Source organism: Rhodococcus yunnanensis NBRC 103083 (assembly GCF_001895005.1).
Lineage (GTDB): Bacteria > Actinomycetota > Actinomycetes > Mycobacteriales > Mycobacteriaceae > Rhodococcoides > Rhodococcoides yunnanense.
Genome location: NZ_BCXH01000024.1, coordinates 1 through 86,551 on the forward strand (window position 1 = coordinate 1; position 86,551 = coordinate 86,551).

General features: G+C 64.5%; 84 protein-coding genes, 2 tRNA genes, 1 pseudogene and 1 riboswitch. Of the genes and pseudogenes, 55 read left to right on the forward strand and 32 right to left on the reverse strand.

Annotation, left to right across the window (positions count from 1 at the left end; translation table 11 throughout):
* The first annotated feature begins 735 nt into the window (after nucleotides 1-735).
* On the forward strand, nucleotides 736-1,506 hold the full coding sequence (locus RY1_RS26440) for a hypothetical protein (RefSeq protein ID WP_072807026.1): 771 nt from the start codon (nucleotides 736-738) through the stop codon (nucleotides 1,504-1,506).
* A gap of 142 nt (nucleotides 1,507-1,648) precedes the next feature.
* Nucleotides 1,649-2,050 carry a colicin immunity domain-containing protein gene (locus RY1_RS26445; protein ID WP_245819970.1) on the forward strand — a complete coding sequence of 134 codons (402 nt, stop codon included), beginning with the start codon at nucleotides 1,649-1,651 and terminating at the stop codon, nucleotides 2,048-2,050.
* Between the two features lie 54 nt (nucleotides 2,051-2,104).
* Here the strand turns inward: RY1_RS26445 and RY1_RS26450 are convergent, their stop codons facing one another.
* Complete coding sequence (locus RY1_RS26450; RefSeq protein ID WP_072807027.1) at nucleotides 2,105-2,494, reverse strand: helix-turn-helix domain-containing protein; 390 nt, start codon at nucleotides 2,492-2,494, stop codon at nucleotides 2,105-2,107.
* Between the two features lie 59 nt (nucleotides 2,495-2,553).
* Here RY1_RS26450 and RY1_RS26455 point away from each other — a divergent pair, with 59 nt between their 5' ends.
* Nucleotides 2,554-3,207, forward strand: coding sequence for an FMN-dependent NADH-azoreductase (locus tag RY1_RS26455; RefSeq protein WP_072807028.1), 654 nt, complete (start codon nucleotides 2,554-2,556; stop codon nucleotides 3,205-3,207).
* Nucleotides 3,208-3,227: 20 nt separating this feature from the next.
* On the opposite strand, the gene RY1_RS26460 is transcribed toward RY1_RS26455, so the two are convergent.
* From RY1_RS26460 to RY1_RS30315, 6 genes are all read right to left on the reverse strand, one after another.
* Complete coding sequence (locus RY1_RS26460; protein ID WP_072807090.1) at nucleotides 3,228-3,950, reverse strand: ABC transporter ATP-binding protein; 723 nt, start codon at nucleotides 3,948-3,950, stop codon at nucleotides 3,228-3,230.
* Complete coding sequence (locus RY1_RS26465; protein ID WP_084727900.1) at nucleotides 3,947-4,870, reverse strand: ABC transporter permease; 924 nt, start codon at nucleotides 4,868-4,870, stop codon at nucleotides 3,947-3,949. Before RY1_RS26465 ends, RY1_RS26460 begins: the two co-directional genes overlap by 4 nt.
* Nucleotides 4,848-5,819, reverse strand: coding sequence for an ABC transporter substrate-binding protein (locus tag RY1_RS26470; protein WP_371829513.1), 972 nt, complete (start codon nucleotides 5,817-5,819; stop codon nucleotides 4,848-4,850). Before RY1_RS26470 ends, RY1_RS26465 begins: the two co-directional genes overlap by 23 nt.
* Before the next feature lie 29 nt (nucleotides 5,820-5,848).
* Nucleotides 5,849-6,571, reverse strand: a complete 723-nt coding sequence (locus tag RY1_RS26475) for a TenA family protein (protein ID WP_072807093.1) — start codon at nucleotides 6,569-6,571, stop codon at nucleotides 5,849-5,851.
* A riboswitch (TPP riboswitch) is annotated at nucleotides 6,565-6,665 on the reverse strand. Its footprint overlaps the gene before it by 7 nt.
* A gap of 40 nt (nucleotides 6,666-6,705) precedes the next feature.
* A complete protein-coding gene (locus tag RY1_RS26480) occupies nucleotides 6,706-8,118 on the reverse strand; it encodes a sugar porter family MFS transporter (protein ID WP_072807029.1) in 1,413 nt (470 codons plus the stop codon).
* Nucleotides 8,119-8,237: 119 nt separating this feature from the next.
* Nucleotides 8,238-8,921, reverse strand: coding sequence for a hypothetical protein (locus RY1_RS30315; protein ID WP_174565480.1), 684 nt, complete (start codon nucleotides 8,919-8,921; stop codon nucleotides 8,238-8,240).
* Nucleotides 8,922-8,996: 75 nt separating this feature from the next.
* Here RY1_RS30315 and RY1_RS26495 point away from each other — a divergent pair, with 75 nt between their 5' ends.
* The 6 genes and pseudogenes from RY1_RS26495 to RY1_RS26520 all read left to right on the forward strand — a co-directional run bounded on the left by RY1_RS26495 (nucleotide 8,997) and on the right by RY1_RS26520 (nucleotide 16,965).
* Nucleotides 8,997-10,556 carry a carboxylesterase/lipase family protein gene (locus RY1_RS26495; RefSeq protein WP_072807094.1) on the forward strand — a complete coding sequence of 520 codons (1,560 nt, stop codon included), beginning with the start codon at nucleotides 8,997-8,999 and terminating at the stop codon, nucleotides 10,554-10,556.
* A gap of 58 nt (nucleotides 10,557-10,614) precedes the next feature.
* On the forward strand, nucleotides 10,615-12,132 hold the full coding sequence (locus tag RY1_RS26500; protein WP_072807032.1) for an ATP-dependent DNA ligase: 1,518 nt from the start codon (nucleotides 10,615-10,617) through the stop codon (nucleotides 12,130-12,132).
* A 116-nt stretch (nucleotides 12,133-12,248) separates the two neighbouring features.
* Complete coding sequence (locus RY1_RS26505; protein WP_174565481.1) at nucleotides 12,249-13,088, forward strand: nitrilase-related carbon-nitrogen hydrolase; 840 nt, start codon at nucleotides 12,249-12,251, stop codon at nucleotides 13,086-13,088.
* Entirely contained in the window at nucleotides 13,085-14,539 is a 1,455-nt protein-coding gene (gene hydA, locus RY1_RS26510) for a dihydropyrimidinase (protein ID WP_245819971.1), read from the forward strand. The genes RY1_RS26505 and hydA overlap by 4 nt, the downstream gene beginning before the upstream one ends.
* A gap of 3 nt (nucleotides 14,540-14,542) precedes the next feature.
* A pseudogene (locus RY1_RS26515) lies at nucleotides 14,543-15,575 on the forward strand (TIGR03842 family LLM class F420-dependent oxidoreductase).
* Between the two features lie 61 nt (nucleotides 15,576-15,636).
* Nucleotides 15,637-16,965 carry an aspartate aminotransferase family protein gene (locus RY1_RS26520; RefSeq protein ID WP_072807096.1) on the forward strand — a complete coding sequence of 443 codons (1,329 nt, stop codon included), beginning with the start codon at nucleotides 15,637-15,639 and terminating at the stop codon, nucleotides 16,963-16,965.
* Here RY1_RS26520 and RY1_RS26525 read toward each other — a convergent pair.
* From RY1_RS26525 to RY1_RS26535, 3 genes are read right to left on the reverse strand one after another with little or no spacing between them, the layout of a single operon-like run.
* Complete coding sequence (locus RY1_RS26525) at nucleotides 16,943-18,316, reverse strand: FAD-binding oxidoreductase (protein WP_072807034.1); 1,374 nt, start codon at nucleotides 18,314-18,316, stop codon at nucleotides 16,943-16,945. The genes RY1_RS26520 and RY1_RS26525 overlap by 23 nt on opposite strands.
* 38 nt (nucleotides 18,317-18,354) lie before the next feature.
* The gene (locus tag RY1_RS26530; RefSeq protein WP_072807097.1) at nucleotides 18,355-18,864 is read right to left on the reverse strand and encodes a DUF3558 domain-containing protein; all 510 of its coding nucleotides are present in this window, start codon (nucleotides 18,862-18,864) and stop codon (nucleotides 18,355-18,357) included.
* A 9-nt stretch (nucleotides 18,865-18,873) separates the two neighbouring features.
* Nucleotides 18,874-19,410 carry a DUF3558 domain-containing protein gene (locus tag RY1_RS26535; RefSeq protein ID WP_245819972.1) on the reverse strand — a complete coding sequence of 179 codons (537 nt, stop codon included), beginning with the start codon at nucleotides 19,408-19,410 and terminating at the stop codon, nucleotides 18,874-18,876.
* 193 nt (nucleotides 19,411-19,603) lie between these two features.
* Between RY1_RS26535 and RY1_RS26540 the strand changes: the two genes are divergently transcribed.
* Nucleotides 19,604-19,915 carry a hypothetical protein gene (locus RY1_RS26540; protein WP_072807035.1) on the forward strand — a complete coding sequence of 104 codons (312 nt, stop codon included), beginning with the start codon at nucleotides 19,604-19,606 and terminating at the stop codon, nucleotides 19,913-19,915.
* On the opposite strand, the gene RY1_RS26545 is transcribed toward RY1_RS26540, so the two are convergent.
* A complete protein-coding gene (locus RY1_RS26545) occupies nucleotides 19,912-20,550 on the reverse strand; it encodes a Type 1 glutamine amidotransferase-like domain-containing protein (RefSeq protein WP_072807036.1) in 639 nt (212 codons plus the stop codon). The genes RY1_RS26540 and RY1_RS26545 overlap by 4 nt on opposite strands.
* A 315-nt stretch (nucleotides 20,551-20,865) precedes the next feature.
* Here RY1_RS26545 and RY1_RS26550 point away from each other — a divergent pair, with 315 nt between their 5' ends.
* The 3 genes from RY1_RS26550 to RY1_RS26560 are packed head-to-tail and all read left to right on the forward strand — an operon-like array spanning nucleotide 20,866 to nucleotide 23,779.
* Nucleotides 20,866-22,008, forward strand: coding sequence for a Re/Si-specific NAD(P)(+) transhydrogenase subunit alpha (locus tag RY1_RS26550; RefSeq protein WP_072807037.1), 1,143 nt, complete (start codon nucleotides 20,866-20,868; stop codon nucleotides 22,006-22,008).
* Nucleotides 22,008-22,337: an NAD(P) transhydrogenase subunit alpha part 2 gene (locus RY1_RS26555; protein WP_072807038.1), complete on the forward strand. Its 330-nt coding sequence runs from the start codon at nucleotides 22,008-22,010 to the stop codon at nucleotides 22,335-22,337. Before RY1_RS26550 ends, RY1_RS26555 begins: the two co-directional genes overlap by 1 nt.
* Entirely contained in the window at nucleotides 22,337-23,779 is a 1,443-nt protein-coding gene (locus RY1_RS26560) for an NAD(P)(+) transhydrogenase (Re/Si-specific) subunit beta (protein ID WP_072807039.1), read from the forward strand. Before RY1_RS26555 ends, RY1_RS26560 begins: the two co-directional genes overlap by 1 nt.
* A gap of 17 nt (nucleotides 23,780-23,796) precedes the next feature.
* On the opposite strand, the gene RY1_RS26565 is transcribed toward RY1_RS26560, so the two are convergent.
* On the reverse strand, nucleotides 23,797-24,540 hold the full coding sequence (locus tag RY1_RS26565) for a hypothetical protein (protein WP_072807099.1): 744 nt from the start codon (nucleotides 24,538-24,540) through the stop codon (nucleotides 23,797-23,799).
* A 103-nt stretch (nucleotides 24,541-24,643) separates the two neighbouring features.
* On the reverse strand, nucleotides 24,644-25,828 hold the full coding sequence (locus RY1_RS26570) for an MFS transporter (RefSeq protein WP_371829512.1): 1,185 nt from the start codon (nucleotides 25,826-25,828) through the stop codon (nucleotides 24,644-24,646).
* A gap of 294 nt (nucleotides 25,829-26,122) precedes the next feature.
* Here RY1_RS26570 and RY1_RS26575 point away from each other — a divergent pair, with 294 nt between their 5' ends.
* Nucleotides 26,123-26,533 carry a hypothetical protein gene (locus RY1_RS26575; protein ID WP_072807041.1) on the forward strand — a complete coding sequence of 137 codons (411 nt, stop codon included), beginning with the start codon at nucleotides 26,123-26,125 and terminating at the stop codon, nucleotides 26,531-26,533.
* A 78-nt stretch (nucleotides 26,534-26,611) separates the two neighbouring features.
* Nucleotides 26,612-27,637: a phosphotransferase family protein gene (locus RY1_RS26580; RefSeq protein ID WP_072807042.1), complete on the forward strand. Its 1,026-nt coding sequence runs from the start codon at nucleotides 26,612-26,614 to the stop codon at nucleotides 27,635-27,637.
* On the opposite strand, the gene RY1_RS26585 is transcribed toward RY1_RS26580, so the two are convergent.
* The 5 genes from RY1_RS26585 to RY1_RS26605 all read right to left on the reverse strand — a co-directional run bounded on the left by RY1_RS26585 (nucleotide 27,634) and on the right by RY1_RS26605 (nucleotide 31,887).
* Nucleotides 27,634-28,098 (reverse strand): acyl-CoA thioesterase, encoded by a 465-nt coding sequence (locus tag RY1_RS26585; RefSeq protein WP_072807043.1) that lies wholly within the window; start codon nucleotides 28,096-28,098, stop codon nucleotides 27,634-27,636. The genes RY1_RS26580 and RY1_RS26585 overlap by 4 nt on opposite strands.
* Nucleotides 28,099-28,121: 23 nt before the next feature.
* Nucleotides 28,122-29,327: a benzoate/H(+) symporter BenE family transporter gene (locus RY1_RS26590; protein WP_072807044.1), complete on the reverse strand. Its 1,206-nt coding sequence runs from the start codon at nucleotides 29,325-29,327 to the stop codon at nucleotides 28,122-28,124.
* 30 nt (nucleotides 29,328-29,357) lie between these two features.
* On the reverse strand, nucleotides 29,358-30,176 hold the full coding sequence (locus tag RY1_RS26595; RefSeq protein ID WP_072807045.1) for a shikimate 5-dehydrogenase: 819 nt from the start codon (nucleotides 30,174-30,176) through the stop codon (nucleotides 29,358-29,360).
* 29 nt (nucleotides 30,177-30,205) lie between these two features.
* The gene (locus RY1_RS26600; RefSeq protein ID WP_072807100.1) at nucleotides 30,206-30,874 is read right to left on the reverse strand and encodes an HNH endonuclease family protein; all 669 of its coding nucleotides are present in this window, start codon (nucleotides 30,872-30,874) and stop codon (nucleotides 30,206-30,208) included.
* Nucleotides 30,875-30,984: 110 nt separating this feature from the next.
* Nucleotides 30,985-31,887 carry an NADP-dependent oxidoreductase gene (locus RY1_RS26605; protein WP_072807046.1) on the reverse strand — a complete coding sequence of 301 codons (903 nt, stop codon included), beginning with the start codon at nucleotides 31,885-31,887 and terminating at the stop codon, nucleotides 30,985-30,987.
* 187 nt (nucleotides 31,888-32,074) lie between these two features.
* Here RY1_RS26605 and RY1_RS26610 point away from each other — a divergent pair, with 187 nt between their 5' ends.
* The 7 genes from RY1_RS26610 (at nucleotide 32,075) to RY1_RS26640 (ending at nucleotide 41,140) form a co-directional block, all read left to right on the forward strand.
* Nucleotides 32,075-34,897: a DEAD/DEAH box helicase gene (locus RY1_RS26610; protein ID WP_072807047.1), complete on the forward strand. Its 2,823-nt coding sequence runs from the start codon at nucleotides 32,075-32,077 to the stop codon at nucleotides 34,895-34,897.
* Entirely contained in the window at nucleotides 34,897-35,649 is a 753-nt protein-coding gene (locus RY1_RS26615; RefSeq protein WP_072807048.1) for an SWIM zinc finger family protein, read from the forward strand. Before RY1_RS26610 ends, RY1_RS26615 begins: the two co-directional genes overlap by 1 nt.
* 82 nt (nucleotides 35,650-35,731) lie before the next feature.
* On the forward strand, nucleotides 35,732-37,237 hold the full coding sequence (locus RY1_RS26620) for a CoA-acylating methylmalonate-semialdehyde dehydrogenase (protein ID WP_072807049.1): 1,506 nt from the start codon (nucleotides 35,732-35,734) through the stop codon (nucleotides 37,235-37,237).
* 3 nt (nucleotides 37,238-37,240) lie between these two features.
* Complete coding sequence (locus RY1_RS26625) at nucleotides 37,241-38,380, forward strand: isobutyryl-CoA dehydrogenase (protein WP_072807050.1); 1,140 nt, start codon at nucleotides 37,241-37,243, stop codon at nucleotides 38,378-38,380.
* Nucleotides 38,377-39,462: an enoyl-CoA hydratase/isomerase family protein gene (locus RY1_RS26630; protein WP_072807051.1), complete on the forward strand. Its 1,086-nt coding sequence runs from the start codon at nucleotides 38,377-38,379 to the stop codon at nucleotides 39,460-39,462. The genes RY1_RS26625 and RY1_RS26630 overlap by 4 nt, the downstream gene beginning before the upstream one ends.
* Complete coding sequence (mmsB, locus tag RY1_RS26635) at nucleotides 39,459-40,367, forward strand: 3-hydroxyisobutyrate dehydrogenase (RefSeq protein ID WP_072807052.1); 909 nt, start codon at nucleotides 39,459-39,461, stop codon at nucleotides 40,365-40,367. The genes RY1_RS26630 and mmsB overlap by 4 nt, the downstream gene beginning before the upstream one ends.
* Nucleotides 40,364-41,140 carry an enoyl-CoA hydratase gene (locus RY1_RS26640; protein WP_072807053.1) on the forward strand — a complete coding sequence of 259 codons (777 nt, stop codon included), beginning with the start codon at nucleotides 40,364-40,366 and terminating at the stop codon, nucleotides 41,138-41,140. The genes mmsB and RY1_RS26640 overlap by 4 nt, the downstream gene beginning before the upstream one ends.
* Before the next feature lie 8 nt (nucleotides 41,141-41,148).
* Here RY1_RS26640 and RY1_RS26645 read toward each other — a convergent pair whose 3' ends face one another.
* Nucleotides 41,149-41,979, reverse strand: a complete 831-nt coding sequence (locus RY1_RS26645; protein WP_245819973.1) for a DUF7159 family protein — start codon at nucleotides 41,977-41,979, stop codon at nucleotides 41,149-41,151.
* Between the two features lie 77 nt (nucleotides 41,980-42,056).
* A complete protein-coding gene (locus tag RY1_RS26650; protein ID WP_072807055.1) occupies nucleotides 42,057-42,590 on the reverse strand; it encodes a MarR family winged helix-turn-helix transcriptional regulator in 534 nt (177 codons plus the stop codon).
* Between the two features lie 157 nt (nucleotides 42,591-42,747).
* Here RY1_RS26650 and RY1_RS26655 point away from each other — a divergent pair.
* Both RY1_RS26655 and RY1_RS26660 read left to right on the forward strand, forming a co-directional pair.
* Nucleotides 42,748-42,818, forward strand: a tRNA-Cys gene (locus RY1_RS26655).
* A gap of 144 nt (nucleotides 42,819-42,962) precedes the next feature.
* On the forward strand, nucleotides 42,963-43,742 hold the full coding sequence (locus RY1_RS26660) for a VOC family protein (RefSeq protein ID WP_072807056.1): 780 nt from the start codon (nucleotides 42,963-42,965) through the stop codon (nucleotides 43,740-43,742).
* Here the strand turns inward: RY1_RS26660 and RY1_RS26665 are convergent.
* The gene (locus RY1_RS26665) at nucleotides 43,730-44,197 is read right to left on the reverse strand and encodes a DUF1707 SHOCT-like domain-containing protein (RefSeq protein ID WP_072807057.1); all 468 of its coding nucleotides are present in this window, start codon (nucleotides 44,195-44,197) and stop codon (nucleotides 43,730-43,732) included. The two genes, RY1_RS26660 and RY1_RS26665, sit on opposite strands and share 13 nt — an antisense overlap.
* A gap of 97 nt (nucleotides 44,198-44,294) precedes the next feature.
* Between RY1_RS26665 and RY1_RS26670 the strand changes: the two genes are divergently transcribed.
* The gene (locus RY1_RS26670) at nucleotides 44,295-44,843 is read left to right on the forward strand and encodes a PadR family transcriptional regulator (RefSeq protein WP_072807058.1); all 549 of its coding nucleotides are present in this window, start codon (nucleotides 44,295-44,297) and stop codon (nucleotides 44,841-44,843) included.
* On the opposite strand, the gene RY1_RS26675 is transcribed toward RY1_RS26670, so the two are convergent.
* The 4 genes from RY1_RS26675 to RY1_RS26690 form a co-directional block, all read right to left on the reverse strand.
* The gene (locus tag RY1_RS26675; protein WP_245819974.1) at nucleotides 44,828-45,418 is read right to left on the reverse strand and encodes a class I SAM-dependent DNA methyltransferase; all 591 of its coding nucleotides are present in this window, start codon (nucleotides 45,416-45,418) and stop codon (nucleotides 44,828-44,830) included. The two genes, RY1_RS26670 and RY1_RS26675, sit on opposite strands and share 16 nt — an antisense overlap.
* A 195-nt stretch (nucleotides 45,419-45,613) precedes the next feature.
* The gene (locus RY1_RS26680; RefSeq protein WP_072807059.1) at nucleotides 45,614-46,759 is read right to left on the reverse strand and encodes a sulfotransferase family protein; all 1,146 of its coding nucleotides are present in this window, start codon (nucleotides 46,757-46,759) and stop codon (nucleotides 45,614-45,616) included.
* A gap of 9 nt (nucleotides 46,760-46,768) precedes the next feature.
* Nucleotides 46,769-47,551: an SDR family oxidoreductase gene (locus RY1_RS26685; protein ID WP_072807060.1), complete on the reverse strand. Its 783-nt coding sequence runs from the start codon at nucleotides 47,549-47,551 to the stop codon at nucleotides 46,769-46,771.
* Nucleotides 47,548-48,708 carry a hypothetical protein gene (locus RY1_RS26690; RefSeq protein WP_072807102.1) on the reverse strand — a complete coding sequence of 387 codons (1,161 nt, stop codon included), beginning with the start codon at nucleotides 48,706-48,708 and terminating at the stop codon, nucleotides 47,548-47,550. The genes RY1_RS26685 and RY1_RS26690 overlap by 4 nt, the downstream gene beginning before the upstream one ends.
* A gap of 93 nt (nucleotides 48,709-48,801) precedes the next feature.
* Here RY1_RS26690 and RY1_RS26695 point away from each other — a divergent pair, with 93 nt between their 5' ends.
* The 4 genes from RY1_RS26695 to RY1_RS26710 all read left to right on the forward strand — a co-directional run bounded on the left by RY1_RS26695 (nucleotide 48,802) and on the right by RY1_RS26710 (nucleotide 53,651).
* The gene (locus RY1_RS26695) at nucleotides 48,802-49,695 is read left to right on the forward strand and encodes an IclR family transcriptional regulator (RefSeq protein ID WP_072807061.1); all 894 of its coding nucleotides are present in this window, start codon (nucleotides 48,802-48,804) and stop codon (nucleotides 49,693-49,695) included.
* 100 nt (nucleotides 49,696-49,795) lie between these two features.
* Nucleotides 49,796-50,710: a sulfate adenylyltransferase subunit CysD gene (cysD, locus tag RY1_RS26700; RefSeq protein ID WP_218019864.1), complete on the forward strand. Its 915-nt coding sequence runs from the start codon at nucleotides 49,796-49,798 to the stop codon at nucleotides 50,708-50,710.
* Nucleotides 50,710-52,551, forward strand: coding sequence for an adenylyl-sulfate kinase (gene cysC, locus RY1_RS26705; protein ID WP_072807062.1), 1,842 nt, complete (start codon nucleotides 50,710-50,712; stop codon nucleotides 52,549-52,551). The genes cysD and cysC overlap by 1 nt, the downstream gene beginning before the upstream one ends.
* Before the next feature lie 8 nt (nucleotides 52,552-52,559).
* Entirely contained in the window at nucleotides 52,560-53,651 is a 1,092-nt protein-coding gene (locus tag RY1_RS26710) for a 3'(2'),5'-bisphosphate nucleotidase CysQ (protein ID WP_072807104.1), read from the forward strand.
* On the opposite strand, the gene RY1_RS26715 is transcribed toward RY1_RS26710, so the two are convergent.
* The 3 genes from RY1_RS26715 to RY1_RS26725 all read right to left on the reverse strand — a co-directional run bounded on the left by RY1_RS26715 (nucleotide 53,648) and on the right by RY1_RS26725 (nucleotide 55,918).
* On the reverse strand, nucleotides 53,648-54,562 hold the full coding sequence (locus RY1_RS26715) for a hypothetical protein (RefSeq protein WP_072807063.1): 915 nt from the start codon (nucleotides 54,560-54,562) through the stop codon (nucleotides 53,648-53,650). The genes RY1_RS26710 and RY1_RS26715 overlap by 4 nt on opposite strands.
* Nucleotides 54,563-54,596: 34 nt before the next feature.
* Nucleotides 54,597-54,669: transfer RNA gene (locus RY1_RS26720), tRNA-Arg, on the reverse strand.
* 85 nt (nucleotides 54,670-54,754) lie between these two features.
* Nucleotides 54,755-55,918, reverse strand: coding sequence for a helix-turn-helix transcriptional regulator (locus RY1_RS26725; protein ID WP_072807064.1), 1,164 nt, complete (start codon nucleotides 55,916-55,918; stop codon nucleotides 54,755-54,757).
* Nucleotides 55,919-56,057: 139 nt separating this feature from the next.
* Here RY1_RS26725 and RY1_RS26730 point away from each other — a divergent pair, with 139 nt between their 5' ends.
* Nucleotides 56,058-56,441, forward strand: coding sequence for a hypothetical protein (locus RY1_RS26730; protein ID WP_072807065.1), 384 nt, complete (start codon nucleotides 56,058-56,060; stop codon nucleotides 56,439-56,441).
* A gap of 25 nt (nucleotides 56,442-56,466) precedes the next feature.
* Here the strand turns inward: RY1_RS26730 and RY1_RS26735 are convergent, their stop codons facing one another.
* Complete coding sequence (locus RY1_RS26735) at nucleotides 56,467-57,207, reverse strand: DUF305 domain-containing protein (protein WP_072807066.1); 741 nt, start codon at nucleotides 57,205-57,207, stop codon at nucleotides 56,467-56,469.
* Nucleotides 57,207-58,121 carry a thioredoxin-like domain-containing protein gene (locus RY1_RS26740; protein ID WP_072807067.1) on the reverse strand — a complete coding sequence of 305 codons (915 nt, stop codon included), beginning with the start codon at nucleotides 58,119-58,121 and terminating at the stop codon, nucleotides 57,207-57,209. The genes RY1_RS26735 and RY1_RS26740 overlap by 1 nt, the downstream gene beginning before the upstream one ends.
* Nucleotides 58,122-58,333: 212 nt before the next feature.
* On the opposite strand from RY1_RS26740, the gene argS reads away from it, so the two are divergent.
* The 23 genes from argS (at nucleotide 58,334) to RY1_RS26860 (ending at nucleotide 82,124) form a co-directional block, all read left to right on the forward strand.
* A complete protein-coding gene (gene argS / locus RY1_RS26745; RefSeq protein WP_072807068.1) occupies nucleotides 58,334-59,986 on the forward strand; it encodes an arginine--tRNA ligase in 1,653 nt (550 codons plus the stop codon).
* Nucleotides 59,983-61,404 carry a diaminopimelate decarboxylase gene (gene lysA, locus RY1_RS26750; protein WP_072807069.1) on the forward strand — a complete coding sequence of 474 codons (1,422 nt, stop codon included), beginning with the start codon at nucleotides 59,983-59,985 and terminating at the stop codon, nucleotides 61,402-61,404. Before argS ends, lysA begins: the two co-directional genes overlap by 4 nt.
* Entirely contained in the window at nucleotides 61,401-62,702 is a 1,302-nt protein-coding gene (locus RY1_RS26755; RefSeq protein WP_072807070.1) for a homoserine dehydrogenase, read from the forward strand. The genes lysA and RY1_RS26755 overlap by 4 nt, the downstream gene beginning before the upstream one ends.
* Complete coding sequence (thrC, locus tag RY1_RS26760) at nucleotides 62,699-63,766, forward strand: threonine synthase (RefSeq protein ID WP_072807071.1); 1,068 nt, start codon at nucleotides 62,699-62,701, stop codon at nucleotides 63,764-63,766. The genes RY1_RS26755 and thrC overlap by 4 nt, the downstream gene beginning before the upstream one ends.
* A 17-nt stretch (nucleotides 63,767-63,783) precedes the next feature.
* Nucleotides 63,784-64,716 (forward strand): homoserine kinase, encoded by a 933-nt coding sequence (gene thrB / locus RY1_RS26765; RefSeq protein WP_072807105.1) that lies wholly within the window; start codon nucleotides 63,784-63,786, stop codon nucleotides 64,714-64,716.
* 371 nt (nucleotides 64,717-65,087) lie between these two features.
* A complete protein-coding gene (rho, locus tag RY1_RS26770) occupies nucleotides 65,088-67,136 on the forward strand; it encodes a transcription termination factor Rho (protein WP_245819976.1) in 2,049 nt (682 codons plus the stop codon).
* A 190-nt stretch (nucleotides 67,137-67,326) separates the two neighbouring features.
* Entirely contained in the window at nucleotides 67,327-67,560 is a 234-nt protein-coding gene (gene rpmE, locus RY1_RS26775) for a 50S ribosomal protein L31 (RefSeq protein WP_072807073.1), read from the forward strand.
* Between the two features lie 91 nt (nucleotides 67,561-67,651).
* Nucleotides 67,652-68,731, forward strand: coding sequence for a peptide chain release factor 1 (gene prfA / locus RY1_RS26780; protein ID WP_072807074.1), 1,080 nt, complete (start codon nucleotides 67,652-67,654; stop codon nucleotides 68,729-68,731).
* Nucleotides 68,732-68,762: 31 nt separating this feature from the next.
* The gene (locus RY1_RS26785; RefSeq protein WP_072807075.1) at nucleotides 68,763-69,545 is read left to right on the forward strand and encodes an SHOCT domain-containing protein; all 783 of its coding nucleotides are present in this window, start codon (nucleotides 68,763-68,765) and stop codon (nucleotides 69,543-69,545) included.
* A gap of 41 nt (nucleotides 69,546-69,586) precedes the next feature.
* Nucleotides 69,587-70,474, forward strand: coding sequence for a peptide chain release factor N(5)-glutamine methyltransferase (gene prmC, locus RY1_RS26790; RefSeq protein WP_072807106.1), 888 nt, complete (start codon nucleotides 69,587-69,589; stop codon nucleotides 70,472-70,474).
* A 65-nt stretch (nucleotides 70,475-70,539) separates the two neighbouring features.
* Nucleotides 70,540-71,208 (forward strand): L-threonylcarbamoyladenylate synthase, encoded by a 669-nt coding sequence (locus RY1_RS26795; RefSeq protein ID WP_072807076.1) that lies wholly within the window; start codon nucleotides 70,540-70,542, stop codon nucleotides 71,206-71,208.
* Nucleotides 71,205-72,488 (forward strand): serine hydroxymethyltransferase, encoded by a 1,284-nt coding sequence (glyA, locus tag RY1_RS26800; RefSeq protein WP_072807077.1) that lies wholly within the window; start codon nucleotides 71,205-71,207, stop codon nucleotides 72,486-72,488. Before RY1_RS26795 ends, glyA begins: the two co-directional genes overlap by 4 nt.
* A complete protein-coding gene (locus RY1_RS26805; protein WP_072807078.1) occupies nucleotides 72,485-73,696 on the forward strand; it encodes a glycosyltransferase family 4 protein in 1,212 nt (403 codons plus the stop codon). The genes glyA and RY1_RS26805 overlap by 4 nt, the downstream gene beginning before the upstream one ends.
* A gap of 31 nt (nucleotides 73,697-73,727) precedes the next feature.
* Nucleotides 73,728-74,180, forward strand: a complete 453-nt coding sequence (locus tag RY1_RS26810) for a Cg1360 family ATP-synthase-associated protein (RefSeq protein ID WP_072807107.1) — start codon at nucleotides 73,728-73,730, stop codon at nucleotides 74,178-74,180.
* Between the two features lie 356 nt (nucleotides 74,181-74,536).
* On the forward strand, nucleotides 74,537-75,313 hold the full coding sequence (atpB, locus tag RY1_RS26820; protein ID WP_174565483.1) for a F0F1 ATP synthase subunit A: 777 nt from the start codon (nucleotides 74,537-74,539) through the stop codon (nucleotides 75,311-75,313).
* A gap of 81 nt (nucleotides 75,314-75,394) precedes the next feature.
* Nucleotides 75,395-75,643 carry an ATP synthase F0 subunit C gene (locus RY1_RS26825; RefSeq protein ID WP_068370103.1) on the forward strand — a complete coding sequence of 83 codons (249 nt, stop codon included), beginning with the start codon at nucleotides 75,395-75,397 and terminating at the stop codon, nucleotides 75,641-75,643.
* 7 nt (nucleotides 75,644-75,650) lie between these two features.
* The gene (locus RY1_RS26830) at nucleotides 75,651-76,214 is read left to right on the forward strand and encodes a F0F1 ATP synthase subunit B (RefSeq protein ID WP_072807080.1); all 564 of its coding nucleotides are present in this window, start codon (nucleotides 75,651-75,653) and stop codon (nucleotides 76,212-76,214) included.
* A gap of 7 nt (nucleotides 76,215-76,221) precedes the next feature.
* Nucleotides 76,222-77,049, forward strand: a complete 828-nt coding sequence (locus RY1_RS26835) for a F0F1 ATP synthase subunit delta (RefSeq protein ID WP_072807081.1) — start codon at nucleotides 76,222-76,224, stop codon at nucleotides 77,047-77,049.
* A 91-nt stretch (nucleotides 77,050-77,140) separates the two neighbouring features.
* Complete coding sequence (gene atpA / locus RY1_RS26840) at nucleotides 77,141-78,784, forward strand: F0F1 ATP synthase subunit alpha (RefSeq protein WP_072807082.1); 1,644 nt, start codon at nucleotides 77,141-77,143, stop codon at nucleotides 78,782-78,784.
* 54 nt (nucleotides 78,785-78,838) lie between these two features.
* On the forward strand, nucleotides 78,839-79,813 hold the full coding sequence (locus RY1_RS26845) for a F0F1 ATP synthase subunit gamma (protein WP_072807083.1): 975 nt from the start codon (nucleotides 78,839-78,841) through the stop codon (nucleotides 79,811-79,813).
* A 3-nt stretch (nucleotides 79,814-79,816) separates the two neighbouring features.
* On the forward strand, nucleotides 79,817-81,265 hold the full coding sequence (gene atpD, locus RY1_RS26850) for a F0F1 ATP synthase subunit beta (protein WP_072807084.1): 1,449 nt from the start codon (nucleotides 79,817-79,819) through the stop codon (nucleotides 81,263-81,265).
* A 30-nt stretch (nucleotides 81,266-81,295) separates the two neighbouring features.
* On the forward strand, nucleotides 81,296-81,655 hold the full coding sequence (locus tag RY1_RS26855) for a F0F1 ATP synthase subunit epsilon (RefSeq protein ID WP_072807085.1): 360 nt from the start codon (nucleotides 81,296-81,298) through the stop codon (nucleotides 81,653-81,655).
* A 31-nt stretch (nucleotides 81,656-81,686) separates the two neighbouring features.
* Nucleotides 81,687-82,124, forward strand: a complete 438-nt coding sequence (locus RY1_RS26860; RefSeq protein WP_072807086.1) for a DUF2550 domain-containing protein — start codon at nucleotides 81,687-81,689, stop codon at nucleotides 82,122-82,124.
* 1 nt (nucleotide 82,125) lies between these two features.
* Here the strand turns inward: RY1_RS26860 and RY1_RS26865 are convergent, their stop codons facing one another.
* A complete protein-coding gene (locus tag RY1_RS26865; protein ID WP_072807108.1) occupies nucleotides 82,126-82,710 on the reverse strand; it encodes a cob(I)yrinic acid a,c-diamide adenosyltransferase in 585 nt (194 codons plus the stop codon).
* Between the two features lie 56 nt (nucleotides 82,711-82,766).
* Here RY1_RS26865 and murA point away from each other — a divergent pair, with 56 nt between their 5' ends.
* A complete protein-coding gene (gene murA / locus RY1_RS26870; protein WP_072807087.1) occupies nucleotides 82,767-84,020 on the forward strand; it encodes a UDP-N-acetylglucosamine 1-carboxyvinyltransferase in 1,254 nt (417 codons plus the stop codon).
* Here the strand turns inward: murA and pdxR are convergent.
* On the reverse strand, nucleotides 84,013-85,422 hold the full coding sequence (gene pdxR, locus RY1_RS26875) for a MocR-like pyridoxine biosynthesis transcription factor PdxR (RefSeq protein WP_072807088.1): 1,410 nt from the start codon (nucleotides 85,420-85,422) through the stop codon (nucleotides 84,013-84,015). The genes murA and pdxR overlap by 8 nt on opposite strands.
* A gap of 92 nt (nucleotides 85,423-85,514) precedes the next feature.
* On the opposite strand from pdxR, the gene RY1_RS26880 reads away from it, so the two are divergent.
* A complete protein-coding gene (locus tag RY1_RS26880) occupies nucleotides 85,515-86,288 on the forward strand; it encodes a pyridoxamine 5'-phosphate oxidase family protein (protein WP_084727908.1) in 774 nt (257 codons plus the stop codon).
* The last annotated feature ends 263 nt before the right edge of the window (nucleotides 86,289-86,551 follow it).

Genomic DNA, 86,551 nt, shown 5'->3' on the forward strand with positions numbered 1-86,551 from the left:
CCCACACGCGCCTGTCCGCGCATGAACACCCGTGCGTGAGGCACACACCCCGTGCGTGAGACACACACAGCCGGCGGCAGCTGATCACGAACGGGCAGCCCAGCCGCACCTGGAGTCGCTGAGATTTAATCAGTGGCGCGGCGGTAGGCATGTATCGCATGATGGTTGTCGTAAGCGAACGTAACCAGCGGGACGGAAGGAGCGGAACTGTGATGGTGAAGGTCAATATGGTTGTGGTTCTGCATATTTCGCGGTGTGGTTCGCGCTTCGATTCTGCGTAGCGAGTTCTTGCCGCTATTCTTCTCGCCGCCGTCGGCGATGCTCGTCGAGCGCCGCGGCCTGCGATTCCTATTGTCATGCAGGGAGTTTCGATGCATTTGTACGAAAACTTGGTCAGGGAACACGAATTGAGGGTTGCGCAGTCGCTCGAGCGTTACGAGCTTCGCCGGAAGGGCTCGGTTCGGCCCACGTCGAGGGGGCTTGTTCTGGTCGCCGCGGCTCGGGCGGTGGTTCGTACGGTGCGCGGCAGCGGCGCTCGGTGGAGCGGTCGTCGGGGTGCTGTGATCACCCCTCGCCGAGCAGTCTCACTCGGACGTACGGATCAGCAGACAGATGGTGGTTCCTGCTGAGGGTGTTGGACCACTAGGCTGGGATCAATACATCCGAGTCGTGTGCGCGCTTCCCGTCGCAGCACCTCTCGTCATCTGCACGGGGTCAGCAGACAGAGGTAGAGCAGTGGAAGATGTTTCGGAACAGGGGATCAGGGCCTTCATCAGGGCCGTGGTGCTTCGGGGTGGGCGTGCAGAGCGCTTGACCACCTCACGCCGGAACCCGGTGAAAGTGTGGGGCATCGACGGGTCGAACTGTGTAGTCAGAGTCCGATCGAAGGCTGCGGGGGACTGGAAGGCCCGTCGTCAGGACGAGTCGTTGGCAACCGACGACACGGGGTCGTCGTACTGGGTGTTCGTCGATCTCGCTGCAGCCGAACCGGCGTTCTTCATCGTGTCCTCAGAGGAGATGGCGGCAGACATCAAGGGCGAGGTCGACCTGTGGGTGCAGGACGCGCCCCTACGCACACGCACAGGCCACCATGCGATCGCAGTGGGCCGTGTGCAGCACGGCAGCAACAAATGGTCCCTGCTCGGACTCAACGGCGACGCTGATCCGGGCTTGACCGAGGCTGCGAGCGTCGCCTCTGTTCGTAGGGCAGCGCCCGTCGCACGCAAGGGCCCGACCAAGGCCGCCGCTGCCACCGATGAGGTTGTCGACCTGCGGGTACGTGTGGTCGCCGATTTCGACGGCTACCGACTCAGCGGCCGGTACGACCCGGCCAGCAAGCGGCTCGAGATCGTCCGCGGACCCATGGAGGGTCGTCGATTCGATGATCCGACGCAGGCTGCCAGTGCCGTCGCCACGCACATCAGCGGCGACGTCGAGGTCCGTGACGGCTGGAAATTCTGGGAGCTGGACACACCGGAGAGATTGCCGCTCGGCTCACTTCGGTAGTTCACAACAGTACCGGTCGCTTCGTTGTGAGCAGTCATAGTAAATCTCCATAACAGACCAAGTCGCTGTTTTCGGTCGCTATCGTGGGCGTTGCTCATCTTTCAGCATCGAATCCCCGGCACCCCTCGACCACTCTCACACAGTGGCTCTGCCGTGGATTCGAACCGACGAATTTCGACCGGCGGCGACGTACGGGGTTGCCGACCGAGGAGAGGTCAGTCTCGTGGAGCATTCGTTCCGTTCTCCGTCGCTGCATGCATCGCGCTTCGTAATCCTCGTGGCGCAGTTCGTCGATCGCCGAATTTCGGCGGACCATTTCTCGGCTCGGTTTCGAGCTCTGGAACGCTCGGACTCGGGTTACCTCGATCGAGACAACTCGGCGATCGTACGGAAGCTGTCGGTCGACGTCGGGGCATATCGGGGGGATGTGAATCTGCTCGGCGTCGACTACATCGACGCGGAACAACTGTGGCGGGCTTCGGGGGAGGCCTTCCGTGATCTGTTGACGTTGCAGTCGGAGTTGCTGGGCCGCGAAGCAGGTTGAGTCCCTGCTGTTTTCAGGACTGTCGATTTCAGGACTGTCGATTTCAGGACTGTGTCATTGTGAGGATTCGCCGGTGCTTGTGCGCTTGAACTTCTCCCGATGACGGACGAGGTCTTCCAACTTGAACCGCCGATGCGTCCCGCGCATCTCGATTGCCAGATCTCCTGCATCGGCCAGCTTGCGCACGTACGTGTCGGAGACGCCGAGGAGTTCGGCGGCCTGTGACGTCGTGAGCAGTTCCCCGACGGGCCCGATCGTCACCGAGGTGCCCCTTGCCAGTTGACGGAGAAGCTCGACGACTGCACGGCGCGCGGATTCGTCGAGCGCGAGGTCGACGTCGTCGATCGTGATCTTCGGGGTTCGGTCACCCAACTGGCCGAGTGCCGAGTCGACTCGTCGCGCGTCCTCGGCGGAGAGTGCGGACGCGATGTACCGGTGATCCATAACCGGGCACACTACTGGGCTTATTCTCTAGTTACCCACCCAGGAGCTAGGAGCCGTCCGTGCCGCAGTTGTTGCATCTCGATTCGTCCGCCGATCTGGATCATTCGGTCAGCAGAGCCGTCACAGCTCATTTCTCCGACATCTGGCATTCGCTCGGTGCGGATCATTCGGTCATCTACCGCGATCTGCACCGTGATGCGGTGCCGCATCTGCCGACGTCGGCTCTTCATTGGGCACCGCACCTGCGCGCTGCAGGCGAGGTTGCGCCGCCGGAAGCCGAGGCGCTGCAGAAGGAACTGATCGACGAGGTCGTGTCCGCGGATGTCGTGGTGATCGGCGCTCCCATGTACAACTGGTCGGTCCCGTCGACGTTGAAGGCGTGGATCGACTACATCCACGTTCCTGGAATCACTGTCCCGTTCGATGCGCCGACGCGGCCGCTCGAAGGCAAGCCGGTCGTCGTGGTGTCGAGTCGCGGAAACGAGTACGGCCCGGGTACTCAGAACGAGGGGGCCGACCACACTGTTCCGCAATTGCAGCAGGTGCTCGGTACCGCGCTCGGAATGCAGGTATACGTGGTGCTGATCGACCTGACGCTCGCCAGTCGTGTTCCGGCGATGGCTCCGTTGGTCCCGCAGTCGGAAGCAGCCCTCGCCGCAGCCAGGTCGTCGGTGGCCGAACTGGCGGACAAGTTGGGACGCGGACTGGGCTGAGCAGGTTCGAAAGGTTCTGATCAGTAGCTTCTACTGATCAGAACCTCCATCAGCTCGGATTCGACTCGCGCGAACTCGGGGGTGGTGACGACGTCGAGCCGTCTCGGCCTGGGCAGTGGCACCTCGACCTGTCGACGGACTCGGGCGGGCTTGTCGGACAACACGATCACACGGTCCGAGAGATACACCGCCTCGCGTATGTCGTGGGTGATCATCAGGACGGTCCACCGATAGTCGAGCCAGACGTTCTGCAGCCACTCCTGCATCGATGTTCGCGTCAGAGAATCCAGCGCACCGAAGGGCTCGTCGAGCAACAGGACTTCGCGTCCCTGTACGACGGTCCGTAGCAACGCCGCTCGTTGCCGCATCCCGCCGGACATCTCGGACGGACGCGCCTTCTCGTAGCCGTCGAGACCGAAGACCGGAAACAACTCCCGTGCGCGGGCACGGGCTTCCTTCTTGTTCGTGCCCGCGATTTCGAGGCCGAGGGTGGTGTTGTCGAGTACGGTCCGCCAGGGAAACAGCAGGTCCTTCTGCGGCATGTACGCCGATTTCGGTGCCTCGACCACGCCCGCGTCGGGAGTGTCCAAGCCGGCGATCATGTTGAAGATGGTGCTCTTGCCGGATCCGCTCGGGCCGATCACCGAGACGAACTCACCGGGCGCGACGTCGAAATCGACTCCGTCCAGCACGGTTCGGTCACCGAAAGCCTTGGTCAGTCCTGCAACGTGTACGTGTGTCATCGGGGCCCCCGCTCCAGCGCCCACGGAGCGACGAGACGTTCGACGGCGTAGGTCAGAGCGAAGAGCGCAACGCTGATCACTGCGGTCACCGCTACGGCAGCGAGCACGAGGTCGGTGCGGAAGGAGTTCTTCTGCTGGCTCATGTAGATGCCGAGTCCGGCGCTGGCTCCGGCATATTCGGCGAAGATCGCACCGACGACCGCGTAGGTGATACCGATTCGGAGTGAGGTGAAGAATCTCGGCATCGCCGACGGGAGTCGCACGTAACGGAACTGCTGCCATCTACTCGCACCCATACTGGCCAACAGAGACCGTGCGTCACGATCGGTGGCCGCGAAGCCTTCGATGAGCCCGATGGCCATCGGGAAGAACGTCGCCAGCGCGATGACGAGAATCTTCGGCAACAGTCCGAATCCGAACCAGATGATCAACAGCGGGGCGATCGCGATGATCGGCAGTGTCTGCGACACGACGAACAGCGGAACGAGTGCCCGGCGCAACCACGGTGAGAAGTCCACCGCTACCGCCAGTATCCACGCCACGAGAAGCGACACTGCGAATCCGACGACCGTGACCTTCAGAGTCGCCGCCGCGTTCTCGGCTATCGCGTCACGATGCGCCCATCCCTGCATGACGATGCGCGACGGTGAAGGTAGCACCTGCGGTCTGATTTCGCTGAGCTGAACGTAGATCTGCCACACCGCAACGACAACCACGACGATCGACACGGACGGAAGCGCCCACCGCACGGACGCTCGGATGCGCGCGGCCAGCAGACCGGGCGCATCGGTACCGCCGGCCTCAGGGCTACCGAGTTCTGGGCCCCCGAGTTCTGGACTACTGAGTTCTGGGCTACTGACTTCTGGGCCACCGACCGCCGCGCTGTCGACCACCGCGTTACCGATCGGCGAGGTACTCATCGGTGAAATACGTCGACCAGTCGGGTTCGGACGTCAGTGGTGCGCCGCCCTCGTCCACGAGAACGCCGTTCTCGTACAGGAACTTCGAGTATTCGGTCCACTCGTCGAGCGTCTGTGTCCCGACCTGTCCCGACGCGTCCTTCATATAGCTGTCCGCGAGCATCCTCTGGCTCTCGAAGACAAGGCTTTCGTCGGTGAACACGCCGGGGTTGGCGTCGACGACGTCCTGTGCGGCGCGATCGGGGTCGTCGGCGGCGAGCTGATAGCCGCGCTGCAGTGCCTGGACGAACTTCTTCGCGTCCTCCGGGTTGTCCTTCAGCCATTCCTCGTTGCCGCTGATGGTGATGGCGTAGGCGTCGGGGAACCCGTAGTCGGTGTAGTCGAAGTATTTCATCGGCGTGCCGCTGTGTTCCGCCTCGATGCCCTCCCACGCCAGGTAGGAGACGGTGAAATCGGCGGTACCGGAATAGACGGCCTCGTAGGCCGAGGTTCCGAGCACAACTGTCTCGTAGTCGCCTGCACCGCCGTCGTTCCGAATGACCTGCTGTAGGCCGGCGCGTTCACCGGTGTCTCCGAAACCGGCGTAGACCTTGCCGTCCAGTGCCTTCGGACTGGGAATATCGTCACGATCCCCTTTGACGCCGATACCGGTCGCCCAGTGCTGTAGCGGTGCGAGTACCGATACGATCTGTGCTCCAGCCGCTTTCGCGAATGTCGTCGAACTCTGGGTGCTGATCCCGAATTCCGCGTTGCCCGAGTCGACGAGCGTGTCGGGGGAGGAGTTGTTGTAGGGCAGTACGTTGACGTCGAGTCCGGCGTCGGCGAAGTAGCCCTCCTGTAGCGCGACATAGAGCCCTGTGTGATTGGTGTTCGGGGTCCAGTCGAGCGCAAAGCGAATCTGGTCCGAGTCGTTCGATTCGGAGCAGGCGACCAGGCCGGTGACGGACACGACTGCCGCCGCGAGTGCGAGAAGCTTTTTCACGCGGATGCCTCGGATCGTGAGTACGGCCACGGCGTCGGCGCAAGCGCAGTGTTCCAGAACATGGCCTCGTAACGGGTCGCGACGACGAAGGCCTCGGTCATGGACTCACGTTGAGACTCGGTTGCCTGTTCCGCGGCGACGTCGACCAAAGTTCTTGCCCCGTCGACGATCTCGCGGAACTCCTCGGAATCGTACGCGGAAACCCAGCGCGCGTAAGGATGTTCGGGGTCACGTGCGAGAGTGTCCTTCGCGGCTCCGGCCAGCCGAACGGCCACATCCGCGTAGATCCAGAAGCACGGAAGCACCGCTGCAGCCGCGACTGGGTACGGTTCGGTTGCGGCGGCTGCGATCAGGTAAGAAACGTAGCCGAGGCAGGTCGGGGAATGCTCGACGCGTGTGCCGGAGGCGGGAAGTGCGTCGCCGGAGAGCAGAGTTTCATGGAGGGTTGCCTCCTCGACCGCGCTCGCGGCGGACGATGCCCAGAATGCCGCCGTGGCAGGATCCGGAGCTCTGGAGGCGAGGATGGACAGCGCTTTGGCGTATCCGGCCAGGTAGAGCTTGTCCTGCTCGATGTAGGTGCGGAATGCGTCGAGCGGCAGAGTTCCGCTGCCGAGCTGTTCGAGAAATTCGAGTCGATCGATCTCGGAGCGCAGCGATGCCGTCGCGTCCCACAGTCGATCCGTGTGGCGGACAGAGTCCACCGAATACAAAGGCGTCATCGCCTTGACATCCCTTCGTCAGTATTACCTGCATCAGGTTCGACGGGTGTGATCTCAGCATCCGTATCTTTCGGACGCACCCCGTGTCAGAACAACGCCGACCCTAGCATCTCGCTGCAGGCGGGCGGCGAGCGCTACTTCATGTCCTCGAGTTCCATGCCCTTGGTCTCGGGGATCTGGGAGCGAACGAAGAAGAACGACACGCCGGCCATGATCGCGAAGAAGCCGTAGATGACCCACAACCCGACGGCCTGCGTCAGCGGCGGGAAGGCGAGAGTGACGGCGAAGTTCGCGATCCAGTTGGCGGCGGTGCCGATTCCGAGCGCCACCGCGCGCATTCGGTTCGGGAACATCTCGCCGAGAAGAACCCACATGATCGGACCCCATGTAGCGGCGAAGAAGATGACGAAGAGATTCGCGCCGACGAGCGCGACGGCACCCCACGGGCTCGGCAGTGATACGTCGTCGCCGCTGCCGATCTGCTGCGAGAACGACACCGCTGCCATCAACAGTCCGACGAACATCCCGACGGATCCGGCGAGCAGCAGTTTGCGACGACCGATGCGGTCGACGAACAGGATCGCCACGAACGTCATCGAGACGTTGATGATCGAGGTGATCACCGAGGTCGCGAAGGATTGGTCCTCGCTGAATCCGACCGACTTCCACAGGGTCGTGGAGTAGTAGAAGATCGCGTTGATGCCGACGAGCTGCTGCAGAACGGCCATGGTGATACCGACCCAGACGATCGGTTGCAGGCCGAATCGTGGGCCCTTGATGTCCCGGAACGACGATTTCGCTTCCTTACGGAGGGTCAATCGGATCTCGTGGACACGTTCGTCCGGGTGCAGTTCGCCGGTGATGTCGGCGAGAATCCTCGCCGCTTCCTTGTCCAGGTGCTTGCCGACGAGGTAACGCGGCGATTCGGGAATGGTGAGGGCGAGCAGGCCGTAGATCAGGGCAGGGACGACGCCGACGAGGAACATCCAACGCCAGGCTTCGAGTCCCAGCCACAGATCGTTCGATGCACCGTCGGCGGCTCCCTGGAGAAGAGCGTCGGACAGTAGGGCGGCGAAGATGCCGATGGTGATGGCAAGTTGCTGGAGCGATGCCAGGCCGCCTCGCCATTTCGCGGGCGCGATCTCGGCGATGTAGGCGGGTGCGATCACCGAGGCGATGCCGATGCCGAGTCCGCCGAGGATGCGCCAGAGCATGAGATCGGGAACGCTGAATGCCAGTCCGGATCCGACCGAAGAGATGGTGAACAGCGCGGAGCCGAGAACCATCACCTTCTTGCGTCCCCAGCGATCGGCGAGTGATCCGGCGAACCACGCGCCGACAGCGCAGCCCAGTAGCGCCACTGCGACCACGAAACCGGTGGTGAACGAGCCGAGCGAGAAGTGGTCTTCGATCGCGTCGACGGCACCGTTGACCACCGAGCTGTCGAAACCGAACAGGAACCCGCCGACTGCTGCGGCGACGCTGACGCCGATGACCTTGGCTTTGTGACCCCCCGCGGCGGCGGGGCGGGTCGACTCCTGAGTCATGGCGGTAGCTCCTTGTGTCCGGGAAGCCAAGTGCACTCGGCCGCGAGATGTTTCGCACGTCGGATTCGACGCACCGGGACACTCTATGCCCGATCGTTTGCTGTGCGAAACACTGCCGTTTACTTCAGTTCGAACGCCGAGTCCGACACCGTGAATCCATGACCAACCTGGTCGAGGCACGTGACGCCGGTCGACTCCTCGACCCGGCACGACAGTCCGTTGGAACTTCCGCTGCCCGGGATGGACAGTGTTTCGCCGTAGGCCAGCTCAGGTGCCGTCCCACCGAAACGATGGAACCTGGGATCACCGGAGCTGAGGAAGCGCGCAGGTGAGCCCGCCGTCAGCTCGACGGTATTGGGCGCGACAGTGGACTCGGGAGCACCGCTGCCCTCCACTTTCGGTGCCGAGGACGGAAAGTCGCCGTGGCATCCGGCGACCGAGCTGTCCGTCACGACGATTCCGCATTCGAACTTCCCACTCGGACTGGTGAAGTAGAAGTACCCGCGGTCGGCTTCGAAAGCGGACGCGTCGGCCGTCGGCGGTGCAGACGTAGTGGTCGGGGAGCTCGAGGGCTGGATGCTCGAGGGCAGTGCGCTCGAGGGCGGTGTTCTCGAAGGCTGTGAGGAGGTGGTGCTCGGGGCCGCGGTAGCCGACTGCGTGCTGGTCCGGACGATCGAGGGCGGATCGGTGTCCACGGTGGCCAGCGGAGCCGTCGAACGCCCGTCGTCGGGACCGCCGCAGCCGGCGAGGAGCACGGCGAACAGTGCGAGCGCAGAACTGCAGTGAACTCGTGGTCTCGCCATCGAGCCAGCATAAACAAACTCTCGCGTCGGGCAGAGTTGGTACGTTGGCGTGCGTCGGGACGTTTGGGAGGTGTCATGACCGAAATCGGAACAGCTGACGGTATTTCGAGTCGGGTCAGCACGCCGTACGGGGACGTGATCGGGTACCGCGACGGAACTGTGTATGCGTGGAAGGGAATTCCCTACGCGGCCGCCACCGACGGCGAGCATCGTTTCAGGGCTCCGCGTCCGGTCGAACCATGGTCCGAGCCGCTCGATTGCCGCTCGTTCGGAGCGATCGCGCCGCAGGGACGGGACAATCCGGTTCCCATCGACCCGAAGATCCCGATGTCGGAGGACTGCCTGTCGTTGAATGTCTGGGCGCCCGAGCCCGACGGCACCCCGAGGCCGGTCATGGTGTGGATTCACGGCGGCGCCTACTCGCTCGGCTCGTCGGCGCAGAGCGTGTACGACGGCAGAGCTCTCGCCGAACTGGGTGACCTCGTCCTCGTCACCGTCAACTACCGGGTCGGTGCGTTCGGGTTTCTCGATCTGTCCTCGTTCTCGACCGACGAAACGGTCTTCGAGACCAATATCGGGTTGCGTGATCAGATCGCGGCGTTGGAGTGGACCGCGCGGTGCATCGCCTCGTTCGGCGGAGATCCGTCGCGGGTCACGGTGTTCGGAGAGTCGTCGGGCGGCGCATCGGTGACGACACTGATGACGTCGCCGAAGGCCGAGGGGCTGTTTCAGCAAGCCATCGTGCAGAGCGCGCCTGCCACGTCGGTGTACGGCCCGGATCGAGCTGCGGTCGTCGCGTCCCGTTTCCTCGAACTGGTCGATCTGACCCCGGACCGAATCCACGAGCTGAAGACGATGGATTTCATGCGTATCGTCGGCGCGAGCGACACTCTCTGCTACGAAGTCCCGACGCGTGTGCCGGGGACTCTCGGTCTGGCCCCTGTCGTCGACGCGGACGTCGTGCCGCGGTATCCGGTCGCGGCATTCCAGAAGGGGTATTCGCACCGAATTCCGTTGATGATCGGCACCAATCACGACGAGGCGTCGATATTTCGGCTGATGAAATCGCCGTTGATGCCGATCACGTCGGATACGGTGTCCGAGATGTTCCGCGCTATCGCGAACGACCACGCGGATCTGCCTGCATTCCGTGTTGCGGAGATCATGTCCGCCTATCCCGATCGCTCCAAATCGGCTGGTGCGCAGGCTATGTCGCGCGATGCGGGTTTTCGGATGCCGAGCCTGTGGATCGCCGACGCGCACAGCAGGCACGCGCCGGTGTGGATGTACCGGTTCGATCATGCGACGCCGATGCTCAAGGCTGCGCGGATAGGCGCCGGGCATGCGACCGAACTGCCGTACGTGTTCGGCAATTTCGGCACACTGAACCGTGATCCGACGTTCTGGCTCGGGGGTCGGAAAGCGGCGATGGCCGTGTCCGCTCGGATGATGAAGCGCTGGGTGGCATTCGCGCGCCACGGCGTGCCCGCGACTCTCGACGGTTCCAAGCACTGGGCCCCGTACGTCGAGCCCGACAGGGCGACGTTGGTGATCGATGCACAGGACACACTCGTCGACGATCCGGACGGCGCGATGCGTGCAGCCTGGGGCGACCGCGTCCTCGGGTTCACCTGACCGCAGGTGCGAGGGTCGAACGGGGTTGAATGTCGGTGCTTCGGGATACTTTCGGTGCGTGCTGTTCACTCGAATCGTCGACACCTCCGCTGCCGTCGGCGCGACGCGCTCACGCAAGGCCAAGATCGAGGCGTTGCAGGTCCTCCTCGCCGACCTGGCGCCGTCCGAGGTCGACACGGTTGTCGCGTGGCTGTCCGGGGAGCTGACTCAGGGCCGGATCGGCATCGGCTGGCGGACTCTGGCGGACATCGACGCGCCGTACACGGATGTCGGCGTCCTGTCGGTCGCCGACGTCGACGATGCCATCACCGCCGTTGCGTCGACCTCGGGGTCCGGATCGACCGCGCGTCGGCGCAGGCTGCTCACCGACCTCTTCGCCGGATGCACCCGCGCCGAACGCGAGTTTCTGATTCGCTTGCTCACGGGCGAGCTTCGTCAGGGCGCACTGGAAGGCGTCATGACCGACGCCATCGCCAAGGCTGCAGGCCTGAATGTCGAGCCGGTCCGACGCGCGTTCATGTTGTCGGGTCGGCTGTCCGTGACCGCGACGGCCGCGCTGGTCGGCGGCGAGGACGCGCTGGCAGCAATCGTGCTCACCGTCGGGCGGCCGGTGCGCCCGATGCTCGCCTCACCCGCCGAATCGTTGGCCGAGGCGTGGACCGAGCTCGGCGGCGACGTCAGTGTCGAGTACAAGCTCGACGGCGCTCGTATCCAGGTGCACCGGTCCGGGAACGAGGTTCACGTCTTCACCAGGACGCTGCGTGAGATCACCTCCGGAGTACCCGAACTGGTGGAGCTGATTCGAGGACTGCCGTGCACGAGTGTCGTGCTCGACGGAGAAACGCTGGCCTTGACGGACAGCGGCAGGCCTCGGCCGTTCCAGGAGACGATGAGCAGGTTCGGCGCAGACAGCGCCCACGATCTGCTTCTGCAGCCGTACTTCTTCGACTGCATCCATCTCGACGGGGTGGACCTGCTCGACGAACCGCTGGAGCGTCGACTCGAGGCGTTGGACCGAGTCGCGCCCGGTCACCGCATTCCGGCGTTGCTTCGTCCGGACGCAGATGCCTCGGCAGCTCACTTCGACGCGGCGCTCGATGCAGGGCACGAGGGGATCATGGTCAAGTCCCTGTCGTCGGCGTACGCGGCAGGCAGGCGTGGACGCACATGGCAGAAGGTCAAGCCCGAGCACACCCTCGATCTGGTCGTCCTCGGTGCCGAATGGGGATACGGCAGGCGGACCGGATGGCTGTCCAATCTGCACCTCGGTGCGCGAGACCCGAACGGCGGAGCGCCGATCATGGTCGGCAAGACGTTCAAGGGCCTCACCGATGCGCTGCTGCAGTGGCAGACCGAGGAGTTCCCCAGGCACGAGCGCAGCCGAGACGAGCACACCGTGTACCTGTTCCCCGATCTGGTCGTCGAGATCGAACTCGACGGGGTACAGACCAGCACGCGGTATCCAGGCGGAGTGGCACTCAGGTTCGCGCGGGTGCTGCGATATCGACCCGACAAGACGCATTCCGAAGCCGACGACATCGACACTGTTCGGGCGTTGCTCGCGTCCTCGACCTGAGGGCGTTACTCCGTCGAAACCGACCGAGTCATGTTGTAACACAATTGCACCTACGCGCAGTGCACACATCACTTATGTTGAGGAGGCCAGCCAGCGAAGGATGGAGTGAGGGCATCATGTCGACAGTTCGAGCGGCTCTGGTCCAGACCAACTGGACCGGTGACAAAGAGACGATGATCAAAGCTCACGAGGACTACGCGCGAAGTGCCGCCGAGCAGGGCGCCAAGATCGTGTGCTTTCAAGAGTTGTTCTACGGACCGTACTTCTGTCAGCTCCAGGATGCGAAGTTCTACGACTATGCAGAGTCCGTTCCCGGGCCCACCGTCGACAGATTCGCCGCGCTCGCCGCGGAACTCGGCATCGTCATGATCCTGCCGGTCTACGAGCAGGAACAGCCGGGAGTTCTGTACAACACCGCCGCGGTCGTCGACGCCGATGGAACGTATCTCGGCAAATACCGAAAACACCATCTTCCGCACGTGCAGGGGTTCTGGGAGAAGTTCTACTTCCGTCCCGGCAATCTCGGCTGGCCGGTGTTCGACACCGCGGTCGGCAGAATCGGTGTCTACATCTGCTACGACCGACATTTCCCGGAGGGATGGCGTGCGCTCGGCCTTGCAGGGGCGGAGATCGTCTTCAATCCGTCGGCGACATCGCGCGGCCTGTCCAACTACCTGTGGAAACTCGAGCAACCGGCATCCGCGGTGGCCAACGAGTACTACATCGGCGCCATCAATCGTGTGGGAGTCGAGGCGGAGTACGGGGACGACGACTTCTACGGCACCAGTTACTTCGTCGACCCCGAGGGCAAGTTCGTCGGCGACGTCGCATCCGACACCGAGCCCGAGGTGATCGTCCGTGACCTCGACATGGATCTGATCAAGGTCGTACGTGACCGGTGGGCTTTCTATCGTGATCGCAGACCCGACGCCTACGGACCCCTGGTGGAGCCATGAAGACCGGTGGAGCCATGACAGCCGGTGGAGCCAGGACCACGTTCGTGCACGGAGGAACGGTGGTGTCTCCGAGCGGGAGCCAGCTGTTGGACGTTCTGATCGACGGCGAGACGATCGTCGCTGTGCTGCACCCCGGTTCGACGGCTCTCGCCGCGGATCTGACGCAGTCCGCGGACACCGTGATCGATGCGACGGGCAAGTACGTACTGCCCGGCGGCGTCGACGGTCATACGCACATGGAGATGCCGTTCGGTGGCACTTTCGCGTCCGACACCTTCGAGACGGGCACACGAGCCGCGGCGTGGGGTGGCACGACGACCATTGTCGATTTCGCGATTCAGACTCCGGGGCAACGGGTTCAGGACACTCTTGCACTGTGGCACGAGAAGGCTGCAGGTAAGTGCGCGATCGACTACGGGTTCCATCAGATCGTCGGCGATGTCGACAGCGATTCACTCAAGGCAATGAGCGAACTCGTCGCGGAGGGCGTGACGAGTTTCAAGTTGTTCATGGCGTACCCGGGCGTCTTCTACTCCGACGACGGCAAGATACTGCGGGCCATGCAGACCGCTGCCGAAACCGGGGCGTTGCTGATGATGCACGCGGAGAACGGAATTGCCATCGATGTGCTCATCGAGCAGTCGGTGGCACGCGGGGACACGGCACCGTACTTCCACGGCACCAGCAGGCCGTGGCAGCTCGAGGAGGAGGCGACGCACCGCGCGATCATGCTTGCGAACGTCACCGGAGCTCCGCTGTACATCGTGCACGTCTCGGCGAAGCAGGCGCTCGAACAGATCGCCCGCGCACGTGGCAACGGGCAGAACGTGTTCGGCGAGACATGCCCCCAGTACCTGTACCTGTCACTGGAGGAACAGTTGGGCGCCCCTGGGTTCGAGGGCGCGAAGTGGGTGTGTTCGACCCCGCTTCGGTCGCGAGCCGAGGGGCACCAGGACGAACTCTGGCGCTACCTGCGTACCGGAGACGTCGCCACGGTCAGCACCGACCACTGTCCGTTCTGCATGAAGGATCAAAAGGAGCTCGGACTCGGCGACTTCTCGAAGATTCCCAACGGCATCGGATCGGTGGAGCACCGAATGGACCTGATGTTCCAGGGCGTCAAGAGCGGCAAGATCACCCTGGAGAAATGGGTCGAGGTGTGCTGCACGACCCCTGCGCGCATGTTCGGGATGTACCCGAGGAAAGGTATCGTCTCACCGGGCGCGGACGGCGATCTGGTGATCTACGACCCGAACGGTCATACCAGTATCGGTCTGGAGAAGACGCATCACATGAACATGGACTATTCCGCCTACGAGGGGTTCGAGATCGACGGGCACGTCGACACCGTTCTGTCCCGCGGTCGCATCGTCGTCGACGACGGTGAGTATTGCGGTTCCGCTGGGCACGGGGTGTTCGTCAAACGGTCATTGTCACAGAATCTGTTGTGAGAGATGGATATCGGAGTAGTACTTCAGTGCAATCCACCGGCATCGCGGGTGGTCGATCTGGCGCGCAGAGCGGAGACACACGGGTTCTCGCACGTGTGGACGTTCGACTCGCACCTACTGTGGCAGGAGCCCTTCGTCATCTACAGCCAGATACTGGCGCAGACCCGACGGGTCACCGTGGGGCCGATGGTGACGAACCCGGCGACGCGTGACTGGACCGTCACGGCGTCGATGTTCGCCACCCTGAACGAGATGTTCGGCAACCGGACCATCTGCGGAATAGGACGCGGCGACTCGGCCGTCCGCACGCTCGGTGGAAAACCGACAAGCCTTGCAACGCTTCGTGAGTCGATCCACGTCATTCGTGAACTGGCCAACGGTCGGTCGGCCACTCTCGGCGAGACGACGGTTCAGTTTCCGTGGTCGAAGGAGTCGAGTCTCGAGATCTGGGTGGCTGCGTACGGACCCAAGGCGCTCGAGCTCACCGGAGAGGTCGCGGACGGATACATTCTGCAACTCGCAGACCCGGACATCGCGTCGTGGACCATAGGTCGTGTGCGGTCGGCGGCCGAGGCCGTCGGGCGCGACCCGTCGTCGATCAAAGTTCTGTGTCGCTGCACCCGCCTACGTCACCGACGGCAGTGAGAAGGCATTGTCGCACGCGCGCGATCAGTGTCGATGGTTCGGCGGGATGGTCGGAAATCATGTGGCGGACATAGTGGCTCGATACGGCCAGCACGGCGGCGGGGTTCCCGATGCACTCACCGACTACATCACCGCGCACAGCGGCTACGACTACAACGAACATGGCCGGACCGGCAATTCGCATGCGGAGTTCGTACCGGACTCGGTGATCGATCGCTTCTGCATTCTCGGCAGCCCAGCCGAACATCTGTCCAAGTTGAAGGATCTCGAGAAGCTCGGTGTCGACCAGTTCTCGGTCTACCTGCAGCACGACGCAAAATCTGCCACGTTGGAGGCATACGGAGAACACATCATTCCGTACGTCGACGAGCAGGTGACGGCAACATCGTGATCGTGACATCGGCGGAGCCGCGAACGATGTTCCGGCGCCGATGAAGGAAGGCAGCGAGCAGATGGATCACGTGTTCTATTCTTGGGCAGCGCAAGCCGAGCTGAATCCGATCACGGTCGACGGCGCGTCGGGATCATGGTTCTGGGACGACGAGGGGAATCGATACCTCGACTTCTCCTCCCAGCTCGTCAATGTCAATCTCGGCCATCAACATCCGGATCTGGTGGCCGCGATCGTCGAGCAGGCGCAGATACTGACGACCATCTCGCCGACCGTCGCCAACACGAAACGAAGCGAACTGGCGGCACTGGTCGCCGAACGCGCACCGGGGGACCTGAATCGGGTCTTCTTCACCACCGGCGGGGCCGAGGCGATAGAACATGCGGTGCGGTTGGCACGTCAGCACACCGGACGCACGAAGATGTTGGCGGCCTATCGGTCGTACCACGGCGGAACGGGCGTCGCGATCGGTCTGACGGGTGAACCGCGTCGATGGGGAACCGAACCGACCAACGTCGACGTCGTCCGCTTCTTCGGTCCGTACCCCTACCGCTCGCCGTGGGGTACCACCACACCCGAGGAGGAAGCCGCTGCGGCGCTGTCGCATCTGCAGCAGGTCATCGAACTCGAAGGTGCGCAGAACATCGCTGGCTTGATCCTGGAATCCGTCGTCGGAACCAATGGCGTGCTCGTGCCGCCGCCCGGATATCTGGCCGGGGTTCGGCAGCTGTGCGACCGCTACGGCATCGTCTACATCGCGGACGAGGTCATGGTCGGCTTCGGCCGCGTCGGGGAGTGGTTCGCGTGCCAGGCCGATGACGTCACCCCGGATCTGATCACGTTCGCGAAGGGCATCAATTCGGGCTACGTCCCGCTGGGTGGGGTCGTGATCTCCGAACGGATCGCCGCGAAATTCGATCACAAGGCCTATCCGGGCGGTCTGACCTATTCCGGGCATCCGCTCGCCTGCGCGGTCGGAGTCGCATCGATCGAGGTGTTCGAACGGGACCGGATCCTGCCGTACGTCCGCGCGGTCGGGGAGGACGTTCTCGGGGCAGGTCTGAAAAAACTGGGTGAGTCCCACCCCAGCGTCGGCGATGTGCGCGGAAGAGGCTTCTTCTGGGCCGTCGAACTCGTCAGGGATCAGCAGACCCGGGAACCGTTGGTGCCCTTCGCTGCCTCGGGGCGTGACGCCGCGCCGATGGCGGAAGTGACGGCAGCCGCCAAATCCCGCGGACTGTGGCCGTTCATGGCGGGCAACAGGATACAGATTGCGCCGCCGCTGACGACGAGCGAGGACGAGATACGGCAGGGTCTGGAGATTCTCGACGAGGTCCTCACCGTCGCCGACGAGTGCGCCGAGCGTCTTACAGCACTGCGCCCGGATTGAGGATCCCGTCGGGGTCGAGGGCGGTCTTGATGCGCTCGGTCAGTTTCATGACGTCCTCGCCGACCTGATCGGGGAGCCACGCTTTTTTCAGGCGCCCGACGCCGTGCTCACCGGTGATGGTGCCGCCCAACGAGATCGCCAGATCCATGATGGCGCCGAATGCGATGTGTGCGCGCCTTTCCATGTCCGTCTCGGCCGGGTCGAACACGATGAGCGGGTGCGTGTTTCCATCGCCTGCGTGGGCGATGACGGCAACGAGGACGTCGTACTTGTCGGAGATGCGCTCGATGCCTTCGACGAGATCGGGGAGAGCAGGCAGTGGCACTCCGACATCCTCCAGCAGCAGGCTACCGAGCCGCTCGACGGCAGGAATCGCGAAACGTCGTGCGGCAGCGAAGGCTTCACCTTCCTCGGGGTCGTCGGTGGTGAAGACGTCCGATGCACCTGCAGCGGTACATGCCTGCGCCATGACGTCGATCTCGCGTGCACGGTCGGCGCCCGGGGAGTCCGATCGCGCGATGAGCAGGGCGTGCGCGTCCCGGTCCAGACCCATGTTCATCGCATCCTCGACGGCGCCGATCGACGCTCGGTCCATGAACTCGAGCATCGCGGGCCGCAGCGAGGCGGTGATGGCGAGAATTGCCGTGGTGGCGTCCCGCACGGAGGTGAACGACGCGACCACGGTGCTGGCCGGTGGTTGAGCCGGAATCAGCCGAACGGTGACCTCGGTGATGATGCCGAGCGTCCCCTCGCTACCGATGAACAGCTTCGTGAGCGACAGTCCAGCAACATCTTTCAGGCGTGGTCCGCCGAGTCGGACTGCGGTTCCGTCGGCGAGGACCACTTCGAGCCCGAGGACGTAATCGGTCGTCACGCCGTATTTGACGCAGCACAGCCCGCCCGCGTTGGTCGCGGCGTTGCCGCCGATCGAGCACATCTCGAAGGACGACGGGTCAGGCGGGTACCACAGCCCGTGTTCGGCCGCGGCCTTCTTGACCTCGACGTTCAACAGACCCGGCTGCACGACGGCGATGCGGGTGACCGGGTCGACCGTGATATCGCGCATGAGTTCGGTGCTGAGTACCACTCCGCCGTCGACAGCTGTTGCACCGCCGGACAATCCGGACCCGGCACCTCGTGGTACGACGGGTATGCCGTGCGCGCTTGCCCACTTCATGACCGACTGAACATGCGCAGTGCTGGTTGCCCTGACGACGGCAAGCGGAACTCCCGCGGCAGGATCCTTGGCCCAGTCCCGGCGATAACCCTCGGTGAGATCGGGGTCGACCAGCACGGCGCCGTCCGGCAGGAGCTCTCGTAGCTCGTCGAGAATCGCAGGGTTCGTCGTCATGAAACGAACACTATTGCTCGGCGGAGGGACCCACAGCGTTATTGGCTTCGCTGCAGGGTGAGTTCGGCGAGTCGGGTGGCGGCGGCACACGGGTCGGCCCCACCGCCGCGATACTGCACCCACCACGTGATGGTTCCCGAGTATGCGGCGGTGATGCCGCACGATGCAGGGTCGCCGGGGCGCCTCGACAGAAATGCGCTCGCGCCGGCAACCGACACCGGCTCGACGGCGTATCCGACACGCTCGGCCAATGTCCGCTCTCGGCCGAGAGAGTTGTTCTCGAACCAGGCGAATGTGACGTCGACGATTCCGCCGGGGCCGCCGCCGTCCCACATGCAGACGGCGCCGAAGAAGTACTGGTCGACCACATCGGCCTGCACTGTCTCGGCGATGGTGTCGTCCGGAACCGCCGTGCATTCCTGCAGGAGCTTGTCGAACTCGGAGCCACCGCCGAATCCTTCGGCGGTGGGAGTTCCGGTGACGGCGGTGCTGCACCCCGCGATCAGGGCGACTGCGACGGCCACGAGCGAGGCGCGTGCACCTCTCATGTGCTTCACCTACTTCGCGTTCTCGACGGTGGCGCGGGCGAGATCCTCGACGACGGCGCAGCTGTCACGTGGGGGCGTCATGTACACGTAGTTCAACGACCAGTGCAGAAATCCGTCACCCGATTCGATCCCCGCCTCGCAGGAGGCGTCGAATCCCTTCGCGGTGAATCCCGGATGGCCGTCGACGTCGATGGCGGTGATCTCGCGGCCGATGCGGCCCGCGACAGTGCGCTCGCGGTCGATCGGGCTACCTCGATACCACGTGAACATGGCGTAGGCACCGCCACTGGCGGCCGACTCCCAGCGGCACCGAATTCCGTTCTTGGAGACCGCCGCCAGCCCTGGTACGGCGGTGATGGAACCGAGTTGCTCGTCGGTCATCGATCCGCATTCGCCGACGAACAGTTCCTCGGTACTCGGGGTCGGTGGCTGCGTCGTCGGCTGCTGGGTCGTCGGCTGCTGGGCTGCGTCGTCGGTGGAGTGTCCACACCCCGCCGCGGCGACCACCAACACGCAGGCGCCGATACGAGTTCCACGCTTCCACACGTGCAGTGACCCTACAGATTCGGTGGCAGATCTGCCGGGGCGAGCGCAACAGCCGTCGCACCAATCGTCACACCAGTCACTTCTGTTACCGGATCGATGCGTCCACGACACGGAATCGTGCAGCTGAGAGGTCTAGCGTCCCAGCAAGTGGTATCAGCTCGGCGTACCCGCTGGGCGTACAGGGAGGTCGAACATGATGGACCCACACAGCACGTCCTGGGATTACATTGCCGCGATGTTCTCCTACGAATTCCAGGGCGGCGGCATCGATTACGACACGATCGAAACCCTGCACCGCGGTGACGTCCACGAGTGGGTCACCGCACTCGAGCAATCGGGACTCTTCGAGAGGGCGACCGTCGCGGATGCCGAGATCGAGTGGAAGCGGCAACCGAAACTGCTCCTCGACATGCTTCTCGTCGACGCCGACGAGATGACGAGGAAGCGCTGCGTCATGGCGTGGACCTCACTCGACAGGCTCGCACCTTTCGCCCAGTCCGGCTAGAGAAGTTCGGTCCTGTCGCCGTCGACGACCAGGACCTGATCGTCGTTCAGCGTTCGGAAGGGCGTGCCTTCCCGCTGGTAACGCGAGATCATCACCTCACTGGAATTCTCGAAGTCGAGCACCGATCCGAGGTGGGGGATCAGTGCGATGTCGATCAACCCCAGCCCGTCCCACGGCACCGCGAGTCCCGTGGTCGACGCGACCTCCGCCGGATCGTCTGCGGCCTCGACCCCGCGCAGCGACGTCGAGGCGACGCACGCTCCCGCGCTGTAACCGGCGTAGATCAGTCGCCCGTCGCGCACTCGCGTCGTGATGGCGTCGTCGGCCCCGCTCTGCTGTAGCCGGGCTCGGAGGACGAACGTGTTCCCACCTCTGAGCCATATGGTCTCGACCGAATCCAGCGCCGCGGCCAGCGCGGCCGCTCGCCCCACGAACTTCCTCAGATCGAGTTCCTCGGGGACGAACCCCAGATCGCGCAATCCCGTCAGCTCGCTGGTGACTGCGGATGCCCGGGCAGCGGGAGGCCAACTGTCCGCCGCATTGGCGACGACGGCGACACGACCGGGCGTGCCCGTCAGTGCGAGAAACTCGTCGACGTGTGCGCCGAACCGGTACGACGCCAGGAACAACTTCACCGTGCGCCGCCGTCGGCGAGGCCGAGAGCGATGGCGCTGTAGACCCGGGGCTGCACAGCGATCACTCTAGGCATATGGCGTCCGAGCAGTACATCGTCTATATGATTCAATTCACAGTTGTCCGCGCCGACGCACGTTCTGGGCCTTTCGGATTCGATTCAGATGCTCGCGGACTGTGGCCTGGGTTACCTGAGGGCTACCTACTCTGGCTATTATCAGTCACCTTGTGCCTTGTCGCATGGATTCGCCTGTTCGCCGCACGGTTACCCCCGTTCGCCGATTCGTGGGCACCGTTCAACTCAGGAAGTCGGAGATTTGGAAACATCGCAGAGCACCGAGAACGGGACGAACCGCGGGGGAACGACGCGAGTCGGCGTCGTGCGTGAGTCCGGAGAAGGCGAGCGCCGGGTGGCGTTGGTCCCGAAGATCGTGGCGTCGCTGGTCGGTAAGGGCGTGCAGGTCGTCGTGGAGTCGGGGGCCGGGCTCGGCGCGCTGATCCCGGACGAGTTGTATGTCGCGGCGGGCGCGGAAATCGGCGACGCCTGGTCCGCCGATGTCGTGGTGAAGGTGGCACCGCCGAGCGATGCGGAGATCGCGAAGTTGTCTTCGGGTTCGACGTTGATCGGGTTCCTCGCACCTCGCAACGCCGACAACAAGATCGACGCTCTCGCCGCTGCGGGGGTGCAGGCGTTCGCCGTCGAGGCGATCCCGCGTATCTCCCGCGCACAGGTGATGGACGCGTTGTCCTCACAGGCGAACGTCGCCGGCTACAAGTCGGTGATTCTCGCGGCGTCGGAGTCGACTCGCTTCTTCCCGATGCTCACCACCGCGGCCGGGACGGTCAAGCCTGCCACTGTTCTCGTTCTCGGCGTCGGTGTCGCCGGATTGCAGGCATTGGCGACGGCGAAGCGTCTCGGCGGCCGCCCGACGGGGTACGACGTGCGCCCCGAGGTGGCCGATCAGGTCCGCTCCGTCGGTGCTCAGTGGCTCGATCTGGGTATCGATGCCGCCGGTGAGGGCGGCTATGCGCGTGAGCTCACCGAGGACGAGCGCGCTCAGCAGCAGCAGGCGCTCGAAGAAGCGATCAAGGGGTTCGACGTCGTGATCACCACGGCGTTGGTGCCGGGTCGTCCCGCGCCGCGTCTGGTGACCGCCGCTGCGGTGGAGGGCATGAAGCCGGGCAGTGTCGTGATCGACCTCGCCGGTGAGACCGGTGGCAACTGCGAATTGACCGAGCCGGGGCAGACCGTCGTCAAGCACGACGTCACCATCGCCTCGCCGCTGAACCTGCCTGCGACGATGCCCGAGCATGCCAGCGAGCTGTACTCGAAGAACGTCTCTGCGCTGCTGGAGTTGTTGCTCGTCGACGGGCAGCTCGCTCCCGACTTCTCCGACGAAGTCGTTGCCCAGTCCTGTGTGACCCGAAAGGCCGACGCGTCTGAAAGGGCCGGTGCCTGATGTACACCCCACTTCTCGCCAACATCGCGATTCTCGTACTGGCCGGGTTCGTCGGCTTCGCCGTCATCTCCAAGGTCCCCAACACCCTGCACACGCCGTTGATGTCGGGTACCAACGCCATTCACGGCATCGTCGTGCTCGGCGCGCTGATCGTGCTCGGTCGTCTTCCCGACGACGCGTCCTGGGGTGTGCGGATCATCGCGTTCGTCGCGTTGATCTTCGGCACGCTCAACGTCGTCGGCGGCTTCCTGGTCACCGACCGCATGCTCGGCATGTTCAAGTCCAAGCCCGCACCCGTCAAGGCAGTCGAGAAGGGTGCCGATTCCTGATGAACAATCTCGTCAACATTCTCTACATCGTCGCGTTCGGCATGTTCATCTACGGGCTGATGGGCTTGACCGGCCCGAAGACCGCCGTGCGTGGCAATCAGATCGCCGCGGTCGGTATGGGTATCGCCGTCGTGGCGACCCTGATCGAGGTGCGCGATGCTCCCGCGATCAACTGGATCCTCATCGCTGCCGGACTCGCGATCGGTGTGCTGCTCGGTGTCCCACCGGCCAAGCGCACCAAGATGACCGCGATGCCGCAGCTGGTGGCACTGTTCAACGGTGTCGGCGGCGGCACGGTCGCGCTCATCGCGTGGGCCGAGTTCATCGAGACCGACGGATTCTCGGCGTTCCAGCACGGCGAATCCCCGACGGTGCACATCGTCGTCGGATCGCTGTTCGCGGCGGTCATCGGATCTGTCTCGTTCTGGGGATCGCTGGTGGCATTCCTGAAACTTCAGGAGCTGCTGAACAAGAACGTCGAGAAGGCGTTCGTCAAGAACGCCCGCATCTTCCAGCTCACCAATATCGTGCTGCTCGTCGTCGCGGTCGCGGTGTCGATCTTCATCGGTGTGAAGGCCACCCCGGGCGAAGGTACGTCCGTGTGGTGGATCGTGCTGGTCCTGATCGCGGCTGGTCTGATGGGTCTGTTCGTGGTGTTCCCGATCGGCGGCGCCGACATGCCCGTGGTGATCTCGCTACTGAACGCTCTCACCGGTCTGTCCGCTGCGGCGGCGGGCCTTGCGCTGAACAACACGGCGATGATCGTGGCAGGCATGATCGTCGGTGCGTCGGGTTCGATCCTGACCAATCTGATGGCGACGGCGATGAACCGATCGATCCCGGCGATCGTGTTCGGCTCGTTCGGCGGCGGTGGATCCGACGGCGGCGCGGCAGTGGACGCGTCCGGTGGCGTCGTGAAGGCGACGTCGGCAGCCGATGCGGCGATCCAGATGGCGTACGCCTCGCAGGTCATCGTCGTCCCGGGTTACGGTCTCGCCGTCGCCCAGGCTCAGCACGCGGTCAAGGACATGGCGTCGATCCTCGAGAGCAAGGGCGTCGAGGTCAAGTACGCGATCCACCCCGTCGCCGGTCGTATGCCAGGGCACATGAACGTGCTTCTGGCCGAAGCGGACGTCGAGTACGACGCGATGAAGGAAATGGACGACATCAACGGTGAGTTCTCGCGCACCGACGTCACCATCGTCATCGGCGCCAACGACGTCACCAACCCGGCGGCGCGTAACGACCCGTCGAGCCCGATTCACGGCATGCCGATTCTCAATGTCGACGAGTCGCGTTCGGTCATCGTGCTCAAGCGCTCGATGAGTTCGGGTTACGCAGGCATCGACAACCCGCTGTTCACCGCGGACCGCACCTCGATGCTGTTCGGGGATGCGAAGAAGTCCGTCAACTCGGTCATCGAGGAACTCAAGGCGCTGTAAAACCCCGCACGGGTAGGTCAGCGCATCCGCCGCAGCGCGAGGGCCGCAGTATCGAACGGATTCTGCGCCTCGCGCTCCGCGGCGACGGGGGAGTGAAGCATGACTGCCGATGACCCCGCCCACCACCCGAGCACGATGAGCAACGTGGTGGCCACACCTATGATCGTCGCCGATCCACCGACGATCGCGGCGGCGCACACCGTCGTCGCACCGACGGCTCCGAGACCCCACACCATCGGCAGGAATCGCGGGGCCGCGACGAGGGTCGTGGCACACACCAACGACACAGCAGCGGTGACGTAACCGTTGGGCAACGCGGACGCGGGAACCCAGCCGGCTGCCCAGGCTCGAACCGCCGCGGTCGTCAACGACGCACCGACGACGAGTGTGATGACAGCGCCGATGCCGTACGGCAACGCGCGGAACAACGCGACGACGGTCAGCGCGGCGACGGCGAGCAGTACCGGGGTGATCCCGAAGGCCCGAAGAAGGGCACCGGAAGGGTCGACGAGACTCGGCACCACCGCCCGTGAGTACGGGTAAGTGACCCCGAGCAGCGGCAACGCCGCGAGTACGACGACCAGACCGAAGAGAACCACGCCGACGACGGCAACCCGGGCGAGAGTCCTGTCGCGACGGACCCGCACATCGGGATCGTCCTCCTCTTCGTACAGTGCAGCTTTTTCGTATGTCGCAGCTTTCTCGTACAGTGCAGCTTCTTCGAGCTCTACGAGTTCCATGCTGTCCGTGTCTGCGCTCATGCCTTTCCGCACCCCCGACTGTCCGCGTGCGTCCGTCTGCGCACTCATGTGGTCACGAGGATGCAACACGAAGCTGAATGCGGCATGTGAGCCGGCCGTGAAACTACTGGGTGATCGGAATGCGCGGCGCCCGGACTGTCCCCGCGGCAGCGGCGGCGACAACGGTCAGCAGCAGCGGAACGATCATGGCGGTGGTGAGCGGAATCAGATGCGAGAGCCAGCCGATGATCGCAGGCCCGGCGAGCAACCCCACGTACCCCATGCCGACAACGCGTGACATGTTGGTCGCCGATGCACCTGAGCTCAGATTCCCGGCGGTGGTGAAGATCTGAGGGATGCTGCCGGACAGTCCGAGCCCGAACGCCGCCCACCCCGCCAGTGTCAACGGCAGCCACCCGGAGGTGAGCACGAGCAGCATTCCGGCGGCTGCGATCAGGTTGCCGTACCGAACCACGGCAACCGGGCCGAATCTCGCGCTGACCTTGTCCGCGCAGAAGCGTCCGACCGTCATCATCGCGGCGAAGAAGCCGAAGGCGAGTGCTGCCGTCCCCTCGGACGTGTCGAGGTGCTCTTTGACCTGGAGCGTGCTCCAGTCGTTCGCAACGCCTTCGGCGAGCAGGAGGGCGAAGGCAAGGGCGCCGAGGGCGAGTACGCGCGGCGAGAACCGTCCGTGGTTGTCCGAAGGTGCGGCGTCGGGCTGCTGATGCTCGGACGGTTTCAGCAGAAATCTGCTGCAGAGTCCGACGGCGGCGAGTCCTACGACGGCTGCTCCGCCGATCGAGGCTTCGATGGGAACGTTCAGCGCAAGCGTCGCTGCTCCGACGAGCGATCCGGCAACACCGCCGACCGAGAACAGGGCGTGGAACGCCGACATGATGGGCCGGCGGTAACACCGTTCGACGTCGACGGCCTGAGAGTTCATGGCGACGTCGAGTGCGCCGTTGAACAGACCGAACGTGAACAACGCGAGACCGAGCATGGGTGCGCTCGTCGACAGTGCCGGGCCCATCACGGCGAACGACAGCAGAACGGCAGCGACTATAACGAGTCGGTTACTTCCGTATCGGTCCGAAAGAGGCCCCGCGGTCTGCATTCCGACGATTGCACCTGTTGCGAGGACGAGAAGAAGAGAGCCGAGCATGGCATGCGATATACCTACCCTTTGCTCGACCGACGGGATATGGACCACCCAGATAGCGAGAAGAAAGCCGTTCACGGCGAAGATTCCGAATATCGCCGCCCGTGCGCGACGGAGCCGTATGGGTATGCGTTCAGGTTCTTTCGCCACGTCAGACACGCTACCTGCAGGTTCGGGCACGGTATGGCTGCATGGCTCGGCATGCACGCGCGAGTGAAAACATTCGTTGCTGGATAGTGACTGGATGACCACCCCTGGTGTGACGCTTATCACATCATTTGGTTTGGTCTGGTGGCGATGGACGGGGAGAGCGTAGTTTCGAACCATCGGACAAGAGTGGAAATCGTTACAACTCGATCGTAACGATCCGAAAACGGTACCGGGCAGGTCCAAGCCTCGTGGCTTACCGGGCATCGCACAGCGAAGCCGATCGAAGGAGAAACCATGACTCTCGCAGACGCCTGCCCAGAAGTCCCCATCGAGGCTGCAGTACTCGATACCGCGCCTGTCGATACCGCATCTGCATCGTCGTCCGGCTCTGCATCGTCGTCGCTGTCGCACGGTCAACTCGACATGATGCGCGCGTTCTTCTGCTACGAATTCGAAGTTGCTCGTCTCGATCGCAGTTCGCTCCCCGAGGCCACCACCGAGGTAGTGGCGGAGTGGGTCGAAGCACTGGAGATGAGCGGACTCTTCGTACCCAGCGAACTGCGCACCATGTCGCAGGCGTGGCTCAGCGAGCCCGACGCCCTGGTGTCGCTCCTGGTCGGAGACGTGGACGAGATAGCGGCCCGACGGGAGACGGCGGACGCCGCCGACGCGTCGTCGACACCCTCGTACCTACGCGCCAGCTGATCCGACCCGAATCGCAGTGCGACCCACACCGAGTGGCCTACCATCCACTCGGTTGGATGCATGCGAGGAAGGGCGCGAATGTCGGCAGCTGGTCTGGACGAGTACTCCGTTTCCGAATGGATAGCGTCGCTGGGAATAGGAGCGGTGTCCCCGTTCACTTTCCAGCGGATCGGTAACGGCCAGTCGAATCTGACGTTCGCGGTCGGTGACGCCGGGGGCAGCAAATGGGTGCTGCGACGACCTCCGCTCGGAACGCTGCTTGCTTCCGCGCACGACGTGGTCCGTGAGTATCGAATTCTCTCCGCATTGCAGAACACGAGTGTTCCGGTCCCGAAGATGCTGGCGGTGACCGAAGATCCTGCGGTGTCGGACGCGCCGCTGGTGTTGATGAGCCACGTCGACGGAGTCGTGATCGACTCGGTCGCCACGGCGGACGCGCTCGGTGAGAGTCTGCGCCGCGCGGTGGGCCTGTCGTTGATCGGAGCACTGTCCGAGGTCCATCGAGTCGATCTGGGGAGTGTCGAACTCGTCGACCTGGCGAGTCACAAGCCGTATGCGCAGCGTCAGCTCAAGCGCTGGAGCACGCAGTGGGAGCGGTCGAAATCACGGGAGGTACCCGCGATCGACGCGCTGGGTAAGCGTCTTGCCGCACAGGTGCCCGAGCAGCAGGAGCTCTCGCTCGTGCACGGGGATTTTCATCTCAACAACGTCATCATCTCTCCTTCGGACGGCTCGATCGTGGCCGTCGTCGACTGGGAGTTGTGCACCCTGGGGGATCCGTTGGCGGATCTGGGCGGTCTGCTCGCGTACTGGCCGGAGGCGGGCGATTCCGTCGCCGGTCCCTTCATGGCATCGACGCTGCCGGGATTCCCGACGCGTGACGAGTTGGTGGCGGAATATGCCAGGAACACCAGGCGCGACGTGTCGTCGGCGGGGTACTGGGAGGTGCTGGCGCTGTGGAAGCTCTCGATCATCGCCGAGGGCGTCATGCGCCGCGCCGAGGCGGATGCGCGTAATCGTGCCGATGCCGGAGCGCCGACGACGTCGTTGATCGACGACATCGTTGCGCGTGCGATGTCGACGGCGGACGCGGTCGGCCTCTAGCTCGGAATGACGAGAGTTCGAGCGGCAACTTCGATTTCGGTCGGAATCGGGACCGGCCTGCGGGTTTCGGAGTCGACGTAGACGTGAACGAACCGTCCGGTCGCCGCCAACTCCAGTTCGTCGCGCTCGGATTCGCGGAACAGGGCCAGCGAGTAGACGATGCTGCGGTTGCCGAGTCGCTCGACCGACAACCCGACCTGCAGCCGGTCCGGGAACGACAGTTCGCGGTGGTACGTGCACGACGTCTCGGCGACAACGCCGATGGCGGGTAGCTCGCGGATGTCGACGCCGGTCGTGTCCATCAACCACCCGTTCACGGCTGTGTCGAAGTATGAGTAGTAGGTGACATTGTTGACGTGACCGTAGTGGTCGTTGTCGTCCCACCTGGTCGCCACGGGCCACAGGGCCCGGTAGTCGGCTGCCGTGTTGTGCTCGGCACGTTGGTCAGCGGAAGCGGTCATGACAACGAGCCTAGTGCGCCGTCTCACCCACGGTCGGCGCGTGTCGACCCCAGCGCCCATCTGATGGCCAACCCGACCAGAAGTGCCCAGAACGCCGAACCGATGCCGAGCACGGTCACACCGGAAGCTGCGATGAGGAAGGTCATCACCGCGGCCTCGCGGTCGTTCTCCGTCCGCAGCGCACTCGCGAGCGAGGATCCGAGCGTCGCCATCAGCGCAAGTCCCGCAACTGCCTCCACGACGCCTGCCGGGGCGGCGGCGACGAGGGTGGCGAGCGCCGCCGAGCACAGCGCGAGAACGAGATACGCCCAACCGGCGGTGTACGCCGCGATCCACCGACGCTTCGGATTCGGGTCCGCGGACGGCGCAGCGGCGAGCGCAGCGCTGATCGCCGCGAGATTGATCGCATGTCCGCCCGCCGTTGCACCGACGACAGTGCCGATGCCGGTCACCGCCATCGACGAGCGCCACGGTACGTCGTAGCCGAACGACTTCATGACCGCGACGCCCGGAATGTTCTGCGATGCCATCGTCACGATGTAGAGCGGCACCGAGATGCCGATCAAGGCCTGCCACGTCCAGTGCGGTGTTGTGAGATCGATGCGCGGAATCATGTCACCGGTGTTCAGCGAACCGTCCCCGCGGCCGAGCGACACGGCGATGACGACAGCGGCGACGCCGAAGGCCGCAGGTACGGCCCACCGCTTCGAGAATCGTTGCAGAACGAGCCAGGTTGCGACGACCGGGCCGACCGCGGCCGGGGCGTCGGCGAACGCGGTCACCGGGGCCAGACACAGGGGGAGAATCACGCCCGCGAGCATCGCCTGCGCCAGGGCGGTGGGGATCGATGCGATGAGCGCACCGAGTCGTGGCCACAATCCGGTGAGCAGTACCAGCAGCCCGACGACGAGGAACGCGCCCACTGCGGCGGGCCACCCTCCCGTGATCGCGCCGGTGCCTGCAAGCAGCGCCGCTCCCGGCGTCGACCAGGCCAGAGTGATGGGCCGACGGTAATGCCGCGACAGCCACAGGATGCCGAACGCCTGCGTGACGCACAGGGCCAGCAATCCGGAAGCGGCCTCGGTGGGTGTGGCCCCGACCGCGCGCAGTCCGGTCAATACCACCGCGAACGAGCTGGTGAATCCGACCAGCGCTGTGACGACTCCCGCACTGACGGGTTGAAATCGTGTGGAACTGTCCTCTGGTAGCGAGGTCGTCGGGTCGGGCACGAGAAACAATGATGCCCGACGCAGTGCGCACTAGCGCCGCGAGAACTCCGATGCACGCTGGATCTGCTCGTCGGTGGGCCGGACACCCGTGTACAGCACGAACTGCTCGGCTGCCTGTAGTGCGATGACCTCGGCGCCGGTGACGACGGGTTTGCCTGCCGCACGGGCCGCGGTGATCAACGGCGTCTCCGACGGCATGGCCACCACATCGAAGACCGCCTGCGCCGAGGAGATCTGCGCGTCGGAGTACGGGGACGCGTCGGCGTCGGGGCCGCCTGCCATTCCCACCGGCGTGACGTTGACCAGAAGGTCGGCCGAGACTGCCTCCGCGGACCACTCGTAGCCGTAGGTCGACGCCAGCGACCGGCCCGTGTCGGCGTTGCGTGCGACGACGGTTCCGCGAGTGAATCCCGAGTCGCGCAGCGCCGCAACAACTGCTTTGGCCATGCCGCCGCTGCCGGTGACTGCGACGGTGTAGTCGTTCGAGAACCCGGACGCGGACAGGAGATTCGCGACCGCCTGGTAGTCGGTGTTGTACGCATGCAGCACACCGTCGTCGTTGACGATGGTGTTGACCGACTCGATGGCGCTCGCCGAATCATGCATCACGTCGACCAACGCGATGACGTCCTCCTTGAACGGCATCGACACCGCGCACCCGCGGATACCGAGCGCACGGACTCCGCCGATCGCGGCAGGAAGGTCAGTCGTCGTGAAGGCCTTGTAGACGAAGTTGAGCCCCAGCTCGTCGTAGAGGTAATTGTGGAATCGGGTGCCGATGTTGCTCGGCCTGCCGGACAACGACATACAGAGTTGGGTTTCACGATCGAGGAAGCTACGCGAGAACATTGTCCGTACATTACGTCAGTGCAGTGTGCTCAGCATGTTTCCGAGACGGCGGACAGAGCGCGTTGGTCGGCCTGGGTGATCGGGAGTCGATACTGCGCCGCGACCGACAGGTACTTACCCGCGTAGTAGCAGTGGTAGGACTCGTTCGGTGGCAGCCAATGCGACGGCGTCTTGTCGCTCTTGGACTGGTTGTCGGATCCGTTGACGGCCATGAGATTGAAGTCGATGTCGTTTGCGAATCGAATGCGCTTCTCCGGCAGCCAGCCGTTGGCTCCCATGTCCCATGCCGCGGACAGCGGATAGATGTGGTCGATCTGAACCTTGCTCGCGTCGGACTTGCTGAACTGCATCACGGTGCCCGAATACGGGTCGGCAAGAGTGCCTTCGAGTACGACACAGTTGTGTGTGCCGGTCTTGAAGACCAGATCGGTCATGTCCTTGGCGAGCACGTTGTCCCTCGTGCCGCATCCGTCGTGACCGCCCGGTCCGTCGTAGTCGTCGGTCCACGCAGGCCCGAACACGCAACCCTGTCCGCTCTTGCATCCCCGCTCGTAACCGAGGGCGTCCGGCCTGGCGCCGACGACCTGAACCTGACCGAGCAACGTGTCCAACTGCGCACGCGTCGGGCTTCCGGGCGCAGGCGGGGGAGCGGAGAACCCGGGGATATCCGACGTATCGCAGGACCCGAAAGCGGACATAGCCAAGGTGACGACCAACAACAGCAGCGCGATACGCAGCTTTTTCACACACACCCAATCGTCGAGAATTCGTAGCTACCGGACGAGTGTGCCGTACGGGTCCGACACGGTCACCCGACCTCGACGACGACCTTGCCGCTCGCGTGGCCGGTTTCGACGAGTGCCAGCGCCTCGCCCGCGCGATCGAGGGGCAGCAGGTGATCGATGCGGGGCCGCAGAACTCCTGAGGCGACCAGCTCGGCGAGCCGCGTGAAGGCGTCGGTGCTGCGATCGCGAACCACCCCCGATCCGCCGAGCGTGCCGGCGAGCACCGGATCGGCAACGCTGACGATGGCCGCACCGGTCTTCACGCGCGCGGCTGCGGCCCGCAGCACCTCTCCGCCGACGAGGTCGAAGATGCCGTCGACGGTGTCGATCAGGTCGGCGAATCCCTCGCCGGATTCGACGAAAGTCGCGCCGAGGCTTTCCACCCAGTCCTTCTTCCCTGCACTGGCCACCCCGATGGTGTCGATGCCGTCGGCGTGCGCCAATTGCAGTGTCGACGAACCGACACCGCCGCCCGCACCGAGGACCAGGAGCCGGTCGTTCTTGCGCAGAGCCAAACTGTCCAGCGCGTCGTAGGCGGTACCCGCGGCGACGGGCAGAGTGGCGGCTTCGGCGAAGCTCACGCTGTCCGGCTTGTGTGCGGCACTCGACGCGTTCAGCACCGTGTACTGCGCGTAGCCGCCGTGACCGGATGCGGTCGCCCCGAATACCTCGTCTCCGACGACGAAACCGTCGACGTGGGTTCCTACCTGCACGATGGTTCCGGACACTTCACGCCCGAGTACCGCTGGCAGAGACGTCTGCACGGTGTCCTTGCGGTTGCCCGACCTGACCTTCCAGTCCGCGGGGTTCACTCCGGCCGCGTGTACTGCGACGAGCAGCTGTCCCTGCCCTGGGTCCGGGATCGGGATGTCGAGAAAATACTCGGTTTCGGGGCCACCGTACTCGCTGAATCCATACGCGATCATGCATCTACTGTGCCTCATTGTCCGTTTTCGAGGTAACCGGATGGGCACCGAGGTCCATTCCTTGCACCCTCGGGCGGGACACCGCGCGCACTCCGGCAGAAGTGGAGCGCCATGCCCACAGGGGGATTTTCGTGCCTGGTCGGATGCTCGCTCGATCGATGTCGCAACGCCCTGATTGGATGGAGCAATGCTGCACGGTCTCTGGTCTCCGAGCTCGGGGCTGATGCTGTGGGACGACGAGCTCTCCACCGGAGATGAACCGGAGCTACCCGCCGCGCATGCTCGGGCCTTGACCAGGGCTTTTCGTGCTCGCGCGACGGTCGCCTTCCCCGCGGCCGGTGGCGGCGCGACCACCGCGCAGATTCCGGCCATCGCGCTTGCTCCGACGGAGGCCGCAGAACTGTTGTTGAGGACGCCGGCGTCGCACGGAGCGATCTCGGGGGATTTGCGCTACCTCGGCCACGTCGCCAAGGGAATCGAGGCGTGGGCGAAGGCGGGGCGAGTGGTTCCGAAACTCTCGCTCGCCGACGGTCAGTGGTGGCCCCGCTGGACGCTCGTCGGCGGCGAGCGTCAACGTGCGTGGCTCAGCGAATTGGCCGTCGTCATGCCGCCGGCGCTGCGCTCGGAGGGCAGACCGAGGAGGATCGTCGAGAACGTCGTCGACGAGCTCACCGATCCGATCGTCAGATCGATTCTCGGCAAGCCCGATTCGGAGTTCCCGATGTGGGACGCGCTCGTCCTCGACGAACCGTATCTCGACGGCACGCAGCAGACGGCGACGCTGCTCGACACGTGGCGGTCGAGCCTGACCGTCGACGAACCGTCGCTCGTACTGCGCCTGCTCGAACCCGACGACGCCGACGATGCGATTGCGAACGATGTGATCGACGACGATGCATTCTGGACGCTGCAGGTGTGTCTGCGTTCGGACGGTGAAGCGCCGGTACCGGTTCCGATGAATCGCCGTGTCGACGCGGGCCTGCTCAGCACGGCCGTCCGCAAACTGGGTGATGCGGTCGCTGCCTACCCGAGGCTCCGTGATCTGCCGACGGACCCGGGCTCGCTGGACCTTCTGCTCCCGACGTCGGTGGTGATCGACCTCGTCGAACACGGTGCGACGGCGCTGAACTCGGCAGGTGTGACGGTCCTGCTTCCGCGTGCGTGGACGCGGCTCGATCCCTCGATGCGTCTGCGGGTCGACTCGCCCGGCGTCACCAAGGCCGCCGAGAACAGGGCTGTCGGAATGGACGAACTGGTCTCCTACGACTGGCAGTTGCAGCTGGGCGACATGGTGCTGACCGAGGCCGAGATGAGCCGACTCGCCGTGTCCAAGGGGGATCTGGTGCGCCTGCGTGGACAGTGGGTGATGGCCGACGGCAGCCAGCTGGCCCGCGCGGCGAAATATGTCGCCGAGCACCACGGTGACGGCACGCCGCTCGGCACGCTCGTGCGTGAGATGACCCTCGCCGAGCCGCCGCCTGCTCCCGTCGAGGAGATTCGGGCGACGGGATGGGCCGCGACGCTGTTGGAGCCGGGAGCCTCGCCCGAGCAGATCCCGTTGCCGGACGGCGTCGACGCGGTGCTGCGCCCGTACCAGCGCCGAGGGCTGGATTGGCTTGCGTTCATGAGCCGACTCGGGCTCGGCGCCGTGCTGGCCGACGACATGGGTCTCGGGAAGACACTGCAGGTTCTCGCGTTGTTGGCGCACGAGCGGAGTCCGAGGCCGACGCTTCTCGTCGCGCCGATGTCGGTCGTCGGGAACTGGCAGCGCGAGGCCGCCAAGTTCACTCCGGGTCTGCGCGTTCTGGTGCATCACGGGCCAGGGCGAGACCGGGGCGCAGACCTGGACAAGGCCATTGCCGAGCACGACCTGATCGTCACGACGTACGCCCTGATGTCCAAGGACCGCGCCCAGCTCGCCGAACAGACGTGGCGCCGGGTGGTACTCGACGAGGCGCAGCACATCAAGAATTCGGCGACCTCCCAGGCCAGGGCCGCGCTTGCCATTCCGGCCGAACACAAGTTGGCGCTGACGGGAACGCCCGTGGAGAACCGCCTCGACGAGCTGCGGTCGATCCTGGATTTCGCCAACCCGGGAATGCTGGGTCGAGCGACGGACTTCCGCAAGAGATTCTCGGTGCCGATCGAACGGGAACAGGACGAGGGCGCGGTCACACGGTTGCGCGCGATCACCTCTCCGTTCATTCTGCGACGCGTCAAGACCGATCCGACGGTAATCTCCGATCTGCCGGAGAAGAACGAGATGACGGTGCGGTCGAACCTGACGGCCGAGCAGGCTGCGCTGTACCGGGCGGTCGTCGACGAGATGTTGGCGCAGATCGCCGACAAGAAGGGCATGAAACGCAAGGGCGCGGTGCTCTCTGCGCTGACGCGGCTCAAGCAGGTGTGCAACCATCCCGCTCACTTCCTGTCCGACGGTTCGCCGGTGCTCAGGCGTGGTCAGCATCGCTCGGGGAAGATCGGGCTCGTGGAGGACATTCTCGACTCGGTGCTCGGCGACAACGAGAAAGCGTTGCTGTTCACACAGTTCCGTGAGTTCGGTGAGATCGTCGCGCCGTACTTCGCCGAACGCTTCGGAACCGAGATCCCGTTCCTGCACGGGGGTGTGAGCAAGACCGGGCGTGATCGCATGGTCGAGCGGTTCCAGAGCGAGGACGGACCGCCGATCATGATGCTCTCGCTCAAAGCGGGCGGTACCGGACTGAACTTGACCGCTGCCAACCACGTCGTGCATCTGGATCGGTGGTGGAACCCGGCGGTGGAGAATCAGGCGACCGACCGGGCATTCCGGATCGGCCAGCGCAAGAACGTTCAGGTTCGAAAACTGCTGTGCGTGGGGACCGTCGAAGAGCGGATCGACGGCATCCTGGAGTCCAAGCGGGACCTCGCCGATCTGGCCGTCGGGGCAGGGGAGAACTGGGTCACGGAGATGAACACGGCCGAGCTGCGGGAGCTGTTCCGCCTCGGTGAGGACGCGGTGGGTGAGTGATGGCCGACTTCAGTCAGTACGGTAAGCGTCGAAAAGTGAAGGGCGGTATCGAGTCTCGGAACAAGCGCGGGGCTTTCGGGCAGACCTGGTGGGGTCGACATTTCGTGACGGCGATGGAAGAACTCGCCGACCCCGGACGGATTGCGCGCGGCAGAACGTACGCCCGTGGTGGTCAGGTGCTCAATCTCGGTATCGAGCGAGGGCAGATCTACGGCGAGGTGCAGGGCAGCCAGCTCGAACCGTTCTCGGCGTCGGTCACGGTCGACCCGCTGTCGAAGGGTGAGGTCGCAGCGCTCATCGAGCGTGTCACCTCCAATCCGGGCATGCTCGCCGAGCTCGCGTCCAACGCGATTCCGCAGGCATTGGCGTCGACGCTGCTGCCTCATGACAAGGGGCAACTCGATTTCGACTGCTCGTGCCCTGACGACGGGTGGCCGTGCAAGCATGCGGCTGCGCTCATGTACATCGCGGCCGAGCACATCGACGCGTCCGCGGCGACGATCCTCACCCTGCGCGGGGTGGATCTCGATCAGCTGATCGAGGGGGTCGGCGAAGCCGAGGTGGATCTCGATCGGGACGACTGGTTCGGTGACGAGATGCCGTTGCCGAATCTTCCCAAGCCCACCTTCGCGGCAGCCGTCGACGATCTCGATCCGATGGTGCTACGGCGGGCGTTGAGGTCGACCGGCGCCGAGGAGGCCGAGGTCAAGCAGGCTGTGGCCGATCTGGTCGGCTTCTACCACCGGCTGTGAGCGAGGGGCGGCCGTAGACATGCATGGATGTCCGACTATAGGATGAGCACACTTCACCCCTGCATCTGTTAGGACGGATCACATGGCTCGCGAACTCACGCATTTCATCGGCGGAAAGCACGTTCCCGGAGAGTCGGGCAACTTCGGCGACGTCTTCGACCCCAACACCGGTGAGGTGCAGGCGCTCGTGCCGCTGGCCAGCGACGCAGAGGTCGAGGCCGCCATCGCCGACGCCGAGCAGGCGCAGGTCGAGTGGGCCCGCTGGAACCCGCAGCGCCGCGCCCGCGTGCTGATGAAGTTCCTGCAGCTGATCAACCGCGACATGGACGAGCTCGCGCGCCTGCTGTCGAGTGAGCACGGCAAGACCATCGCCGACGCCAAGGGTGACATTCAGCGCGGCCTCGAGGTCGTCGAGTTCGCCGTCGGCATCCCGCACCTGCTCAAGGGTGAGTACACCGAGGGTGCGGGCGGCGGCATCGACGTCTTCTCGATGCGTCAGCCTCTCGGCGTCGTCGCGGGCATCACACCGTTCAACTTCCCGGCGATGATCCCGCTGTGGAAGGCAGGGCCCGCCATCGCCACCGGCAACGCGTTCATCCTCAAGCCGTCCGAGCGTGACCCGTCGGTGCCGCTCAAGCTGGCCGAGCTCTTCCTCGAAGCAGGTCTGCCCCCAGGTGTCTTCAACGTCGTCAACGGTGGCAAGAACGCCGTCGACGTGCTGCTGAACGACGACCGTGTCAAGGCCATCGGCTTCGTCGGCTCCACCCCGATCGCGCAGTACATCTACGAGACCGCCGCCAAGAACGGCAAGCGCGCGCAGTGCTTCGGCGGGGCCAAGAACCACGCCCTCGTCATGCCCGACGCCGATCTGGATCAGGTTGCCGACGCCCTGCTCGGTGCTGCATACGGCTCCGCGGGCGAGCGCTGCATGGCCATCTCCGTCGCCGTCCCCGTCGGCGAAGAGACCGCGGATGCGCTGGTAGCCAAGCTGAAGGAACGCGTCGCGACTCTCAAGATCGGCCGCTCCGACGACGAGAACGCCGATTTCGGCCCGCTCGTCGGCAGCGATGCTTTGAAGCGAGTCAACGACTACACCCAGATCGGTATCGACGAGGGCGCCGAGCTCGTCGTCGACGGCCGTGACTTCGTTCTCGAAGGCCACGAGAACGGATTCTTCGCAGGCGCAACGCTGTTCGACAAGGTCACCACGGACATGCGCATCTACAAGGAAGAGATCTTCGGCCCGGTTCTGATCGTCGTGCGCGCCAAGGACTACGAGGATGCGCTTCGTCTGCCCTCCGAGCACGAGTACGGCAACGGCGTCTCGATCTTCACGCGCGACGGCGACACCGCCCGCGATTTCACCACGCGCGTCCAGGTCGGCATGGTCGGCGTCAACGTTCCGATCCCGGTTCCGATCGCCTACCACACGTTCGGTGGCTGGAAGCGTTCCGGATTCGGCGATCTCAACCAGCACGGACCGGACTCGGTGCGCTTCTACACCAAGACCAAGACCGTCACGCAGCGTTGGCCGTCGGGCACCAAAGAGCAGGCGTCCAATCACTTCGTCATCCCCAACATGGACTGACGCATGTTCACCTTGACCGAAGACGAACGCGCGATCAACGAGACGGCCAGGGACTTCGCAGACGAATTCCTGGCCCCCGACGCCGTCGAGTGGGATCAGACCAAGCACTTCCCGGTAGATGTACTGCGTAAGGCTGCAGGGCTGGGAATGGGCGGAATCTACATCGGCGAGGATGTGGGCGGATCCGGCCTGACCAGGCTGGATTCCGTACGGATCTTCGAGCAGCTCGCGACGGGAGATCCGTCCATCGCGGCATACATCTCGATTCACAACATGATGACCTGGATGATCGACACGTACGGCACCGACGAGCAGCGGCGCCAGTGGGTTCCCGGACTGTGCTCGATGGATCAGCTGGGCAGCTACTGCCTCACCGAGCCGGGTGCGGGTTCCGACGCGGGTGCGCTCAGCACCAAGGCAGTACGTGACGGTGACGACTACGTGCTCAACGGAGTCAAGCAGTTCATCTCCGGTGCGGGAGCGGCCGATGTGTACGTCGTCATGGTGCGCACGGGTCAGCCAGGGCCGAAGGGCATCACGGCGATGATCGTGCCCAAGGACTCGGCAGGACTGTCGTTCGGCGCCAACGAGAAGAAGATGGGCTGGAACGCGCAGCCCACCCGTCAGGTCATTTTCGAGGACGTTCGTGTTCCAGCGGCGAACGTGCTCGGCAACGAGGGCGACGGCTTCCGAATCGCCATGAACGGGCTCAACGGCGGCAGGCTCAACATCGCCGCGTGTTCCATCGGCGGCGCACAGAGTGCGCTCGACAAGGCGATTGCCTACCTGCTCGAGCGCAAGGCTTTCGGTGCACGTCTGCTCGATTCGCAGGCACTGCAATTCCGTCTGGCGGACATGAAGACCGAGCTGGAGGCGGCACGCACCATGTTGTGGCGTGCCGCAGAAGCCCTGCAGAACAATGCGCCCGACAAGGTCGAACTGTGCGCGATGGCAAAGCGATTCGCCACCGACACCGGCTTCGAGGTCGCCAACAACGCTCTACAACTGCTCGGTGGTTACGGGTATCTTGCCGAGTACGGTGTCGAGAAGATCGTTCGCGATCTCCGCGTGCACCAGATCCTCGAAGGAACCAACGAGATCATGCGAGTCGTGGTGGCTCGCTCGATAGTGGGAGCGGCATGACCGAAGCAGCTGAACCAGAAGTGCTGTTCGAGGTTCGGGGAGGGGTCGGCCGGATCACGCTGAACCGGCCCAAAGCGATCAACGCACTCAATCATGCGATGGTGCAGCAGATTGCGCCGAAGCTCGTCGAATGGGCTTCCGACGACGCGATCGATCTGGTGCTTCTCGTCGGTGCCGGTGAGCGCGGATTGTGCGCAGGCGGCGACATCGTCTCGATCTATCACGACGCCAAAGAGGGCGGGTCGGGATCGAAGGACTTCTGGCGCGAGGAGTACATCCTCAACGCCGCCATCGCGCGGTTCTCCAAGCCCTACGTCGCCATCATGGACGGTGTCGTCATGGGCGGCGGTGTCGGACTGTCGGCGCATGCCAACACGCGCATCGTGACCGAGCGGTCCAAGATCGCGATGCCTGAGGTCGGGATCGGGTTCATTCCCGACGTCGGCGGCACGTACCTGCTCTCCCGCGCGCCAGGCGAGTTGGGCACCCATCTCGGCCTCACCACGGCACGGATGGATGCAGGCGACGCGATTGCCGCCGGTTTCGCCGACCACTTCGTACCGTCGGCGAATCTCGAGAAGTTCTACGACGCACTCGGCAGCGGATCGTTGTCGGATGCGTTGAGTGAATTCACGACGGATGCGCCGGATTCGGCTCTGGGTGCGGCGAGAGACTGGATCGACCGGTATTACGCCGCCGACACCGTCGAAGAAATTCTCGAGGGACTGCGGGGCAGTGGAATTGCCGAAGCGGAGAAGGCTGCGTCGGACATCGAGTCCAAGTCGCCGGTCTCGCTCAAGGTGACCCTGGCATCGCTGCGCCGTGCCGCGGAGGCGTCGTCGCTCGAGGCTGTTCTGAACGAGGAATACCGAGTCTCGCTCGCCTCTCTCGAATCGCACGACCTCGTCGAGGGGATCCGTGCGCAGGTGGTCGAAAAGGATCGAAATCCGAAGTGGTCGCCTGCCACGTTGGCGGACGTCACGCAGGCCGACGTGGATCGGTACTTCGCATCGGTGGGTAGCGCAGAACTCGGGCTGGAAGCAGAGCCCGCGGAACCAAACGGACTGGAGAAGAACGCATGAGCGAGAAGATAATCGGGTTCGTGGGCCTGGGCCACATGGGCGGCCCGATGGCGGCGAATCTCGTCACGGCCGGGTACACGGTGCAGGGCTTCGACCTCGTCGAGGCCGCATTGACGCAGGCGAGGGCCGACGGCGTCACGGTTGTCGACTCTGCTGTCGCCGCAGTGGCGGACGCGGACATCGTCATCACGATGCTCCCCAACGGACGCCTCGTTCTCGGTCTCTACGACGATCTGCTGGCTGCTGCGGCACCGGGGACGCTCTTCATCGATTCGTCGACCATCGACGTCGCCGACGCTCATGCCGCACACAAGAAGGTGGCCGAGGCCGGTCATCGCAGTCTCGACGCGCCGGTCTCCGGTGGTGTCGGAGGAGCGGCCGCCGGAACACTGACGTTCATGGTCGGTGGATCGGAAGAAGATTTCGCCTCCGCTGCAGCAGTTCTCGATGTGATGGGCCGCAAGGTCGTGCACTGCGGGCCGGCAGGCAACGGACAGGCCGCGAAGATCTGCAACAACATGATTCTCGGTGTATCGATGATCGCGATCAGCGAGGCTTTCGTGCTCGGTGAGAAGCTGGGCCTGAGCAACCAGGCGCTGTACGACGTGTCCTCGACGGCATCGGGCCAGTGCTGGGCGCTCACGACCAATTGTCCTGTGCCAGGACCGGTTCCCACCTCGCCCGCGAACAACGACTACAAGCCGGGCTTCGCGGCGGCGTTGATGGACAAGGACCTCGGACTCGCCGCGAACGCGTTGCGCGACAACGGTGTCGAAGGAATTCTCGGTCTGCAGGCTGCCGAGATCTACTCACGATTCAAGGAGACTTCCGGCGGCGGTGTCGATGTCGATTTCTCGGGCATCATCAACGACATCCGTGAGCGTTCCACTGGAGCTGGCGCATGAGCACCTACGAGACCATACTGCTCGAGCGTCGTGGCCGGGTCGGTATCATCACCTTGAACCGACCGAAGGCGCTCAACGCGTTGAACTCGCAGTTGATGCGCGAGGTGGTGTCCGTCGTCGAGGAACTCGACAACGACGACGCGATCGGCGCCATCCTGATCACCGGTTCGGAGAAGGCATTCGCGGCCGGCGCGGACATCAAGGAGATGCAGCCGAAGTCGTACATGGACGTCTACCTCGACGATTTCTTCACTGCCTGGGATCGACTGGCTGCTGCCAGAACACCCATCGTGGCAGCGGTGTCGGGGTACGCACTCGGTGGTGGCTGCGAACTGGCGATGCTGTGTGACGTGCTGATCGCGTCGGACACGGCAGTGTTCGGTCAGCCGGAGATCAAACTCGGTGTCATCCCCGGAATCGGTGGGTCCCAGCGACTCACACGCGCCGTCGGCAAGGCCAAGGCCATGGAAATGGTGCTGACCGGTCGGAACATGAAGGTCGAAGAGGCCGAACGTGCAGGTCTGGTCTCCCGCATCGTGCCTGTCGCCGATCTGCTCGACGACGCCGTCGCCACGGCGACGACGATCGCCGAGATGTCGCTTCCGATCGCACTGATGGCGAAGGATGCCGTCAACCGTTCGTTCGAATCCTCACTGGCAGAGGGTGTCCGGTTCGAGAGGCGGCTGTTTCACTCGACGTTCGCCACCGAGGATCAGAAGGAAGGCATGAGCGCGTTCATCGAGAAGCGCAAAGCCACTTTCGCCCACCGCTGAGAAGAGTCTCAGCCCTGCTGATCCGCGGACAGCAGGGCTGCGCCTCTGGCGGACACCAGTTCCGGGTGTTCGGGGACCTGGGTGCGGAGTTCGATGTGACGTTCGAAGGACGCTCCGATCGACGAGACGTTCGCACCGCCTCCGACGAGCACGATGGTCGACGGCGTGGCACCGGACATCGCTATCGTCTGATCGACCACCATCGTCGCGTAGCGGACGGGGCCGGCGATGATGTCCTCGAAGTCTTTTCGGGTGAAGACGTGGCGGCCTTCGCCGTCGGTGCCGTGTGCAGTGACCACGCCGCCCACACTGAGTTTCTCCTTCATCGATCGCGAAGAATCGACATCGGTACGAACTCCGTTGGATGCCAGATGGCGGCGCACCAGATGGTCGAGATCGTCGCCGCAGTAGGTCGAGGTGCGCCTGCTGACGATGGTGCTGCCTTCGGCGAGGTCGACGACGGACACCGTCATTCCGGTACTACCCATGTCGCACAACACCGCCGAGCCGTGATTGGGAACAGTGCCGGTGAACCGCAGATACCGTAGTTGAGCTGCTGTTTCGTGAACGAGGGCAGACGGTCGCGGACTTCGATGCGCGGTGATGGCGTCGGCGTCCTCGCTGAGCCGGTAGGCGATGGCCGAGTGCCGCACCGGCACAGCGAGTTTCGATGCGATCGAATGAAGTGCCGATACGCCGTCGGCGATGGTCGATGCGAGAGTCTGACCGTGGCGGCGGCGGACGGTTCGCGATGCGACCGGGGCTCGATGAGGACTATCGAGGTAGGTCAGGATCGCGCGTGCACCGTGTGCACCCGCGCCGACGCCCACTACCAACACTGTTCACTCCAACCTGGGCATGGCCCCCGCCACGCACGCATGACATTTCACCACGAAACAACCGTGAGTGCGCGAGCTCACCAGGCCGACGGAACTCCGGCGTCGTCGAAATCACCGGCAGCGCGCCTCAGTTCGGCCAGGATGCGCACGAGCGAACTGAGGCTTCCGTCCGAGAGTCCCGGCTTGCCGAACACGTGGTCGTTGAGCCTCTCCGTTGCATCGACGGCCAAGGTACGACCGGATTCGGTGATCTCCACCAACGTCGTTCGACGGTCGCTCGGATGGGGAGTGCGCCGCACGTAGCCTGCGGTTTCGAGACGGTCCACTGCATTGGTCACGCTCGTCGGATGTACTTGAAGCCGAGCACTTGCCTTGGCCATCGGAAGCGCACCGTTCTTCGTGAAGGTGAGCAGCGTCAGCAACTCGTACCGTGAGAACGTCAATCCGGTCGGTTTGAGCACCTCTTCGACACGGGCCAGCATGATCTGCTGAGCCCTCATCAGCGAAGTGACAGCAGCCATTCCGTCGGCGGCATCTCCCCAGCCATGCGCGGTCCACTGGCGATGGGCTTCTGCGATGGGATCCAGAGGGAGCGGCGACGATGCAGACATGTGTTCATCATCCCATGAAGTGCGGGATCGCCGCCCGTGAGCACGGGGAGTCCGGGCCGGTTGTCACTACTCACACACGGGACGGCGCAGCCGCATTAAATCATCGTGATCGAAAACATGGGCAAAAAGCACGAACCGGGGCATTCTAGATTCCGATGCGGGTGTGGCTGAGTGGCTAGGCACCGGCCTGCAAAGCCGTTTACACGGGTTCGAATCCCGTCGCTCGCTCGATGAAGTCGGGGCCGGTCACCAGTGACCGGCCCCGACGCTTTCGTTTTCAACAGCACCGGGGTGCAGTCATTGCGCTGTGAGTGTCGGATCGACCGCGTACCTTGTGGGTGCCAACACATTCGGATCGTGAGGAGCGCCCGCATGCCCGCCAAGGAAAATCTCGTCGACGCCCCGTGCTGGGTGGATCTGACGAGTTCGGATCCCACTTCGGTCGTTCCGTTCTACACGGGCCTGTTCGGCTGGGAGGCCGATGTCAGCCCCGAGCCCGAATTCGGCGGCTACACCACGTTCACCAAGAACGGAATCGTCGTCGCGGGTCTCGGCAGCCAACCGCCGGGAATCTCCGCGACGAACGTGTGGAACACCTACATCGCGTCGGCCGACGCCGAATCGACCGTGGCCAGGGCAGCCGACGCGGGGTGGCAGGTGCTGATCCCTGCGGTCGAGATCGGCGATCAGGGCACCATGGCACTCCTCGTCGACGCAGGGGGAGCAGCCACCGGCATCTGGGAAGCCGATCAGCATCACGGGTACGGGCTGTGGGGCGAGCACGGAACCCCGGTGTGGCACGAGCAGTTCACGCGCGCATACCGCGACGCGCTGAAATCCTACGAGACGGTGTTCGGGTGGACCTACGGCGTCCTCGGTGACACCGACGAGTTCCGGTATTCGCAGGGCACGGTCGCAGGTGAAACGGTCGCGGGAATCATGGATGCCGCCCACTTCCTCCCCGACGGCGTTCCGTCGCACTGGCGTGTGTACTTCGGCGTCGACGACACCGATGCCGCGGTTGCCGCAGTCGTCGAGCTAGGTGGAACCGTCGTCGATGCTCCCGAGGACTCACCGTTCGGACGGATCGCGGGCGTCGCGGATCCGTTGGGTGCCAGGTTCCAGATCGCGTCGATAGTTCAGACGCCGTAGACGCGGCGGCCGGGGCATCCCATGATCGCCGGCACACCCGTCAATCGCTGTAGCGCCAGCATCGCGCCCCACGGTCCGATCACCCACACGGGCCACGGGTAGAGGAAGGCGCCGGTGGCGATCGGGGTGATCGCCCAGATGGTCAGGCACACCACGCCGACGCTCGCCCAGGTCAGGAGTTCGCGATAACGCGGCGCCCGCGCGTATTCGGGCACCTCGGTAAGTCGCGCGTCTGGTAAGTCGGTTGGTAGGTCGGTTGGTAGGTCGTCGAAGACGCTCGTGAGATCGGCCCGTGTCACCGCTGCGTAGGCGCGGGCCGCACGGGTGTCGAACTCGTCGATCCCGAGCCGCCCGGATGCGACGTGCCCGGTCAGTATTTCGACTGCTGTGTCGCGTTCTGCGTCGGAGATACGGGAGTTCGAGGCGGGCGAGCCGGTCGACGGTTGGTAGGACATCCGACACTCCAATGCTCGGATACCGACAGTCCATTGTGGAATGTCTGGTTGTTGTCCAGCATCGACCTCCCACTGTGGAATGTCAAGATGTGTGACGATGGAACCCGTGCCCGACGTCTCGCTCAACGCCACCGCCGCATCGCTGCTCGGCTTCCTGCACGACGGCCCGAGGACGGGGTGGGACCTGCACGCCATCGCGGAGACGTGCATCGGAGGATTCTGGACCGTCACGCGTAGTCAGGTGTATCGCGAGCTGACCGCTCTTGCCTCGCGTGGATTCGTGGAGGAAGGCAGCGTCGGGGCACGGGCGCAGAAGCCGTTCACCATCACTGCCGATGGCAAGGCAGCGTTTGCGCTCTGGATCGATCGCGACCCGGGTGAGGCCACCATTCGGCACCCACTCCTGCTGACCATCGCGTTCGGCGCGCACCTGGCGCCTGCGCGTCGTGCGGAGATCCTCCGCGAGCATCGCCTGCGGCACGAGGAAGTCCTCGCCGAATATCGAAGGCAGTGGGAGCAGTCGGAGGGCCATCGCTCGGTATTCGACTCGGCCACACTCGATTTCGGTATCCGCTACGAACAGGCGACCCTCGACTGGTTCGATGCGCTGCCCGCGGAGGTGACCGGAGATCAGGCCAGCAGCTGAGCGCGTCGGGCAACGGTGACAGCCCAATCGGCGTCGTCGCGCCACGGCCGCAGATCCCACGTCGCAAATCGATGTTCGACGCGTAAGCCCGCAGCGGCGAGGTCGTCGTCGAATTGTTCGACGGTGTACGGCCGGTCCGTTGCGAAGCCGGCGACGAACACCCCGGTCGGGGTCAGATGGGCGGCTATTCGCTTCACCGCGCTCGGTTCGGTTCCCGGTGTCATGAAGACCATGACGTTTCCGGCGGCGACCACGGCGTCGAAGGTCCGACCGAGATCCAATGTCGTCAGATCGGCGAGATGCACAGTCAAATTTACGTGCTGACGGGCGGCGTCCACGAACACCGGGTCGAGGTCGACAGCAGTCACCGTGTGACCGCGACGGTCCAGTTCTGCGCCGAGACGCGCTGTGCCGCAACCGGCGTCGAGCACCGTACTTCCCGGGGTCAGAAGTGCATCGACCATCCGCGCTTCACCGTGCAGATCGACTCCCTGGGCTGCGAGCCGATCGAAGCGTCGAACGTAGTGCCGCGACTGATCCTCGGTGTTCTCGCTCTGCCAGCGTGTCGGGGCCATGCCACACCCTAACTTCGCGGTGATCGAGGGTGACATTCGCTCGCTCATGGGGTGACCGAATGTCACCCTCGCGCACTCTGGGGTGAGCGAATGGCTGATTCACCCACTCTGAGTGACTGGATGTGACATTCGCTCACCGCGAGGTGACCGGATGTGACATTCGCTCACGCCGGGGTGACCGGATGTGACATTCGCTCACCCTGCCCCCAACCGCCGCTCGACTTCGTCGCCGTCGAGGCCGAACTCGGCGAGGGTGTACTTGTGCGCGGGCTTGCGGCTTCCGCTGCGGCTGTCGGCGTGCATGGATTGCATGCGGGCGCGGGCGTCGGGGGTCAGGTCGAGGCCGAAGTAGCGATAGACCTGCTCGACCGTACCGAGGGGGTCGGCGATGAAGTCGTGGTAGTCGACGTCGTAGAACTGGGCGGCGTCGGCGCGGGCCCGAGCGGCGGAGAACACGTCGAGTCCGCGCTCCCACAGGTCCAGTTGCGTGCGCCCGATGACGTCGCCGGTGAACTTCTCGCTCCACCCCGCGGCGGCGTGTTCGGCAAGGCTGCACATCGACGGCATGATCGTTCGTGCTTCGCGATGGGTCTGGATGATCAGGGCGTCCGGGTAGACCTGCAGCAGCTCGTCGAGAGCGAAGAGGTGACTCGGATTCTTCAGCACCCAGCGGCGGTCGGCGTCGTGCAATCCGATGAGCTGAAGGTTTTTCCGGTGCCGCCGGTAGGTCTCCAGCCAACTCTGGCCGGCTAGCCACGACGAGTACGTCGGCAGGTAGGCGAGGCATTCGTAGGCGATCGAGTGCACCGACTGCCGCAGTAGCTGCCAGCATTCCTCGACCTCGGCAGCGGACATGTAGTGCACGCCCATGAACTCGGGGTGCTCGATGTGGTGTTGCTCGAATCCCTTCTCGATCTGGGCGAACACGGGGTTCGACTCCCATGTGTCACGCGGCGGACGCGGTTGCGGCACCTCGGTCAGCCACATCTCCAGGCCCTGATGCGCTGGATCGACGGTCAGTAACCGGTGCAGTGCGGTGGTGCCGGTGCGGGGGAGTCCGGTGACGAAGATCGGACGTTCGATCCGCAGGTCCGCATGGTGCGGATTCTGTTGCCACGCAAGTTCGCTCAGCGAACGGGCGACCAGCGCGCCGCGAAGAAAGTAGCGGTTCATCTTCGAGCCGAGCGCGGTCAGCTGCGCATCCCGATGGTAGGAGTCGAGTAGAACCCCGAGCGCCTCCAGGTAGTCGTCGGATCCGAAGTCCGACAGACCGGTGTACTTCGTCGCCGAGGCGTGCAGGTCCTCGACGGTACCGACGTCGGTACGTTCCGTGCTGGTCACTGCAACCTCCTAGTGGTGGTACTCGCCGCAGTTGACGTCGAGGCATTGGCCGGTGATCGCTCGCGCTCGCGGCGACGCAAGGAACACGACGGCGTCGGCGATCTCGTCGGGTTCGGGGAGCCGGCGCAAGTCCATCGTCGACGCGGTCTGCTCGTAGATCTGCTCGCTCGTCGTGCCGTATTTCTTCGCCATGTGCGCGAAGTATCCCTTCAGGGTCTCACCCCAGATATAGCCCGGCGCAACGGTATTGACGCGAACTCCCTGTGGGCCGAGCTCGCTGGCCAGGGTCTGCGACATCGCCAGCAGCGACGCTTTGGCGATCTTGTACCCGCCGTACTTCGGCTGCGAGTGGCGAATGACGGCGGAGTTGATCATGACGATCGACCCCGCAGACTCGGCAAGAGCGGGTGTGAACAACTGCGACAGGCGCAGAGATCCGAACAGCGACAACTCCAGGCCCTGCCGAATGCCGGCAGGGTCGGTGTGCGCGAGGTCCTTCATCGACGGAATCGCGAAGGCATTGTTGACGAGTGCGTCGACCCGTCCGAATGCGTCGATCGCACCCTCGACGAGTGCTTCGGACGAGGGGACGTCGGTGATGTCGGTGGGGATGGCGACGGCCTGACGTCCGATGTCCGCGATCTCCTTGGCCACCTGGTCGAGGTAGGTTTCCGTGCGGGCCGCGAGTACGACGTTCGCTCCCTCCGAGGCGCACCGGAGCGCAATGGACCGCCCGAGCGAGGGTCCGACTCCTGATACGACGACGACTGCGCCGTCGAGCAGGTCGCTCATCCGAGCATCCGTGTTGCGACGGCGGTCCGACGTGCGGTGATCCTGCGGGCGAAGTCGTCGGCGGAGATCTTGTTGTGCTCGTGATACGGAAGGTATGCAGACACCTCGTCGAAGTCGACGACTTCCGCGGTCGGGCCGTCGTCGGCGGTCATCTCCCGAGACACCCGCTGCCAGCGGAACTGCGCGTACCCCCTCGCGTGCCCGAGGGTCTCGATCCAGTTGGCAACTCCGGGATTACGCTCGCTGATCACGAGCCGAATGTTGCCGTCGGGGTCGGTCTGCGCCTGCTCCGACGTCAACGACGTCTGATGGTTGATGTAGTCGAGCGAGATGTACCACATGCTGCCGAGCTGAAATCCCTGATAGGGCGCATCGGATTTCGGGACGGTGATGATCATCGCCTGGTCGTCGGTGAGCTCGTAGTGACCGGCCGAGGAGTACTGCGTGCTCAATCCACCCGGGGTGAGCCGAGGTTCGGTCATGGTGTTGACCTCGAGGTTCAGATAGAACCATCGCGGAAACTGCAGAAAGGTGTTCAGGCGCCCCAGCAACATCTTTCCGGCGGTCGAATAGCGTTTCGCTACTGCGTCTTTCGACCTGGGTGCCGGTGCCTCGCCTTCTTCGCCGACACGGGCAATGGTGAGTGTGCCGCGCTCGGCCGACCAGTCGCTGTACACCTCACGCACCACGAGCATCGAGGATCCTTCCCCGAGGGTGAAGTGGTTCGGTAGATCGGATGCGCGGCCGAAACGCAGCTCGAAGGCTCCGTCGGCGTCGAGGTGGATCTGCCGGTCGTCGAACGCGGTGAGGCTGTCCGGTACGTCGACGGGGGAGTAGTCACCCTTGAGGATCTGAAAGCTCAGATCGGTTGTCGTACCTCGCCTTCCGGAGACCACGTACTCGCAGTCGTCGCGGATGTTGGCGTGGAAGTACAGCGTGTCGGGATTGTCGAGCCCCATCTTCGTGAACGGCCCGGTGGACGAAGCGAAGAACGGAAACTCCTTGTCGTATGCCCACGACATCTGAATCGAGGCGCGAATGCTGCCCGCGAGATACTCGTACCCCTCGACCAGATCCTGCTCGTCGCGGATGTGCGGGGCAGCCTCGATGATCTTCTCGGCAGCGGCTATTGCTTCGGCGAGTGAATCGGTGAGCACACCCATCTCCTCGTGCCTCGTGGTACATATATGTACCGGTGTGGTAGAACGGGTTACAGAAGTCGAGAATAGAACGTGTTCCAGGGAGGGTCAATGGCCGGCAGGACATCACCACCCACGGACCGAGTCGTCGCGGTGCTCGACCACCTCGTCGCGCGGAGCGACCGCAGATTCGGTCTCTCCGAGCTCGCCAGGGCGTTGGGGATGAGCAAACCCACCTGTCTGGGAATTCTGACCTCGCTGGTCGACGGCGGTTACCTCGTCCGAGATCCCGCGTCCGTCACGTACGGGCTCGGCCCAGCGCTCATCGCAGCCGGCCGCGCGGCGCAAGCGGGCTTCGCCGTCGGCCCGATCGTCAGGAGGCATCTCGAGAATCTCAGCGCCCGGTACAGGGCGACGTGCACGGCGTCCGCGGTGGTCGGTGATCGCATCACCGTTCTCGAAGCGACAGGACCCGACGTCGGCCGGAGCGTCAAGGTCGGCCAGGCGTATCCGTTCGCCCCTCCGGTCGGTCTGATGTACGTGCTGTGGGATTCGGACGCGAATCTGGAGAACTGGTTGCACCGCGAGCCTGCACTGCCCGTTCGGCTCGATCGGGAGCATCTGCGGCGTGTGGTCGCCGAGTGCAGGCGCACGGGTTACCTCGTCGAGACGCTCACCGAGGTGGGGCTCAAACTGCACACGGTGATGGCGGGTGTCGGCGCCCACGACCTACCGGGTGAGGTTCGTGAACTGCTGGGGGAGATGGTTCAGGGTCTCGGCGAACGCGTGTATCTCGGCGCCGACGAGGCGGGGCCGGGTACCGAGCACGGCGTCAGTGTCATCGCCGCGCCGACGTTCGACGAGGCGGGCCGGCAGGCGATGGTGCTGACACTGAACGTGCGGCGGTCCATCACCGGTGCGGACATCGTCGAACGTGGGCAGGCGCTGGCTGCGGTCGCCGGCGCGGTGACCGCTGAAGTGGGCGGTTTCGACCCCATCCGTTGACCGAATAGTGAAACGCGTTCTACTCTTCATATTGCCAGTCTTGGACCGCATCGGTACATATTTCGACCGGCGACTTCGGACACGAGGGGCAGGCAACGTGGTGACGGTGACCCAGTACGAACTCTCGCATCTCGACGCGCTGGAAGCCGAGTCGGTGCACATACTGCGCGAGGTCGCGGCGACGGCCGAACGTCCGGTGCTGCTGTTCTCCGGAGGCAAGGATTCGGTCGTCATGCTTGCCCTGGCGACCAAGGCGTTCTGGCCTGCGCGACTACCGTTCTCGGTGATGCACATCGACACCGGCCACAACTTCCCGGAGGTAATCGCCTTTCGCGATCGCACCGTTGGTGAACTCGGCGTCTCGCTGGTCGTGGCACGCGTGCAGGACGACATCTACGCAGGCCGCGCCGTCGAGGACACCGGGCCGGGAGCGACCCGAAATCGATTGCAGACCATCACATTACTGCGTGCCATCGGTGAACATCGGTTCGATGCCGTGTTCGGGGGAGCCCGCCGCGACGAGGAGAAGTCGCGCGCGAAGGAGCGAGTATTCAGCTTTCGGGACGAGCACGGTCAGTGGGATCCCCGCAGGCAGCGGCCCGAGCTGTGGCAGCTGTACAACGGTCGTCATCGACGCGGCGAGCATTTCCGGGTCTTCCCGCTGTCGAACTGGACCGAGCTCGATATCTGGCAGTACATCGCGGCCGAGAACATCGCGCTGCCCAGCATCTATTACGCACACCGGCGCAGTGTCGTTTCGCGCGATGGAATGCTGCTCGCTACAGGGGAATTCGTCGAACCTCTGCCCGGGGACCGCCCGTTCGAAGCTCTGGTCCGATTCCGCACCGTCGGCGACGCCACCTGCACCGGATGCGTCGAATCCACGGCCGCCGATGCACCGGCAGTGGTCGCCGAGATCGCCGCGACCAGAACCACCGAACGCGGCGCGACGCGCGGCGACGACCGAATCTCCGACTCCGGCATGGAAGACCGCAAGAAGGAAGGCTACTTCTGATGTCTAAACTGCTCAGGGTGGCCACCGCCGGAAGCGTCGACGACGGTAAATCGACGCTGATCGGACGGCTGCTGTACGACTCGAAATCGATCTTCGAGGACCAACTCGAGGCCGTCGAACGTTCCTCGCGCGAGCGCGGCGGCGAGACGGCGGACCTCGCGCTGTTGACCGATGGACTGCGTGCCGAACGCGAGCAGGGAATCACTATCGACGTCGCGTACCGGTACTTCTCCACTCCGCGAAGAAAATTCATCATCGCCGACACACCGGGACACGAGCAGTACACGCGGAACATGGTGACGGGCGCGTCGACTGCGCATGTCGCGTTGATTCTGGTCGACGCCCGAACCGGCGTGTTGGAACAGACGAAACGGCACGCATTTCTGGCGTCGCTGCTCGGCATTCCGCATCTGGTGCTGTGTGTCAACAAAATGGACCTCGTCGACTGGTCACAGGTTCGATTCGAGGAGATCAAGGAGGACTTCACCTCGTTCGCGGCGAAGCTGGACGTGCACGACCTGGCGTTCGTACCGATGTCGGCGCGCGACGGCGACAACGTGGTCCACCGGAGCAATCGGATGCCGTGGTACTTCGGAAGCTCCCTGCTGCACGTCCTGGAGGACGTGCACGTAGCCTCGGACCAGAACCTCATCGACGCCCGGTTCCCCGTCCAGTACGTCGTCAGGTCGACGGCGCGGGACGGCGATCACACGGACTTTCGCGGCCTCGCCGGAACCGTCGCCAGCGGGGTGTTCGCCCCGGGCGACGAGGTGGTCGCGCTGCCCTCCGGCTTCCTGACGCGGGTCGCGGCGGTCTGGGGACCGGGAGGGGCGGCGTTGACGGATGGATTCGCGCCGTCGGCGGTCTGCATCGAACTGGCCGACGCCCTGGACGTGGGACGCGGCGACATGCTGTGTCGGCCCAGCAATCGTCCGCTCGTCGGATCGGAGATCGACGCAATGGTGTGTTGGCTGACCGATGCCGACGAGCTGCGGGAGGACGGCCGATACGTTCTTGTGCACACCACGCGTTCGACTCCCGCGCGCGTCGTCCGTCTCGACTACCGACTCGACGTCGAAACCCTGCACCGGGACAAGAACGCGAAGTCGTTGGCGCTCAACGATATCGGGCGTGTGCAGATCCGCACCCACAATCCGCTCTACTTCGACCCCTATCGCCGTAACCGTGTGACCGGTAGCTTTCTACTGGTGGACGAGACCACCGGGGCGACCGCCGCGGCAGGGATGATCACCGGGCCGACGGTGGCTGCATCGAACGTCGTGTGGCACTCGGCCCGGGTCGACCGCGCGCAGCGCGCCACCCGCGGTGCGACGGTGTGGCTGACGGGGCTGTCCGCGTCGGGCAAATCCACCGTCGCCGCGGAACTCGAGCGGCTGCTGGTGGCGTCGGGGCGGCCTGCCTATCGGCTCGACGGCGACAATCTTCGCCATGGATTGAACTCCGACCTGGGTTTCGCGAAGGCGGACCGAACCGAGAACGTGCGACGCGTCGGCGAGGTCGCCGAATTGATGTCCGACGCCGGTCTGGTGGCGATCGCATGTCTCATCAGCCCGTATCGGACCGACCGCGACGAGGTACGCCGCGTGCACGAGCGCGCCGGGCTGCCGTTCTTCGAGGTGTACGTCGATACACCGGTGGAAACGTGCGCGGAACGCGACCCGAAGGGCATGTACGCGAAAGCCCGTGCCGGTGAGATCGCCGGCTTCACCGGGGTCGACGATCCCTACGAGGCACCGGAGCACGCGGATCTCGTGCTGCACCCATCCGATGGGGATCCGGCAGCACAGGCCGCTCGGATTGTGGAATTGTTGGGCACGTGACGCATTCGATCGATGACGACAGTACATTCGCCGCCGACGTAGCCAGAGCCGCAGGAGAACTCCTGCTGGAGGTACGTGCACGTGAGGCCGCGACGACTACCGGCCGCGAGCTGGGCCGTCTCGGTGACGGGCAGGCCGACGAGTTGATTCTTGCGCGACTGCGGTCCGAGAGGCCGGAAGACTCCGTGCTGTCCGAGGAATCCGCCGACGATCTCGCGCGGCTGGGCGCCACGCGCGTATGGATCATCGATCCGTTGGACGGCTCGCGCGAGTACGGTATCGCCGGTCGCGGCGACTGGGCCGTGCACGTCGGTCTGTGGGAGGCAGGGAAGGGGATGACGGCGTCGGCCGTCGCGCAACCGACGCTGGGCGTGGTGTACTCCACTGCCGATGTGGCACCGCCGCCGCGAATCGATCGCAGGCCGCAGCTCGTCGTCAGCGACAGCCGTCCGCCGTACTACATGGATGCGTTGGCCGCCGACGTCGGTGGCGACATCGTGACGATGGGGTCCGCAGGCGCCAAGGCGATGGCCGTGGTGCGCGGCGACGTCGACGCCTACGTGCACTCCGGCGGCCAGTGGGAGTGGGACTCCGCGGCCCCGGTGGGTGTGGCGCTCGCGGCAGGTCTGCACTGCTCGCGAATCGACGGATCACCGTTGTTGTACAACCAGTCTCACCCCTATCTGCCCGATCTGCTCATCTGCCGCCCCGAACTGGCCGAGCCGCTCCTGCGCGGGATCGCCGCTCACGCGACCCGCGATGCGGACACCGGGCGGGTGGCGATGGCACGTGAGTACATCTCGGCTCTCGTCAGCCACGACGCCACCAAGATCCGCGTCGCCGAGCGGTGCCTACGCGTCGAGAACGGCCAACAGACAGGGGACACAGGCGCGTTCATTCGGGACGAGCTGGAAAGCGGTGCGCAGTACGCGGCCATCGAGGGCGTCCGCGACCTCGCCTTCCGTGAGTGGGAGGGCAACGTGGTGGCGCGCTTCGTCCTCGAATTCGCAGGCGGCACAGCAGTGTCGATCACGGAGCACTTCGCGATTCCGGCCGGAGACATCACCTCCATCACGGCGATCATCGAGCCTGCCGACTAACTTTCGAGCCTCCGGACGGCGTTCTGCAACTCCGCTGTGCGCGCCTGGGCATCGATCAGCACACGCTGCAGACGCCGAGCTTCGCGCTCGGAGCCCTTCTCGGTGCGCCGAGCCTGCGCCTCCTGTTCCTCCGCCTCGTGCAATTCGGCACGCAATCGAGTGAGTCGGTCCTTGATCTCGGCGAGGTCCGCAGACGCGGATTCGGCCTCGGCTCGGGCGGATTCGGCGTCGCGGCGGGCGGAGTCCTCGTCCTCGCGAGCCTCCTCCAGCTCCTCGCGTGCGGCATCCAGTGCCTCCTGGTCGACGGCGGCGGCTTCATCCGGCTCGTCGGCCTCGTCCGGTGCGTCGGGCTCGTCTGGCCTATCGGGCTCGTCAGGCCTGTCAGGCCTGTCGGGCCTGTCGGGCTCCGGGGCCAGCGTCAGGACAGCAGGTCCGAACCCGCTGTACGACTCCGCGGTCACGACGCGTCCTGCGCGTACTCGCTCGGCGATCTCGGGGTCGGCGAGGGCCGCGCCCAATGTCTGCCCGATCTCGCGATCCGGGTCGTCCGCTCCGGCTCGGCCATGTTCGGCGGCGAGTTCGACGGCGCGTCGGGTGAGAGCGCGGATCGCCTGTTGCCGGGTGGCCGAGAGTTCCTTGAGCTCGTCAGCGGCCGAACGCCTTTGGGCGTCGCGCAGGCTGTGTCCGATGTCGAACAACTCGGCGATGTCATCGGGCTCACCGCGGACGAGGAGATTGACCATCCACGCGACGGTGGTGGGTTTGCGTAGTGCGCCGACGGCTGTGGCAAGCGCACGGTCGCCTGCAGCCTTGGCGCGGGCGACAGCGTCTTTACGCGCAGCGACGAACTCGGATGGATCGACCGAATACAACTGGTCGGCCAGCTCGTCGAAATCGAGGGCTTCGGGCACACAGTCATACTCGCATCGACCGCGAGTGAATGTGTGCCCCCGGCAGGATTCGAACCTGCGACCTTTCGCTCCGGAGGCGAACGCTCTATCCCCTGAGCTACGGGGGCAAACCTGGAGTTCAGGCGTGCCTGTGGGCGGATCCAAGACTAGCGCATCACCCCCGCCATCCGAAATCGCCCTCGTGTCGGGCTTTCAGGAAAGCATCGGGGAGCTGTCGCCGTGTGGCTTGTTGTCTGCAGTTGCCTTCACCAGCCACCCCGGGGGTGCGGCCGCGACGGATTCCCATCGCGGTACGTAGTGTTCGAGGAAGACATGGCCGACCAGTTCACTGCGGCTGTGGACGCCTGTTTTGTCGAAGATGCCCTTGAGGTGATCCTGCACGGTGTACGGCGAAACGCTCAAGGCCTGCGCCATGTTCTTGGTCGAGCGGCCCTGGAGACACAGCAGCGTGATCTGGGTTTCCCGTTCGGACAGGCCGTACGCGAATGCAACCAGAGGTGCTATTTCACTCGGCGTCGCAGGCTGGATGACGACGGCGGTTCGGTCATCGGTTCCCCCGCGCAGACGCGTTCCATACAGCAACAGCCATTCACCCGATCGGGTGCGAACCCTGGAGCGCGCCTTCGAATCGAGGGGTTCTGCACCTGGCGGAAGCATTCGTGCCTGGGCAGCCACTGCTTGGACGATCTTGGATTCGATCGGCGTCGTAGGTGCCGGGATCTCTATCATCTCCGCGATCCACATCTCGGCGGCAGGCGAGATGGATTCGGCCTCGCCCCCCGCTTCGAACAGCACCACGCCCGGCCCGTGATCGGAGCCGCCTGAGGTGCTCGTGACGCGTGCGAGCTCCGCGGTCCGCAAACCGTCTGCGATCGACGAAGACAGTGCCGCAATCGTTCGTACATGCTCGTCCGTGAACGCAGGCTGATCTGCGTCCCGGAGAAACGCTGCAGCACCCCAGTAGATCCCTCCCGCGATCAACGAGACACGAAGCTCGTCCCCGACCCCGTATGCCTCCCGCGAGCGATATCTGGCGCTTCGAGTCAGGTCGCCGCCGGTATCGATGCTCAGGCCGCCGGCCACCCGGCCACTTCGCGCCAGGTGAGCCCATTGGTTGACGTCGTCCACGACGTATTCGTAATTGGCGAGCCAGGATCCCGAGCATTCGATGTTTCGGTTGACACTGCCGGTGAACAGCACGGTCCCGGGATCCACGGTGTGCCAGCAGCACCGATCGTGTGGGATGACCTCCGCGACATGTTCTTCCACCGCGGAACAGTATTTCACCCAGTCCGAACCGAGGCCAGCTACCCGTGTGATGTCGTCGCGGGTGTGGGAGATACGGTCACCGACCACACAAAACAGGGTACCGCCGGCGACGCCGGTGCGGTACCCCTCGGTCCGGGCGTCCGGAAGTTCCCCAGAATTCTGGGATAGTGTCGCCGCGCCTCCGCTACCACACTGGGTTCAAGGCAACCCGAGACCGGAGATCATCATGAGCTGGGACGACTTTCACCGACGGAACCGCGCACTCGACGCCGTGCTCGATCATGCGTACCGCACCGGACAGACGTCGCTGCCCTTCGAAGAAGTTCCGGGCGTGTCGGCAGCCTTCGGAGACCGACGCGGCTTGCTTCTTGCGCTTCACGCGAAATGGTCGAGAACTCTTGCGGCTCATTTGGAGTACGAACTGTTCGACGATGTTCGCACTACCGACAGGAGTTCTCGGTACGTTGCCGAGGTGGCGTGGGAGAACGCTGCTGCGAAACAGCCCACTCTACGAAAGCTGCTCGACAGCAACAAGTTCTGCTCCGCTGGCGAACGGTGGGCGGCAACGGCGCGAGAGTTCGCCGATACGTGCCAGGTTCCGACTGGGTGAAGTCGTTGCCACCGAACGGTTTCGATCAGTTGGGGGGAAGGGGTGCTGCGCCGCGCTCGGCGAGCATCTGCTTCATCAACGTCGCCTCGCTCTCCTGAGTGGAGATCATGGACTGCGCGAGTCGGACGAGCGCCGGAGTCTCGGCGTTGTCGGCCGCGTATTCCATCATCGACAGACCGCCTTCGTGGTGCCGGAGCATCAACTGAAGGAACATCACGTCGACGGCAGGCCCGGTGGCCTGACGCAGCGCGGCGAGCTCGTCGGCACTGGCCATGCCGGGCATCGTGGTGACGGACCCGGCAGGAGCGGAGCCCGCGGACTGACCGGAATCCGGCTCCTGGGATGTCATCGAGCCCATCGAATGCCCGTGTTCGTCGCCGGCCATCCACCCCATGTAGCCGTCGGAGCCGAACGGAGCGCGATCCCAGATCGCCAACCATCCCTGCATCTGGCCGACCTGGTTCTGCTGCGAGGTCAGCATGTCGAACGCCAGCGTTCGCACGGCCTGATCCGTCGCGTTGGTCAGTGCGACGGCGGACATGTCGATGGCCTGGTTGTGATGCACCGACATGTCCTGTGCGAATCCGACATCGACCGAGTCGGCGGCCGGTACCGCGTCGTTGCCGCCGACGACGTTCGTTCGGACCAGAAATCCGAGAGCGAATCCGATGGCGACGGCAGCGACGACGCCGAGAACGAGAAGCGCTGCCGTCTGGCTACGCTTCCCGCTTGCTCGTCCGGCCTGTGCCGGTTCCTGTACTGCCATCAGGGCGTCGGTGCCTGCTGCGCGTCGGTCGGCAACTGCAGATCCTCGGGGAGCTGCAGGCCCGAGGGAAGGCCTGCTGCGCCCGCGCCTGCACCGGAGGTTTCGCTCGCGTCGGGGGTCAGACCTGCGCCGTCCATCGGCACGGCGTCCGGGCCGGGAGCGGACGGGTCGAACAACGGAGGGTTGTCCGGATCGAACGAACCGGGCACGGTCGAGCAGCTGGCGCCGACCTCGGGGTAGGCGTAGCGGTTGAGCCGCATCGCCGAGACGAACTGATCGATTCGCTCGTCGTCGACGCTGTCGACCTTGAGCTGATGTCCCCACGACTGCAGCGACACGGCCTTGTCCAGGCCGGGGTAGGGCGACATCAGCATGTACGACTCGCCGTCGACCTTGTCGGCCAACGCGGAAACGTCGTCCGCGCTGAGCTCGTCGGGGTTGTAGGTGATCCAGACAGCACCGTGCTCGAGCGAGTGCACGGCGTTCTCGGTCCTGATCGCGTCGGGGTAGACGACTCCGGTGCAGGTTGCCCAGGTGGCGTCGTGCGGCCCGCCGAACGGGGGACTCTGGTCGTACGCGACGCGCTGGGTCGGGCTGACGTGCAGCGCGGCGGGATAGTCGATCTTCACGACGTCGGAGATCGACGTCGACGGATCCTGGTTGCTCTCGCTCGGTTCCCATTTCTGCGCCTCTGCGCGGTCCTGGTACTTCGGGATCAGGTTGACGGCGAGTATCGCGATCAGTCCGACCACGACCACGACGGCACCGACGGTCAGCCACGGTATCTGTCGACCCGTTGCTCTACCGGCCTTGGTGGCCGGGACGCCGCTCTGTTTCTTGGCGGCTTTGATGGCCTTGTTGGCTTTGGCAGCCGACTTCTTGCCTTGACCGCCGTTATCGGAACCCGTGGGCATCGCTGTCGTCGCTCTTTCGGTTGTCGGAAGGTGCGCCGTTTGCACGCACGTAGCTGCAGGCACTGAGGTCTGTGGCGACCTGTGATCGCAGAGCGTCATTACTGTACGTTCTCAATCTGAGCGCACGCTTTGAGGCCGTCCCGCGGTCCCTGGCGCCCGCCCGGGGCACTGGCTGCCTACCGATCGCGCCCTAGACCATAGGATAGCTACCTGTGACTCCAGCCGACCTTGCCGAACTGCTACGCGCGACCGCCGCGAAGGTGCTTGCCGAACGCGGTCTCGACGCGTCCGTGCTGCCCGAACAGCTGACGGTCGAACGCCCCCGCAACCCCGAACACGGCGACTACGCGACCAACGTCGCCCTGCAGGTCGCCAAGAAAGCCGGCGCCAATCCTCGCGATTTCGCAGGCTGGCTCGCCGAAGCTCTCGCGGCCGAGCGTGCCATTGCCAGCGCCGACGTCGCAGGACCGGGCTTTCTCAACATTCGTCTGGCCGCCGACGCACAGGGAGCCATCGTGGCTCAGGCACTGGCCGAGGGGCGCTCGTACGGCAGCGGCGACGCGTTGGCCGGGCGCAAGGTGAACCTCGAGTTCGTCTCCGCCAACCCCACCGGTCCGATTCACCTCGGTGGTACTCGATGGGCTGCCGTCGGTGACGCTCTCGGGCGGATACTGACGGCGCAGGGAGCCGAGGTGGTACGCGAGTACTACTTCAACGACCACGGTGCGCAGATCGACCGGTTCAGCCGGTCACTCATCGCCGCGGCGAAGGGCGAACCTGCACCCGAGGACGGGTACGCGGGCGCGTACATCGGCGAGATCGCCCAGGCCGTGCTGGCCAAGAGCCCCGAGGCCCTCGCCATGGCTCCGACGGTGCAGGCCGAGACGTTCCGGTCCATCGGCGTCGAGCTCATGTTCGAGCAGATCAAGAAGAATCTGCACGAGTTCGGAGTCGATTTCGACGTCTACTTCCACGAGAACTCGCTGTTCGAGTCGGGCGCAGTCGAACGGGCGGTCGAATATCTGAAGAACTCGGGCAGTCTGTATCACGAAGACGGCGCCTGGTGGCTGCGCAGCACCGACTTCGGCGACGACAAGGACCGCGTCGTCATCAAGAGCGACGGCAATGCCGCGTACATCGCCGGTGACATCGCCTACTTCCAGAACAAGCGTCAGCGCGGCTTCGATCTGTGCATCTACATGCTCGGCGCCGATCACCACGGCTACATCGGGCGTTTGAAGGCCGCAGCTGCGGCGTTCGACGACGACCCGGACACCGTCGAGGTGCTGATCGGCCAGATGGTCAACCTGGTGCGCGACGGCGCAGCGGTCAAGATGAGCAAGCGCGCGGGCACCGTGATCACGCTCGACGACCTCGTCGAGGCCATCGGCGTCGACGCAGCTCGGTACGTGCTGGTGCGGTCCTCGGTCGATTCGAGTATCGACATCGATCTCGCGCTGTGGGCCAGCGCAAGCAACGAGAACCCCGTCTACTACGTCCAGTACGCGCACGCGCGGTTGGCCTCGCTCGCCCGCAACGCTGCCGAGCTGGGGATCGTCGGTGACAATCCGGATCTCGCGCTGCTCACACAGGAGCAGGAAGGCGAGCTGATTCGTACGATCGGCGAGTACCCGAGAGTCGTGGCGAGCGCCGCGGATCTACGCGAGCCACACCGCATCGCGCGATATCTCGAAGAGTTGGCGGGTGCATATCATCGCTTCTACGGAGCGTGTCGTGTACTTCCACAGGGAGACGAGGAGCCGGGTCCTGTGAATACCGCACGTCTTGCGCTGGGCAACGCAACCCGGCAGGTACTGGCCAACGGCCTCGACCTGCTCGGTGTCAGCGCACCGGAGCGGATGTGAGCGCGCATCCGGCAGGCCCCAAGCATGCCGACACCCCGGCCAAGGAATCGAGCACCGAGCGTCCTGCGTCGGCAGCGGAGATGATCACACTTCCGGCGCACGTCTACCCACGCAACGCCACCCGCGCCGAGGACGGAGTGATGCGCCTGGCGGGCGTTTCGGTCACCGACCTGGCCGCCGAGTACGGCACGCCGCTCTTCGTCATCGACGAGGACGACTTCCGTTCGCGCGCCCGTGAGATGGCGTCGGCGTTCGGTGATCCTGCCCGGGTGCACTATGCGTCCAAGGCTTTTCTCTGCGGAGAGATCGCGCGGTGGATCGCCGACGAAGGGCTCTCGCTCGACGTCTGCTCGGGCGGCGAACTCGGCATCGCACTGGCTGCAGGATTCCCGGCCGACCGAATTGCCATGCACGGCAACAACAAATCGGTGGACGAGTTGACTCAGGGCGTCCGTGCAGGCGTCGAACACGTCGTGCTCGACTCGATGATCGAGATCGAACGGCTCGACTCCATCGCGGGCGATCTCGGTGTCGTGCAAGATGTTCTGGTCCGAGTCACCGTCGGCGTCGAGGCGCACACCCACGAATTCATCGCGACCGCGCACGAGGACCAGAAGTTCGGGTTCTCGCTCGCCGACGGTTCCGCACTCGAAGCCGTTCGGCGTGTGTTCGCCACCGACAACCTGCGTTTGGTGGGGTTGCACAGCCACATCGGCTCGCAGATCTTCGAGGTCGACGGATTCGAGCTCGCCGCGCACAAGCTGATCGGGCTCCTGCGCGACGTCGTCTCCGAGTTCGGAGTGGACAAGTCCGCGCAGATCTCCACCATCGATCTCGGTGGCGGCATGGGCATTTCGTACGTTCCCAGCGACGATCCGCCGCCCGTCGACGAGCTCGCAGCGAAGCTGATGGCCATCGTCGCCACCGAATCCGCAGCGGTGGGACTTCCGGTTCCCCGCGTCGACGTCGAACCGGGACGTGCCATCGCAGGTCCGGGGACGGTGACGCTGTACGAGGTCGGTACCACCAAGGACGTCACCGTCGACGCGAAGACTCGTCGCCGCTACATCAGCGTCGACGGCGGTATGAGCGACAACATTCGCACCTCGCTGTACCAGGCGGAGTACGACTGTAGGCTCGCCTCGCGCGGCAGCGAAGCCGACGCGGTTCTGGCTCGTGTCGTCGGAAAGCATTGCGAGAGCGGAGATGTGGTCATCAAGAACACGTGGATGCCGGCCGACGTCGGCCCGGGTGACCTCCTCGCGGTGGCCGCCACCGGCGCATACTGCTACTCGATGTCGAGCCGCTACAACCTGCTCACTCGTCCTGCCGTGGTGGCAGTGAAAGACGGAAAGTCCCGCCTCGTTCTGCGCCGGGAGACACTGCAAGATCTGCTCAGCTTGGAGGTGCAGCCATGACATCGAAGCCCATAGGCATCGCCGTTCTCGGACTCGGAAACGTCGGAAGCGAAGTCGTTCGCATCCTGACCGAGAACGCATCCGACTTCGAGGCGAGAGTCGGTGTGCCACTGGAGATTCGCGGTATCGCGGTGCGGCGCGTCGACGGTGACCGAGGTGTCGACGCCTCGCTTCTCACCGACGATCCCGCAGCACTCGTCGACCGTGACGACGTCGACATCGTCGTCGAGGTTCTGGGCGGTATCGACATCCCCCGCAAGTTGATCCTCTCCGCGCTGGAGAAGGGCAAGTCGGTGGTCACCGCCAACAAGGCTCTGCTCGCGGAGTACACCGGCGAACTTGCCGACGCGGCCGAGAAGTCCCGTGCCGACCTCTACTTCGAGGCCGCAGTTGCGGGTGCGATCCCCGTCGTCAGGCCGCTGATGCAGTCGCTCGCAGGCGACCGCGTCAACAAGGTCGCCGGAATTGTGAACGGCACAACCAATTTCATTCTCTCGGCGATGGACGAGACCGGCGCGGACTACGCCGAGACACTGGCCGAGGCCGGGCGACTCGGATACGCCGAAGCCGATCCCACCGCCGACGTCGAAGGCTACGACGCCGCATCCAAGGCGGCGATACTCGCCTCGATCGCATTCCACACCCGCGTCACCGCGGGAGATGTGTACCGCGAGGGGATCAGCAAGATCACCTCGGCGGATCTCGAGACCGCGCGCTCGCTCGACTGCACCATCAAGCTGCTCGCAATCTGCGAACGCATCACCACACCCAAGGGCAAGGAACGGATCTCGGCGCGTGTGTACCCCGCGCTCGTGCCGCGTGATCACCCGCTCGCGACGGTCAACGGTGCGTTCAATGCGGTGGTCGTCGAAGCCGAAGCAGCGGGCCGCTTGATGTTCTACGGGCAGGGCGCAGGCGGAGCGCCCACCGCGTCGGCGGTCCTCGGTGACCTCGTGATGGCCGCTCGCAACAAGTTCTACGGCGGACGTGGCCCGCTCGAGTCGAAGTACGCGAAGCTGAAGGTTGCGCCCATGGGCGACATACCCACTCGGTACTACGTCAGCATGCAGGTCGCCGACCGTCCAGGGGTCCTCTCGACGGTTGCGGCGGAGTTCTCCAAGCGGGACGTGAGCATCTCCACCGTTCGTCAGCACGGAGCAGGCGACGGCGCTCGGCTCGTCGTCGTCACTCATGTCGCCGCGGATTCCGCGTTGTCCGAAACCGTCTCGGCGTTGGACAAGCTGGACGTCGTCACCTCCGTTGCAAGCGTTCTCAGATTGGAAGGCACCACCGAATGACCGTGCACACCCCTTGGCCAGGCCTGATCGAGGCATACCGTTCGCGCCTCGCGATCGGCCCGGACTGGAAGACCGTGACGCTGCTCGAAGGGGCGACGCCGCTCGTCCACGCCGAGCAACTGTCCGAGATCACCGGCTGCGAGGTGCATCTGAAGGTCGAGGGCCTGAATCCGACGGGTTCGTTCAAGGACCGCGGCATGACCATGGCAGTGACGGACGCGCTGGCGCGCGGTCAGGAAGCCGTGCTGTGCGCGTCGACCGGCAACACCTCGGCCTCGGCCGCGGCGTACGCGGCGAAGGCCAAGATGGGCTGCGCTGTTCTGGTGCCGCAGGGCAAGATCGCCATGGGAAAGCTCGCCCAGGCGGTCATGCACGGCGCGAAGATCATTCAGGTACAGGGCAACTTCGACGACTGTCTCGAGCTCGCGCGCAAGACGACCGCTGAATTCCCGACGATCGGGCTGGTCAACTCGGTGAACCCGGTGCGCATCGAGGGGCAGAAGACCGCCGCGTTCGAGATTTGCGACGCACTCGGCAAGGCTCCCGACGTCCATGCTCTCCCCGTCGGAAACGCGGGAAACATCACCGCGTACTGGCGCGGTTACTCCGAGTACTTCCGCGACGGTCTCACCACGGTCAAGCCTCGGATGCTCGGTGTGCAGGCCGCAGGCGCAGCGCCGCTGGTTCACGGTGCGCCCGTGCCGAATCCGGAAACCATCGCGACCGCGATCCGTATCGGATCACCCGCGTCGTGGAACGGTGCAGTGGCAGCGAAGGAAGAATCGGGCGGCGCATTCCGCGCTGCGACGGACGAAGAGATCCTCGAGGCGTACCGACTCGTGGCCAGGACCGAGGGCATCTTCGTCGAGCCCGCATCGGCCGCCAGCATCGCAGGGCTGCTCGCGGCCCGCAAGGAAGGATGGCTCGACAGCGGGCTGACCGTGGTGTGCACGGTGACAGGCAACGGACTCAAGGATCCCGACACGGCGTTGTCGGGTATGCCTGTCGTCGAGCCGATCCCGGTCGATCCCGTCGCCGTTGCGTCTGCACTAGAGCTGGCGTAGTGGCGGAAACGGCGACCATGACGACGACACTGCCGACCGGTCTGACGGTGACGGCTCGTGTACCGGCGTCGAGTGCCAATCTGGGACCGGGCTTCGACACCCTCGGTATCGCATTGGGGTTGTACGACGAGATCACGGTGACCACCACGGCATCCGGGCTGAGCATTCACGTGCAGGGCGAGGGTGCCGATGACGTGCCGTGGGGGCCCACCCATCTGGTGGTGCGCGCAATCGAACGCGGTCTGGAAGCCGCAGGCGTCTGGGCCGACGGCCTCGATGTCGTGTGCAACAACGTGATTCCCCATTCGCGTGGTCTCGGATCCTCGGCATCGGCGGTCGTCGGCGGGCTGGCAGCGGCAAACGGCTTGGCCGCGAAGCTCGATGCGACCCTCGCATTGACCGACGCGCAGCTCGTGCAGCTGTCCTCGGAATTCGAAGGCCACCCCGACAACGCCTCCGCGAGTGTTCTCGGTGGAGCCGTCGTGTCCTGGGCCGAGCCTGCGAGTGCACTCGTGACGCAGCGGCGTTACGGTGCGGTACGGCTGGCGGTGCACCCGGACATACATGTGGTCGCCCTCGTTCCGGCGGAACGGTCGTCGACGTCGCACACGCGTGGTCTGTTGCCGGAAATGGTGCCGCATCGCGATGCTGCCTTCAATGTCAGTAGGGGAGCGCTCGCCGTCGTCGCACTGACGCAGCGACCGGACCTTCTGATGCCCGCAACCGAGGACCTACTGCATCAGGGACAGCGTTCGAGTGCTCTTCCCGAGGCGACGAAGTGGATCACGTCACTGCGAAGTCGCGGGATCGCGGCAGTGCTGTCCGGGGCGGGGCCGACGGTGTTGGCACTGTGCACCGAGCCGTTTCCGCAGGACATCAGGGATCTGGCGGAGGCCGACGGTGTTCGTGTGTTGGAGCTCGAGGTCGCCGACGGCGCGCATATCGTATGACTCGCCGGTAACCGGTTCTTGCCGACTGTGCCGATCAGGGCTATTCTGGGGTTCGTCCGTACATCGTGCGCTTCAGACGCCGGTTTTCACCAGGGCAATCAAGTTGCTGCATCCGGGGGATTCCACGTCCGGGGTGGTTGACGTTCCTGGCTCGATCCTTCCCCGCAACACAGATGCGGTCTCGGGTTCGGTCGTCTGTTTGAAGAGCATCGATGCTTGACGGCTAAATCCGGGTTCGATACGAGATTCGAGCTGCGGAACGAACCCTTGGCTGCGCAGACTGCGAGCGAGGGAAGGAAAGGACCTCCGTGACCGATACGGAACTGATCTCTGCGCCCGAGAAGACGCGCCGCGGAGCTGGCCTGTCCGGAATGGTGCTCACCGAGCTGCGAAGCCTCGCGGGTGAACTCGGCATCAAAAGCATTTCCGGCATGCGCAAAGGCGATCTGATCGCCGCAATTTCTGCACGTCAGGCGGGTGCGAGTACACCCAAGGCAGAGGCGCCGAAAGCGTCACGCCGAAGCGCTGGCGCGCCTGCCGTCGACAAGACACCCACCGAATCGGCGGCGCCGGCGGCCGAAGCCGCAGCGCCTGTGGTCACCGAAACCGCGCCTGCTGCTTCCGAAGACGCAGGCGATGCACCCCGTCGCACGAGGGGTCGCCGAACTGCAGGTCGTCGTGCGGGAGCACCCGATCAACTGCCGCTCGACGACACTGCGACCGCGGTCTCCGCACCCGAAGCCGGCGCTCCGGTTGCCGACAAGGAGCCGGACTCCACACCTGCCGAGCGTCCCCGCCGCAGCCGTGAGAACCGGAACAGCGGTGAAAATCGGAACAGCGGTGAGAACCGGAACAGCCGGCAGGAATCGTCGGATGCCGAGGACTCCACCCGAACGGACGGCAATCGCGGCGACAGTCGCGGCGAGAACTCTCGCAACGATTCGCGCGGCGAGAGCAACCGCAACGATGCTCGTGGTGAGGGCGGTCGCGGTGAAGGCAGCCGGAACCGCAATCGCAACCAGGGCGAGTCTCGCAATCAGGGCGATTCCCGTAACCAGGGAGACACGCGCAACCAGGGCGATTCCCGCAACCAGGGCGATACCCGCACCGAGGACCGCAACAACGGCCCGCGCGACAACCGTGACAACCGGGATCAGGACGACGACGGAGACGGTCGGGGCCGGCGAGGTCGCCGCTTCCGCGAGCGTCGTCGTGGACGTGACCGCGGTGAAGGCGGAGAGAGCCGCGAGCGCGAGCCCGAAATCCGCGACGACGACGTCCTGCAGCCGGTAGCAGGCATTCTCGACGTCCTCGACAACTACGCGTTCGTGCGTACGTCCGGCTATCTCGCCGGCCCGAACGACGTGTACGTGTCGATGAATCTCGTGCGCAAGAACGGACTTCGCCGCGGTGACGCCATCACCGGCGCGGTCCGCGTCGCGCGTGAAGGTGAGCAGTCCAACCAGCGTCAGAAGTTCAATCCGCTGGTACGTCTGGATACCGTCAACGGCGGCGACGTCGAAGCGGCGCGCAAGCGTCCGGAGTTCGGCAAGCTCACGCCGCTGTACCCGAACCAGCGTCTACGGCTCGAGACGACGCCGAACATCCTGACCACACGCATCATCGACCTGGTGATGCCGATCGGTAAGGGGCAGCGCGCGCTGATCGTGAGCCCGCCGAAGGCAGGTAAGACCAGCGTTCTGCAGGCTATCGCCAACGCGATCTCGGTCAACAACCCCGAGTGCTACCTCATGGTGGTTCTCGTCGACGAGCGTCCCGAAGAAGTCACCGACATGCAGCGTTCGGTCAACGGTGAGGTCATCGCCTCCACGTTCGACCGTCCGCCGGGCGATCACACCTCGGTCGCCGAGCTCGCCATCGAGCGGGCCAAGCGTCTCGTCGAGGCAGGTCAGGACGTCGTTGTGCTCCTCGACTCGATCACGCGATTGGGTCGTGCGTACAACAACAGCTCACCTGCATCGGGCCGCATCCTCTCCGGTGGTGTCGATTCGACGGCTCTGTACCCGCCGAAGCGTTTCCTCGGTGCTGCGCGAAACATCGAGAACGGTGGATCGCTGACCATCATCGCCACCGCGATGGTCGAGACCGGTTCCACCGGTGACACGGTCATCTTCGAGGAGTTCAAGGGCACCGGCAACGCCGAGCTCAAGCTCGATCGCAAGATCGCCGAGCGTCGGGTGTTCCCGGCCGTCGACGTCAACCCGTCGGGTACCCGCAAGGACGAGCTCCTGCTCAACCCGGACGAGGCTGCGGTGCTGCACAAGCTGCGCCGCGTGTTGTCCGGACTCGACTCGCATCAGGCGATCGATCTGCTGATCGACCGACTGAAGAAGAGCAAGAACAACCTCGAGTTCCTGGTTCAGGTGTCGAAGACCGCCCCGGGCGCACTCGACGACTGACAGCCCCCGAGGGCTGAGGAACAAGCCGGCAGGTGCGTGCGTTGAGGCACCTGTCGGTATCGAAGCAGTAGGTATCGAATTACCGATTAGCAGGTCAGATGCACGCTCTGGCATACTGAGCGGCCGAGTCCGGTTCCGGTTCACGTCCTCGAACGGCGAGGGCGACCCGGCGACCATTGAAAGGGACACCATGAAGGCAGGAATCCACCCCGACTACACACTCACCACTGTGGTGTGCGGTTGCGGCAATACTTTCGAGACACACAGCACCACCGACAAAGATCGCATCAACGTCGAGGTCTGCTCGCAGTGCCACCCGTTCTACACCGGCAAGCAGAAGATTCTCGACACCGGTGGTCGCGTCGCTCGCTTCGAGGCTCGCTACGGAAAGCGTGCAGGCAAGAAGGCTGACGCCGACAGCTAGTTGTTCTCCCGACGCCCGTCCTGTGATGTCTACAGGGCGGGCGTCGGCTTTTTGTGTGGCCTTTTTTGATCGACAAGAGCGGAGCACACCCATGGCGAGGACGACGAAGCCTTCGGCCATCGACGACATTCTGGCCGAGCACTCCGGCCTCGAGCAACAGCTCGCCGACCCGTCGTTGCACAACGATCCGTCGGCTGCCCGTCGTGCAGGCAAACGCTTCGCCGAACTGGCTCCGATCATGTCCGTACACGGCAAACTCACCTCGGCCAAGGACGATCTGGAGGCAGCGCGTGAACTCGCCGCCGACGACGCGTCGTTCGCCGCCGAGATCCCCGATCTGGAAGCGACCGTGGAGACCCTGGAGCAGACGCTCGCAGATCTTCTCGCTCCGCGGGATCCGCACGACGGCGACGACATCGTGATGGAGGTCAAGTCCGGTGAGGGCGGTGAGGAGTCGGCGTTGTTCGCGGCAGACCTCGCACGCATGTACGTCAGGTACGCCGAACGACGCGGCTGGCGAGTGGAAGTTCTCGACGCGAACGTGTCCGATCTCGGGGGATACAAGGACGCCACGTTGTCGATCAAAGCCAAGGGCGCATCGCTCGACGGTGTCTGGGCTCGATTGAAGTTCGAGGGCGGCGTGCACCGAGTGCAGCGTGTCCCGGTGACCGAGTCCCAGGGCCGAGTGCACACCTCCGCAGCGGGAATTCTGGTCTATCCGGAGCCCGACGAGGTCGAGGAAGTACAGATCGACGAAACCGATCTCCGCATCGACGTCTATCGCTCCTCGGGCAAGGGTGGGCAGGGCGTCAACACCACCGACTCGGCGGTGCGCATCACGCACTTGCCGACCGGAATCGTCGTGACCTGTCAGAACGAGCGCTCTCAGCTGCAGAACAAGGCGCGCGCGATGCAGGTTCTCGCTGCGCGTCTGCAGGCTGCCGCAGAGGAAGCGGCCGACGAGGAAGCCGCTGCAGGCCGTGCGAGTCAGGTGCGCACCGTCGACCGTTCCGAGCGGATCCGTACGTACAACTTTCCGGAGAACCGGATCACCGACCATCGCATCGGCTTCAAATCGCATAACCTCGACGCCGTGCTCGACGGTGAGCTCGACGCGTTGCTCGACGCACTCGGCAAGGCCGACCGCGAAGCTCGTATGCAGGCCGAATGAGCGTGCGGCTTCGCCACACGAAAGGGAGCCGATGTACCAGGAACTCACCCCAGCCGGTGACAGTGCGGTAGCCGAACTCGCGGCCAAGTACGGCGTCTCCACCGATGCCGTACGGACGCTGCTCGACGCCGTCAATGCAGGCCGCGGCTCGATGGCGCAGTTCTACATCCCCGAACTCGGCGGCGGCGGCCAATGGATGCGCGGCGGAATGACGATGGTCGGCAACATGTTCGACCACGGACTGAAAGCGCGCGTCGACGGCCTGTGCCGGGATCTGTCCTCGGTGCTCGCGCAGCATCAGGTCTATCCGCCCGCGCAGAACTCCACCGGATTCGGAGGTAACTGGTGGCCGTCCGGTCTGGGCAGCCCCAGCTCCAGCGGCGGCCAGAACGGCTCGCAGTACGCCTATTTCCCTGGATCTCGGCGGTTGGCGGTACTCGCGGGCGGCAAGTTGTCGGTTTTCGACACACTCGACCACTCGATCGGCGGCGTCCAGCAACAGCAGGGCGGCGGTCCGGGGTCGCTCGAATTCACCAGCCAGTACGGCACCTTCACGGCGGCAAGCCTGCCTCTCGTCGACCCGGCGCCGGGCGAGCCGGCCCAGAATCCAGCCCCGCAAGCCCAGAATCCTGTCCCGCAAGCCCAGAATCCAGCCTCGCAGGTTCAGAATCCTGCCCCGCAGGTTCAGAATTCGCCGTCCGACATCGGTGAGATCACCTCGTCCATCGAGGCGTTGGCGTCGCTGCACAGCAAGGGAATTCTGACCGACGACGAGTTCTTCACCAAGAAGGCGGAGCTACTGAAGCGGATCTGACGCCGTAGGGCGCGGACCGAGGGGCATGGCAGGCTGTAGTGGTGACTCGGAAACCGCTTCGCCTGGCCATCCTGGACGCGACTTCGATGTTGGAGAAGGCAGGCGTGCCGAGCGCTCGGGTCGACGCCGAACTGCTGGCGTCGCACATCGTGGGTGTCGAGCGAGGCAGGCTCGGTCTGGTACCACTCGTCGAACCTGAGGTCGTCGAGGCCTACCTCAAGACGGTAGAGCAGCGCGCCAAGCGTATTCCGCTTCAATACATAACCGGCACAACGGCTCTCGGCAACATCGACGTCGAGGTCGGCCCCGGTGTGTTCGTGCCGCGTCCGGAAACGGAACTGCTGCTCGGGTGGGCGCTCGCGTTCCTCGAGGGCGTCGACACCCGCCCGCCTGTCGTGCTGGATCTGTGCACCGGTTCCGGCGCGCTTGCTCTCGCCATCGCCAACGCCAGGCCGGACGCGCTGGTACATGCCGTCGAACTCGACCCGTCCGCCCTCGCGTGGGCGCGACGGAACGCGGACCTGAGGGCCGAACTCGGGGACACCGCCATCACTCTGCACCACGGCGATGTCACCGACCGGGCACTGCTCACCGATCTCGACGGACGAGTGGACGTGATCGTCTCGAACCCTCCGTACATCCCGGAAGGCGCTGATCTCGAACCCGAGGTGCTCGACCACGACCCGCACCTGGCGCTGTTCGGCGGTGCCGACGGACTGTCGGTCATCGAGCCCATGATCGGGACGATCGCGAGGTTGCTGCGGGTGGGCGGGGGAGTCGGCGTCGAACACGACGATTCGCACGGCAACAAGGTGGCAGCTCTGTTCGAGCGGCGACGTGTGTTCACCGACGTCGTCGAGCATCCCGATCTTTCCGGTCGGCCCCGCTTCGTCGTCGCATCGCGAGCGGCGTCCGCCGACAGTCGATGACGATCGCACCGCGTGGCGGCCGAGCCTTGTCGATCGCGCTGGAGGGCGAGTGACAGGATAGGGGGGTGAGCACTGTCTACGACTGCCAGCAAGCCGATTCCCGCGCGGCCGGATTGACCGCAGCACGAGGCGCCCTCAAGTCCGGACGTCTCGTGGTCATGCCGACGGACACTCTCTACGGACTGGCTGCCGACGCATTCGACGGCAGCGCCGTCACCGACCTACTGCGCGCCAAGGGACGCGGTAGAGACATGCCGGTGCCGGTGCTGGTCGGATCCTGGAACACCATCGATGGTTTGGTGATGGGTATCCGGCCGCGCGTCCGTGATCTGATCCGGGCGTTCTGGCCAGGGGCACTCAGCCTCGTCGTTCAGCAGGCGCCGTCCTTGGCCTGGGACCTCGGTGACGCGCAGGGCACCGTCATGCTTCGTATGCCGTTGCATCCCGTCGCGCTGGAACTGCTCCGAGAGGTCGGCCCTCTCGCTGTGTCGAGTGCGAACATCTCGGGACAGCCGCCCGCGACGACGGTGGGCGAGGCCCGTGATCAGCTCGGCGGCTCGGCCGCGGTGTATCTCGACGGCGGACCTGCCGAACATGCCGTCGCGTCGACGATCGTCGATCTGACGGCGGAGAATCCTCGTCTCCTCCGCGTGGGCGCGATCCGGGCCGAGGCGGTCGCGGAGGTACTGGGAGTGACGCCGGAGAGCCTCCTGCAAGGAAGCCCCGCGAAGTGAGTACGCCTCCGTTCTTCGGCCCGGATTTCGGCGAACTCGGCCGCACCGATCCGGAGATCGCCGACGTTCTGCTCGGTGAACTGGATCGAGTGCGGTCGGGTCTGCAGCTGATCGCGAGTGAAAATTTCGCCAGTCCCGCGGTGTTCGCCGCGCAGGGGAGCGTGCTGAGCAACAAGTACGCCGAGGGATACCCGGGCAACCGGTACTACGGCGGTTGTGAGGTGGTCGACCGCGCCGAGAACCTGGCCGTCGAGCGTGCGATGTCGCTGTTCGGTGCCGAGCACGTCAACGTGCAGCCGCACTCGGGCGCGAGCGCCAATCTGGCGGTGTACGCCGCGTTCGCAAAGCCGGGAGACGCCGTACTCGCGATGAGTCTTCCGCACGGCGGGCACCTGACGCACGGCTCCAAGGTCAGTTTCTCCGGGCGCTGGTTCACCCCGATTCCGTACCACGTTCGCCAGGACACCGAACTGATCGACTACGACGAAGTTCGGGATCTGGCGCTCGTGCACCGCCCGCGAATCATCGTCGCCGGAGCGACGGCCTATCCGCGTCTCATCGACTTCGCGGCCTTCCGATCGATCGCCGACGAGGTCGGTGCGATTCTGTGGATCGACGCCGCGCATTTCATCGGACTCGTTGCCGGGCAAGCGATTCCGTCGCCCGTCCCGTACGCCGACGTCGTGTCGGCCACGACGCACAAGGTGCTTCGCGGACCCCGCGGAGGAATGCTGATGTGCCGGGCCGAGCATGCACGTGCCGTCGACAAAGCCGTGTTTCCGTTCAGCCAGGGCGGCCCACTCATGCACACCATCGCGGCCAAGGCCGTCGCATTCGCGGAAGCGGGTACCGACGACTACAAGCGCTACGCCTCCGCCGTCGTCTCCAACGCGGGTGCCCTGACGAGCTCGCTCGTCGAGAACGGTATGCGCGCGGTCTCCGGAGGAACCGATACACACCTGGCTCTGCTCGACCTGCGGAACACCGGTGTCGACGGACGCACTGCCGAGGCCCGCTGCCAGGCCGCGGGCATCACGCTCAACAAGAACGCCATCCCGTTCGATCCGGCACCGCCCGCGGTAGCGTCGGGAATTCGTGTCGGCTCGGCTGCTGTGACGACCCAGGGTTTCGACGCGGCGGACATGGCGGCCGTGGGATCTCTCGTCGCCCGCGCCGTGCGTGCCGAGCTGGGAACGGCATCCGGTGACCGCGAGATCGCCGCAGTCGAGGGTGAGGTCACCGAGCTCGTCTCGCGCAACCCTGCCTACGCCCGCGCATGACGTACGAGGTACTCGCGCAGTCGGGGCAGGGCGCAGGCGTTCCGATCCGGGAGTTGCTGCTCGTATTCCTGACGGCCGCGGTCATCACGTTCCTCGCGACGGGCGGCGTTCGCGTCGCCGCCATCCGGTTCGGCGCCGTCGCAGCTCCTCGCGAACGCGACGTGCACGTCACGCCGACTCCGCGCCTCGGCGGCACCGGTATGTATCTCGGGATGCTCGTCGCGTTGTTGTTCGCCTCGCAGCTACCGGCGCTGGCACGCGGATTCGACCCCGAGTACTCCCAGGACGTGCCTGCGGCGCTGGTGGCAGGATTCGTCATCGTCGGCGTCGGCATCATCGACGACCGGTGGGGCCTGGACGCGCTCACCAAGTTCGTCGGGCAGGTGACGGCCGCGGGCGTACTCGTCGTGATGGGTGTGAGCTGGTACATCATCTACGTCCCGTGGTCCGACGGCGGCAAGACCGTCGTCCTCGACCAGCTGCAGGCAGGTCTTGTCACCGTGCTCGTGACGGTGGTGATGGTCAATGCGATGAACTTCGTCGACGGCCTCGACGGTCTCGCCGCCGGGCTCGGTCTGATCGCGTCCATCGCGATCTGTGTCTTCTCGGTCGGGCTTCTGCACGAGCAGGGCGGGGACGTCGGCATCTACCCGCCGACGGTCATCGCCGCTGCGCTCGCGGGCGCGTGTCTCGGTTTCCTTCCGCACAATTTCCAACCGGCGCGGATATTCATGGGGGATTCCGGATCCATGCTCATCGGGCTGATGCTGGCGACGGTGTCCACGAGCGCATCGGGTCGGATTCCACTGGTCGCATACGGTCCCCGCGACCTGTTGGGACTGCTCTCGCCGATCCTGCTCGTCGGCGCGGTCATGTTCATCCCGATGCTCGATCTGCTGCTCGCGGTGATTCGACGCACACGGGCCGGTCGAAGCCCGTTCAGTCCGGACAAGATGCACCTGCATCACCGACTGCTGCAGATCGGCCATTCGCACCGCCGGGTCGTTCTTGTCATCTACCTGTGGGTGGGTGTTCTCGCGTTCGGTGCCGTCGGTTCCTCGTTGATCGATCGACGCATCGTGGTCCTTCTCGTCGCAGCAGGCCTCGTGTTCGCCCTGGTGGTGACGGCTGTGCCGTCGATCAAGCTCGATATGGCTCGCCAACGTAGAAGGTCGGGTTCGGGTGGCCGACGAGGCCGTCGGAGCTGAACTCGGACATGGCTGGGTAGTCTGTGCGTCTGTGAGCTTCTCTCCTGCGCCAGTGCCCGATCAATCCGACGCGATGCGCGCTGCCGTTCGCTACGGCGTCATCGGTCTGGTGGTGCTCGCAGTTCTGGGTGCCGTCGTCGCGACCCTGGTCGCGGGCCTGCCCGGTCTGTGGGGAGCGCTCATCGGCGCCGCGCTCGGCGGAGGATTCATCCTCACGACCGCGCTGTCGATCTCGTTGACCTCGAAGTTTCCGCCGACCATGGCCGGTGCTGTTCTACTCGGAGGCTGGATCGTCAAGATGCTGCTCGCCGTGGTGGTTCTCGCGGTTCTCAAGGACATGGATTTCTACAGCAAGAAGGCGCTGGCTCTGGTCGTCGTCGCGGCACTGGTTCTGGTTCTCGGTGCGGAGGTGTTCGGGGTCGTGCGCACCAAGGCCCCGTACGTCGACGAGCCGCCGAGACCGACCGACTCCGACGAAAAGTAGTACGACAGCCTGTCGTAATCGGTAAAGAAGTAGCCCCACCTACACAACGTCGTAGTTGTGTTGATAAAGTTCCGACCAAGTAAGGGTCCGACTGACGCGAATGCGACATTTCGCATGCGGGAGGCACCTTGCAGGTAACCGAAGTCGCGTGAGTTTCCTTACAGGCGCGGCCCAGAAGTTACCGAGTCGACGTGAGTCGCCGACACCCGACAGACGCTGGCCGACGAAAATCCGGCCTCAGCTGCTGACGACCTCGAGCCGATATCGTCGACTTGATAGATCGTCAATGTCCGATCGAACCGCAGTCTTAGCCGTCTGCGGCCCGAACACGGGAGAGACCGCTGAGCGTCACCAACCTGGCCGCGGAGTTCCATCCGCCGTCACTATCCGACTTCTTTCCTCCCGCTGTGTTGTTCGAGGGCACCCCCTTCGAACTCGACCGGCTCATGCTGATTCGCATCCTGATGAGCGTCGTGTTGGTCGTGCTGTTCGCAGTCGCCATGCGCAGCCCGAAGGTCGTACCGCGTGGTCTTCAGAACTGCGTCGAGTACCTCCTCGATTTCGTCAAGATCCAGATCGCCGACGAGATTCTCGGTAAGGAACAGGGCAGGCGCTTCCTGCCGATCATCATGACGATCTTCTTCGCCGTGCTGTTCATGAATCTCTCCGGAATCATCCCGTTCCTGAACATCTCGCCCAACGCTCGAATCGGCATGCCGATCGTCCTGGCGGCCATCGCGTACGTGACGTTCAACTACGTGGGTATCAAGAAGTACGGATTCTTCAAGTACGTCAAGAGCAGCGTCGTCGTACCCGACGTGCCCGTTGCGCTTCACATCATCCTGATTCCGATCGAGTTCATCTCGACCTTCATCCTTCGGCCGTTCACGCTCACCGTGCGTCTCATGGCCAACATGCTGGCGGGCCACCTCATGCTCGTGCTGTTCTTCAGCGCGACCCAGTTCTTCTTCTTCCAGGCAGCTGCAGGGATGAAGATCTTCGGCATCTTCTCCCTCGCCGCCGGGTTCGGTTTCACGCTGTTCGAGATGCTGGTCATCGGCCTGCAGGCGTACGTGTTCGCGCTGCTGACCGCCGTCTACATCGACCTCGCGTTGCACGCCGACTCGCACTAGACCGCTCGACCCCCCGCACCACAGATCGACCTGACCCACACACCGCCCGGTGGTGGGCAACAGAAAGGGAACGGAAAACCAATGAGCCTCGCGTACCTGGCACAGGAAACGACCAGCACGGTGACCGGCGCTGGATACGGTGCAATCGGCTACGGCCTCGCTGCGATCGGCCCCGGCATCGGTGTAGGCATCGTGGTCGGTAAGGCCATCGAGGGCATCGCCCGTCAGCCTGAGCTCCAGGGCACCATCCGTACCAACATGTTCCTCGGCATCGCGTTCACCGAAGCGCTCGCGCTGATCGGTATCGTCGCCGGCTTCCTGTTCGGTTAATCACGACATGGCAACCAACATCGCGTTATTGGCCGCGGAAGAGGGAGAGAAGATCAACCCTCTCCTCCCCGCGACATACGACATCGTGTGGTCTGCGATCTGCATCGCTGTCATCGGCTTCGTCTTCTGGAAGTACATCCTTCCGAAGTTCCAAGAAGTCATGGCGCAACGAAGCGAACTGATCGAGGGCGGCATCAAGAGGGCCGAAGAAGCGCAGGTAGAAGCCAAGGCTGCTCTCGAGCAGTACCAGAAGCAGCTCGCCGACGCTCGATCCGAGGCCGCGCAGATCCGTGAGGAAGCGCGTACTCAGGGTCAGGCCATTCTCGCCGAAATGAAGACGAAGGCGCAGGAAGAAAGCGACCGGATCGTGGCCGCAGGCCACAGTCAGCTCGTCGCGCAGCGTCAGCAGATCGTCACGGAACTTCGTGGCGACCTCGGACGCACGGCAGTGGAGCTCGCCGAAAAGGTCATCGGAGAGCAGTTGTCCGACGAGGCGAAGCGCGCAGGCTCGATCGACCGCTTCCTGAGCGAACTCGACTCCGTCACGGCTGACTCTGCAGCCGGAAAGTGAGATAACCATGTACGCAACTTCTCGTGAGGCTCTTGCCCGCACGCGTTCGGTTGCGAACGACGCACTCGGGGCTGCGCCGGCAGGGCAAGCAACTGCTGCTGCCGCGCAGACCGGAGCCGAGCTCTTCGCGGTCGTGGAGACCCTCGACGGGCAGCGCACGTTGCGTACCGCGCTGGCCGACTCGTCCGTCTCCGCCGAACGCCGCAGTGCGCTCGCGGCGGAACTGTTCGCGGGTCAGGTCTCCGAGATCACTGCGAAGATCCTGAAGAGTGCGGTTTCGGAGAGTTGGTCCAAGGCATCGGATCTGCTGAACTCCCTGGTCGATCTCGGTCGCGAATCTCTTCTTCGTGCCGCAGCCGATCAGGATCAGCTCGATACCGTCGAGGACGAGCTCTTCCGCCTCGGGCGGATCGTGGCAGCGAACCCTCAGCTCGAGCAGGCACTGTCGGATCTCGGCAAGCCGGTTCAGGCCAAGCGTGAGCTTCTCGGACGCCTGCTGTACGGCAAGGTGACTGCGGTCACCGAGGCACTGGCGATCCAAACGGTCAGCCGTCTGCGCAAGTCGGCACCCGCCGACGCGCTCGACGAACTGGCAGGATTGGCGGCGCAGGTCCGCGACCGAGCAGTCGCACACGTGCGTAGCGCGGCGCCGCTCAGCGACAGTCAGCTCGAGAAGCTGACTGCAACATTGACGCGGACGTACGGCAAGCCCGTGACCGTGCACGTCGAGGTCGATACCGAACTGCTCAGCGGACTCGTGGTCCGGATAGGCGACGAGGTCATCGACGGTAGTGGGGCAGGCCGCCTCGCTGCATTGCGAAGGACCCTCAAGTAGTCCGAGTACGGACACCACAGTCTCCCGATACACGTTTCCAAACTGCGAAGCGTTTGATACCGCGATCATTGAAGGAAGAGCAGGAAAAAATATGGCGGAGCTGACGATCTCCTCCGACGAGATCCGTAGCGCGATCGAGAACTTCACCGCGAGCTACTCACCGGAGTCCTCCCGCGAGGAGGTCGGCACGGTTACCGACACGAGCGACGGAATCGCCCACGTGTCCGGTCTTCCGTCGGCGATGTCCAACGAGCTGCTGGAATTCCCCGGCGGCGTTCTCGGTGTTGCGCTCAACCTGGATGCCACCGAGATCGGTGCCGTCATCCTCGGTGACTACGAGCACATCGAAGAAGGCCAGGAAGTCAAGCGGACCGGGGACGTTCTGTCCGTGCCGGTCGGCGACGGTTACCTCGGCCGCGTCGTCAACCCACTGGGACTTCCCATCGACGGCCTCGGCGACATCGAGTCCTCGGAGAACCGCGCTCTCGAGCTGCAGGCTGCTTCGGTGCTCGAGCGTCAGCCCGTCGAGGAGCCACTGCAGACCGGCATCAAGGCCATCGACGCGATGACCCCGATCGGCCGCGGCCAGCGCCAGCTCATCATCGGTGACCGCAAGACGGGCAAGACCGCCGTCTGCATCGACGCAATCCTGAACCAGAAGGCCAACTGGGAGTCGGGCGACGAGAACAAGCAGGTTCGCTGCATCTACGTTGCCATCGGCCAGAAGGGCTCCACGATCGCAGGCGTCAAGGCTGCGCTCGAAGAGCAGGGTGCACTCGAGTACACGACCATCGTCGCGGCTCCCGCATCCGATTCTGCCGGCTTCAAGTGGCTCGCTCCGTACACCGGCTCGGCCATCGGCCAGCACTGGATGTACCAGGGCAAACACGTTCTCATCGTGTTCGACGACCTGACCAAGCAGGCCGAGGCGTACCGCGCCATCTCGCTGCTGCTGCGTCGCCCGCCGGGCCGCGAGGCATACCCCGGTGACGTCTTCTACTTGCACTCCCGTCTGCTGGAGCGCTCGGCCAAGCTGTCCGACGCGCTCGGTGGCGGATCGCTGACGGCTCTGCCGATCATCGAGACCAAGGCCAACGACGTCTCCGCGTACATCCCGACCAACGTCATCTCGATCACCGACGGTCAGGTCTTCCTCGAGTCCGACCTCTTCAACAAGGGTGTTCGGCCTGCCATCAACGTCGGTATCTCGGTCTCCCGAGTCGGTGGCGCAGCGCAGACCAAGGGCATGAAGAAGGTCTCCGGTTCGCTGCGTCTCGAACTTGCTCAGTACCGCGAGCTCGAAGCGTTCTCGGCGTTCGCATCGGACCTCGACTCCGCGTCGAAGGCTCAGCTCGAGCGCGGCGCACGCCTCGTCGAGCTGCTGAAGCAGGATCAGTACTCACCGGTGGCCGTCGAGGACCAGATCATCTCGATCTACCTTGCAGGCCAGGGCACCTACGACTCGGTTCCCGTCGCCGACGTTCGTCGCTTCGAGTCCGAGCTGCTCGAGGATCTGCACCGCAACGCGGGTGAGATCTACGAGACCATCGCCGGTGGCAAGGCTCTCGACGACGCCACCATCGACAAGCTGAAGGCAGCGACCGAGAAGTTCAAGGCAGGCTTCCTCGACTCCGAGGGCAACCGCGTCGTGAACGAGGCAGAGGCGGACACGCTCAACCCGGACGAGGTCAGCCAGGAGCAGGTCAACGTCACTCGCAAGACAGTCAGCAAGTAGGTCATCGAGATGCCCAGTGACTTTACGAGTAGAGAAGGGAGCGTGAACAGCTAGATGGCAAGCATTCTCGAGCTGCGTTCCCGGATCAAGTCGGTCAACTCGACCAAGAAGATCACCAAAGCGCAGGAATTGATCGCCACGTCGCGAATCACCAAGGCGCAGGCCCGTGTTGCTGCATCCAAGCCGTACGCGGAAGAGATCACCAACGTGCTCTCGGCGTTGGCGAGTGCATCCGGTTCGCTGGATCACCCGCTGCTGAACGAGCGTGACGAGCCCAAGCGTGCAGCGGTACTGGTTGTCACCAGTGATCGCGGCATGTGCGGCGGGTACAACTCGAACGTGCTCAAGGAAGCAGAAGAGCTGTTCCAGCTCCTCCGCAAAGAGGGCAAGGACCCGGTCATCTACGTGCTCGGCGCGAAGGGGCTCGGTTACTACACCTTCCGTGAGCGTGACGTGAAGGGTGCCTGGACTGGCTTCTCGCAGGAACCGGGTTACACCGACGCAGCCAAGGCCAGCAAGCATCTGGTCGAGCTGTTCATGGCGGGATCCGGATCCGAGGTCGACGCACCCAACGGTGAAGGCACCGTCGAAGGCGTCGACGAACTGCACATCGTCTACACACGTTTCGTGTCGATGCTGACGCAGAAGCCCGAGGTCCGCCGGATGGCTCCGCTGGAGATCGCGTACACCGACGAGGAGATCCAGATGGGCGCCGACGCGCTCACCGACTCTCCGTCCGCGTCGGAGGTGCAGGCTCAGTACGATTTCGAGCCCGAAGCCGGAACTCTCCTGTCGGCTCTGCTGCCGAAGTACATCAGCACGAGGATCTACTCCTCGCTGCTCGATGCGGCTGCGTCCGAGTCGGCCGCGCGTCGTACCGCCATGAAGGCGGCGACGGACAACGCGAACGAACTGGTCGAGACCCTGAGCCGTCAGGCAAACCAGGCTCGCCAAGCCCAGATCACCCAGGAAATCAGCGAAATCGTCGGTGGCGCAAACGCGTTGGCTGACAGCGCAGGAAGTGACTAAGCAATGACCGCAGCAGTAGCCCAAGAGAACGCGAGCGGAGCGGACACACAGTCCGGCCGTGTCGTTCGGGTCATCGGCCCCGTTGTGGACGTCGAGTTCCCGCGCGGCGCGATCCCCGCTCTGTTCAACGCACTCCACGCAGAGATCACTCTGCCGACGGTTGCCAAGACCCTGACGCTCGAGGTTGCACAGCACCTCGGCGACAACCTGGTGCGCACCATCTCGATGCAGCCGACCGACGGCCTCGTCCGTGGCACCTCGGTGTCCGACACGGGCAAGCCGATCTCGGTTCCCGTCGGCGACGTCGTCAAGGGCCACGTGTTCAACGCCCTCGGTGACTGCCTCGACACCCCTGGCCTCGGCCGCGACGGCGAGCAGTGGGGCATCCACCGCAAGCCACCAGCCTTCGATCAGCTCGAAGGCAAGACCGAGATCCTCGAGACCGGCATCAAGGTCATCGACCTTCTGACCCCGTACGTCAAGGGCGGAAAGATCGGTCTGTTCGGTGGTGCCGGTGTCGGCAAGACCGTTCTCATCCAGGAAATGATCACCCGTATCGCCCGCGAGTTCTCCGGCACCTCGGTGTTCGCCGGCGTCGGTGAGCGCACTCGTGAGGGCACCGACCTTCACCTCGAGATGGAAGAGATGGGCGTCCTCCAGGACACCGCCCTTGTCTTCGGCCAGATGGACGAGCCGCCGGGCACGCGTATGCGCGTCGCCCTGTCCGCGCTGACCATGGCGGAGTACTTCCGCGATGTGCAGGGCCAGGACGTGCTGCTCTTCATCGACAACATCTTCCGTTTCACGCAGGCAGGTTCGGAGGTGTCGACCCTTCTGGGACGTATGCCTTCTGCCGTGGGTTACCAGCCGACGCTGGCGGACGAGATGGGTGAGCTCCAGGAGCGCATCACCTCGACCCGTGGACGCTCGATCACCTCGCTGCAGGCGATCTACGTTCCCGCCGACGACTACACCGACCCGGCGCCTGCAACGACGTTCGCGCACCTCGACGCAACGACCGAGCTTTCGCGTCCGATCTCGCAGATGGGTATCTACCCCGCTGTGGACCCGCTGAGCTCCACGTCGCGAATTCTCGAGCCCGGCATCGTCGGTGCCGAGCACTTCCGCGTCGCCAACGAGGTCAAGCGGATCCTGCAGAAGTACAAGGAACTGCAGGACATCATCGCCATCCTCGGTATGGACGAGCTTCAGGAAGAGGACAAGGTTCTGGTCGGTCGCGCACGTCGCCTCCAGAAGTTCCTCGGCCAGAACTTCATCGTCGCCGAGAAGTTCACCGGTGAAGCAGGCTCGGTCGTGTCGCTCTCGGACACCATCGAGGCGTTCGACAAGGTCACCAAGGGCGAGTACGACCACCTTCCCGAGCAGGCCTTCAACAGCTGTGGTGGTCTCGACGACGTCGAGGCAGCAGCCAAGAAGATGGCCGGAAAGTAGCCCGACGTGACTTCTGCGGAAACGAACGGCATGGAAGTGTCACTCGTCGCTGTCGAGCAGAAACTGTGGTCCGGCAACGCGACCCTGGTGAGCGCTCAGACGACCGAGGGTGAGATCGGCATCATGGCCGGCCATGAGCCCGTACTGGGCCAGCTCGTCGAGGCAGGGACGGTGTCCATCACGACGACCGACGGAGGGAAGATCGTGGCCGCAGTCCACGGTGGATTCCTGTCGGTCACGGGCAAGACCGTCACCGTTCTGGCGGAGTCCGCGGACTTCGCCAAGGACATCGACGTCGACGCAGCTCGCGCAGTACTCGACGCCGGCGGTGACGACAAGGAAGCCCTGGCAATCGCCAAGGGCCGAATTCGCGCCGCCGAGCGGGCCTAGGTTCGAAGAGAAAGCCGCGACGGGGTCTGTGATGCACATAGGAGTGATCGCCTCGATCATTCTGGTTGTGCTGCTCGCAGGCCTCGTCGCGGCTTTTCTGTATCGGCTCACCACCCTTCGCCGGGGTGGTACCGCAGCCATCGTCAGGATCACGCCGTCATCGGGCGGCAGTGGCTGGCGGCACGGCATCATTCGGTACGGCGACAACACGATGGTGTTCTTCAAACTGTCGAGCCTGCGTCCCGGCCCCGACTACCGAATGACGCGTCAGGGCATCGAGATCGGCGAGCGTCGCAAGCCTCGCGACAACGAATTCGACATCATGACCGACGAGATCGGCATCCTGCAGGTGACCGACCAGGGCCGCGGCTACGAAATCGCACTCGATCGAGGTGCGCTGACCGCGTTCATGTCCTGGTTGGAGTCGAGGCCGTCGGGCCGTTCCCGGCGAGGACGCCCAGCCGCGTGAGTTACGTACCGGTCGAGCGGGATGCTCCCGGTACCCATTGAACGTCACCCTCGGGGTTCGCGTGCCTGCTCAGGATGAACAGCAGATCCGACAGCCTGTTCAGATACTTGGCTGGAAGAGTGCTCGTGTTCTCCGGATTCGCATCGACCGCTGCCCACGCGGCGCGTTCGGCACGTCGTGCCACGGTCCGAGCGCTGTGCAGTAGCGCTCCCAACGGTGTCCCACCCGGCAGAATGAAGGACGTCAGCGGCTCCAGATCCTCGTTGTACGCGTCGCACCACGCTTCGAGGCGATCGATGTACGTCTGGTCGATGCGCAGCGGTGGATACTTCGGGTCCTCGACGACGGGTGTGGACAGATCGGCGCCGGCGTCGAACAGATCGCTCTGGATCGTTCGGACGATCCGCCGAATGTCGTCCGTGGGATTCCCCAGTGCAAGAACCACTCCCAGGCTTGCGTTGGTTTCGTCGCAGTCGGCGTACGCGATCACCCGTGGGTCGTTCTTGTGTACGCGCGAGAAATCGCTGAGCCCGGTGGTCCCGTCGTCACCGGTACGGGTGTAGATGCGGGTCAGGTGCACGGCCATGAGGTCACGGTACCGCTCGGGCGGGTCGAGGGTTCCCACCGCTACGCTGTCGGACTGTGAGTGAACGCTTTTTGGTATCCGGAGGAAACCGCCTCGTCGGCGAGGTATCGGTCGGTGGCGCCAAGAACAGCGTTCTGAAACTGATGGCAGCGGCACTGCTGGCCGAGGGCACGAGCACGATCACCAACTGCCCCGACATTCTCGATGTGCCGTTGATGGCGGAGGTTCTTCGCGGGCTGGGGTGCGAGGTGGTGCTCGACGGTTCGGTCGTGCACATCACGACTCCGGCGGAGCCGAAGTATCACGCCGATTTTCCTGCCGTCACCCAGTTCAGGGCTTCGGTGTGTGTCCTCGGTCCGCTCGTGGCCCGGTGCAAGAAGGCCGTGGTTGCGCTTCCCGGTGGTGACGCCATCGGTTCGCGTCCGCTCGACATGCACCAATCGGGCCTGCGGTTGCTCGGTGCACGCAGCGAGATCCAGCACGGTTGCGTCGTCGCCGAGGCCGACGAGTTGCGCGGCGCCAATATCCGTCTCGCCTTTCCTTCCGTCGGCGCCACCGAGAACATTCTGATGGCTGCGGTGCTGGCGAAGGGTGAGACGGTCATCGACAACGCTGCCCGTGAACCCGACATCGTCGACGTGTGCAACATGCTCAACGACATGGGTGCCCAGGTCACCGGAGCAGGCAGTTCCACTCTGACGATCAAGGGTGTCGAGTCGCTGAAGCCGACGACGCACCGGGTCATCGGCGACCGGATCGTGGCTGCAACCTGGGGGATCGCCGCTGCAATGACGCGCGGAGACGTGCGTGTTCGCGGGGTGAATCCGAAGCATCTGTCGTTGGTACTCGACAAGTTGCGTTCCGCGGGCTCGGAGGTGACATCCGAGCCGGACGGCTTCCGGGTCGTCCAACACGAACGCCCGACCGCGGTGAACTTCGCAACCCTGCCGTTCCCCGGATTTCCGACGGATCTGCAGCCGATGGCCATCGGCCTGGCGGCTGTTGCCAACGGGACGTCGATGATCACCGAGAACGTGTTCGAGGCGCGATTCCGTTTCGTCGAGGAAATGATTCGATTGGGCGCCGACGCCCGAACCGACGGCCACCACGCGGTGGTACGCGGAGTCCCGCAGTTGTCGAGTGCGCCCGTCTGGTCGTCCGACATTCGAGCAGGAGCAGGTCTTGTGCTCGCAGGCCTGTGCGCCGACGGCGTCACCGAGGTGCACGACGTCTATCACATCGACCGCGGCTATCCGCGGTTCGTCGAGATTCTCACCGAGCTGGGCGGCGACATCCAACGCGTCAGCTGAGGCTGCTCAACGCTGCGACCAGCACGTTCAACGCATGGTCGAGCTCCTCGTCGGACACGGATCCGTATCCGACGATCAGCCCTGACGTGTCGGAGGGGCTTCGAGTGGACGGGGCCAGGGTGTCGACGTCCACACCCTGGCCTGCCGCGATCTGGGCAACGCGGGACGCGACGTCGCGTTCGAGCAGCAGCGTTGTGTGCATTCCGGCTCCGACGCCGCGGAGCTCGCCGAACCGGGCGAGAGCGGCCACCACTCGTCTGTCGCGTTCCCGATAGCGGCGACGCGAAGCGCGAACCGTTCGGTCCCACTCGCCATCGCGTAGCAACGACGTCATGGCGTGCTGTACGGGGATGGGCGGATAGTCGCCGATATCGGTACGCACCGCCGCGATCCGGTCCACGACATCAGGCGGCGCGACGAGCCACCCCAGGCGAATGCCGCCGCCGAGAGTCTTCGCGACCGTACCGAGATACACCGTCCGATCCGGAGCCAACTCGGCAACGGTCGGCAAAGGCGCTACGTCGTAACGGAATTCGGAATCGTAGTCGTCCTCGATGATCATCATGTCCCTGGCGCGCGCGATGTCGGCAAGCGCTCGTCGACGCCCAACAGGCAGCAGGCCGCCCGTCGGGTGTTGGTGAGAGGGCGTCACGTACACCGCGCGCGTCGCGTGCGGTGCAGCGGCGAGTTCGGCGATCTTCATGCCGTGGGTGTCGACGGCAACGTCGAACACCGACCAGCCCGACCGGCGAGCAGTGGTAGTCGCCACCCGGTACCCGGGATTCTCGTGTGCGAGCACTGGGGGAGTAGCGCGCGCAGTCTCGGCGAGTGCTGCGAGCGTGAGATTCAGTCCGTGAATGCTTCCCGTGGTCACGACGATCGAGCTCGGATCGGTGTGCAGTCCCCGCGCCCTACCGAGAAGCTCCGCAACGGCAGACCTGAGCCGAGGCTCACCGCGTGGATCGGGATAGGCGTTGGGTGGGGGCACGGTCCCGACATCGCGCCACGCACGTTTCCACGCGGCCGACGCCTGCGGTTGTAGCCAGGGGATTCCCGTGGCCAACCGTATGCGCCGGCTTCTGTCGATTCCGGTGTCGGAGAACCGAGGAGCTTCCTGACGTCGATCGGTCGTGGTGCGGGCATCCGACGGGAGCTGTCGCACGTACGTCCCCGACCCCCGCCTGGCGTCGAGCCACCCTTCGGCGGTCAGCTGTTCGTACGCGTGCTCCACGATCCCCCTCGCGACACCGAGACCGACGGAAAGCGCTCTGCTGCTTGGTAATCGGGTATCCGGAGAAATCGATCCGTTGTCGATGGCGACGCGGATGCCGTCGGCGATCTGGACCGGCAACGTTCGGGCGTCGGATCGGTCGAGTGTGATCGGTATCGAGGACGGCAGCATCGGTGGTCTCCGGGACTCGGTCAGAGTGGCTCAGCTAATTGCCCCTTGATTGGACCATGACACTGAGCCAATAGTCGACCATCATCGGACGCATGAACAATGACGCCCACCGTTTGTCTCCCGACTTGTCTCCCGCGCTGTCTCCCACGGCGAGAACGACCGTTCGACGAGGTCGCGCCCGAGCACGGTTGGATCGACAAGATCTCGTCGACGTTCTGGCGTCGGCTCGCGTCTGTCATCTGGGAGTCGTGGTCGACGGAGCGGTGCGGGTGCTGCCGACGGCGTTCGGCGTCGACTTCGAGGGGCCGGACGACGGGGGAAGCCTGTACCTGCACGGCTCGGTTGCGGCGAGAAGTCTCGTCGTCGCGCCCGAAGCCGAGATCTGCGTGACGGTCACCGTGCTCGACGGCCTTGTGCTGGCGAGATCTGCCTTCCACCACTCGATGAACTATCGCAGCGCAGTTGTCCTCGGGCGTCCTCGGTTGGTCGTCGACGAAGGGGAGCGGTCACGCGCACTCGACGCAATCGTCGATCAGGTGATCGAGGGGAGGAGCGCGCACCTTCGGGCGCACACCAAGAAGGAACTGGCGGCGACGGTTGTCCTTGCGCTGCCTCTGTACGAGGCGTCGGTGAAATCGCGTAGCGGTGATCCGGTCGACGACCCGAGCGACATCGAGGCGGGTGAAGTGTGGGCGGGAGTCGTTCCGATGTGGCAGCAAGCAGGAGCGGCGACGCCGGCAGCTGATCTCGAAGCGGAAACTACTGTGCCGGAACATGTTCTGGCCGCGATCGAGAAGCAGGAACCGAGTATGTCCGGCGTCACAGTTGGCGATCTTGTCGATTCGAGGCGATCGGTGGGTAGCTGAAGGCCCGCTACCTGGGCGAACGTATTTGCGTGTGGCGTTCACCTGCGGATTTGCGGACTGCGGTGTGCTCGCGTAACTTTTGTCGAGTCAGAGCGACACGGACACCGACCAGGTCTTCACGGACATGGCAACGAGGTTGTACGGAGTGTCTGGCCGAATGTAGTATTTGTTTGTCCCCCAAGAGTCGGGCCTTGTGTCCGAGACCAAGCTGGGATAAGCTGGAACGGTTGCCCCGGATGCTTGCAGACGTAAGTCTGCTGGAT

Coding starts and splice junctions, on each gene's coding strand:
- RY1_RS26560 (WP_072807039.1), top strand. CDS start 22,337: ATGAACAATCTCGTCAACATTCTCTACATCGTCGCGTTCGGCATGTTC.
- cysC (WP_072807062.1), top strand. CDS start 50,710: ATGTCTAAACTGCTCAGGGTGGCCACCGCCGGAAGCGTCGACGACGGT.
- atpA (WP_072807082.1), top strand. CDS start 77,141: ATGGCGGAGCTGACGATCTCCTCCGACGAGATCCGTAGCGCGATCGAG.
- RY1_RS26585 (WP_072807043.1), bottom strand. CDS start 28,098: ATGACCGCTTCCGCTGACCAACGTGCCGAGCACAACACGGCAGCCGAC.
- RY1_RS26540 (WP_072807035.1), top strand. CDS start 19,604: ATGATGGACCCACACAGCACGTCCTGGGATTACATTGCCGCGATGTTC.
- RY1_RS30315 (WP_174565480.1), bottom strand. CDS start 8,921: ATGGCGAGACCACGAGTTCACTGCAGTTCTGCGCTCGCACTGTTCGCC.
- rpmE (WP_072807073.1), top strand. CDS start 67,327: ATGAAGGCAGGAATCCACCCCGACTACACACTCACCACTGTGGTGTGC.
- RY1_RS26610 (WP_072807047.1), top strand. CDS start 32,075: ATGCTGCACGGTCTCTGGTCTCCGAGCTCGGGGCTGATGCTGTGGGAC.
- RY1_RS26530 (WP_072807097.1), bottom strand. CDS start 18,864: ATGAGAGGTGCACGCGCCTCGCTCGTGGCCGTCGCAGTCGCCCTGATC.
- RY1_RS26495 (WP_072807094.1), top strand. CDS start 8,997: ATGACCGAAATCGGAACAGCTGACGGTATTTCGAGTCGGGTCAGCACG.
- RY1_RS26450 (WP_072807027.1), bottom strand. CDS start 2,494: ATGGATCACCGGTACATCGCGTCCGCACTCTCCGCCGAGGACGCGCGA.
- mmsB (WP_072807052.1), top strand. CDS start 39,459: ATGAGCGAGAAGATAATCGGGTTCGTGGGCCTGGGCCACATGGGCGGC.
- RY1_RS26600 (WP_072807100.1), bottom strand. CDS start 30,874: ATGTCCGCTTTCGGGTCCTGCGATACGTCGGATATCCCCGGGTTCTCC.
- RY1_RS26640 (WP_072807053.1), top strand. CDS start 40,364: ATGAGCACCTACGAGACCATACTGCTCGAGCGTCGTGGCCGGGTCGGT.
- RY1_RS26665 (WP_072807057.1), bottom strand. CDS start 44,197: ATGTCCTACCAACCGTCGACCGGCTCGCCCGCCTCGAACTCCCGTATC.
- RY1_RS26695 (WP_072807061.1), top strand. CDS start 48,802: ATGGCCGGCAGGACATCACCACCCACGGACCGAGTCGTCGCGGTGCTC.
- RY1_RS26865 (WP_072807108.1), bottom strand. CDS start 82,710: ATGGCCGTGCACCTGACCCGCATCTACACCCGTACCGGTGACGACGGG.
- prfA (WP_072807074.1), top strand. CDS start 67,652: ATGGCGAGGACGACGAAGCCTTCGGCCATCGACGACATTCTGGCCGAG.
- RY1_RS26675 (WP_245819974.1), bottom strand. CDS start 45,418: ATGGCCCCGACACGCTGGCAGAGCGAGAACACCGAGGATCAGTCGCGG.
- RY1_RS26805 (WP_072807078.1), top strand. CDS start 72,485: ATGACGTACGAGGTACTCGCGCAGTCGGGGCAGGGCGCAGGCGTTCCG.
- RY1_RS26630 (WP_072807051.1), top strand. CDS start 38,377: ATGACCGAAGCAGCTGAACCAGAAGTGCTGTTCGAGGTTCGGGGAGGG.
- RY1_RS26480 (WP_072807029.1), bottom strand. CDS start 8,118: ATGACTCAGGAGTCGACCCGCCCCGCCGCCGCGGGGGGTCACAAAGCC.
- RY1_RS26460 (WP_072807090.1), bottom strand. CDS start 3,950: ATGACACACGTACACGTTGCAGGACTGACCAAGGCTTTCGGTGACCGA.
- RY1_RS26625 (WP_072807050.1), top strand. CDS start 37,241: ATGTTCACCTTGACCGAAGACGAACGCGCGATCAACGAGACGGCCAGG.
- RY1_RS26575 (WP_072807041.1), top strand. CDS start 26,123: ATGACTCTCGCAGACGCCTGCCCAGAAGTCCCCATCGAGGCTGCAGTA.
- RY1_RS26685 (WP_072807060.1), bottom strand. CDS start 47,551: ATGAGCGACCTGCTCGACGGCGCAGTCGTCGTCGTATCAGGAGTCGGA.
- RY1_RS26880 (WP_084727908.1), top strand. CDS start 85,515: ATGAACAATGACGCCCACCGTTTGTCTCCCGACTTGTCTCCCGCGCTG.
- rho (WP_245819976.1), top strand. CDS start 65,088: ATGGTGCTCACCGAGCTGCGAAGCCTCGCGGGTGAACTCGGCATCAAA.
- RY1_RS26860 (WP_072807086.1), top strand. CDS start 81,687: ATGCACATAGGAGTGATCGCCTCGATCATTCTGGTTGTGCTGCTCGCA.
- RY1_RS26595 (WP_072807045.1), bottom strand. CDS start 30,176: ATGTTCTCGCGTAGCTTCCTCGATCGTGAAACCCAACTCTGTATGTCG.
- RY1_RS26845 (WP_072807083.1), top strand. CDS start 78,839: ATGGCAAGCATTCTCGAGCTGCGTTCCCGGATCAAGTCGGTCAACTCG.
- thrC (WP_072807071.1), top strand. CDS start 62,699: ATGACCGTGCACACCCCTTGGCCAGGCCTGATCGAGGCATACCGTTCG.
- RY1_RS26855 (WP_072807085.1), top strand. CDS start 81,296: ATGGAAGTGTCACTCGTCGCTGTCGAGCAGAAACTGTGGTCCGGCAAC.
- hydA (WP_245819971.1), top strand. CDS start 13,085: ATGAAGACCGGTGGAGCCATGACAGCCGGTGGAGCCAGGACCACGTTC.
- RY1_RS26525 (WP_072807034.1), bottom strand. CDS start 18,316: ATGACGACGAACCCTGCGATTCTCGACGAGCTACGAGAGCTCCTGCCG.
- atpD (WP_072807084.1), top strand. CDS start 79,817: ATGACCGCAGCAGTAGCCCAAGAGAACGCGAGCGGAGCGGACACACAG.
- RY1_RS26835 (WP_072807081.1), top strand. CDS start 76,222: ATGTACGCAACTTCTCGTGAGGCTCTTGCCCGCACGCGTTCGGTTGCG.
- RY1_RS26475 (WP_072807093.1), bottom strand. CDS start 6,571: ATGACGCCTTTGTATTCGGTGGACTCTGTCCGCCACACGGATCGACTG.
- RY1_RS26660 (WP_072807056.1), top strand. CDS start 42,963: ATGCCCGCCAAGGAAAATCTCGTCGACGCCCCGTGCTGGGTGGATCTG.
- RY1_RS26615 (WP_072807048.1), top strand. CDS start 34,897: ATGGCCGACTTCAGTCAGTACGGTAAGCGTCGAAAAGTGAAGGGCGGT.
- RY1_RS26505 (WP_174565481.1), top strand. CDS start 12,249: ATGTCGACAGTTCGAGCGGCTCTGGTCCAGACCAACTGGACCGGTGAC.
- RY1_RS26670 (WP_072807058.1), top strand. CDS start 44,295: ATGGAACCCGTGCCCGACGTCTCGCTCAACGCCACCGCCGCATCGCTG.
- RY1_RS26740 (WP_072807067.1), bottom strand. CDS start 58,121: ATGCCCACGGGTTCCGATAACGGCGGTCAAGGCAAGAAGTCGGCTGCC.
- RY1_RS26730 (WP_072807065.1), top strand. CDS start 56,058: ATGAGCTGGGACGACTTTCACCGACGGAACCGCGCACTCGACGCCGTG.
- RY1_RS26755 (WP_072807070.1), top strand. CDS start 61,401: ATGACATCGAAGCCCATAGGCATCGCCGTTCTCGGACTCGGAAACGTC.
- RY1_RS26520 (WP_072807096.1), top strand. CDS start 15,637: ATGGATCACGTGTTCTATTCTTGGGCAGCGCAAGCCGAGCTGAATCCG.
- RY1_RS26785 (WP_072807075.1), top strand. CDS start 68,763: ATGTACCAGGAACTCACCCCAGCCGGTGACAGTGCGGTAGCCGAACTC.
- RY1_RS26830 (WP_072807080.1), top strand. CDS start 75,651: ATGGCAACCAACATCGCGTTATTGGCCGCGGAAGAGGGAGAGAAGATC.
- RY1_RS26735 (WP_072807066.1), bottom strand. CDS start 57,207: ATGGCAGTACAGGAACCGGCACAGGCCGGACGAGCAAGCGGGAAGCGT.
- RY1_RS26580 (WP_072807042.1), top strand. CDS start 26,612: ATGTCGGCAGCTGGTCTGGACGAGTACTCCGTTTCCGAATGGATAGCG.
- pdxR (WP_072807088.1), bottom strand. CDS start 85,422: ATGCTGCCGTCCTCGATACCGATCACACTCGACCGATCCGACGCCCGA.
- RY1_RS26650 (WP_072807055.1), bottom strand. CDS start 42,590: ATGTCTGCATCGTCGCCGCTCCCTCTGGATCCCATCGCAGAAGCCCAT.
- RY1_RS26565 (WP_072807099.1), bottom strand. CDS start 24,540: ATGAGCGCAGACACGGACAGCATGGAACTCGTAGAGCTCGAAGAAGCT.
- RY1_RS26555 (WP_072807038.1), top strand. CDS start 22,008: ATGTACACCCCACTTCTCGCCAACATCGCGATTCTCGTACTGGCCGGG.
- thrB (WP_072807105.1), top strand. CDS start 63,784: ATGACGACGACACTGCCGACCGGTCTGACGGTGACGGCTCGTGTACCG.
- RY1_RS26605 (WP_072807046.1), bottom strand. CDS start 31,887: ATGATCGCGTATGGATTCAGCGAGTACGGTGGCCCCGAAACCGAGTAT.
- RY1_RS26465 (WP_084727900.1), bottom strand. CDS start 4,870: ATGAGTACCTCGCCGATCGGTAACGCGGTGGTCGACAGCGCGGCGGTC.
- RY1_RS26825 (WP_068370103.1), top strand. CDS start 75,395: ATGAGCCTCGCGTACCTGGCACAGGAAACGACCAGCACGGTGACCGGC.
- RY1_RS26620 (WP_072807049.1), top strand. CDS start 35,732: ATGGCTCGCGAACTCACGCATTTCATCGGCGGAAAGCACGTTCCCGGA.